This is a genomic window from Marinitoga piezophila KA3, assembly GCF_000255135.1.
GTDB classification, from domain to species: domain Bacteria; phylum Thermotogota; class Thermotogae; order Petrotogales; family Petrotogaceae; genus Marinitoga; species Marinitoga piezophila.
This window is the reverse complement of record NC_016751.1, coordinates 1,211,101-1,326,443: the sequence shown is the minus strand read 5'-3', so window position 1 is coordinate 1,326,443 and position 115,343 is coordinate 1,211,101. Positions and strand designations below refer to the sequence as shown.

Below are 115,343 nucleotides of genomic sequence, written 5' to 3'. Positions count from 1 at the left end.
AATGACCGCAACAGAAAAAGATTTCAAACAATGGGCAGAAATGAACTTCAAACACGGAGTTACCACATTCTTTCCAACAACAGTTTCAGCATCTAAAGAGCAAATAAAAAACGTTATTAAAAACACACCAATAGAAAAATCAATAAAAGGAATACACCTTGAAGGACCATATATAAACATAAACAAAAAAGGAGCACAAAATCCTGAATACATTAGAAATCCAGAAGAAAAAGAAATAAAAGAAATACTAAATGAAAAAATAAAATTAATAACAATGGCACCTGAAATAAAAGGATTTTATGACGTAATAAATATAATTCATAAAAATAACACAGTAATATCCCTTGGCCATACAGAAGCAGATTATCAGGAATTCAAAAAAGCATATGAAAAAGGAATAAACAGAATAACTCACTTTCCAAATGCAATAAAAGGACTGCATCACCGTGAATTAGGTGGAGTTGGTGCAGTAATGCTTGAAAACTTTAAAATAGAAATGATAGTTGATGGAATCCACACATCACCGGATTTTGTTAAACTAATATATAAAATAAAAAATATCGATGATATTATACTAATAACAGACTCAATGAGCGCTGCGGGATTAAATGATGGAAAATATGATCTTGGTGGTCTTGAAGTTACGGTAAGAGATGGAAAAGCAACATTAAAAGACGGAACAATAGCAGGGAGTACATTAGTATTCGACAAAGCAATTAAAAACTTCAAAAAGTTTACCAATTGTACATTAACGGAACTTGCGAAAGTATCCTCATACAACGCAGCACAAAACCTGAAACTTCAAAACTTAGGAAGAATAAAAGAGGGCTATATTGCAAATCTTGTATTATTAGATAAAAATTTAAACCTTAAAAAAACAATATTCGAAGGGGAATACACCTAAAAAATTCGACAGGAAATCCTGTCGAATTTTTTATTTTTCTCGATTAACAAAACTTCATCAAATCATCATTGATTTTTAACCTACTATCATAGTATAATAGTACAGAGGTGATATAAATGTGGTTTTCCATAGACTTTCATTCGCACACTCCTGTTTACGAACAAATAAAAAACAAGATAAAAGAAAAAATCCTTACCAATGAACTCAAAAAAGATGAATTTATTCCTTCAATAAGAGTTCTTGCAAAAGAACTAGGTGTAAATTTAAATACTGTATCAAGAGCATATAAAGAACTCGAATTTGAAGGAGTAATAAAATCAGTAAGAGGTTCAGGATATATAGTATTAGGAATTGATGAAAATCAGTTTATAGAAAAAAAATTAGAAAATTTTCAAAAAAGTGTTTTAGAATGTAAAAACGCAAAAATTCAAAAAGAAAAATTGATATCAATAATCAATAAGTTATATGATGATTGATAAAATCTGGAGGTGAATCCATGATATTAAAAGTTGATAACCTTGTAAAAAAATATGGAACTCTTACAGCAGTCAATAACGTTTCATTTGAAATTGAAAAAGGTGAAATCTTTGGACTTATTGGACCAAATGGTGCAGGAAAAACATCAATAATAAAATGTATTCTTGATTTAAGATGGCCAAATAGCGGAAAAATATATTTAAATGGAAAAGTTGCATATTTACCTGAAAAAAAGAATCTCTACAAATCATTAACAGTTAAAAAAATGATAGAAATCAACAACGAGCTTACAGAAAATTTTTCTATTGAAAAAGCATATGAATTGCTGGATAAATTTCAAATAAATAAAAACACAAAAATTTCAAATCTATCCCATGGTATGCTTACTCAGGTGTATGTAATATTAACCTTTTCACAGGATGCTGATTTATATATTCTTGATGAACCAACCTGGGGATTGGATCCATTAATGAGAAACACAGTACTTGAAATAATACGTGAAAGCTCATATCAGGAAAAAAGCATATTATATACCAGTCACATACTTTCTGAAGTTGAAAAAATTGCAGATAGAGTTGCGATAATGTCAAAAGGAAAGATTTTAGAATTAGATTATCTTGATAACATAAAAACAAAATATACAGCAATATCATTACCAAAAAACGAAAAAACAAAAGGGTATTTATGGAAAAAATTGGAAAATGAAAATATCTGGATAGTAAAAAATCAAGATGGAGAACCTGTTACTATAGATGAAATCTTTGAAGCAGTGGTAAAGGGGGAATGGTAATGAAAAAAGAACTTTATGAAATGAAAACACGAACAATAATTTCAATAGTAATATTAATTTTATTATTTTTCAGCATAGCCCCTTTTCAAAAATTTTATGTTGATATGATAAAAGAAAATATGGCGGCAATAAAGCCATATGCAGAAAAATTTGGATTTTCAAATATATTGGATAACTTAAATGATTGGAATTATTATATGTATACGCAATGGTTCGGTAAAAACTTTGGTCAATTAATTCCAATTTTTGCAATTATTTTTGCCTTTCCGTTATTTTCCAGAGAATATGAAAATGGAACAATGGAATATTTATTGGTAAGAAAATCAAGAGATTATGTATTTATCACAAAAGTATATATCGGTTTGACAATGTTTATTATATGGATAACAATAGGAATAGTTCTACCAGCTGCATATTCATTAATTTCAGGGAAAGATTTGGCATATAGTCTATTATTCAAATATTTTATTCATATGTTTTTTGGTGGATTGTTCTGGTATGAAATAACAGTATTATTTTCTGTAATATTCAATGATCAGGTAAAACCAATATTAGTTTCAGTTGGGACATTGATTATCACCACAGCTGCAGGATTCATTAAACCTTTATCTTTCTTAAATACATATCCATATATATTAGGCTCAAAAATTATTTCAGAAGGAAAAATAGATTTATTATACACGCTTTCATTATTCTTAATAGGAGAAACGATAGTTAGTATAGCCTATTATCAATTTAGAAAAAAAGAAATTTAATAAGGAGGGGATTTCCATGATAGTAACTACATCTGAATTTGTTCCTGGAAGAGAAATAGAAGAAGTTTTAGGAATAGTTATAGGTAATGTTGTTCATTCAAAACATTTAGGAAGGGACATAGCAGCAGCATTTAAAACACTTGCAGGAGGAGAAATAAAAGGTTATACAGAAATGCTTACAGAAGCAAGAAATATAGCCTATAATCGTATGATAGACGAGGCAGAAAAATTAGGAGCAGATGCAGTAATTGGTTTGAGGTTTTCAAGTTCTGCAGTTATGGCTGGAGCAGCAGAAATGGTAGCTTATGGAACAGCAGTAAAATTAAAATAATAAAGAGGGCTTAAGCCCTCTTATTATTTTGTATGCAATTCAATATAATCCTTAATATCAGACATTGATAAATTGTATTTTTGAACAATATCCTTTAATTCCATTAAAGAACTTTCTTTTTCAGAAATTCCAAATTCTTTCAAAAATGCATTATAATCATCGATATTTTCTTTAATTTCCTTCAAAGTAGTTTTTCCTCTTATAATAAATTCTGAAGTATCATGTTCTTCTTTTTCAACAGTAGAATTACTAATATTTGCTTCTTGATTTTCTGAAACTTCACCAGGCAAATATCCACTAATTACATATGCAATAAATCCAGGTTTAGTCTTTTTTATAATATCCCTTACACTCATATTTTCAATACCTTCAATACTTTTTAATTCATCAAAATCATTTATAGTTTTTCCATATTCAGCAAGAAAATCAGAAACATTCATATCAATATACTCTACAAAACTTCTAATACCTTCCGGTGAAACTATTTCAAGTTCTTCATCAAATCCCATTAATTCAGATAAATCCTTTAACTTAGCAGTTGTTACAATATTTCGAGGAATATTAAATGCTCTATACAACTCTTCTTTTGAAACAGGATAATTATCTATTATTTCCTGTAAAGTAGAAGAACCTCTTATATCATTTATTGAATTGTATGTTCGTATTTTTTCTGTATTAAAATTACCTGAAACATTAGCTATTAAAATTACACCAAGAAATAAAGCAAGGGCTATAAATGCATAATTCCATAGACTTACAGTTTTTTTGCTTTCTTCTGGTTTAGTTAAAATAGGTCTAACCTGAAGAGTTAATTTACTTGAATCATTTACTGGACATGCTTCAACACATTTCATACATCTAATACATTGAGGACTGTTTATAGCATTCTTTTCTGAAACAACAATTCCTACAGGACATGCTCTATCACACAATTTACAATTTATACATGTATCCTTTTTCCTTTTAATAGTTAAAAAACTAAAAGAATTAAACAAACCATTTATAGCACCTAAAGGACATGCATATCTACAAAATGGTCTTTCTACAAATAACGACAATCCTAAAACGAGCAATACAGAAATATATCCAGTAATTGCAATTTCATCTGTCCATATATTAAACAGATTATAATACGGATCATATGGTTCAAAAACTAACTTACTTGTTCGTGCTGTTTGAATAATAATAATTGCAAGAACAATATACTTTAAATATCTTAGAACTCTATCAACCTTTACAGGAACTCTATTATATTTATCTTTAAAAATCTTTTTTCCAAGTTTTCCAACCCATTCCTGAACAGAACCTAAAGGACATATCCAACCACAAAAACTTGCACCGGTAAATAGCAAAAGTGCAAACAATGCAAATAGCATAATAAACACCGATTGATGTAGTTTACTTACATAATTTCCAGTGGTAAAAAATGTATAAAGATTTACAACTCCACCATATGGACATAATGTATGCAAACTTGCAACACCAAATAACTCAACACCAGGATTATTTTCTACAATATAATGTCCAATACTCACATACAACACAAACGCAACAAAAACAATCTGTACCGCCAGTCGAAACTTTTGTAAAGAACTACTTTTCTTCATATCACTCACCCCCACAATGATCTTTTTCATTTTTTTGCAAATATATATTAACATATTAACCTTAGAAAAAACTTAGAAATAAAAAAAGAGATGGAAAATTCCATCTCTTTCAATTGTGACTGTGTGACAACTGTAGAATCTCTGTAGACAACTGTGACAAATTATAAATTTTCTACATAATATTTTACTTTTGCTGGTAAAGATAATATTCCATCATCATTTTCTAAAATTAATCCTTCATTTTTCCAGCGGGTAATATAAGTATATATTGTTTGCCGTTTTATATTTTTTTTCTGTAATTTTTTAACTAATGATGTTCTATCTATGTTTTCTTTAATAATTTCCTTTAGGATAATTTTTTGTATTTCGGTAAAGGATTTTATTTTAGAAAAAGTTCGTAAAAAAATACTTTTTATAGTTTCTTTGGCAGTTGTTTCATCAATTTTCTTTTTATCTGTATTATATAAAGCAATTTGTTGAGCAAGCCATAAAGCATCTCTTGGATTCCCATCACTAAAAGAAGCAATTTCTTCAAGAGCATTAATATGAAAATAATCAGGATAATCTTTAATACGTTTTAATATTAATTTTTTTATATCTTCTTTTGTAAGTGGATCCAGAAAAATCATATCTTTAAAAATATTTTCTAAATTTCCACTCTCATTCCATCGCATTCTATCATTAGAGTATTCCCTATAAATTGAAAAAGGTAAAGAAACAATTGTAATAACATTTTCTTTTAAAAGTATATTTTTCAAAGAATCAAGAATATTCAGAACTTCATCTTTTTTTTCTTTATCTAATTCATCTATTACAATTAAAATTTTTCCATATTCTCTTATCAATAATTCAAGCAATTTTTCAATATACTCCTTAATAGTATATATATTAAATCTTTTTTTATTTGACAATCCTTTTTCATACATTGCACTTGCAAAAGCATTTATTCCCCCGCTATAATTTGAGTTAAAACTTTTTTCTGTTAAAATAAAATCTTTTGCTTCCAGGGCTATTTTTTCTATATTTTTATTTTTTAAAGATAATGATAATTTTGATAATTTATAAAGAAAATCAGCTATAATAACCTCTTTAGAATCTTTTTCAGTAATTAATATATTGAATTTTGTGGAATCTGCTGTTTCTATAAAATTCAAAACAGTAGTTTTTCCTACACCAGTTTCACCACATACTCCAAAAATTCCCATGGGTTGAAAATATGCAAGATTATTTAAATGTTTTAATTCTTTTTCCCTATCTACAAGCAAATCTTTATTGCTAATGGGGACATCAAATAGTGAAGAAATTATATATTTCAATTTATCATTATCCATAATCATCACCCCCTATTAATTATTATAACATACAATTGTGACTGTGTGACAACTGTAGAATCCTTGTAGACGATTGTGACAATTCTTGTTAAGTGATTTAGAAAAATAAAAACGAATGAAGACTTGCAGAGTGCCTGATTATATAAAAAAAAGTAGAAAAATAATATGAACGAAGACTAAGAATTTCCCGAAGCGGAATGCAGAAAATTCGGGTTGGAAAAACAGGAGGTTTTGGAAAGCGAAGCACTTCATGGACGAAGTGTCTGAGCGCGCCCGAATTTTCAAATGGAGCGAGGATTAGAAATTCTTGCCGTCTGAGTGAATATTATTTTTCTACTTTCAAAGAGATTTTTCGAAGATTAGCACTCAATTCGCCTAAAGGAGTTTTTATTTTTTCAATCAACACCAAAAGTACTAACATGAACGTGAATCTCCACTAAAAAAAAGACTTTCAGGAAAAATCCTGAAAGTCTTTTTTTTTAGATATTTACATATTTATTGATTATCGCAATAAGCTCATTATATTCAACATCAAGCGTATTTTCACCGCTAATATACTCAATATTCCTCTCAGGGAACCACTCTTTTAACTTCAAAAACCCTTCCCTTGCCTTTTCAAAAAATTCTCTTCCTTCACTTTCAATTCTATCCTTATTTTTATTCTTCATCCTTTCAAAAGACGTTTCAACATTCACATCAACAACAATCGTCAAATCTGGCATTATTCCATCTAACGCATGTTTATTAATCTCAAAAACCTCTTTCCAACCAAGCTCTCTTGCATATCCCTGATAAACAATTGAAGAGTCAACAAATCTATCAAGAATAATAATCTTATCTTTATTAGGTTTTATAATTTCCTCTATCAATTGAGCACGACTGGCAGCAAATAATAAAGCTTCACTTACGTGACATATTTTATAATTACCCAGCAATAATTCCCTTATCTTCTCACCAAGCTCTGTTCCACCTGGTTCTCTATTCCAGATAACATCTTTATTCTTAATTTTAAAATATTCAACTAATTTTTTTGAAAGAGTAGATTTACCAGAACTTTCAATTCCTTCAAAAGTTATAAGCATATAATATATTTCCTCCTTTAGCACATTATAATCCAGAATTCTTAAAAAATACAGGTGGATGAATCTTTAGATTTTCGCCACCATTTTTTCGTAAAATTCCACCTATTAATTGACATTCACCGTTCTTTTTCCCATATCCTAAAAACATTTCCTGCAGTGAAAATTTATATTTCCAGGCAAGTTTCAAAAAACTTTCAAAATGAACAGGATGATAAACAAAAATCATTCTTTTCTTATTCTTTAATAAATAATTGGCTGCATAAAAAAACTTTTCAAGGTCGTTTATATCAAATGTTCTTGCAGTTTTTCTATCCTCATATGGGCTTATCAAAGATTTATCAGAATAATGTGGTGGATTTGTTATAACGCAATCTATTGATTCCCTTTTAAAGTATTTCTCTATATTTTTTATATCATCGTTAATAAAATCAACTCTATTTAAAAGATTATTTGATTTAATGTTTTCTAATGAACATTCAAAAGGTTCTTTTTGAATTTCAATTCCGGTAATTTTTATATCTTCATATATCTTTGCAAGAGCAATTGAAACATTACCAATTCCAGAACCAAGCTCAACTATATTTTTTTCATTTTTTAACAAATCTGAAATTTGAGCAAGAAAAGTGGAACCATGTGTTGGTAAATGATATTTTCCTGGTGAGCATAATTTCAAATTTCTAAAAATGTCTTCTATTATATCAAAATTTATCATTTTATCACCGTACTACCTTTATTTATAATATTTAAAATCTTTGAATTATCAATTACACTTCTTGAATAATTTTCAACATTCAAATCATTAATATTTGAATTTACAATTTTTGACCAGGAAAAATTCTTTTGAATCATTGTATTAATGCTCGAATTATCAATATATGCTTTACTAAGATTTTCTATTTCCACATTAGCAAAAACAGATTTAATACTTTCGAGCATATTTACATTATTCATAACTATATTTTTAAACGTACTTTCTTTTATAAAAATCTCCTCTGAATTGAATAAATTAATTTGGGTTTTATATCCTATAGTATTATATAAACAAATTCTAAAATCATTTGAAGATATTAAATCTGAGTTTTCCAGAAATTCAGAATCTTCAAGATATATGAGCTTTGCATTTTTACCTATAATTTTAACCTTATCAAAAATAGTTTTAGAAGCAATAAAAATTCCACCATCAACTATTATTTCTCCATTACCGTTTATTAAGGATTTTCCAGGTCCCGGCATAATAAAGAAAACACCTTTTATAACTAATTTAGAATTAGAGACAAATTTTAAAATACTTCCAGACTCAACCATAACAACACTATCTTTACCTAAAACAGTTTCTCCACCAATTAAAAATTCTGAATTAATCTGTGGCAAATAAAGGTTTTCATTTGAAGATTCAAGAATATTTCTCACCAGATGAACAAAAGTTCCAGAAAAACGAATTGTAGGTTGTGAAGGAAAACTTAAAGTTCCAAATTTACTTTTTTTCCTGATCATTGCAACATTTGCTTTTTCAAGTCTGGCATATGCCGCCTTTGTTTCCACTTCTTTTTTCCAACCATATTCATAAGGTGTTTCCACAATATATGATTCAATATCAGTTTCATAATCCCAGCCAAATGTATCAACAGAATAATCAATTAACTTTGGGTTTCCTGAAGGCATAGATGGAATAGAATATTCCACTTCTATTTTTATTTTCTTTGTGGTGATATTATTTCCATTATCAATAACAAGCAATGTTCCATCGTCGGTAGTATCATCCAGTATTTCGCTCATTGTATATGTTGAATAAATACCATCTTTTGTTTTTAAAAATACCTTTAAATCCTCATCTTTTGTCCAATCATCAAAAAGTTTAATATTTGTATCTCCAAATACAGAAATTTTAAGTGTATCGTTTAGAATTTTAGGTGGTTTATCTTCATCGGTATTAATGGTTATTATCTTTTCTTTAGAAATATTTCCATATTTATCAACTGCGTAAAGTTCAAAATTTTTAGTTCCAATATCCTTTTTTAGAGGAATTTTTATATTTATATTAAAATTGTAAGTATTGCTTGCATCTTTTAAAATAAATCTTGAAAGATCAGTAGCTGGAGAAGCAGCGGTAACATTTAATTCTCCAGATTTCAAATAAACATTTAAAAATCCAATTTCTGGCGCTGTTGTATCATAATAAAATGTAAAAGTTCTTTCTGAAACCTTATTTTTATTTTTGTAAATTTCCATTCTTAATGTATGTTTTCCTTCTTTTAAATCTTTAAAATAATATTCGCTTCCATTTTTTTCATATTTAATTTCATTTTCTCCTTCGAAGAATTTTACTTCATAATCTAAACTTTGAGGAATTTGAATTTTAATAGGGAAAGAAGGTGACGCAATGTCACCTTCGATTGTAATATTTATTTTGCTTTGTTGATCACATGAAATGAATATAAACAATATTAAAAACAAAAAAGGTATTAACAATTTTTTCATCAATATTACTTCTCCTCGTATAAGAACTTTAAAATAGGTGAATCTGGTGATAATAATAATATATTATTGTCCATAGAAGAATTATATATATCAGCTAATCTTCTTAATTCAAAGAATTCTGGACTTTGATTATATGCATCAGCATATATTGTAATTACACTTGCATCTGCAGTACCTTTTATAACCTCGGCATTTTTCTTAGCTTCGGAAATAATAATCTTAACTTTCTTATCAGCTTCAGCTTTTATAATTTCTGATTCTCTTTGACCTTCAGCCCTTATTTGGGCAGCAATACTATATCTTTCTGCCATCATTCTATTATATACAGCTTTTGAAATATCTGGTGGCAAATCAGTTCTTTTAACCCTAACATCTACAATTTCAATACCAAAATCCTTAAGGTTATGACTGCTTCTTTCAGTAATTTCTTTTAACATTTCTTCTCTTTTTTTAGATAAAACCTCTTCAAAAGTATATTTGGCAACTAAATCCCTGACATTTGAATATACAACATCATCAATTCTTGTCAAAGCAAGCTGTACAGAACGCATACTTTCCATAAATGTTTTTGGATCATTAATTCTCCAGATTGCGTATGTATCAACAACTATAGTCTTTTTATCTGCAGTTATTATTCTTTCTGGTTCAATATCATATAACATTAACCTTTTTTCAAATTTTACCACATTATCAACAAATGGTGTTTTAAAATTAATTCCCGGTTTCGTTACAACTTTTCGTATTTGACCAAATCTTAAAACTACTGCCTGTTGTTCCTGGTTAACAATGAACATAGAAGATAAAATCAACCAGCCAACTAAAATTAATAATACAATTATAATTATTTTATTTTTGGTGAGCTTCATTTTGTACCACCACCTATTTCTGGCAAATTAAGCAATTTTAAAGTTTCAGAACTATCAACAATAATCTTTTCCTTTGAATTTTTAAGCAAACCTTCAATAGCTTCAAAAATAATACGTTTCTTTGTAATATCCTTTGTCATCTCATATTCTTTTAGCATAGCCTTAAACCTTTTAGCTTCACCTGTAGCAAGCGCAACCTTTTCATATGCATAAGCTTCAGCTTCTCTCATAATCTTTTGAGCTTCACCCTGAGCTTTTGGAATAACGTCATTTGCATATCTATTTGCTTCATTTATGAATTTTTCCTTATCCTGTTTGGCGCTATTAACATCATCAAAAGCCTTTACAACTTCAGCTGGTGGACTGACTTCCTGAAGATAAACATTTTCAATTTTTATACCTGCACCATAGCTATCAAGAATTTTCTGTACCTTTGCTGCAGTTTCCATAGCAATTCTATCCCTTTCAGTGGTCAAAACATTATCAATTGGATTAATAGCAACCATTTCTCTTAAAACACTTTCTGTAGCAAATTTTACCATTTCAAATCCATTGAGTATCCTGAATTCAAATTTTACAGGATCAGCAATTCTGTATTGTACAACAGCTTCGAGATTTACAATATTTTCATCACCTGTAATCATTAATGATTCTTCATCTACAGGTTGATACTCAATCTTTCCACGATAATTTACAGTCCTAAAACCAATTTCAATCTTTTTCAAAGTTCTTACATCCACAATTCTATGTGTTTGAAATGGATATGGCAAATGCCAGTGAATCCCTGGCCCTGTACTTGAAGTATACTTACCAAAAGTAAGTACCAATCCCATTTCAGATGGTCCAACCTGATATACGCTTGTTCCTGCGTAGGCTAAAACCAATAAAATTACAACAGCCCAGATAATCTTTCTAAAAATATGCTTATTTTTTCTGGGCTTTTCTTCTTCAACATCAAAAATTTCAAAGTTTTCTGACATCCTTCCACTCCCCTCGTTATAGGTTTTCCAGAATTTTTCTAACAGTGATTATATCCTCAGCATGTTCCTGATCATCGCCAGGTGTTTCTAAATGCATAGGAATTTTTAAAATTTCCTCAAAAGAGAAAAACGTTTTAAATCCTTCTATACCAATTTCGCCTTTTCCAATAAATTCATGCCTATCCTTTCCAGCTCCTAAAGGAAATTTTGAATCATTTAAATGAATCATTTTTAGTTTATCTAAACCTAAATATTTTTCAATTTCATCTAACAAAGCTCTTACTCCGTCTTTATTTCGAATATCATAATTAGAATCAAAACCGTGGCATGTATCATAAGTCATACCAATTCTGTCTTTAAAAGATGTTCTATTAATAATTTCTCCCAATTGTTCTATCTTCCAACCAATATTTCCGCCTTTTTTTGCAACATTTTCTAAAAGTATATAAATATCAAGATCCTTTACTTCATTGAAAATTATATCTAAAGCCTTTGCAATTCTATCATAACCATATTCATCACCTTTACCAAGATGAGAACCAGGATGAACATTAAAATATTTAATTCCTAATTTTGCTGTAACCTTTATTTCTTCAATCATAAGATTAATAGATTTTTGCCAATTTTCATCCTTATGAGAAGCAAGATTGATTAAATATCCAGAATGAACCAAAACATCTTCAAATGCTATGTTATTTTTAATCATTTCATATTTAAATTTTTCAACATCTTTTTCATCAGGTTGTTTAACCTTCCATGTTCTTGGACTGTGTGAAAAAATTTGAAATGTATTTCCGCCAATATTTATTGTATCTTCTGGTACTTTTCTAAACCCTTTTGAAGTACTCATATGAGCTCCAATTTTAACCATTAATTATACCTTCTTTCAATAACCATTTTGCAAATTTAATATCAAATTCAGTTGTTATTTTTATGTTATATTCCTCACCAGGAATTATTCTTACAGTATTTCCAGCTTTGTGGAATATACTTGCATCATCAGTAAAAGCCTTTAATTCATTCTCAAAATTTGTATATGCCTTATATAATTTCTTAAAATCAAAAGTTTGAGGTGTTTGATGAATATATATTTCATTTCTATCGAGAATTTTTTCCACATTATTGTCTAACACATATGAAACAGAGTTTTTTTCAGGTAATCCCAAAACAGCAGAACCACATTTTTCAGCGATTCTAATACTTTCATTTATTTTTTCTGTACTTACAAATGGTCTTGCTGCATCATGTATAGAGACGATTTTAGCATCATATTCAAATTCATTGTATATAAACTTTAAAGCATTAAAAACAGATTCCTGCCTTGACTCGCCACCATTAATTATACTATAAATTTTGTTAATTTCATAACATTCTTTTTTTGTTTCTTCAAGAAAATCTTTATTTGCGACAACAATAATTTTGTCTATTAATTCCGAATATTCATATTTTTCTAATGCAATTCTTAACAAACTTTTACCTAAAATCTGGTAAAATTGTTTAGGAAAGGTTAAATTTGTTCGAGAACCTTTTCCTGCAGCGACAATAATGCCGATATTCATAAAATCACCTCTTATCGAATCAATTTTATCCACTTTATTATATAATTATACTATAATATTATTAATATACAATATCAGTAGAATTTTGAATCAAAAAATTTTGAAAGGGGAGAGAAAATATGTATATAGTTGGAGTGGATTTAGGGGGAACAGAAATAAAAACAGGACTTGTTTCAAAAGATAAAGGAATAATAAAAAAAGTTGCATTACCAACAGAAGCACATCTTGGACAGGAAAAGGTTGTTGAAAATATAGTTGAAACAATAAAAATGGTAAGTGAAGGTGTAGAAAATAAAATAGAGGCAATAGGAATTGGTTCACCAGGTTCAATTGATAGGGATCACGGAATAGTTAGATATTCACCAAATCTTCCGTTCAACAATTTTGAACTTGCACATCATATTTCTGAGAAAGTGAAAGTTCCAACATTCGTGGAAAATGATGCAAATGCATTTACTCTTGGTGAATGGTATTTTGGTTCTGCTCAGGGGATGAAACATTTTGTAGCATTAACTCTTGGTACAGGTATTGGTGGCGGTGTAGTTTCTCATGGAATATTAATAACAGGAAGAGATGGTATAGGAGCAGAATTGGGACATGTAATAGTTGATCCAGATGGACCATTATGTGGTTGTGGTTCAAGAGGATGTATAGAAGCAATAGCTTCAGCGAGAAATACTGCAAGATGGGCAAAAGAATTCTCTGTAAAAATACCTGAAAACAAAGTAGTTGAACTTGCCGGTGGAATAGATAAAATAGAATCAAAACATGTTTTTGAAGCATTAAAAAGTGGAGATTACGTAGCAAAATTGGTAGTTGAAAAAGTAACAGATGCTTTGGCAAGAGCAATTGCAAATTATGTTCACATATTCAATCCAGAATTAATAGTAATAGGTGGTGGAATGAGCAAAGCAGGAAATGCATTAATAAAACCAATAGAAGAAAAAATAAGTCTATATATAATGCCATCATTTAGAGGAACATTTAAAATATTACCTTCAGCATTAGTTGAAGATGCGGGGATTCTTGGTGCATCTGCAGCTGCAATGTATCATACAAGATAGAAAGGAGTAAAAAATGGATTATATAAAAAGGATTTTCAGATTTGAAGATGTAACACAAAAGATTTTTACGTTCAATATTGTAGTATTTGTCTTAATGTTTGTATTTGGAGGAGGATTTGGCGCGTTTTCAAATTCATACACTTTAATAGTTGCTGGAGCACAATATGGAAAATTAATAACCATATATCATCAATACTTTAGATTTATAACAGCTTTATTTGTTCATGGTGGAATATTACATATATCCTTCAACCTATACGCATTATATTATCTTGGAAATATAGTAGAAAGAGTATATGGTCCATATAAGTTTCTAACAATATATCTTGCATCAGGAATAGGTGGAGGAATACTTACACAAATATTTATTCCAAATGCATTTTCTGTAGGTGCAAGTGGAGCGATTTTTGGTTTAATTGGGTTATTATTTGGCGCAGGATTTAGAGATGATACACCACCAATGCTTAAACCAATGACAGGAACAGCATTATTACCGGTAATTTTAATAAACCTTTTTCTTGGATTTACATCATCTGGAATAAACAATTTTGCGCATATTGGAGGATTGCTTGTAGGATTTACATTTGGTTGGTTAACATCGGTAAGAGATACATATACATCATATAAAATATGGAAAATAGCAGGGTATATAAGTCTTGCATTAATATTAATATCATTTGCATGGCTTATATTCTTTGATATACAATTAATATTGGGGTGATAAAAAATGGAAAAATTATATTTTAAAGTTTCAAGAGATCCAATATATTCAGAAATATTCTTATATCCACTTGAAATTGTAATAGCTGATACACCTTTAGTACAGAGATTAAGATATTTAAGTCAATTAGCAGGAGCTGAATATGTATATCCAAGCGCAACACATACAAGATTTTCTCACTCGTTAGGAGTAATGCATATAGCAGGATTATATGCAAATAAATTATTTGAAGATAATCACCAGAAAATAAGAATAATAAGACTTGCAGGTCTTGTACATGACCTTGGTCACGGACCATACAGTCATCAATTTGATGACGTAATTTACAAAAGAATGGGATTAGATGATGGTCATGATGAATACAGAAAAAAGATATTAAACACAAAATTAATAGAGCAGGCATATAATGTATATAAAAAGCTCAACGATTCAAGAACCAAAAAAGATTTTCTAAAAGACTTATCTTTAACTGTAAAAAGAGAAATTTCAGATAATGAAAAAGAAATAAAAGAAGCATTAAAAGAAGTAATGAATATGATAAACGAATTATTTGAAGCAGAAAATAGAGGTGGAAGTCCAGAATTTAACATTGTTCAGGGACCTTTAGGAGCAGATAGACTGGATTTTGTTTTAAGAGATTCATATTATGCAGGAACAAGAGATTTTGGAACTGGAGACCTTGACAGAATAATAAGAAATGCATCAATAAAAACTTCAAATGGAAAAGAAAAATTGTGTTATAACATAAAAATAATAGACAACATCTACACAGTTCTTTTTGCAAGGTTTATGATGTACAAAAATGTATATTTCCATAAAACCTCAAGAGCAGCAGATCAAATGATACAGGAAATATTACGATTAGCTGATGATATACTTGATATAAAATCAAGAGTAGAAGACCTTGATAAATTTGTATCGCTCACAGACCAGAGGATAATAAATGAAATAGAAATGGTATATGAAGAATTATACGAAAAGAAAAACAATGAATTGTTCAGCATAAGCCCTGAATTAATGCAAAAATCAGATAAAGTTGCCAAAGCATATGAACTGGTAAAAAGATTAAAATCAAGGGATTTATGGAAGTTATTAATAGAAATTCCATTTTCAACAACAGGATTAGATCCTTCAGTAATAAGCGTAAGCGTTGCAGAAAATGTGCTAAAACAATTAAAAACCAATATAGAAAAAACAATAAAAACAGATATTCCAAAAGAAGACAAACAGGAATTATCGTATATACTCGATAACTTTGAAAATCTATTTATAATCGATACGCCATATAAATTATCATTAATGCATCCAAAAGAATTCCTTTCAAGCGATGTATCAATTCTTGATTATAACGGTGATATACTTAGATTTGATGAAGTATTCGAAAGATATCCTGCATACAAGTTTATGGAAAGCAATTTAATACAGATATCGAGAATATATTTAACAGAAGATAAAAGGGAAATATTAAGAAAATATGATTTAGTACCAAAAATTGGAGGTATAAACCTAACCACAAGGTGGTGAGATTAAGTTATAAAGTAAGGGGGATGCAAATGGGATATTATGATCAACTATTTAAGGAGATATTTTCCGATAAAGAGATGTTAGTTGAATTTATAAACCTATTTGTAAAAAAGCTAAAAAATTACGACATACAACCTGAAAACATAACAATAGAAAAAACAAAATTCACAGATTTAAAGTATGGAGATAGAGAAAGCGATTTATTATTTAAAATAAAATATGAAGAAAATGAATTATTTCTATATTTAATAATAGAACATCAATCAAGTGTAGATTATTTAATGCAATTTAGAATACTTGAATATATGGTAAGAATATGGAAAAAATATATAAACGAAAATAAAGAACAATCTAAAAGGAAAAGTTTCAAGTTACCGCCAATAATACCAGTAGTATTCTATAACGGAAAAAGGCGATGGACAGCAGAAAATTGGTTTATGAGAAAAATAATTAACTGGGAAGAATTTAGCGTATATGTACCACAATTTAAATATGAAATAATAGATTTAAGTCAAATAGAAGAAAAAGACTTATTAAAAGCCAAAAATGCATTAAGCTTATTATTAGCTGTAGAAAAATTGGATAAAGAGGAAATATCAAAATCCTTAAAAGAAATAAAAGAAGTACTTGAAAAACTACCAGAAAATGAAAAAGAGAAATTCGGTGAATACATAAACGGAATAATAAAAGTATTGGTAAAACGAGAAAAGATAATAGACACGGATATAGAATTTGAGGAAATTAAGGAGGTGAATTATATGTTTGAAAATTTTGTAAGAACTGTTGAGGAAGCAATAAAAGAAAGTAAAGAAAAAGCTAAAATAGAAGGTTTAGAAGAAGGTAGAAGAGAAGGTTTAGAAGAAGGTAGAAAAGAGGGATTACAGCAAGGATTACAACAAGGATTACAACAAGGATTGCAGCGTGGAAAAGAAGAAGAAAGAAGAGAAATAGCTAAAAAATTATTATTGAAAAAATTCGGTAATAAAACGGAACCAATATTACCAAAAATCGAAAAATCAGATTCTAAAACAATAGAAAATATAATAGAAAATATATTCGAGCTTGATCTAAAGGATATAGAAAAAATTATCCAGAAAAAGCTTAATTAAAAGAGATGTAAAAGGAGGATTTCGATGAAAGAATTTAAATATGATGCAGAAAAAGCAAAAAAAATAAATGAAAAAATAAATGCAGTGTTAGAGTTTACAGAAATAGAAGGCAACAAAGAAGGAAAATATCACAACACACCGTTTATGGTAAAAGACAACATTCAAGTATTAGAAACAAAAATGACCTCAGCATCAAAAATACTTGAAAACTATAATTCAACATATACCGCAACAGCAATACAAAAACTCTTAAATGAAGGTTTCAAAATCGTTGGAAAAACAAATCTCGATGAATTTGCAATGGGGGGTTCAAATGAAAATTCAGCGTTTGGACCTGTAAAAAATCCATGGGATCTTGAAAGAATTCCTGGAGGTTCAAGTGGAGGTTCTGCAGCAGTTGTTGCTGCGGGAATAGTACCATTTGCAATAGGATCAGACACAGGAGGTTCAGTAAGACAACCAGCATCATTCTGTGGAATTGTTGGATATAAACCAACCTATGGTGCAATATCAAGATATGGCCTTTCAGCATTTGCTTCATCTCTTGATCAAATTGGAGTACTTGCAACAAACGTAAAAGATGCAGCAACAGTAGTAGAAGTAATGTCAGGAAAAGATGAAAAAGATTCAACAACACTGGATATAAATTGGGATTTAACCTCAGAAATAGAAAAAGAACCTGAAAAAATAAAAATAGCAATACCAAAAGAAGTATTTGAAGTTGAAGGAATAGACCCAAAAGTACTTGAAAAATTCAAAGAAAACATAGAAAGATTAAAAGAAAATGGTATCGAAATAGAAGAAGTGGAAATTCCACATTTAAAATACACCGTTTCAATATATTACATAATAGCACCATCAGAAGCAAGTTCAAACCTTTCAAGATATGATGGAATGAGATTTGCATTAAGAGAAGAAAAAGAATCATTAAAAGACACATACATGGAAACAAGAGATAAAGGTTTTGGAATAGAAGTAAAAAGACGTATATTCATGGGTGCATTTACATTAAGCTCAGCATATTATGATGCATACTTCTCAAAAGCAGCAAAAATAAGAAAACTATTAAACGATGACTTTGAAAAAGTATTTGAAAAATACGATGCAGTATTAACCCCAACAACAACGATGCTACCACCAAAAATTGGAGAATTAAAATCCCCACTTGAATACTATTTAATGGATTTATTTACAATATCAGCAAACATGATAGGAGCACCTGCAATTAGCATTCCTTCAGGATTAATAGACAATTTACCATTTGGAATACATCTAATATCAAAACCATTAGAAGATGCCAAAATGCTAAGAATAGCAAATAAATTTGAAAAAATATTCGGCAGGCTTGAATTACCGGAGGTGCAATTATGAGCAAATACAAAACCACAATAGGACTTGAAATACACGTACAATTACTAACAAAAACAAAAGCATTCTGTTCATGTTCCGCCAATGCATTTGAAAGCGAACCAAACACAAACATATGTCCAGTATGTACAGGACAACCAGGTGCTCTTCCTGTATTTAACGAAGAAGCATTAAAATTAGGAATAAAAGCAGCAATAGCATTAAATGCAAAAATAAATGAATACTCAAGATTTGACAGAAAAAATTATTTCTATCCAGACCTTCCTAAAGGTTATCAGATTACACAATATTTCTATCCATTGGCAAACGATGGATACATAGAAATAGAAGGCAAAAAAATCAGAATAGAAAGAATGCATCTTGAAGAAGATTCAGGAAAAATGTTCCATGAAGGTGAAAAACTTGAATCAGCATCATACAGTCTCGTTGATTACAACAGAAGCGGAATTCCTCTTATAGAAATAGTAACAAAACCAGATATAGAATCTCCAAAAGAAGCAAGACTATTCATGGAAAAACTCAGAAATATATTGAGATATGCAGAAATCTCAACAGGAGACATGGAAAAAGGTGCTTTAAGATGTGACGCAAACATATCAATAACAAATACAGAAACAGGATTCCAGAGTAATCGTGTTGAAGTAAAAAATATCAACTCATTTAAATTTGTTGAAAAAGCGCTTGAATATGAAAGAGAAAGAATAATTCAGCATTTAGAAGAAGGAAAAAACGTACCAATGGAAACCAGAGGTTGGAACTTTGCAACACGTTCCACATTCTCAATGAGATCAAAAGAAGAAGAAGCAGATTACAGATACTTTCCTGAACCGGATATTCCACCTGTAATAGTTACAGAAAAAGATATCGAAGAAGTTAAAAAAACAATGCCAGAAATGATAGACGAAAAGAAAGAAAGATTTATAAAAGAATATACAATAAAAGAATACGATGCAGAAATTCTCGCATCAGACAAAGAACTTGCAGATTACTTTGAAAAATGTGCTAAACTCGTTAAAAATCCACAATTTGTAAGTAATTTCATAATCACAGACCTTCTAAGAGAAATGAACAAAAACAACATAGAATTAAAAGACATAAAAGTATCGCCAGAACACTTCAAAGAATTAGAAGAATTAATAGATAGCGGAAAAATATCAACCAAAATAGCAAAAGAAATATTCATAGACGTATTTGAAACAGGAAAATCACCAGCAGATATAGTAAAAGAAAAGGGACTTGAACAAATAGATGATGACGAAACATTAAAAGAAATAATCAAAAAAATCATCGAAAACAACCCAAAACAGGTTCAACAATACAAAAATGGAAAAACAAAATTATTAGGTTTCTTCGTTGGACAATTAATGAAAGAAACAAAAGGAAAAGCAAACCCACAAAAAGCAAATAAACTTGTAAAAGAAATGTTGGAAGAATAACTTTTAATCATCACCACAGCAAATGCTGTGGTGATTTTATTTTAAATATTATATAACAAAAAAGTCCAGCTTTCGCTGGACTTTTGGTTATGGCTCCGGCGGAGGGATTCGAACCCCCAGCCTAGTGGTTAACAGCCACCCGCTCTACCGTTGAGCTACGCCGGAACAACTTCCGAGAATTATTATAACACAAAATATGCTACTTTGCAAGAAAAAATTTCGAGAATAAAATGTTAATTTTTATCGAACTCATCCCTGGTAATAGGCGTTCCACCAACTAATTCAAAATTAATAAGGCGATATACACCATCAAATTCTGCATGCAAATAAATTCTTTCACTGCATTTAGAGCCAATATACTCCTTATTAATTTCATATCTTGCTCTACCTTCAAAAGCATTTGAAAAATCATATCCTTTTCTCAAATAGCTTCTAAAGGTCTCTCCACAATTATTGCATTTAAAATAAATAACAAGGGATTCTCCTTCATCATAAAAAGGATTTTTGGAAATATCCTTCTCTTTATTCCTTTTCCTGAACCAGAACATTTAAATCACCTTCTAATTTCAATCCATTTTCAAGATAATGGGACAATTTAATAAGAAAATTATTAATATCTAAAATAGATTGATGGAATAAATATTCAATACCAATAAAATGAGAAATACCCATAAGCGTTAAAGCTATTGTTTCCTTATCCTCAAGTTTAACACTTGATAGATTTTTTAAATAACCCTTTCTAAAAGCATCATAATATTTAATAACCTCTTCCTTTGCCACAAATTCCGATTCTCTAACAATTTCATAATAATTTTTATTTCTTTCAAAAAATTTCAAAAATAAATAAGTTCCCTGTAATTCCTGTTCCAATCTATTCAAAGAAACAGAAAGATTTCTACTAATAAACTTTCTTGTCTCATGACTGATGTTTCTAACAATCTCTCGTAAAAAAGTTTCCTTGCTATCAAAGTAAATATAAAAAGTACCAACTGCAAAACCAGCGAGTTTAGTAATATCATAAACATTTACATTGTGAAAACCATAAGTTCCAAATAATTCTATTCCAGCTTCAACAATTCTTTCCTTTGAGTCCAGTTTTTTCGAACGTTCATTTATAAACTTAACATTAAAAATTCTTTCCTTTCTATTAATTCGTTCATCAAAAATCCCATTAAAAACAATATCTTTAAATGATTCCTTATTAATATTAAACCAGTTATAAGCAGCCATAACGCTTAAAAATCTTAATCCACCAACAATAAAAATATATTCAACATCAGAAATATCCCTTTCCAAAATATTAGAAAGAGTATTAATATAAATATTCTTTAATTTTTTTTCATACTCAGGAAATTTATACTGTCCCTCACGGAAAATAGTAACCAATTCTGTATCCTTTGCAGAAAGTTTGAAAACGATGTCTATAAAAGAAGAAATCTTATCTTTTTTGGAATTACCACTAATCTGAGAAAGTTCAACCTCCATTTTTTCAATAAGCTCATTTAAAAAAAACTCAAAAAGTGTTTTCTTATCTCTAAAATAATTATAATATACCCCATTTGAAACCCGGGCATTTCTACAAATTTCAGCAACAGAGACAGTATCATACCATTTTTCAGAAAAAAGCTTCCTTGCAGATTTTATAATCTTTTCCTTTGTACTGGTTTTTCGTCGTCTTCTCAAAATTATTCAACTCCATTTCATTATTAAAAAGCCATTCTTAATACAGGAATTCTGGAATTATTATCCGGTTCTTCATTTAAAGAAGAAAAATCCTCTGTATTCGAATTCCAATTTAAAGTTGTATCCAGTTTTTCGAGATTATCTGGATTTGAAATTTGTTCAGTATAATAAACAAAAACAACATTATTTAAAGTTTTAAAAGAAACATTTTCAGGCGAAGATTCAATATAGTCATTATCAACCAGCGTATCTATATTATCAGGAAAAGAATCATTATCATAATAATATTGAATAATTGAGTTCTGAATCACCTTCATATCATTAATAATTTTAGTAAATTTTGCTTTGTTAATAATATTATTAACCATTGGAACAGAAAAAGCGCCAATAATAGCAATAACAGCAAGTACAATTAAAACCTCATAAAGACTAAAACCATCATGCTTCTTAAACGCCAAATCCATCTCCCCCTTTGTTACAAATTCAATTATAATTATACCATAATTTACCCGGGAAAAATAAAATTATGATATAATATATTGAAAAATTAAAAAGGAGAGTGAAAAAATGTCAATACTCATAACAGGCGGAACTGGATATATAGGAAGTCATGCATGTATTGAATTCTTAAATGCCGGATATGAAATAATTGTACTGGATAATTTTTCAAATAGCAAACCTGCAGTTTTAAAAAGAATAAAAGAAATAACAGGAAAAGATTTCAAATTCTATGAAGCAGATTTGTTGGACAAAAATAAAATAAAAGAAATTTTCGACGAAAATGAAATAGAAGCGGTTATACATTTTGCAGGTTTAAAAGCAGTTGGTGAATCAGTGGAAAAACCATTATTATATTATCACAATAACATCACAGGCACTCTTAATCTTTTAGAAGTAATGAAAGAAAAAAATGTAAAAAAAATAGTATTCAGCTCATCAGCAACAGTATATGGAAACCCACATAAGGTTCCAATAACAGAAGACTTTCCAACTGGAGCAACAAATCCATATGGAAGAACAAAATTATTCATAGAAGAAATATTAAAAGATTTATATATCTCAGACAAAAATTGGAGCATATCATTATTAAGATACTTCAACCCAATAGGAGCACATGAAAGCGGAATGATCGGTGAAGATCCAAACGGAATACCAAATAATCTAATGCCATATATCACTCAAGTTGCCGTTGGAAAAAGAGAAAAATTATATGTATTTGGAAATGATTACGATACACATGATGGTACAGGCGTAAGAGATTATATCCATGTTGTAGATTTAGTAAAAGGACATATAAAAGCACTTGAAAAAATAATGGAAACCACAGGAGTAAAAATATATAACCTCGGAACAGGAACAGGATATAGCGTTTTAGATGTAGTAAAAGCATTTGAAAAAGCAAGTGGGGTTAAAATTCCATATGAGATAGTTGATAGAAGACCTGGAGATGTAGATAAAATATATGCAGACCCTACAAAGGCATTAAAAGAATTAGGCTGGAAAGCAGAAAAAGATTTATACGACATGTGTAAAGACTCATGGAATTGGCAAAAGAAAAATCCAAATGGATATGAAGATTAAAACAAAAGCTCCCAAAAAGGGAGCTTTTTTCATAATATAATAAATAATCCATATAATGAACCTAAACCATATGAAACATGTAAAGTCCAGAAAGAAAATAACGTTGGGAAAAACAACTTAAAATCCTTATTTTTTCTCGAAATATCAAAAGAAAAATACAAACTCAAAATCAAATAAAGCCCTAAAATTGAAAAATAAGGAATTCTCACAATAGGATAAAAAATAGAAAAAACACCACCTAAAACCAAAAATAACACAAAAAACAAAGGCACAAGATGTCTTAAAGAAAAAGCCTTTCTTGCATAATGAGTACTTAAAATTACCCATAACCCATTATTAAAATTATTCTTCCACAAATCCTTAAAATTATCTCTAGCATAATAATAAGCTTCTGCTTCAGGAACCAGCATTATCCTGAATCCTGCATTTTTAATTCTTAAATTCATCTCAATATCCTGATTTCTTCTGAGCTTTTCAACAAAACCTCCCAATTTTTCAAAAACTTCTCGCTTATAAACACCGTATGCAACAGTATCAACATACTCTTCTTTATCGCTTTCCAATCTATACTTTGCCCCTCCAATTCCAAACGGATGAGATAAAACTATAGAAATAGCTTTCGCTACAGGTGTATCTTTTCCCTGAATAGTTACCATCTTTCCTCCAGCAACATCACATTTATCTTCATCAAGTCGTCTAACACAAGCTGAAATATAATTTTTAGAATAAGTAGTATGTGCTCCGGCAATCATTATATAATCACCAGTTGCATTTTTCAAACCAATATTTAAAGCAATAGGAGTTGTCTTATCAGGATTATCAATAATCCTGATATTCTCATATTTTCTTAAAATATCACGAGTTCTATCCTCACTCATTCCATCCACAACAATAATTTCCTTATTTTCATAATCATTATTAATCAATGAATCAATACATTTTTCTATATGTTTTTCTTCATTTAAAACAGGAATTATAATTGAAACTTTTTTTTCTTCCATAATTTCCCCCCCAATTAAGAAACCACAAAATCAATAAATGTTTTTTCCTTTTCCATATTCCATACAAATCCACTTTTATGTTTTTTGATATTTTCTATTAATTGATCGTATTTTTCATATGCAGATATTATTTTTTCAGTAGATTCTCTTAAATTATCTGGATTAATTACAATACCAACACCGAATTTATCCACAAAATTTTTCATTTCTAAAAATTCTTCCCGTATTATAACTGGAGTATTGGCTGCTATAGAATCGAAAAATTTATTTGGCATGGAATATACATAATTTTTTAATAGATTTCCTTTTTGATCATAAGGACTATAAGATACAATTGAAAATGCACTTTCAGAAAGTTTTTTTAACATATCTTCATATTGTAAAAATGGAATATAATTTATAAACTTCTCATTTAAATTAACTCCAATACTCTCAATTTCAAAACCTTGATTATTTAATTCTTTCAAAATTTCTAATTCTTTTTTCATTCTCTTAGCGTTACCACCAACAAAAACAATCTTTTTTTGTTTTTGAGAAAATGTATTTACACTATTTGTTGCATAATTTGGAATAATCTGTATTTTTAAATTTGATTTTATATTCTTTGCATGTTCAGCAATTCCGTTGCTTACGAAAATACCTTTATCTGAATATTCAATTATCTTTTTATCAATAAATTTACCGATAAGGGGTATAATCGGCAATTTATTCCTCAAGCTAAACATATATTCTTCAGCGACATATTCATGAAAATCTGTAATTACTTTTATATTCTTTGCTTTTGCGATTTTATATAGACAAAAAGGTTTAAAATATCCAAAATGATGTATATACAAATATTTTATATTATTCTTAGTGAAAATTCTCTTAACCGTTTTACAAATATTTTTTTCATATTCAATTCTATTAAAAATATCCTTTATTTGATTATTTTTATCATAATTATATTTTAGTGGATATAATTTAACATTTTTTATCTCTTCATATTTAAAAGGTTTATCCTCCCAAAAAACATAATGAACAAAAAATTCTTTAGACAATATTTCTACAGTTTTCCATACTCTTTTATCTTTAAACTTATGCATATATCCAACAACAATTATCTGATTCATTTCTTTTTCACCCATTTCCATAACATTGTACCAATTTTTGAATTAATAAATCTTCCTATTAATTTTAGCATATTTTCCTTAAAAAAATCCGTTATAGGATTCTCATAATTAGGATAATGTTTTTTTCTTCGATTATTATTAAAAAAAGTAATATAATCTTTTTTATCAATATTATCCAGATATGTCAGATCCTTTTTTTCAGATAATTTTATTAGATTTTCATTATATTGAGTATTTACATAATCAATTTTATTATCTTCGAATAATACAAGAATACTATCTCTTGTAAAATCAGGATAATAATACGTAATATTATTAAAAGGCATATAAAAATTACCAATAGAAAAAAAAGAATATTTGTTTCTATATTTCAAAACAGGATGTAGTACATGTGAATGATGACCAATAATAATTCCATTATATTTTTTGTGGAAACTCAAAGCAAATTCATATTGCCATGGTAAAGGAAGATTTTCAAGATCAATGCCCCAATGTGGAAAGAAAATAACAAATTTGTCCTCAGGAAAGGTTAAATTTAAAAATTCATTTTTTTTCAAGACATTTAAATGTTTATTATTTACACCTGTTTTCTCCCAAACAGCAGAATAAATTAAAGTATCATTTAATTCAATAAAAGGAGTTTCCTTTGTACCAAAAACCTTTACTTCACAATCATTTAAAACCTTAATTGTATATTTAAATCCTTCTTCTCCATTATCCATAGAGTGATTATTAGCTAAAGAAACATATTTTATATTCAATTTTTCTATTAACTCTTTTATTACTTCTTCCGGGATACAAAGAGTATTTTTTGTATCACAATTCTTTGAAATATAACCTTCAAGATTAATAACCATTCCATCGGAATTATTAGTCATTTCTATTATATTTCTATCAATATTAATTATATTTTGTGGGCAAAAATCTCCGCCAAAAACTAAATTCATATTTATTCTTCCCTTCTTAAAGAATTAATCAATAATTCTGTTATATGCCCAACTATTTCAATATATCTATTTTCACTATTTTCAATTTTTCCAAAATCAAAAATTCCGTATAAATTATGTTTATTCCCTTTATTCTTTAAAATGGCTTCAATTCTTTTTGCAAAAATAATCATTTCCGGGGAAACAAATTTTTTCAGTGTCTCTCTACTTTTTGACGTTCCTGTATCACTTGTTTTAATATCAATATCATATTTTGTGAAAAGCAAATTTAAAGATTCGCGATATAACTTTTCATGAAAGCGTTGTGAATTATCAAGAGAAGAAAAAAAATCAAATAAAGATTTTTCCCATAAAGGCAAAAACCAGTTTAAATCAAAAAATTCATAATTTCTAACAGAATTAGCAATATACTTTGATTGACGTTCTTGCCAGTCAAAAATCTCAAAAATATCTGAATAACCCATATCGAAATTTTTATGAATTTCATCAATTCGATTTTCCAGATGAATCTTTACATCTTTCTTTATTCTAAAAATCTGTACATGATAACCTAAAATCGCCTTTTTCAAAGAAGATAAACTATTAATATTCTTTGTATATACCAATCTACTACCAGCTAAAAAATCTCCAGAATGTCCTGGAATAACTACATCACCGCTATTTAATAATCCATTATCTTTTAACCAGACAAGAGAGAAAAGATCCTGAATATGCGGAGTTACTCCAAAAGCTTTATAAAAGTCTATATATTTATTGAAAAGATCACTAAATATAATATCATTTATAAACTGTTCATTATATTCAATAAAATACCAGTCTAATCCCAATCTTTTTGCTACATTTTTACTTACATTAACCTCTTCAGCATTTTTTTGACCATAACAAAAAGCAAAAGCTCTATTTTCAAATCCAAATTCTTTTATCATAAAAGCAATTATTCTTGAATCAAAACCGCCACTGAGAGGAATCAGTATTTTCTTATCAGATTCAATTCTGTTAAAAAAACTTTCAAAGATTTTATATAATATCTCTATTAATTCTTTCGGAGTTTTTTTGACCTTATTTTCATTTCTAAAAACATAATCAGTAAATAATTCGTATTCACCTGATTTCCAGACTTTTAATACCTGACCTGGCAATAATTGAAAAACATTATTCCAGATAGTATCATTTCCGAGAGTATATTTAAAATGCCTTAATTCATCTAAAAAATCATTATTTAAAGAAACTTTATAATTTTTATTTATCCTATCAGTAAGTATAATCTTATCTGGCAAAACAATAAAAAATAACGGAACGCTTCTCACAGCATTCCCTTTAAAAATAATATAATCATCATATATCTCAACAATTGGTTCATCAAAAAAACCGTAATTATAAAATATTTTATTTTGAAGTCTGGAAAAAGATTTAGAAAACCTAAAACTAATATCTTTCATTTTCCACCATCCAGTTTTGTTAATTAAATTTTATTGCTATTTATATTTAATTATCAATAACACTTTTAATTTTAGCCGGAACACCAAAAGCCTTAGTATTATCAGGGATATTATTAACAACCACAGAACCAGCACCAATAAGAACATTTTTACCGATTTCAATATTTTGAATAATAGAAGTTCCAGTTCCTATATGGCTATTTTCTCCTATTTTAACTCCACCACTTAACGTAACACCAGGTGCAATATGAACATTATCTTCTATTATACAGTCGTGTTCAATTATTGCTCCTGTATTAATAATACAATTTCTTTCAATTTTAACTCCAGGATTTACAATAACTCCAGGCATAATTACAGTTCCCTCTCCTATACTTACATCTTTACTAATTATTGTATGTTTTGAAATAATAACAGGAAGATTAAAACCTATATCTTTCAATTTTTTGAATAATTTTATTCGCAAATCAGGATTTCCAACACTACCAACAGTAACAAATGCATTTTTAATTCCAGTTTTATACAGTTCTTCTAATTGTTCATCAATATAATTAATTTTTATTCCCATTATTTCTTTTCCAATTTCAGTTTTTAAATCTGAAATTCCTATTATTTCATATTCATTTTTTTCAAATATTATAGAAGCAACTACTTTACAATGACCTCCACCGCCAACAAGAATAATTTTTTCTTTAGATGACATTTTTCAATTCCTCCGCTACAAATTTTATCGAATCATAACCATTAACAGTAGAACTTGGTAAATTTAAACCTCTTTCATATATTTCATATGCATTTTTATAATTAGAAGTCTTAAATTTTTGATATGGCGGAAATTCAACAATAGGAACAAATATTCTTCTTGTTGGAATACCTTTTTCTTTTAATTCGCTTTGAATTTCAGATATAGATTTATCTGAATTTATTTTAATTGAAGTTAACCACCATGAACTTTCTGCATTTTCATATTCTTTTTGAAATTTTATTTCTTTTACATCTTGAAGATTTTCCATATAAATTTTAGCGAACCTTCTTTTTTTATTTAAGAATTCTTCCAATCTCTCTAATTGAGCTAAACCTAACGAAGCTTCTAAATTAGTCATTCTATAGTTAAATCCTATCTCTGGATGGTAATATCCTCTGCTCGCATCTCTTGCCTGATTTATTAAAAATTTTATATGTTCTGCTTTTTCTTCATCGTTTGTAGTTATCATTCCTCCACCACCGGTGGTCATTATTTTATTTCCATTAAAACTAAATGCATTTAATATTCCAAAGGTTCCTGTCATTTTTCCATTATATGTTGCACCTAAACTTTCTGTTGCATCTTCAATTATAGGAATTCCATATTTTTTTGATATATACATTAACCCATCCATATCACAAGGATTTCCATATAAATGAACAGGTATTATAGCTTTTGTATTTTTTGTTATAGCTTTTTCAACTTCTTTTGGATCTATATTCCAGGTTTCTGGATCAACGTCGACAAAAACAGGTGTTGCCCCTAAATACATTATTGGATTTACAGAGGCTATGAATGTAATTACAGGTACTATTACTTCATCTCCTGGACCAATACCAAGTTCATATAATGCCATATATAATGCGGCTGTTCCTGATTGAACAGAAACAGCTCTTTTTGTACCAACATATTTAGCAAACTTTTCTTCAAATTCTGGAATAAAAGGTCCTGCAGTTGAAACAAAGGTGCTATCTATACATTTTATCAAATATTCCTTTTCCAATTCTCCCAAATTAGGTGCATCTAATAATATTTCATTTTTCATTTTTTCGCCTCACACATTATATATATCAACTTTAAAATATTGAAGATTTTCTTTTATCCATTCTATGGTTTCTTTTAATCCTTCATCTAATGAATATTGTGGTTTCCAACCAGTTAATTTCATAGCTTTTTCCGGATTGGATAATAATCTTTCAACTTCTGATTTTTTTGGTCTTAATCTTTGTTTATCTGTTACTATTTCAACATCTTTTCCAGTTAATTCTATTATTTTTTTTGCTAAATCACCTATAGATATTTCCTTTCCTGTTCCGAGATTATATACATCACCAATTGTCTTTTCGTGCAATCCTACGGTTATAAAACCATTGGCTGTGTCTTTTACATAATTTAAATCTCTGGTAGGTGTAAGATTTCCTAATTTTATTTGTTTTTTACCTGCTAATATTTGAGATATTATTGTGGGTATTATAGCTCTTGCTGATTGCCTTGGACCATACGTATTAAATGGTCTTATTATAGTTATCGGTAATTCAAATGATCTATAATAACTTAAAGCTAAATGATCAGCTCCAGCTTTAGAAGCTGCATAAGGCGATTGTGGATTATATGGATGTTTTTCATCAATTGGTACATATTGCGCAGTTCCATATATTTCACTTGTTGATGTATGAATAACTCTTTGAATATCCAGTTTTCTTGCAGCTTCCAATACATTATATGTACCTTCTGTATTGGTTTTAATATATGCAAGAGGTGAAATATATGAATATGGAATTCCAATTAATGCCGCAAGATGAAATACAACATCAACATCCTTCATTGAATCATATACACTATCATAATCCCTTATGTCTCCTGTATATATTTCAATATCTTTTAAATATTTAGATTTTTCAAGCCAGCCCCAATCATTTTGAAAGTTATATCTTACAAAAGCCTTTACATTATATCCTTTTTCAACTAACATTTCTGTTAAATGCGATCCTATAAACCCTTCTGCTCCTGTTACCAATACTTTCATTTTTTCACCTCATAAATAACATTAATTATTTTTCATATTTTCATACAATTCTTTTGCTTTAGAATAATCTTCTACAACACCAATATCAATCCAATAATCATTGATTATATATTTGGTAACCTGAATATTTTTAGACAACAATTTTTTTATTAAAAGATCAATTCCAAAATATTCATTGTATGGAATATATTCAAAAATTTTTGGTTTCATTATATAAATACCTGCTAAAATTTCAAATTTTAATTCCGGTTTTTCTTCAATATCCTTTACAATATCTCCTTCAGAATAAATTTTTCCAAATCTAAAAGGTGTTGTTATGATTTTTGTTCCAAGAGTAAGTGGTGATTCTGGATAATTTAAGGAAAATTCATAAATTTTTCTTAAATCAAAATTTGTTAATATATCACCATTTATAACCAAAAATGGATCTAATAATTTTTTTTCTAATAATTTTAAAGGCCCTGCTGTTCCTAGTGGTTTTTCTTCTTCACTATAATATATATTAACTCCATATTTTGATCCATCTCCAAAAAAAGCTTTTATATAGTCAGATTTATAATTTACAGCAATATATATATTATTAAATCCGCATTTTTTTAAATGTTCAATTTGAATTTCCATTAATGATTTTTCCCCAAGAGGTAATAAAGGTTTTGGTATAATATCTGTAAAAGGTTTAAGTCTTGTTCCAAGTCCTCCTGCTAAAATAACCGCATCCATATTTTCACCACCCCATATTATTGAACAATAAAATTATTTATTAAATAATTTATTATACATATATATCCAGTCTTTTATAGTATATTCCCATGAAGAAATTTTATAAATTTTTTCATTATCTTTTTCATACAAACTTTTTAAGCTATCAAAATTTTCAACGGCATAAATAAGTGCATCATTTATTTCATCTATATTTTTAATGTTTATAGTTTTAATACCATTTTCCCATAAAATATTATATGGTAACCATTCTCCTGTAATTACAATATTTCCAGCATATATATATTCCTGCATACTTCCGCTTAATTGATCTGTAATAGGAAGATTTATCATTATATCTGAAACCAACCGTAATTTAGCAATTTCATCGTAGTCCATAAAATCTTTAAAAATTCTAAAATTTAAATTTGAATTTAAAAGTATCTTTTCGATTTCGGATCTATATTGTGTATCTCCATATGTCATTGGAAAGATAAAGAAAAACTTATCTAAAAAATTGGGATCTAGCTTTTTCAAATTATTTAAAATCTTCAAATGTTGATGATTATTAGAAGAAGAATATCCAATAGTTAAAACAATTTTTTCTTTTGGAATATTAAAAAATTCTTTAAAAAAATCCTTTTTTAAAGAATTATGTTTATAACCTTTTATAATATCCAATACATATAATCCAAATTTATTTATATAAATTTTATCCAGAAAATTTTTTCCATAATAATTAATAAAATCATTCGCTACAATTGGGTTTGCAAAAGTTAAAGCATCACATTCATATATTATCTTTTTTAAAGAATTTCTTTCCTTATTATTTATTTTATAAAAATCGCTTCCCCAGATTGAAATAACAATTTTTTTTCCTGTATTTTTGATATCATTCCAGTAAAATTTTATAATCTTATCCAGATAATGAACATTTACAATATCATACTTATGAATATTCCTGAATAACCTTTTAAAATATATAAATTTTTGAAATCTATAAAAATAACCATTCACGTCATTAAAAAAATATATATTATCAAAAGGAGTATCCTGGATTTTATTAATTTTATTAAAAGATAATACATCAACTTTTTCAAAAGCCTGTTTAGATTTTAATTTTTCAGCTAATTGATTTGTAAAAACAGAAGTTGTACTTCCGATAATTAATAAATCTTTCATAAAATATATCCCCTTGTAAATTTAAAGATTATTTATAATTTCCACAATCTTCTCTCCGCAATATCCATCGCCATAAACATTTTCAGGATATGCTGTGTTTATTACTTCAAAAGTCTTTTCGTAAAGATTATTTTCATCGGCTAAAATATTCCATTTTAATTTTATTAGCTCTCTCCATCCTGTATCAGGCATTACCACAATAGCCTGTTTCTTTGCAAAATATGCTTCTTTTTGTAGTCCGCCGCTATCTGTTATCACTTTCCATGATTTTTTTACCAATCCCATTAAATTTAAATAATCTATTGGTTCAAGCAATATAACATTCTTTAGATACTTTTCAAAATTAAATTCTTTTACTCTTTTTCTTGTTCTTGGATGTATTGGAAAAACAATAGTTTTTTCATTTGATATTTTCTCTATCTGCATTAATATCTTTTCCAATTTTTCTTTCTTATCAACATTAAAATCTCTGTGCATTGTCATAAGAATATAATCATTCTCTTTCAATTTTAACTCTTCAAATATTTCATATTTAAAATCCTTTTCCATTATCTTATATAAATCATACATTATATCTCCTACAAAATAAACACCTGAAGTTATATTTTCCTTCTTTAAATTCTCAACAGCCAATTCACTTGGACAGAATAGATAATTTGAAATTCTATCTGTTAATACCCTGTTTATCTCTTCTGGCATATCCTTTGGTTCCTGCCTTATTCCAGCCTCTACATGAGCTACAGGTATCTTTAATTTACTTGCAACTAATGCACCAGCAAGAGTTGTGTTTGTATCTCCATATACTAAAATTATATCAGGCTTTTCTTTCAAAACAATCTTTTCAAATTCTATCATTATTTTTCCAGTCATCTCACCATGATTACCAGAACCAACATTTAAATAATAATCAGGATCTTTAATATTCAATGTTTGAAAAAATATATCAGACATATTCTTATCATAATGCTGTCCAGAATGAACAAGTATTTCATCAATTCCCCTTTTTTTCAATTCCTTATGCAAAACAGCTTCTTTTATAAACTGTGGTCTTGCTCCTATTAAGCTTATTATTTTCATTTTTTAAAATACCTCCATAGATATAATTCAGAAAGAAGTGAAGAAATAACAAATACTCCAACTGTAGCAACAGCGGCACCTGTGGAACCATAATAATAAATTAATATAATATCCAATATAATATTAGCACTTCCGGAAATTATGGAAACAATTAGATTAACTTTAAGCTTTTTTATTGCAGCAATAAAATTACCATTTGGAATTCTAAAACTTCCAGCTATGAAATATCCAAAAGATAATATCTGAAACGGTAAAACAGAATCTGTATAATCACTTCTAAACATTATTTTTATAATAAATGGTGCAAATAATATCAAAAATAAACTTATTAGTGAATTAAGTAAAAGCAGATATTTTTTTAATTTAAAATAATATTTCTTTAAATATGCTTTATCTTTATTATTTTGAACAATATAAGGATATGCAAATGTCATTACAGAAAGTGGAATAAAATTTAAAGCAAAAGGAATCAATGTTGCCGCCTTATATGAGGCAGTAATTTCAGCATTTTTAATAATTAATCCAACAAGAAAAGTATCTATTAAATATAATATAGAGGATATAGAATTCGTTAAAGAAGAAACAAAAGAGTATTTAAAAAAATCAACTCTTAAATTTTTTTGTGGATATTTAATATAAAAAATATCTCTTATATCATCTTTTAAATACCATATAGAAAATAATATTGCAATAATATAAGCAAAATATCTCCCAAGAATAATACCATTAATCTTTAGATAATATGCTCCAATTATAGAAAGAATAAAATATAAAAACGTATTTAAAGAATATGTATAAGAATATATTTTATTTCTTAAGTTCACCCTATAATATGTTTGTATCAATTCATATATTATAGTTATTATTGGTATGAGAGACATGTATTTTAAAACAACAATACTGCCTTTAATTGGTAATGAAAAAAATTGTGAATATATAAAAATAGCAAAAGAGATAAGAAAATTAAAAAGTATTCCTACAGTTAAAGCATATTTAAAATATGATTTCTGCAAATTTTTATCTTTATACGATTCACTTCCAAATTGCAAAAAACCTGAAGTTACCCCTAAACCATTTAAAATTAAAAACAAGCTTAAAATATTCATCGCATATGAAAAAATACCATATTCTTCTTTGGTTAAAAACTTTACTATTACAATTGAAGTGAGAAACTGAATAATCTTATTAAAAACATTTGAGAAAAAAATATGAAAAAAACCTTTTTTAGAAAGTTTATTTATAAATGCTTTATTCATTTTGATATTCTCCCCAAAAATAATCATAAGCTTCTAATAAAGTTAATACCTGAGTTTTCTCAATAACTTTTCCACTTTCAAACATATTTTGAACATCTGTTTTTAATTCTTTTGAAATATCGAAGTTTTTAATTTTTTCATTAAATGTTTTTTCAAAAAAACTTTTTAACATATGATTATTTTTATACCAGTATTCCAAAGGATTCATATGATGTCTTGTCATTATAGTTTTTTTATTTAAGATTTTCCTTATAATTTTATGAGGAATTTGTGTAATAGCGATTTGTCTACCTAAAACCTTTATTTGAGGTATATTTATTTTTGCTCCAATAGCTTCCCACTTATATTTTGCAGCTTGTGGATGCTTTTTTAGTATCCATTTAAAATAAATTTTATGATTAACTCTTAAATCAAGAGGGATTTTTAAACAATAATCAATGAATTCTTTATATAAAAATGGAGAAATTACTTCAGTATATTCTTGAAAAGGAAGATTTCCCAGAAGGATACCATTAAAACCTCTATTATATAATTTAAAAATTTCTTCATTTGGATAATCAAATTTCAATTTTATATTTTTAATCTTTTCGCTTAATTTTTCAGAATAGGCACCGGTTACTATATTAAATTCTTTATTATAAACAGCTTTTTTCATATAACTTCCAATTATTACATCACCTAATTGCCCGGTATGAACAACACCAAAATTAGAAAAATTAAAAATATCAGCAAATGATTTAGCATGAGCATTTCCAGCATACAACACATTTCCAGAATTAATTTCGATTTGTTTTCTTATTATATTATCTTTTATAAGATATAATCCGTTATCGAGAGATTTAAACAAAAACTCATTTTTTAAATCTCTTGCTATTTCCTTTGAAATAGTTTCATCTAGATAATCAGATTCCGAGAAAGTATAATTAAGCATATTATATCCCATTTTTGTTCCAATCCAGACTGTCATTCGTGAATCCAGACCACCGCTTAAACTTGCAATGTGATTATAATTATATTCTTTATCCTTTTCAAATTCATATCTTATTGCAGTTTTGAATAAAGAGTCTATATTTTCTATTATCTCATTTTCTGATAAAGTTTTATCAGGAGTATTATCCAATTTATAATACTGTTTTATTTCAAAATTTCCATTCTCAATTTTAATATAATGTCCGGCAATTAATTTTTTTATTTCATTAATAAGAGTATGATCCTCTATCATAAAGCCATAAGTTAAAAGCATATATGCAGACTCAATGTCGGGATTATAGGAATAGTTTTTTTGTCTTAAATAATCAACAATATAATTAATCTCAGAACCTATAATAAATTCATTTTCATGTGTATAATAAAATATCTGTTTATCTCCAAAATGATTTGTAAAAATTAGATATCTATTATTCTTTTTATCATAAAAAAATCCGGAGAAACTACCGCGAAAATCATTAAAAAAAGTTTCTCCTAACCTTTTATACATTTCTATAATAGTTTTTTCAAAATTCTCTAAGTTATATTTATTAATTAACTCAACCTTATTTAAAATTACTCCTTCAATCAAAAAAACATAATCTTCACCTTTATAAAAAGGTTTATCTCTTAAAAACTTATTTATAGTTTGTCTCTCAATATATAAATTTTCATTTTTATATATTTCTTTGAGAAAATCATTTCTTCTTTGCGTTATATTAATTTTATCTATAATTCTATTATTTGATATTAAACCAAAAAAACCAGGCATTTTAAAAAACCTCTTTTCAATTTAATGATATTTTTTATTATTAAGTAATTTTAAAATTCTTTTTGAAAAATCCTCATAATTTTTAAGAGCATTGACTTTTTCGTTCCATCTTTTTAATGCATTTTTTCGTTTGAAAAGTTTATCTTTTTCTGAAAGGTTTATAAATTGTTCGATATGGTCAGCTAATATATTAGCAGTTAAATCAGAAGGAAGTAATTTTCCAATATTTTCATCGACCAATTCTCTTGTTCCTCCAACATTTGTTGCCATAACCGGAATACCAAAACTCAAAGCTTCCATAATTGATACAGGTAATCCTTCAGATTCGCTAACATTGATAAATAAATCTATAGGATTATTAGCATAAAAGTTTAATACATCTTTATTTTTTAGATAACCTAAAAATTTATATTCGATATTGGTTTTAGATAATAATTTATTTGCAAGTTCTTCTATTTCTTCTTTTAAGGGACCTTTACCAATATGAGACCATAAAATCCTCTTATTAACTTTTTTACCAAGAATGCTTAATGCTTCAACAACAAGATGAACTCTTTTAAAAGGGACCAGATCAGAACAGGTAACTATTCTGAACATATCGTCTTTACTGCCTTTATTTAAATTAGTTTGAGGTAATACTCCTAAACGTGAAACTTCAAATTTATCTGAATATTCTGGATATTTTTTTGTTAAATAATTTTTTCCATCATCAGAAATACAAAAAACTTTATCAATATCTTTTAAAATTTCCTTTCTTAATGGCAAATAATGGTATATATTTGCGTCTTCATATAAGTCCCATCGATGAGTTCTGGAAATTACAATATGTTTATAATTTGAATTTTTATTTAATTGAGTTAAACCATATGCTTGAGAAGCCAGCCAATATGAGTAAAAAATAACAGTTGAATCGATAGAGTATTTTTTATACCATTTTTTTAATAAAAATTCCATTCCAAAATATTCTAAGCTTTTATATGAAATAATTTTTTTAGAATTGATGAATTCCTTTATAAACTTATGAAATCTGGTCAATCCTAATATGGAAATTTTTCGATTACTCAAATAGTCTATAAAAAAATTATCAATTTCAACATTTTCAGGAATAGGACGAATATTTCCAAGTGGATATCTTGGAACAATAATTATATCAAAATAATTGGCCAGAATAGGGATTTCTGTTTCTAAAAATTCCTCATCTTTATCATATGGAAATTTATTGGTAAATAAAAAAAGTTTTCTGCGATTCATTAAAATCCTCCTGTTTTATAATTTTGTAAAAATTTTAAGCAATTTATTATTGGTAGCAAATATTAAAAAATACCTCTTTTGAACAGCCCCAAAACTTCTAAAATATTTTTCTATAGGTTCTACCATACTTCCCTCAAAATCAAAATTCAAATTATTTTCAATAGCAAATTTTATTCCTTCATATATTACCAAATTCATTGCTCCAGAATCCTTTTTTTCGGGATTTATACCTCCTAATAAATAATAAACACTATCTTTATCATATACAAAAAAGCCAGCAGCATATATTTCATCATATTGATCAACAGCAAAGTAAAGTTTTAAAGAATTATGTTTTTTAGCCGCAAAAAAGATTTTTTCAACTAAATCTAATGAATGCTGAATTCTTTGATTTTTTCGCTCAAAAGTTCTTTTATTTATATCATAAAATGACTTATAATCATCACTTTCTATAACTTTCAAATTTAACTTTTCAGCTTTTTTCAATCTACGTTTTACTGAAGAATGAAAATTATTATAAATATCATCTATAGACTTTCCTTTTTTTATTACATAAGTATATAGTGTTGTTTGTTTAAATCCTTTCCAATAAAAAGGTAACCAATTTTGATATTTATAATCCCACTTTTGATAAAACTTATCAAATTTTGGTAATTTTGAAATTAATTCATTCATAATCTCTTTTTCCCATGAAAGTTTTTTATAATATCCCTGGTTTTTTGGGTATCTTATATAAGGACCTAATTTTTGTGTTAAAGGTGGCATAGAAAGAAGCGAAAAAAACAATTTTTTCTTTTTAAAAAAAGGCATACTTGCCCATATTTCTCCACCTTTTTCTACCAGAATAACATCCCAATTATTTTCTCCACAAACAGCATCTAACCACCAATATTGGCTAAATACAGGAATAGGTTCTTTTTCACAAAAGTTTTTATATAAATCTTTATTACTCATCATTTTCACTCCATATATTTAAAATATCCTGAGCGTTAACGCTTAAAAAGCCTTTATTTAGTGCGTATTTAACGCTTTCTACATATATCCATTCCCAGTCTTTCCAATCAATGGTATAAAAAGACGAATTATGCCATAAAAAAGTAAAAATTCCGTTGTATTTTTCAATTTTATCAATCATCTTTTTTATTTTATTAAATCCATCATCGGGAGTTAAATTCATATAATTTTTATTTTGCAAAGTTCCTTCCATAACAATTAAAGGAACTTCGATTAAATTATATTCTCGTTTTTCATTAAAATTATAAGGTTTAAAAGGTTTCGATGTCCCAAATCTAAAACCAATATTTTCTGCATAACCACCTGTTGTATCTAATATAATTCCAGATTTTTCTAAAATATCAAAAGTTTTTGTTATATCAAAAATCAAATAATGTGCTCTTCCAGAAAAAATATTTACATTAAAAATACTTTTTATATCAGATATATCTTTTTTCATGTCTTTATTCATTAGATATTTAGCATCATAGTGTATACCGATATTTCCATTACTCTTAATTATTTCATTAAATATTCTTTTTAAGTATTCCTGATTTTTCAATAAATTATAGCCACCATCAATATTTTTTTCTTGCTTTTTAGGAAGAAAAAAAAAGGTACCTTTAATATTTAATTTTTTATGTGTAAATAATAGATATTTTAAATCGTAAGGATCATTATTTTTAATTTTTCTTAAAATTTTATCCAGAGCATCTTTGAAATTTCTTCGTTTTATAATATCTCCAAATAACTTTCTATAAAAAATCTTTTGTTTTAAAAAAGATAAATGATCTACATCATGTGTCAAAAAAAGTAAAGATTTATTTGCTTTATATTCCAGGTTTAATTCTTCTTTTATATTATCAACAAGAATATCAACAATAGGTACTTCGATAATATTCTTTTTATATTGAAAGCTTTCATTATAAATAAATCTTCCATATTGATCCTTTTTATCATTATGAATATATTCCCAATATCCAGATAAAAAGAAAAATATTGTTCCAATATAATCATTCTTAAAGGAACAATCTTCAAAGTCATTTAATAGTTCTTCATCGGATTTTTCCCAGAATTTATAAATTCTAAAATCTAATATATTATTTAATACATAATAATCGTTTACAACATTTATTTTTATTTCTCCTTTGAAAATGCTGTTTAAAAATCTTTCTACATAAATTTTAATATCCTGAATATTTAAATTCATAAAAAATCACCTATAGATAATTTTTCTATGATAGGTTTTAACTTCACTGCCCAGCTCAAATTCTTTTCTGCATATTTTCGTATCTCATTTATGTAATCTCTATCTTTAAATTTTTCGTAAAAATCAATAATCTCATTGATATGTATAATAGAACTATTATTTGGAACTTTAAATGCATATTTAAAACTATCAAAATCTGAATCATCATATCCATAAATAAAAGGCAAACCTCTTGAACAATATTCTCTTAATTTTAAAATAGCCCCTTTTTTTAATCCTATTCTATACATTCCTAGACTCCCAATTCCAACATCAGCTAAATTAAATAATTCATCTAAATCTTTTCCGGTTTTAAAACCGTGGAAAATAACAAATTTATCTAATTTTAAATTTTGAGTTAATAATTTTAGATTTTCCAATTCAGGCCCTTCACCAACGATATGAAAATAAACCTCTTTTTCATATTTGTTTTTATAATATTCTTCTAATCCTTTAATTAATCTATCGTAGCCATGCCATTTGCTAACATTTGCCACACCGATTAAATCAATTCTATTTTTATTTTTAGGTAGCGGGCTTCTAACGGGAATTTTATCAACATCTATTCCATTAACAATTTTTATAGTTTTTATTCCCAAAATTTCATCGTGTTCTGAATAAGTAACAATATAATCAACAAATTTCTTGAGGAAATTTCTATAAATTTTATCATTATATAATTTTAATTTTTGTTTAAAATTATGGATTTCATCATCATATGGAAAAGTTGGGATTTCAACAAAAACCTTTAAATTATAGCTTTTTATTTTTTTTAAAAAAGAGATGAAATCTTTAGTAGAAAAAGGATATCGTATATATAAAAAATCATAATTTGTTATATCTGTAAACTTTAATATATCAGAGAACATAGATAAATTCCTTTTGAATTTAGAAGAATAAGATTTTTTTGAATCATTGTTTATAACCATTTTACTACCTTTAAAATAAACAAAATCAATATTAATTTCTGATTTTTTAAATGCAGAAATTTGACCATAGATTTTTCTAAATACACCATTCATTTCAGGATTTAAAATATCCTCTTTAGTAATATAAAGTCCTTTCATTTTAATATACCTTTCTTAAAAAAGATAATAGAGTTTTCTGCAATATCAGTATTTTTAATAACAGAATATTTCTCTGAAACAATAGTAATAACAAAATCAATTTTGTTACTTAAAATAGCAAGATCATTCTTATCAAATTCTTTTAAGAAAACAATATTATTTTCGGAATTTATCTTTTTTTCTAATTCTTTAATTTTTGAAATATCAAGATTAGAAATAGAAATAAAATTATAGTCTAAAATTTTAAGTTCTTCATTCAACATATTTTCAATTTTTTCAAGTATATCTTTTTTAGTTATCGTATTTAAAATTAAAATATTATTTTTATTTAATCCATAAATATACTTAGAAATATCATGTATATCTTTTTGGCTATTTATTACAACTTCAGGACTTTTAAAATTATATTCAAAATCCTTTAGTGAATGAATTTTATTATCCTTCAATTCAAATCTTAAAGCAACAATGGACCCAATAAAAAATGCAAATAAAAATCCACCAACAAAAAACATTTTAAAAGATGGAAAAATGGCTCTTGTTGGAGTAAATGATGCATTTATGATTTTAATTTTTTCTGTATTTAAAAGGTTGTTAATAGTAATTTGTTCAATAGTATTTTTTATAATTTCATATTTTTCCTCTAAAATCTTTTGTTCTTTTTTTAATTTTAAATATTCATACATAACAGGAGATTGATCTATAATTTTTTTGCTCAAGTCTTTTTCAAGGTTTTTAAGCATCTGATATCTTGTATCCAATACCTCATATGAATACTTTAATTCCTTATACTGACTTAATAAATCGGGCGATATAGAACTAAGATAAATATCTTTATTATTAATAATCACATTTAATTTCTTTTCTAATTGTGCTTTTAACACATCTATCTTTGTTTTTAATTCAATAGCTTTTGGCGAATTTGGAGATAAAATTTTAACAGTTTCATATTCGTATTGTGTATTTTCTAATTCTAATTTTATGTTTTTAATTTGCTGATTTTTTTCTGTAAGATAAATTTCTTTCATTTGAGGATCGATATTCAAATACACATTTTCAAAGTTTTTAACTTTAATATCTAAAGTATTTTTTTCTTCTTCATACTGATATAATTCTTTCACTATTTCATAATACTTATCCATTAAAGGATTATTTTCTGTAATTTTATTTTTTAATTCAAAATCTAAAACCTTTTTGGAAATTTCATCTAAATCATTTTCAACTTTTTTCAGAATAGGATTTAAATATTCAAGTTTTTCAGCATTAACCTTTTTTTGATAATTTTCTCTATATAATTTATAATATTTAAACCATGAATCAATAAACCTTTTTGCATAGTCAGGAGAAGATTTTTGGATAGAGATTTTCAAAATATTTGTTCCTTCAACAGGCTCTATTTTCAATTGATCTTTAAGAATTTCTATTAAATCTCTTTCATAGTATATCTTGCCTCTTAACCTATCTATAATATGACGCGATTTGTTTTTTGATTCAACTAAATTAAAATCTCTAACAATATTTCTTAAAATTTCATCTGTTTTCATTTTTTCAATTTCAGCTTTTAATTCAGTATTAGAACCTCCTAAATTAAAAAGAGATTCAATCTGACTTGAAGAATTATTTTGATTTAAATTTAATTCAATTTCCATATATGATTCATATGATTTTGGGAGAATATTATAAATATACATAACTCCCCAAAAAACTAAAATAAAAACTATAATTAAAATATAAAATCGTCTTTTTAATGTATTAATAATATCTCGTAAAGTAATTTCAGTTCTCATCTATTTCATCCTCCGCATAAATTTGATTATAATATATATAAATGATTATCTCTAAAATAATGGTAAAAGGCATAACCTGAGCAGGAGTATATATTCTATGTTCAGTAAGTCCGGCTATCATTATAGCAAATATTGAATAATAAACATATTGAGAAAAGAATTTATCAGGTATTTTTTTTGCAATAAAAAACAGCTCTTTTAATAATAAGATTAAAAAAATAAAACCTATTATTCCTGTTTCAGCTAGTATATGTAAAAAAGAATTATGTGCATGTGCATCAGAGAAAAAGACTTTTGATGTATTAATCATAAAAATATGTTCAATACCGATAAAACGATAAGGCAAATCATTATAACGTGTAAATCCAATACCAAATAAAGGACTTCTTAAAAAATCATCTATAGCTCTTGGCCAGAGTACAAAAAGTCTGTCTGAAATATTAGCAGTTCGGTTAGGATTATTTAAATCAAAAACTTCAGCATTAGTAGGTTGTAAATTATAAACTCCATGTTCTTTTGACAAATAATAAGCTCCACCTATAATCAAAATAGAACCAATTATTGTTAAAATATAATAAGCTTTTTTAAGCTTTTTATTTTTAAATAAAAAGTCAATTATTAATAGTCCCATTACCCACAAAAAGGCCAATAATGAACCACGAGATTTGGTAAAATATAAAGCTACAGCATTAGAAACAAAAAGAAAACCATAAAAAAACGATTTTTTTTCAAAAAACAAAAACAAACCAAATAAAGAAATCATTAAATAATATCCACCAGCTGCATTATGTGCTTTAAATAGATAATGATATATTCCATCTGCGGAAATCCCTATAGGATGATTTAATAAAAAAGATAGAGTCAATAATAAAGTAATAAAACTAATAAAAACGTATATTTTTATTAGTAATTGTTTATAATTTATTTTTGATCTAAAATAACCATGTAAAAAAGGTAAAAAAAGCGGCATATAAGTAATATAAAAATTTCCATCATGTCTAAAATTATTATAAGAAAAAAATTCTGAAAGTTTAACACCTGAAATCAAAGCGCTAGAAAAGTAAAAAAATCCTATAATATAAAATAGTTTATTTGTTCTTGAAAAAACTAACTTTTCTGGGATGTATACATATAATATTAAAAAAACTATTCCTAGTACAATAAAAATAGGATATGCAGGAACAATATTAAAAAATGAAAAAAGAAATCCAAAATGAAAACTTAAAAGTACAATATCTTTTAGATTAAATATCATTTTTCCAAAAGCTCCTCTATTCCTTTTATATAATTATCATAAGAGAATTTTTTTTCAAAATCTTCCATATCTACGTTTAATTTATATTTTTCAGGATATTTATATATATTAAAAATAATATCTTTTGCTTCTTCAATTGAATCAACAAGATATCCATTTTTATTATTTAAAATTTCAGGAATTCCGCTAATGTTTCTTGCAACCACAGTTTTTCCGGATATAATACCTTCAATTAATACTGTTGGAAGAGAATCGGTTTCAGGAAAATGAATTAAAGTATCCATAATAGAATAATGACCGGAAATATCTTTAGTATGTCCCGTTAAAATAACATTGTTTTCCAGGTTATTTGAATTAATATAATTTTTAATACTCATATAATAATTTTTATTTGGTGGGGTATATCCCCCTACAATCATTAATTTTATATTATCTTTTAAAATTTCATGTAACCCTTGTAAAATCAGTAATTGATTCTTATTTGGATGGATCCATCCAACAGTTCCAATAATAAAATCATCTTCAGATATTTTATATAAATTTTTGTAAAAATCCATGCTTTTAAGAGATGGATTAAGTGTAATTCCGTTATATAAAACAGATAATTTATTTTTATTTATTCCAATTTCAATAAGGGAATTTTTCACAGCATTTGAAACACATGAAATATGATAAAAATCATTATTAAAAGTATTTTTTAAAAGTAGTTTTAAAGGTTTTATGAACTCATCATTTATATGATCATGTACTCTTGCAACAGCTTTAATACCTAGTTTTCTTGAAAGTTGCCCTCCATAAATATGAGCTTTCATAGAATTCGTAAAAATTAAATCTATTTTTTCTTTTTTTATGAATTTTTCTATAGATTTTATCATTTTTTTGTATTCAATATATTTTGGAAGTAATTTAGCAGATAATTTTGATCTGCTCATTTCAAGTACATCTCTACTTAGTGGAAAAACTTCATATTTAACGTTTGTTTCGTTTAATTTTTCTGTAAATTCACTTTCACATGTCACACCAACAGTTATATCATATTTATTTCTATTGTATCCTTTTAGAAATTCAACAAGAACTTTTTCTGCTCCACCATACCAATAAGCATGATCTAAGATCAGAATTTTTTTCATTATTACACCTCTAATATTTTTTTAATTTTTCTTTGAAACACTTTAATATCAAAATCTTTAGCTCTATTAATTATTATATCATTTTTTTTATTTTTCCAGTCCTGTGAAACAATTGTATTTACAGCGTTTGCAATTTCTTTTGAGTTTTTTGGAGGAACATGAATACCTGTTTCTCCGTTTATATTATGATATGTAGTTCCTGTACCTAATTCTGTAGTTATTACAGGTATTCCACATGCCATTGCTTCAAGTGCGACTAATCCAAAAGCTTCACCTCTATCAATAGAAGGTAAAACAAAAACATCAGCCGCAGAATAATAAAACGGTAAATCCTGATACTTAACATGATTTAGAAAAATAACTCTATTATTAAAATTATACTTTTTTACTAAATCCTTTAATTCTTTTTCTTTCTTACCTTTACCAACTAAAAGTAATTTATAATTTTCAGGTAAAAATCTTAAAGATTCAATTAAATATTCAAGCCCTTTATATCTACCAAACCTTCCAACATACAAAATCAATTTTTCATCATTATTAATAAATTTATTTCTAACATTATCTTTTCTAGGATAAAAATGATTTGTATCAACAAATAAAGGAACAACTTCTATCTTGTCTTTAAAATCCCTTAAAACTGGAGAAGTCTTAATTATATTTGGAGAAGTTACTATTATTTTATCCATATTTTTAAGAAAAGTTTTGACTATTATATGATTATATAGATTTCCAAAAGTTCCTCTTCCTGCAATATCCATATGATAAAAACATATATTTGGTTTATTTTGGATTTTACCATTTATAAAAATATCTAATTCAGGCTGTCCTGAGGCAAAATGATATAGAATCATATCAACATCTTTTGATAATTTATCAAGAGCCTTTCTATAATTTAGAGAAATTCTTACAGAACCTTTCTCAAAAAAAATGGGAACTCTATGCACGATCGTTCCCTCAATGTTGTCTACTTTATATATTTTTTCATTAGTATAGTTATATGTTAAAGCGATAGAATCAAAACATTTGTTTATTTCTTTTGCGACAATTTGAATTCCGCCAATTTCTGGAAAATAATTTCTGGATATAGATAATAATTTCAATTAATATGCTCCTTTCTTATCAATCACTATTTTTATAGTCTTCAAGAGAATTATAAAATCTAATTCCAGAGACCAATTTCTTAAATAATATAAATCAAGAGCAATTCTTTCACTGTAATCTTCGACATCACTTCTTCCGTTTGCCTGCCACATTCCAGTAATTCCAGGTTTTATAGAAAAAACTTCTTTGGCAACCTCTTCTCCATAATACAGTTCAACTTCTTTTCTTACTACAGGTCTTGGTCCAACTAAACTCATATCACCTTTCAAAACATTAAACAATTGAGGTAACTCATCAAGAGAAGTTTTTCTTAAAAATTTTCCTATTTTTGTAATTCTTGGATCATTCTTTAATTTAAAATGTTTAAACCATTCTTCTCTAATTTTTTCATCACTGGCTAATAATTCTTGAAGTCTTTTTTCAGCATCAGGATACATAGAACGGAATTTATACATTTCAAATTCCTTTAAATCCTTACCAATTCTTTTATGTTTAAAAAATATTGGCCCACCATCTTCTTTTTTAATCAAAAAAGCGATAATTAAAAAAATCGGAGAAGTTAATATAATGCCAATTATTGATAAAACAATATCAAAAATTCTTTTAATCATTAAATTTAAAGGATTTAATAATTCCTGAACTGCAGTAATTGCAAGAATTCCATCCAAATCTTGAATATGTGTTGAAAAACTCATTAAACCATATAAGTCAGGAATATATTTTATTTTTCTAACATTTCTCTCTAATTTGGCAACAATATTAGAAAGTTCTTTCTTTGATAAATTTGGAATAGCTATAAGTATTTCTTCAACTTCATTATTAAAAATTAAAGTATTTATTTCATCGATATAACCTAAAACTTTATTTTCATTTACAATGTTATTTTTATCAAAATCTGTTTTTAAGAATCCTAAAAAATTATACATGGTAAAAGGATGTTCTTTTATTTTGTCGTATACAATTTGAGCTAATTCTCCAGTACCTAAAATAATCACATTAGTTTTTAAAAGATTAAATTTTTTGAGAATTTTTCTATATATATATCTAATAACTGAATCTACAAGTACAAAAAATATTGAAATAGTAAATAAACTAAACAAGTCCATATAACTATTTTTTGCTATTGCTAATAGCAACATAATAAAAAAATATATAGTTACAGAATGGATAATATTAACAAGTTCATCCCAGAATAAATAACTCTCAAAATAATACATCTTTTTAAATATATATATTACAATCAATATTCCTGAAGAAATAAAAATAAGATAAGGATCTGTTCTGTCAAATATTGAAATTTTAGGAATAAAATGTAAAGAAGTTAGGATTAAAAAATCAATAACCATCAATATTAAACCATATATTGATTTTTTGAAGCCTCTTCTTACAGTTCTTTTTTGAATTATATTTATATTATCCATAAAGCCTCCTTTATATTAAGCGCTATTAACCAATTATTATCAAGTATAAACATTGCATTATAATTATAGCATAAAACCATTCTCCCAAAATTAAAATTAGCAATCAATATTTTGAAATTAAATGAAAAATTTCTTTTTTTACGCCGGATAATGTTACGCGTTAGTAACGAAATTTGCCAATAAATTGCTGAATATTCCCCTGCAAAAACAATGGGATATACTACAATCGTCAGCGCTGACAGAGAAAAAATAAAAACAAAAAAATGAAAGGAGATGAAAGTATGGCAACAAAATTAAGTGCAGGGGAAAAAGTTAGAATAGGGTTTGACTATGGATTAGACGCAAACGGAAAAAAGATTATTAAAAGAAAATCATTTACCATAATGCCAGGAGCAACAGATGATCAGGTTTACACAGCATCAAACAACTTTGCATCATTATGTGAAAAACCATTACTTAAAATTGAAAAAATAGAAAATTACGAATTACAGGCTTAATGGAGGTGATGTGGCATGGCAAAAAAATTAAGAATGTCATTTGTAAATAGTACAGACGGAAAAAGAAAAACAATTTATCTCAATGATCCAAAAGCAGACTTAACAGATACAGAAGTACAAAATGCAATGGACTCATTTGTTGGAGTATTTATTCCTTCAGGATACGAAAAAGACAGCGCAACAATAGTTGATACAACAACCAATGAACTCTTTGATTTAATTCAATAACATACAACCGGGCATTAAAAGCCCGGTTGTTTTAAAAAATACCATGAAAGGGGATATGTTATGTGGGATTTTTTAAAAATATTACTCCTGAACATAATGGATCAATTTTTTAAAATGCTAACAGAAATATCAAAAGAAAAGGATAAAGAAAAAATTCAGGAATTAAAAGAATTACAGAAAAATTTCAACAAAGAGCTCGATAAACAGCTAAAATTACTATCTGCAGAACTTGACGAAAAATTAGAAGAAATAAAAGATGAAATAGAAGAAATTGAAAATTAAAATCATAAAAATTAAAAATAACATTCAAAAAATTGACTCAAAAAATTAAAAAACACCTCTTTACATCAGCTCTATTTTGTAGTAAAATATATCTGTAAAAAAACAAAAAAGTAGAAAAAGGAGGATGGGGATAGTGATAACCATACCCTATTTTTGTCAAAAATATAATTTTGATCCTGATCTACTTAGAAAGCTTGTAAAATACCTTAATGTTCAACCTATAACAGGAGACCTTCAAACGCGCGGCATGCGCTTTTACAATGAAAAAGACCTATTCCATATTTACAACACATTTATAAACACATTCCCCAAAAACTTACAACAATAATCAAACAAATACAGGATGGGGATTAAAAAACCGTGGATTAGTTTCTAATTCTTATTAGAACAATCCACGGTGATTTTTATATAGTTTCTACTTTTACAATTGATGTTTGAGGTTTTTGTACAGATTAATTGAGACGATGATTCTTGAAGAACCAAAAATTACAATTCTAGAAGTTCTTTCAACCACTGAAAACATTCTAAATTTTTTGGCGATGAAATATTGTGTGTAATTTTATTTTTGTATTATAATTTGTATTATAATAAGTTATTGAAACTTTTCTGTATTTATTTTTGTTGGGCAAATTCATAACTTATTTTTAAACCTAGTATTATAAAATTGAATAAAATAATTCCTAATTTCTTTATCAACTAAAATAACAAAAACTATGTATATTAAACTTCCCACAAAAACTTGAATTATATTAGTGATTATAGAAACTCCCATTTTGTTTCCTATAAATCTTACAACTATTATTGTGAAAATAGAAAATACTAAATAATACCAGTTATTTTTTATTAAATTCAAGACGTTTAAGTATTTAGAAACAAATAAATATAAAATTATGGTTATAGAACATTCTGCTATTACTGAAGCTAAGGAAACACCAATTGCTTGATATTTTGGAATCAAAAATAAATTTAGAGTAAAATTAATTCCTGCCCCTATAAATAAGGCTAAAGTTAATTTGTTTTCTTCTCCTATTGATAACAAAAATTGATGTCCTGCAGTTGTTCCAAGCGCAATTGCTATTATAATAGGAGATATAATTTGAATTAATTTTATAGTTGCAAAAAAATTATTTCCAAAAAACCAAGGTATAAATTCTGGAACAACTGAATACATCATAGAGAAAAGATAAAAAGAAAGAAAAGTAGCAAATTTAAAAGATTTGTAAAAATATATTTTAACAGAATTAATATCATTATTTTTAAATTCTGCAGCCATTCTCACCATTATTATAGGTGTAATACTTGTAATAATAGCTAATGGAATTCTCACTAATTTTTGTGAATAATCATAATATCCAACTTGTGTTTTAGTACTAAAAATACCTAACATCAATTTATCAAGCATAGAATAAATAGATATTGCAATTGTTGGAAGAAATACTTTTATCACTCGTGGAAAATAACTATAAGCTTTTTTAATATGTGGTTTTACAAAAATAATATATTTTTTTATAAATCCCCATAAAGAAATATTAGCAATCACAGGCGTCAAAGAATTTATCAAAAAATACTTCCATAAATCACTTTGCTCCTTTATCAAAGTAAAAAGTAAAATTATGGATATAATTCTGACAACAAAATTTCTCAAAGCAATCTTTCCAAATTCTTCTTGAGAAGAAAACAACCATGTTATATCAAACATATATGAAAAAAACAATAAAGATTGTATGAAATAATAACTTATATATTCAGGTTTTTTTATAAATAAATATAAATAAAATAAAGATAATGAAGCAGAAATATTTATAAAATTTAGTAATACAAGATTCCAAAAAATTTGACTTCGTTTTTTGATATCATTTTTATAATAAGCTAATTCTCTAGAGGCAAAAAGATTTATACTAAAACTTCCAAATAATATAAAATAATTAACAACCGTATTTATAAAAGCATATATTCCTACTTTTTCTGGTCCAAATATTCTTGCAATATAAGGTGCCGTAATTAAAGGAGCTATTATAGAAAAAATTTGATATGATAAATTATAAAAATAATTTTTTTTAATAGACTTTCCCATTAAAATTCTCCTTTATAAAATCTTCAATAAACAAAAATAAAATTTAATATTTTTTTATATAAAAATTAATTCTAAGTAATAAAGTATATAATTTTATTGATTTACTATATAAAAAAGATCTAAATTTTATTCTTTTTTTATCACCAATATAATATGGGATTATTTTTAATGTAATATCAAATAAGTTATTATATTCTTTTTTTATTATCGAAAAAAAAGATTTGCTTTCTTTATTTTTTAAAAAGCTATAATATAATAAATCATAATTTTGAAAAAAATGTTCAATAAGAAGATCATATTTTAAATATTTAATAATTTTTTTGAATTTGTTGTTGTTTACTTTTTCCATATATTCTGCTGTTCTTAGAAATGCATATATATTATCAAATCTCCTAATATTATAGGATTTTGTTATTGAATTTTTTCTTTGAAGATAATAAGAAAGAACTGAATTAATAAAAAAACCCCTTTTTGCATGAGTTAAAGATTTAAAAATAAATTCTAAATCTTCACCATAAATGCAATTTTCAAAAAACTTTAAATTATTTTGTAATAAAAAGTCCTTTTTATATATTATACTTCCTGTCCAAATCCATAAATTTTTATTTATCAAAATTTCATTAAGAATATTTAATCCATCGAGCATAGAAGAATTTTTTGGAAAAGTATAAACATCATCATATTTTAACACAATATTATTTTTCTCATCGACAATATCATATTTCCAGAATATAATATCGTAATCGTCATAATTGAAAGTTTTAAAAATTTTTTCCAAAAAATCAGTAGCAATATAATCATCACCATCTAAAAACATAACATATTTACCAGAAGCTTTTTTCAAACCAAAATTTCTGGCAGAACTAACTCCACCATTTTGTTTTTTAAAAATTTTATAATTAATATTGTTTTTTTTAGATAATAAATTTAAAGCACGATCATAAGTTTTATCTTTAGAACCATCATCTACAACAATAATTTCAAATAAATCTAAATAATTATCATTTTGATTAATTATAGAATTTAACGTATTTTCGATATAATTTTCTAAGTTATAAGCAGGAATTATTATTGATAAATCCATTAGACTCCTCCCTAAGGAAATTTTTTATTAACAATTTTTATTTGAAATATCTTTCAATATATTTAAAAAATTTTTACAGACTAATTCTTCAGAAAATTTCTTTGCAGTTTCTTTTATTTTATCTCTTGATGCTATTTTTATTTTATCAGTTATTACTTTAGAAAGTAAGTTTACAAAATCATCTAAATTTCCTTCTTCAAATAAATAACCGTTTACACCATTAATAATTATATCCTCTGGCCCTGTTTTACAATTTGATGAAATAACAGGTATTCCATTTGATATAGCTTCAATAAGAACCATAGGTAATCCTTCAGATTTTGAAGTTAATAACAATGCAGAAACACCTTCATTCTCTAAAATAGAGTAAGGATCTTTTTGAAATCCATACCACTCAATTTTAGAATCTATTTTAAGTTTTTTAGCAATTTTTTTTAATTTTCTTTCATCAGGTCCTGTTCCAATAATTTTTAATTTCCATTTCTTTTTTATTAAAGATAATCCTTTAAACATAAAACTTAAATTTTTAACTTTATCATCAAGTCTTCCAATATAAGTAAATATAGGTGTTTTAGATTTTTTTATGATTCTGTTATTATTAACAGAACTGGGATTAAAGATTGTATAAACTTTTGAATAAGGATCATATGATTGTATATAATTTTTAATTCCTGTAGAAATAGCAAAATGTGCATCAGCTTTTTTAATATTATTAATAAGAATTCTTTCCAATAATATTCTTCTGAATATATCTTTTTCAAATCTTTTTACATAAAAATTTAAATCTCCATGGTCCCAATAAATAATTTTAGTATTGATGAAAAATTCATTTCTTATTTTATAAATAGTATTAATGTAAAAAGGATTGGTTACTAATATAATATCTGGTTCTTCTTTATGATATTTTTTAAAATAAAGTTTTGTACTGTTAAAATTTAACAAAAATTCTGTATTCAGAATAAAATTTTTCATTAATTTAGAATAATAGAAAAACTTGTAAATATATTTACTGTTATAATCAGAAAATTTTTCAATATTAAATTTAGAAAAATCTTTAATTATTTCAAACTTTTGATTGTGAGATAACGAAATTAAAAAATAAAAAGTAAAATCATCTAAATTATTTTTTAGATAATTAAAAATAGTTAAAATTACTTTTTCATATCCACCATAAACATTAAATTTTTTATTTCCAACTAAAACTATTTTCAACCTATAAAACCTCCTAAATAATTGCACTTACCCAAAATCAGCAGACAGCCTAAGTTTAACTAAAAAAATAGTATTTTAAGATATGTTGCTTTTTTAACAATTTTAGAATTTCCTCTTCTTTTTTTGTTGTAGAATGATTCTATATATTTAAAAATTTTCATTTTTGCTCTTCAGAGCTTTTATAGTTTTTTACATATATTTCTTCTTTTTTATTATTGAATGGAATGATTCTATTTTTGGATTTTAATCGTGATTTGCCATAAAAAAATACTATCAACTTTCTCATTATCCCCAATCATCATAGAATTTCTTAAATCAATCCTATAATCTTCACAAGCTTTTAATATCATTCCTGGATTTGGTTTTCTTGCTAATGAATATTTTTTGTATTTTTCTATAGTTCCTTCTGGATGATATGGACAATAGTAATAATCGTCTATTGTTATTCCTTTTTTTCTATAATATTCTATTATATATTCTGTTGTTTTTATTGATTCTTCTTCTGTAAATTTTCCTTTAGCTATACCAGCTTGATTTGTTATTATTATTACGTATTTTCCTTCTTCTTTTGCTTTTTTTATTATATCAAATGTTTTGTCTATAAATTTTAAATTCGTTCCGTGAATATATCCTGGATCCTCTATTATTGTTCCATCTCTATCTATAAATAATGCTGGTTTTCTTTCTTTTTTTATCCATTCTGGAATTATTTTTTGTGCTTTTTGATAATCTTCTGGTATTCCTATATCTATAAATTTTCCACCTGTTGGTAATCCATATAAATTACCTTCTTTTATTAATTCAGGAAATATATTGGTTTCTATTGAGATTTTCTGATTTTTGTATTGTTCATAATATTTTTTTAAAGTATCTTTTTTGAAATAATATATTCCACCGTTTATATATCCATCTATTCTATTTTCTGGTAATTTACCTTTTTCAATAAAATTTGTTATTTTATAATTTTCATCTATTTCAACAAATCCATATCTTGAGATATCTTCACTAAATCTCAAAACTATTAATGCATCTGCTTTTTTTTTATTTATGAAATCGAACAATATCTCATATTGAATATCAAAAAATGTATCACCATTTAATAATATAAATTCTTCGTCTAATTTATTCCATGCATTAAATACTGCTCCACCTGTTCCTAAGGGTTCTTGTTCCTTTGAATATTCTATTTTTATTCCAAATTCTTTTCCATCTTTGAAATAATCTTCTATTATTTCACCTTTATATCCTGTTAGTAATAATACTTTTTCAAATCCATTTTCTTTTAATATGTTTATTTGATATTCTAAAAAAGGTTTATCTCCAATTAATGCCATTGGTTTAGGAATATCTTTTACAACACTTTTTAATCTTGTTCCTAATCCTCCAGCTAATATTACAGCTTGTTTTATCATTATTTTTCCTCTCCGAATATTTCTTTTTCTACTATTTCACAGATTATATGACCTATTGTTATATGTGATTCTTGTATTCTTGGTGTATCATTTGATGGAATATTTATCAGTATATCTGCATATTCTTTCATTTTTCCACCAGTTTCTCCTGTAAAGGCTATTATTTTTATATTATTTTCTTTTGCATATTTAAATGCTTCTATTATATTTTTTGAATTTCCACTTGTGCTTATTCCAACTATTATATCACCATTTTTTGCAATCCCCTCTAACTGTCTAACAAATACTTCATCATATCCAAAATCGTTTCCTATTGCGGTTAATACTGAAGTATTAACTGTTAAAGATATCGCTGGCATTGGTTTTCTATTTAGATAAAATTTCCCCATTAATTCTGCTGCTAAATGCTGAGCATCTGCTGCACTTCCGCCATTTCCACAAAAGATTACTTTGTTTCCTTTTTTTATTGTATCTGTTATTATTTTACTTGCTGATTCTATTTTTTTTAATAATTTTTCATTTTCCAATATTTTATTTTTTATTTCTACTGATTGTTTGATTCTTTCTTTTATTAGATTTTCCATTTTTATTTCCTACCTTTCTACTTTCCAGGTATGTAATCCTTTATCTTCAAAGGTATAGTTTATTATTTCCGCTCCTTCATTTTTTAATGTTTTTATTACTTCATATCTTTTATCTATATCTGCAAAGAAGAACATGAATCCTCCTCCACCTGCTCCGGATATTTTTCCACCTAATGCACCAGCTTTTTTTGCTTCTTCATATATTCTGTCAATTTTTTCATTTGTTATTCCATCTGCCATTTGTTTTTTATAATTCCATGCTTTATCCATTAATAATCCAAATTTACCTAATTTTCCTATTACCAAAGCATTTTTCATTTCAACAGCTATTTCTTTTATTTCATGCATTGCTTCAACTGATTTTTTATTTTTGCTTTTTACATTTTTTATTTGCTTTTCAAGTATTTCTGATGAATTATGACTTCCACCTACATATGCAATTACTAAACTATGATTTAATTCATTTATTATTTCTTCCCTTAATTTTAATGGATTTACTATTGTTTTGGAATCATAAAATTCCATGAAGTTAAATCCACCAAATGCTGCTGCATATTGATCTTGTCTTCCACCTCTTATTCTTAAGTCTATTCTTTCTATTTTAAATGCAAGTTCTGCAATATCATATGGAGTTAATGGTAAATTCAGCCATTCTTGAAATGCGCCTATTAATGCAACACATATTGCTGATGATGAACCTAATCCAGAACCAGGAGGTGCATCGTTTTGAATATATAATTCAAATCCTTGATTTATGTTATAATTTTCTTTCATATAATTGATTACACCTTTTATTAAATCTAATTGACCATCATATGCTAAAAATTGGTCTATATCAAATTTTATTGTTTTATCATAATCAATACTTTTTATAATAATATCTTTATTTTCTGTTGGTTTTAAGGTTACTGTGGCATATCTATTTATTGTTGTATTAATTACATATCCTCCATATTTATCACAATATGGTGAAACATCTGTTCCACCACCTCCAAAGCTTATTCTTAATGGAACTCGGGATCGGATTTGCATTTTACTCATTCATCTCCTTATTATAGATAAGGGTATCTAAAATACGCTTTAAATTTTCTGAAAAATATTCTATAGAATATTTTTCAGAAAATGTATTATATGCTTCATATGATAACTCGGCATAATTATTTTCTATTAAATTTAACAAGAAAGAAAAATTATCCAAAAAATCTTCTATATCATTATCATTAAAAAGTTTAATAAAGTTTATGTTTTTTAAATTTTCTATAATATAATCATATCCTATTATAGAATGATAACTAGATAATATTGGAAGTCCATAAGACATGGCTTCTGCTATTTTAGTTTTCATTCCACTTCCTTTAAAAACAGGTGATATATAAATATCGCTAGACAAAAAGATTTTTGACATTTCCTCATCATTTAAATTATTATAAATTTCTATATTTTTTGATTTTTTAATATTTAATTTATTTGCATTTCTACCTGCAAAAATTAAAATAAATTTATACTTTTTATTTATATTGGGTATTTTATTAAAAACCTTTAGAAGAAAATTTGCAGCTTCAATATTCGGTTTATAATCAAAACTTCCAGTAAATAAAATTCGTAATTCTTTATTATATATGATATTTTTAATTTTTTTATGTAAATTAACTTCTATTTTTTTTAACGAAACCTTTTGTTTTTGGGCATGAGGCACTATAAAAGATTTTTCTTTAAACAATAATTCTTTATCTAAAGAATAAAACTGTATAATTTCATCCCTATCTAACTTTGTCAAAAATAAAATAATATCACTATAATAAAGGGATAAATATTCATTTTTTTTCACATTTAACATTTCAATTGGTTGTATAATTTTTAAGAAAAATTTATTATTATAATATATTTTAGAATATTTATATTCAAAATTTTCAACTTGAACAATTATTTTTTTATTTCTAAATATGCTTTTTACATTTTTTACAATTGACCCAAATCTAGTTCCTTGAAAAAAAAGAATATCGTACTCATCTATAATTTTTTTAATTTTTTCCCAATATAAATTTAAAAATGTTGCTTCACCATAAATTTTACTTTTTAAATTTATAAACTTATTATTTTTAAAAAAATAAATTTTTTTAAGCTTATGGAAAAATATAGGACATTTACTTGTATTAATTTCTTCCCTATTAATCAATCCAATCTCATCAATAAAATCTATATTATTTAGCCCTTCTATTATTTTTCGTAACCCTAACCCTCCACCAGAAAACTCACATAAATAGTTAGAACTAATAATTAAAATTTTCATTATTAACCCCTTTCAATTAACTAAAATACTATATTTTTATATGGATAATAAAAAATTTTATTTGCAACTAAAATAGTAACATAAAATCTAATAAGTAAATATAACAATATTAAAGTAGATATAAATTTTGATAAATTCTGATGTTTAATAGAATTTTTGTTAAAAAAAGTTTTTGCTATAGGTTCAGATAATGTAGAAAAGAAAAAAATATCTGCATATCTAAAATATAAAATGCCTCTTCCGGCAATATTTCGAGCTATAAACATAAAAAATATATAAAATATAGAACCAAAAATATACATAATAAAGAAAAATTTAGATATTTTATTACAGGTATAATTTTTTCTAACAAGAAAAATTATTATTAAAATAATGACTCTTTCAAAGATTAAAATAAAATTTCTTAATGAATAATTTAATATTGAGTTTATAGAAGAATTACCTCGATAAGAAATTATATATTTTTTTATCAGATTAGAATTTCCAAATGAAAGAGTAAATATTGGTGTTTCGAATATGCCATAAATTAATATAAAAAAAATGATTAAAATTAAAACTCCTTTTTTAAAAGAAATTGTTAGAAAAGTATTCTTTTTATCTGATGTATAATGATAAATGATATAATTAACCAAAAATAAAATTGCTGAATAATGAAATAAAAATCCTATAATAAAGAAAATTAAAGATAGTATTTTTTTATTTTTTAATAAATAAAACAAGGATACAGTTGAAAAGAAAAAAGATATTTGTTGTCGAATTCCGCCCATATAATATGAAAATGTATATAAATAAACCGATAAAAACAAAATAGATTTATTATAATACATGTTTGTCATACTTAAGATTTTATCTATGATTAAGATCAAAAAAACGAAATTTATAGAAATACAAAACAAATAAAAATTAAAGTTTGAATTTATATTTTTTATTAAAATGGAAAACACTTTAAAAAGTGGCTCAAAATAAAAGCTATAATAATTATCATTGGTAATTTTATTAAAAAAATCATAATATGCAGTCCAATCAGTTCCTGTTTTATATCTCAAACTAGAAATAAACACAAATATACTACTTCCAAAAAATAAAACTGCTTTTTTGTAATAATTTTTAGCATAATATTTTTTATAAATAAAAGAATTTAATAAAATTACGATAATACTAGGGATTAAATAAATCATTCTAACCCTCACTTACTTCATTTATTTGTTGAATAAATCTTTTTTTAACACTATTCCAATCTAAATACTCCTTTGCAAATGTATACGCATTTAAAGATATATTTTTAATATTTTGTTTATTTATATATATATTAAGTATTTCCTCGATATAGTCTTCATCGCTTTCAGCAGTTATTACGTGTATCTTAGGTTTTAGCTTGTTAGTAAACAATGCGCGTTTGGTAATTATAGTTGGTGTTGCTGAAGCCAGTCCAGTTAAAAATTTATTTTGAATTCCACTTGCTATTGTCATAGGTAGAATTAATACATCGATATTTAATAATACTTCTGATAAATCTTCGACATAACCCAACAATGATATATTATGATTTTCTTTGCACATATTTATAATATCTTGTGGAGGATTTTTACCTAAAATTATTAATTCGATATTTTTAATTTTATCAGTTATTTTAGGAAAAATATTTTTAATTAATCTTCTTACTGCTATTTGATTAGGATAATAGTCCATTGACCCTAAAAAAGCTATTTTTTTCTTGTAATGATTTTCTTTTGTTTTAATATTTTTAATCTTTGCTTCTCCTATATCAAAAATTTCTTTATCTACTCCATTCCAAAGAATTTTTATTTTACCACTTTTGATATTGTTATTTTTTTCTAATAAGTATTTTTTTTCTGTTTCAGTGGTTATAAAAGCCAAATCTGAAATTTTTACAGCTTCTAATTCGCTTTTCAATACTGAATCTCTCTGCAATTTATAAAATAGTTTTCTAAAAAAAGAGACATCTTTTGCTTCCTTCATATGCAAAGATATAGCATCAATAAGATCAACTATCTTTTTAATATGAATCAATCTTTTGTCTGTAAAAAAAGATGTCAAATAAAAATAGTTAACGTATACAATATCTATATCATTTTCTAGTATATAATTAATTACATAATCATTAAATTTTCCACCATATAAATTCTTATAATAATTTGCTCCAAATGTTAAAGTTTTGAGAAAAGAAAAAATTTTCTTTTGTTTTTTTAAATTAAACACAGAGATTTTTTTTATGTCAAAACTTTCTTTCATTATATATTCGTTTTCTTTGTTTCCAATATACAATAAATGAACTTCATACTCTTTAGTTAATGCATCTAAAGTATTTGAAAATCTTATAGATAATCCGTCTTTTTTAGTTGGATTAAATTCACGAGTTATATACAAAAGTTTTTTTTTCATTTATTACTCCTCTCAATCTTTTCCAAAACTCTCCCAATCCCTTCACTTAATTCCACACTATGCTTCCAACCTAATTCATGAAGTTTTGAAACATCAAGCAACTTTCTTGGTGTTCCATCTGGTTTTGTTGTGTCGTGGATTATTTTTCCAGTGTATCCTACTGTTTCTTTTATTAACTCTGCCAATTCTTTTATTGTTATATCTTTTCCTGTTCCTATGTTTACGAAATAATCTGGTGATATTTTTTTCATTTCTTCTGCTTCTATCTTTTCCATTAAATATACACATGCGTCTGCCATGTCTTCTACATATAAAAACTCTCTATATACTTCTCCTGTTCCCCATAAGGTTATACTTTCTTTTGTTATTCCCAATTGTTTTAATGTTTTTATTATTGATTCTTTATTATCTAAATCTATTGTTTTATCTAATCCAAATCCTAATGGATATTTTTTTATGTTTTCTTTTATTTTTTCATAGTTTTCTTCTTCTAATTGTTTCCCTAAATAGAATTTTCTTATTAATGCTGGTAATACATGTGATGTTTCTAGGTTGAAGTTGTCATTTGGTCCATATAGATTTGTTGGCATTACGCTCATGAAGTTTGTTCCATATTGTTCGTTGAAATATCTTACCATTTTTATTGCTGATATTTTTGCTATTGCATATGGTTCGTTTGTTGGTTCTAGTTCTCCTGTTAATAGATATTCTTCTTTCATTGGTTGTTTTGCATATTTTGGATATATACATGATGAGCCAAGATTTAGTAGTTTTTTTACTCCATATTTATATGATGCTTCTATTACGTTTGCTGCTATCATTATGTTTTGATATATAAAATCTGCTTTGTATGTGTCATTTGCAAGTATCCCTCCTACTTTTGCTGCTGCTAGGAATACGTATTCTGGTTTTTCTTTTTCAAAGAATTCTTTTGTAGCTTTTTGGTCTGTTAAATCTAATTCTTTATGTGTTCTTGTTATTATGTTTGTATATCCTTTTTCTTTTAGTTTTTTCATTATTGCCGATCCTACTAATCCCCTATGACCAGCTACGTATATTTTTGCATGTTTTTCCAACTCATTCATCCCCTTAGTTTATTTTAGTTGTTATTGATTATTATTTGTTATTTTTTCTATTTTTTATTTTGTTATTATTCTTTTATCCATTCGTTTCTGTGCTTTTCTTTTATTGCCAATCCTAAATCATATTCTGTCATTATTTTTACCAATTCTTCAAAGCTTGTTTCTGGTTTCCAGTCTAATTGTTTTTTTGCTTTTGTTGGATCTCCAAGTAATATATCTACTTCTGTTGGCCTGAAGTATTTTGGATCTACTGCTATTATTTCCTGTCCTTCTTTTAGATGTTCTGTATTTATTTCAAATTCTTTTAAATCTGGATGTTTTTCTTTTAGTTTCTCTATTATTTCTTTTGTTTTGTTTCTATCTATTTTTTTGATTATTCCCTTTTCGTTTATTCCTTCGCCTTGCCATTTTATTTCTATTCCAAGGTTTTCAAATGTTTTTTCACAGAATTCCCTTACTTCATGTGTTTCTCCTGTGGCTAATACATAATCATCTGGTCTTTCTTGTTGTAGTATCATCCACATTCCTTTTACATAATCTTTTGCATATCCCCAGTCTCTTTTGGCACTTAAATTACCAAGGTATAGTTTTTTCTGATTTCCTACTAATATCCTTGTTGCTGCTCTTGTTATTTTTCTTGTTACAAATGTTTCTCCTCTTCTTTCTGACTCATGATTAAATAGTATTCCATTACATGCAAACATGTTATATGCTTCTCTGTAATTTACTGTTATCCAATATGCATATAATTTCGCTGCTGCATATGGACTTCTTGGATAAAAAGGTGTTTTTTCGTTTTGAGGGATTTCCTGTACTTTTCCATATAATTCAGATGTACTTGCTTGATAGAACTTTACTTTTTTTTCTAATCCAAGTAAATGTATTGCTTCTAATATTCTTAATGTTCCAAGAGCATCTGAATTTGCTGTATATTCTGGTAATTCAAAACTTACTTTTACATGACTTTGTGCTGCTAAATTATATATTTCATCTGGTTGAATTTGTTGTATTAATCTTATTATATTTGTTGAGTCCGTTAAGTCATTATAATGAAGAAATAATTTTGTATTTTTTTCATGTGGGTCTTTATATAAATGGTCTATTCTTTTTGTATTGAAACTACTTGATCTTCTGATAAAGCCATGCACTTCATATCCTTTTTCTAATAAATACTCTGCTAGATAGCTTCCATCCTGTCCTGTTATTCCGGTTATTATTGCGGTTTTCATATGATCTCTCCTTTATTGTTTATCTTAAGCCATGAATCATAAATTAAATCTATATTTTTTATATTTTTGTTAATCCATTTCGAAGGTGAAATTACTATTTCTTTTTTTTCATTTAATTTTACTCCCCACCAACTAAAAGAACTATTTGCAATTATAGAATTTTTACATATAGACATTAAAGCTAAATCTTCAAGAGGATCTTTCCCATATATAATTTTAAATTTTCCTTGAACTTTGCTAAAATTTTGCATTATAAAATTTTTACTCCATTCTTTATCATTACTAAAAATAAAAAATTGAAGATTGCTGAAATAATAATTTTTTAAGAAAAATTTTATTGCTTGTAAATAATAATCTTCTGTACAAATATTACCAAATCTTCTATAATTTTTTTTATTTAAGTAATCTCCTCGTCTAATATGAATAAAAATTGAATTGGATTCTATGATTTCTTCGTATATATTTTTATTATACGCATATCTAAGCAAGTTTTTACCTATTTCTTTAATTATATTTTTTTGTGAATCAACATATTCTTTTTTTTGCCAATATCCATAGAAATATACTTTTTTATTAATATTTATGGACTTTATATTTTTAATTTCAAAATCATTTTCAAAAATATATTTATAATTAAAATCGAAAAAATTAAAAAATTTTTTTATTGGATATGACATTCTATTTAAATATCTTAAATTAAATAATGGATATATTTGTGTATCTTCAAAATTTTCATTTACTAATTTTTTTAATAATAAATTTTGTTTGATATTCCCAAATTCTTTTCTTAGAAACCATTTAAAGTCATAATCTATATCAAACTGGTATTTATTTTTTAAATATTTACTAAAAAAATATTGAAATAATTGATTGCCTAAACCACCAAAAATTTTTATAGTTGCTCTTTTTTTCATTTTAACTCCCTCACGTAATAAGTTATGTATAAATAAGAATTTTTATTGTCAGTTTTAAAATCATCCTATTCAGATTTTTACAATTAAAATTAATAAAATATATGTAGCTAATTTTTAATATTACTTACACTTACCCCAAAATAGTGGACAGTCTAAGTTTAACTAAAAAATAGCATTTTAATGTTACTTTTTTTAACGATTTTAGAGCTTCATCTTCTTTTTCCTGTGAAGTCAGATAATTTATTGAACTGTGTATTCTTTTTCTGTTGTAGAATGATTCTATATATTCAAAGATTCTTATTTTTGCTTCTTCAAAGGTTTTATAGTTTTTTACATATATTTCTTCTTTCTTTATTATTGAATGAAAGGAAAAATGATTTCATGTAATTTTTACTATTTGCTCTTTAAATTCAGCATTATACCTTTTCCCATTTTTACTCATGTGGTCACCTTCTTTCTGGTTTTATTATACTATTCCTTTGTTAACTTTTTGGTGCCCACTTTTAGCGGTCAAATCCAATTAAATCTAATTCTTATATCTAAATATACTTATAAAAAATTTTTTCACCGAATAAAGATATTAATAATGAAAAAAACAATTTAAACAATTTAGGATGCTTTTTTAATAGTTGATATAAAAAGTATACAATTCGTTTTTTATGTGTTTTATCCAGAATAGAAATATTTTTTAATATCAATTCTTCTCTATACAAAAAGCTTAAAGCTTTATAATATTCTTCATTTTTAGGAGAAAGCTTTATCATTGCTCTTACTGTTAAATATGGAATTTTATAATTTTCAATTATATTTAATATTTCTATTATTTTATTATCTTCTTGTTTAATATTATCCAAATATTTTTTTAGTTCCCAAAATATTTTTACAGAATCTATGATCTCTATTCCAACATTTCTTGTGATAGAATTTTGATTTATATAATAATTAGCTAAGGTCATACTTACACTTACTACTTTTTCGCTATTTAATAAAGCTAAAATTTCAAAAAATTGATCTTCTCCATGTTTGTACTCTTCAGGATAAGAAATTTGGTTTTTTATTAATAGATCTTTTTTATATATTGTTGTAATAGTATGTAGCCAAATTTTAGACAACAAAAAATCTTTCACAACATCTTTTCCATTTTTAATACCTTCAAAATATGAATAACTTTCTTCATAATTCCATAATATTTTTCCTTTCTCTGATATTCGTTTGAAACCACAAAATACTATATCACTTTTGGTTTCTTTTATCTTTTTTAACATTATTTTTTGCATATTATTTTCTAACCAATCATCAGAATCAAGAAAATGTACATATTTAGCAGATGCAAGATTCATTCCTATATTTCTTGAAGAAGCAACTCCTTTCTTGGCATTTATTTTTTCTTTTTTAACCATCTTCCATTTAATATTTTTAAAAAAGGATTTTATTATTTCATATGTATTATCAGAGGAATTATCATCTATAATAATAATATTTTTTATAACGGTATAATCTAAGCTTTTTAGTGTCCTTATTATAGTCTTTTGGGAATTATATGTTGGAATAATAACATCTAATTCTTTATTTTTACTTCTTATATCAGTAAATATTAAAACCTTTTTTTTATGTTTTTCTTTCATCTTGCCCCTCTCATTCCTAACATAGTTTCAAGTGTTAATAACATAATCCTAAAGTCTAATAATGAGCTTCTGTTTTTTATATAATAAAGGTCATATTCTGTTTTTTTAATATAATCTTCCAAAGTGGTTGTATGTTTATAATTTATTTGTGCCCAACCTGTTATTCCAGGATTTGTTTTTAGTCTATATAAATAATACGGTATTTGTTTCTTCATTTTTTCGTGAAATTCTATCATTTCTGGTCTAGGACCAACTAGACTCATTGTTCCCTGGATTACATTTATAAACTGCATCGATTCATCTATTCTAAATTTTCTTATTATTTTCCCAACTTTTAATACGCTTTGATCAATTTTTTTATTTGGATTATCTGGATCTATCTTTGTGTTTTTTAATGATCTAAGTTTTTTTAGAATAAATATTTTTTCATTTTTTCCAACGCGTTCTTGTTTGAAGATTATAGGTCTTCCATCCTCTAAAAATATTAAAATTGAAAAAATTAAATTTATTGGGAAAAATAATATAGATAACATTATTCCAAAGGTTACATCAACAATTCTCTTTGCTGGGGACTCTTTTTCTTCATCGAAAATAACAGAGTAATAATATTCAAAGCGCTCTATCACTTCTAAAGGAATTCTTTTTAAATATTTTTCTGCTATGTTTGGCAAATATTCTATAGGAATTCCGGCTTTTTTATATTCTTCCAATTTGTCTTTTACTATTTTTTCTAATTTAGGGTCAGTAACAATTATTGCATCATATTTTGTTTGGTTATTTCTATACGTGAAATTTATTATCTTTTCTATTCGACTTTTTTCCTTTTTTGAGAACCCGTCATTTACTAACTCTTCTAACTTTATCGGAGATGGATTTATGTAATCTATAAATTGTAATTTGTTTAATGTTTTTTGCTGGATTTCGTCTAATATATGCCCTATTTCATTCTTTTTTCCGATAACGAGGTATTTTTTCGGCGAAACATGTTTTTCATATAGTATATATTCAATTTTATGTATTAAAGGAAAAATAACGATTGAAAAAAGAAGGTTATAAATAAATGTATATCTGCACATTTGATTTTCAAAAAAAGGGTAGAATACAAGAAGCATCATAGAACCCATCATGAATCCGGAAAATATTCTTATTATAGATTCATTTAAAGAATTCATTGTATCCAATTCATAGGTTCTAAATGCATAGAAGCCTAAAAATAGGAAAAGGGATATAAATGCGGAGAAGAAATATGAGTATTTCAATAGAAAAACATTAATTAAAAAGAGAATTAAAATATCAATGATCTTAGGTAATTTTTTCATCGGGTACCACCTTTTTAGTATATATTTTGTATATATATATTATACCATAATAACAATACTTTATGAATTTTATATTGACGTTATTTCATAGAAATTTGCGGAGTTTTTAACTCCGCAAATTTATTTTACCATGTTTATTTCTGAATTTCAATAAATACACAATCTTTTTTTTGTTTTTTAACAACTGATTAATATATCAACAACTTTTTAATTACAAAAGAAATATTAAACATTTTCTACGTAGATAATATGATTTTCTTTTAATACCTCTTTATATTTTTCAATATTTTCCAAAGAAGAATATCCTTTTACTATGAAAATAAAAAGATGTTCAATTTCATTTTCATGTAAAATAAAGTCAGGATTGTCTATTTCTGGAAGAATTGATATATCAATCTCTTTTTCCCCAGATAATTTTTTCAACCTATTTTTAATTTGTTCTACAATTTCAGTGAAATCATCATAATCTACAGATGTAAATCCTATTTTTGCTTTGTAATATTCATTTATATATATGTAGTTTGCTATTTTCTTGATTTCGTTTTTATAATTTGATTTAGTGATTATAAATTCTGGATTTTTTATATATCTTATAAATTCATATATATCTTTAATTGTATGGTCTTTAGCGTCTTTTATAAAACTTGAAAATATTGCTAAGAAAAATCCTAAGAATATTCCTCCTAAGAAGATTATTTTCTTATTCGGTTTAATTGATTTGTAAGGAATATAAACATCATTAATAATACTTAATGATGGTTTATAAAATTGTTGTTTTAATTCTTCTGTTTCTATTAATGTTTTTAATCTGGTAAATTTTTCTTCCAATATTTTAGAATTCTTTTTTAATTGAAAATATTCATATAATAATGGAGATTTGGATTTTATATCTGAATCTATTTTGTTGAGTATAGCTAATGTTGATTGTTTCATTACGTCAAATAACTCGAGTTGGATCTTTTTGGATATGTATTCTTTATATGTTTCTGGATCTGTGGTTGCTAAGAATTTTAAATTATTGCTTAAAATATCATTTATTTGTTTTTTTAAATTATTTTCAATAACATTAATTTTTGATTCTAATTCCAACAATTTTGGATTTTGTGAAGAGGTAAGTTTTAATGTTTCATATTCTATCTTTAAGTTAATTAATTGTTGTTTTAAAGTTGAAATAGTTCCTGTATTTTCGATAAAGAATTTCTTCATTTCAGGATTTAATGATGTTATTGACTCTTCAATGGATTTAATTCCTGCTTCAAGCTGCTTTTTCTGTGAATCTATATCTATTAATGAAAAATAAAGTTTGGAATATTGGTCTATATACGGAGTTATAGATTCTTCATTTAAAATTTTGTTATTTACCTGAAAATCCAAGATTTTTTTTTGAATTTGCATATATTGTTTCTCAATAGGATTATAAAGCTTTTTTAAATTTGAAAGATATGAATTTGAATCTTTAAAATACTCTTCTTTATCATAATCTAAGTATTCTGTATATAGAGATTTGACAATAGATGCTGCAAGGGTTGGATTTGTGGATTGATATGAAATTTTTAAAAATGATGTGCCGTTTTGTTGATTTATTGAAATATCATTTTTTAAACTTTCAATAATATCTCTTAATTTTATTTCTTTATCTCTACCTAATATTTTATCAATTAAAGAAGGATTTTTGTTTGAATTATAATATTCAACTAAATTATTTTTTTCTATAACCCGAGTTAAAATTTTATCTGATTTCATTTTTTCTATTGTGTTATTAATGGAACTTCCGCCGCTTCCTCCAAGATTAATTCCAACCATGGAAGCTAGGCTACCATATTGGGATAATAAGGAAGATGCAGTTGAAACATTTTTCATCTCAAAAGTTAAAGATGCTTCATAAACTTTTGGTGTAATTTTTATATATGCAATTGAAAGCAATACGGTTATTAAAAAAACAACTATAAATGTAATTTTTCGTCTTTTTAAGATTCTAAATACATCGCCTAAAGTAAGCACATTTGGATTGTTGTTTGGCTCCATTTTAATCCTCCATTCAATTTAGGTTATCAAAGTTTCAAAATTTTTTTGCTTTTTTCTACTATATAATCAAACTTTTTAAATAGTGATAAATCTAAAGGTTTTCTTTTTTTTCCATGATAATCGGTTGCGATAAAATCGATTAAATCATTTTTTATGTAATAATTTTTTTCGTGGAGTGATTCTAAATTCATTTGAAAGTATACATTCATTGTCTTTAATTTATCAATTAACTTTTCATTATCCAGTAACCACGGGTATCTTTCCACGTGAGCTAAAATTACTTCATAACCTTCCAGTTGTAAATCGAAGATTCTATCGAGTAAATACATTGGATAAAGAGTTGTTGGTAATTCAATTAAAATAAACCAATCTTTTAAAGGAATAAATTGTTGTTTTTTATTAGTCTGCAAATATAATTCGCTTCCAAGGAAAAGGTTTATATTTAAATCTTTTGTTGCATCCTTTAAAATCTCGAAATTTTCTTTAATCTTATTAATATCGGTTTTTACAGTTGGATGCTCAACATGCGGCGTTAGGAATATAGTATCTATTCCGTTTTCTTTATATTTTTTTAGAGTTTCAATAGATTCTTCTATTGTTTTAATACCATCGTCTACACCAAATAATATATGATTATGAACATCTAAATATTCACTCATAGCTCCCCATCCTTTTCTTTGTATAATCTTACTTTTTATGCTTTCGTCTTTTCTTTTTTTCACCGTCTTGATAATAATAGTAATAATAATAGTAATAATTTGAAGATTTTTCGTTAATATCATTAATAATTAAACCTAAAATATTATTTCCTGATGTTGTGATATTTTCAAGTGTAACTTTTAAAGAATGTTTCTGAGTTTTTCCAGCTCTAACAACCAGAATTAGACCATCAGTATGTTTTGAAACAATAAGCGCATCAGCTGCCGCGAGTATAGGTGGCAAATCGATAATAATTTTGTCATATTTTTGCCTTAATACATTAAAAAATTCTCTAAACTTTTTCGAGGTTAATAATGCTGTTGGATTAGGTGGAATAGGACCAACCGGTATAATATCAAGATTTTCCATATAATTCTGTGTAATTCTTTCAATAGGAACATCTTTTAAAATATGGTTTACAAGCCCAATATTAAATCTTTCTAAACCTAAAGCCTTTTCAATTCTTGGCTTTCTCATGTCAATATCGATTAACAATGTTTTTAAACCATTTTGAGCATATGAAATAGCCAGATTAGCAGAACTTACAGTTTTACCTTCACCTGGTCCAGAACTTGTAATAGCAATTACTTTTGGTTCTGGTGAAGTTGAATAATTAATATTAGCTGCCGTTAATTTAATAGATTCAGAAATAGGTGAAGTTGGCGAATTTAAAACAATAAGTTCCGGATTATCAAATTCTTTATTTTGTTCAAAAGTAGGAATTCTACCAAGAATAATCTTATTTTTAGCCATTCTCTTAATTTCTTCTTCGTCCTTAATACTCTTATCGGCATATTCAATAATAAATATAACCAAAATTCCAAGGAAAAATCCCAAAACTAACCCAATAGCAGCGGTTAATTTTTTATTTGGTTTTATAGGTTTATCTGGAACAATAGCGGAATCTATTAATTTTGCAGTTCCAATTACACCTGCTTCTGCTATTCTTGTTTCTTCCAATTTCTCAAGAAGAAGGGTATATAGATTTTCTTTTACTTTAATATCCCTTTCCAATTCCAATAATTGTTGTTCTAAGAGAGGTAATCTTGAAAACTTTCTATTATATGAATCTTTTAATTTTTGAAGAGCAGTTATAGTTGCTTTTAAAACTTCTGCTTGATATTGTGCTTCGATTAATTGCAAATAAATATCCTGATACGCTGGATTAACAGTTTGAACCTGAGAAGAAACAACCTTTGAAACTTCATCTTTTAAAAGTTTTTCTGTTTCAGCTATTTTATCCTTTAATTCCTTAACCTTTGGATCTGTTTCGGAATAAACATTAACCAATCCAGCCAATTCAACTCTGTAATTTATAAGCTTGGATTTTAACTGACTAACTAGCGGATTAGTAGATATTGTTTCTGAAGAAATAATCTTTTCATCTAGTTTTTTTAACAAGTCATTAAAAGCTTTAATTTTTGATTTTGTTTCTTCGAGTTGAAGGCTATATTGATTAATTTGTCTATCGTATTCAAGTGTAAAGGATAAAATATTTTTTGCTTCTTCATCTAATAAAAAGACCTGATTTTCCTCTTTGAATTTTCTAATTCTTTCCTCAGCAGCCTTTAAATCCTTTTCAACTTTTGGAATTTGTTCTTCAATAAACTCTCTTTTTACAGTATACTCATTTTTTGATAATGTTTTTAAAAATTCATTATATACTTCGGCGAGCTTATTGGCAATATCCTTTGCTAATTCCGGATCATCACTTTGAACAGAAATTTTTACAATATTTGTATCTTTTATAGGTGAAACAGAAATCATATTATTTAAAGTTCTTACAACAGAAGTCTTTGTAATTTCTACTTTTTTATCTTCTGATTTATTACTGAAATATTCAATAAGATTGAGATCATCTATAACCTTTTCAATATTGGTTCTACTTTTTATTAATTCGATTTCCGTGGATATTTCCGGTCTGGAAGAAGAAAGTTGTGTAGAAAAAAGATCGGAAATGGAATTGCTTTTTCCGGATTCTATTTTTAAGGTTACATTGGCTTCGTATATAGGAGTGGTCACAAATAAATAAGCAATTGTCAGTGCAACAACTACAACGACAGTAGCAAAAAACCACCAAAACCGTTTTTTGAAAATATGGATAATATCTTCTAGCGTTAACTCATCCTCATATATTTCTGGTTCCATTTTCTTCCTCCATTCATATGTTTATTTTTTGTTATTATATAACAAAAAATGCCATACCAAAATGGCATACGCATTTTATATTTTACTATAATTTCATAAAATGTCAATACATTAAAAATGAAATATAACAACACTTAGTTTAATTTTTAGTAACAGAGTTATATATATTTCACAAGATTTTCCAGCTTTCTGGGATCAATTTTAGTAATTCCATTTTTCAATTTTTCAAGAATCTGCATATCAAACTTTAAAACAAAATGATCTCTTAATTTATAATCATAACTTCTATTATTTTCAGGTTTATACAATTTCAAAACAGATTGATCAACAGACAAAAGATATGAAGATATAACAGTAGATAAAGAATTTAGCTCAATATCTGGTATTTTAGCATTAAAATTATCAACAATAATAAATTCTGGATTTTCAATTCGAGAATCTAAAATCTGGAATAAAAATTCACTTGATTGATTAAAAAAATAAAACTTAAAGTTCTTAATTCTAAAAGTGCTTCCATTATCAAGCGGAGTAATAGTATTTTCTTTAAAATAATAACAATTTCCTTCATAACGCATAATCAATGGTATTCCAAAAATCTCTGCAATTTCAGAAATATATCGAATTCCGGTTTTTGAAATATTATTAACAGAAACAATCCCAATCTTATTATTAAACTTTTGAACATCTTTAAACTGTTCCATTAAATGAATATATCCACCCAGTTTAAAAAAACCAAAATGAACAAACCCAAAGTTTATAACATAAAACTTCTTATTATCTGCATATCCTTTTTTTGAAGGAATAGAATAAAAAATACGTTTTAAATTTTCAAACAAAATCTTCTTTGAAATAAAGTCAAGAATCTTTTTCATTTAAAATCACCAACTTTTTTCAAAAAAGAAACCAGCTTATTCTTTACTTTATCTCTGTATTTTCCATGAAGCATAATAACATGCTCGTTTTTCTCAACCACATTAAAATACGCATAAGGTGAATCCTTGAAAATAACGTAATCCTTTTTATCAGGATAAAAATACGAAATCTCATGTGAATCATTATAAACCTTAAAAAATAACACGGGAATTTTCACCAGAAACATATTAGATAAAATGATATTTAATAAATAATCATAGGAAGATTTATTCAACAAATCAACTCGCAAAACAATTAAATCACTCTTTTGAATTTTGGCATAAAAATAATTTTCAAATTTAAAACCTTCCTGTTGAAGCATAAACATAATTCTGCTCTTATCTTCAATATTTATCATTCTTCTTTCAAAAGAAACAACAGTATCTTCCACCAGCCCATTATACATCGTTAAACTATCCTTATTCAAAATAACAGAAAAACCACTCTGGCCCAAAAAGGACCATGAGTGGGTTGTAATATTAATATTTATATTATCATTTTCAAATTCCATTAAATGTATAGGGCTACCGGCAAAAACCTTCAAATTTTCACTCCCTACATTTTATTCAAATACACCTTGTAAGCATAATATGTTTCATATAAATCGCCTTTTGAAGCAATTTCATATGGTGAATGCATTCCATATAATGCAACTCCGGCATCAATAACATTTAAACCTTTTTCGGCGAAGAACTTAGCAATAGTTCCTCCACCACCCTGGTCAACCTTACCCAATTCACCAGATTGCCAGATAACACCATTTTCATTAAATACCTTTCTTAATTTTCCAAAGAATTCAGCATTTGCATCATTTGTTGCAGCCTTACCTCTTGCACCAGTATATTTAGAAATAGCCACGCCATAACCTAATCTTGGAGCATTTGCTGGATCATGAACATCCTTAAAGTTTGGATCATATGCAGCTGAAACATCTGCTGACAATAATGTGGAATTTAATAATAAATCGTCTATATCAAGTTCAATATTAGTGCTTCCCTGTAATTTTAATAACTTCTTCATTACAGTAATCCAGAAATGATGTTTTGCGCCGGTATTTCCGTCACTACCGATCTCTTCCTTATCTGTTAATAACAAAGCAGCACTCTTATTTTCTGGTTCAGCTTCAATTAATGCAGTTAAACCTGTATATGAACAAATTCTATCATCATGGCCATATGCTGCTATCAATGATCTATCAAGACCAACATCTCTTGCTGGTAATGAAGGAACAACCTCAAGTTCAGCAGAAATAAAATCTTCTTCCACAATACCATATTTTTCATATAATATATTAAGTACATTTAATTTTACAGAATCCTTTATTTCTTCATCATATGAAATAGAAATTGTTCCTAATAATAAGTTTAAAGCTTCTCCTTTAAATACTTCTGCAACATCACCTTTTCTCCTATCTAAATGAGGTAAAAGGTCTGAAATAACAAAAACAGGGTCATCTTCTGAATCTCCAATAGAAACATTAACTTTAGTTCCATCATTTTTAATAACAACACCATGTAATTCAAGAGGAATATTCAACCATTGGTATTTTTTAACTCCGCCATAGTAATGAGTTTTAGCCATAGCAACGCCGCTGTCTTCAACAATTGGCTCAGGTTTTAAATCCAATCTTGGAGCATCAACATGCGCTCCTACAATATTTATACCATTAGTCAAATCTCCTTTAATCTTTATGGCAAACAATGATTTAAAATTATTAACATAATAAACCTTATCGCCATCTTCTATTTTACCTTTTTCAAGATAATAAGAAAGAGGTTTAAATCCTTCTTTTTCAAGTTCCTTAACAGCATATTCAACAGCTCTTCTTTCTGTCTTTGCATAGTCTATAAACTTCTTATAACCCTTTGAATACTCATCTATAACCTTTCTATCCCTTTTTTCCCACACAGAAACCTTTTTTCTGGTTAATTTTTCCTTTAAATCCTTTAATTCCATCGCCGTCCACACCTCCGATATTATATTTTCTATTTAAATTTTATCATACCTATTGCAAAAAAGCAAAACCCAAACCAAATAGTTAGCAATGCTCATCAATTTTCCCGGGGGAATAACCCCAAAAATTATGAATAATTGTTTAGAATGGAAAAAATAAAAGAAAATAGAAATAATAATGTGAGCGAAGGCTTGAAAATTTCCAAGGAGAAACAATGATGATTGAAAAAATAAAAACTCATAAATTATCTGTTGTATAGAAGAAAGTAGAAAAATAATATGAACGAAGACTAAGAATTTCCCGCAGCGGAATGCAGAAAATTCGGGTTGGAGAAACAGGATGTTTCGAAAAGCGAAGCTTCCCCAGGGAAGGGGAATCTGAGTGTGCCCGAATTTTCAAATGGAGCAAGGATCAGAAATTCTTGCTGTCTGAGAGAATATTATTTTTCTACTTTCAAAGAAAATTTTTGAGGATTAGAATTTTCTACCTGTTGAGCGAATATTATTATTTCTATTTTCTAAGATAAAATTTAAATATCTTCGTATTGTATTACCTCACTGAATATACTCTCTTTTAATCAGTTTCACAATCGCTAAAAACAATTATTCAACAAATACAACAAATATTCAAAGTTTTAAAATTTTGCAAAATTTAGTATAATTAAAATAACAAAGAGAAAAGGGGGAATTGCGTTGCCAGAAAACAATTTCGACAGAGAAATAACACTAGACCTCGTAAGAGTAACAGAAGCAGCAGCATTAACCAGCAGTTTATACCTCGGTAGAGGAGACAAAAACGCAGTAGATCAGGCTGCAGTTGACGCAATGAGAGGAATGCTCGATTACATAGAAATAAAAGGAACCGTTATAATCGGAGAAGGTGAAAAAGACGAAGCTCCTATGCTTTACATTGGTGAAAAAGTTGGAACATGGAATGAAGACGATGAAGAATTTGATATAGCAGTAGACCCAATAGACGGAACACGACTTGTAGCATACGGTCTTCCAAACGCAATAAGTGTAATGCTTCTTGCTGAAAAGGGAAAATTAGCGTATCTCCCAACATTCTATTCATACAAATTAGCAGTAGGACCAGAATTAAAAGGAATTCTTGACATTAGAAGTTCAATTAGAGAAAATTTAAGAGTAGCAGCAGCAGCATTAAAAGTGCCTGTAAGCGAAATAACAGTAGTAGTCTTAAACAGAGACAGGCACAAAAAAATAATTGAAGAAATAAGGGAAGTTGGGGCAAGAATAAAATTAATAGGCGATGGCGATATTGCAGCAGCAATAGCAACAGCAATGCCAGAAAGCGGCGTTGATATCTATATCGGTATAGGTGGTTCCCCAGAAGCAGTACTTGCAGCAGGTGCATTAAGAACATTAGGCGGTGAATTGCAGGTACAACTCTGGCCACAAACAGAAGAAGAAAAAGAAAAATTAATAGAAGAAGGCTGGGATCTTGAAAAAGTCTACTTTACCGAAGACCTTGCAGGTGGAGAAAATGTAATATTCTCAGCAACAGGCGTTACAAATGGCGAATTCCTAAAAGGAGTAAAATTCCACAAAGGAAAAGCCATAACAGAAAGTATAGTAATGAGAACCAAAACAAGAACAATAAGAAGAATAACAACATTCCACGATTTACAACACAAAACAATAAGACTTAAATCAACAGAGGGAGATTCAAAATTATTAAGCATTGGAAATAGAAGGGAGTTTGGCTTAGGGGGAGGAATCTAATAATGATAGCCTTTTTTACAGATTGGGGAAATGACAGTTATTACGTGGGAGTGTGCAAAGGCGTAATAAAAACAATAAACAGAAAAGCGGAAATAATAGATGTTTTGCATGACACAAAAAAATTCGATCCAAAAGTAAATGCTCATATCTTACATAGATTTGCCGGAGATTTTCCTGAAGGAACAATATTTCTCTGTGTAATAGATGCTGGCGTTGGCGGCAGCAGAAAACCGGTAATCATGAAAACAAAAGAAAGAAACTATTACTTTGTAGCACCGGACAACGGATTACTCACATTAGTAGCTCAGGAATATGGAATAGACAAACTTGTGGAAATTAGCAACGAAAAATATTTCTTTAGAAAAAACTATTCTACAACATTCCACGGAAGAGACATATTCTCACCGGCAGCTGCATATCTATCAAAAGGTGTGCCAATAGAAGAATTCGGTCCAGAACTTGAAGACATCAATCTATTTAGATACAAAAAGCCAGAAATAAAAAATGATTATCTTGAAGGCGAAATAGTATTCTGGGACACATTTGGAAACGTTCAAACAAATATTCCAGCAGAAATGGGCGATACATTATTCAAAAAAGACGATAAAATAATAATACAGATAGAAGATCAGAAATTCGAAGCATATTATGAAAGAGTATTCTCAGATGTATTGCCAGGGGAATTATTAATACACCCGGAAAGCTCAGGTCATCTCGAAATAGCAATAAATCAGGGAAATGCTAAAGAATACATGAAACTTGATACAGAAGGGGTAGAAATAACATTAAAAAGAAAAGAAGAATAAAATACCGTAAACTGCTTGGCTGGGATATAGCCGAAAAAATCTCTGTTATTCATACAGTAATATTAATAATATTCATGTATATATTTAAATTAATGGCTTATTGGTATTTAATACCAATAAGCTTTTTTGCGTTATATGTGCTTATCGCAATATTCGTTGAAAAACGCCTGTTAAGAATACTTCACAAAGGAAATGCATATAATTACAAAAATTATAATCTCCAGTATTCAGGAATATTCAGAGAGCTTGATGAAATGGTTAGAACATATTCAATACTATTAACCAAAGAAAGAGAAGGGTTAAAAGAGTATTATGACAAATTCAATGCCATATTCGACACAATGGGGGCAGGAATTCTCGTATTTGATAACGAAGCAATTCTTCAAAAAACAAATCTAAAAGCCAGGGAAATATTTCATAGTGTAACCCTAAAATACGGAATGCCATTATCAAAAATATTAATAAAATCAGGAATAAAAATTCCAGCAATAACAGGAATATATGACGTATATTCAAAAAAGCTAAAGAAAAACCTTCAAATTATCGTCAGCAAAAAAAACAATTTTATAATCCTTGTAATTAATGACATAACAGATTACAAAAAAATGAAAAAAACCCTTGAAGACTCCAGACACTTTGCGAGACTTGGTGAAATATTAGCAGATGCTTCGCACGGCTTAAAAACACCTATAGCCAGACTAAAAATGGTCTTTCAAATGTATGAAATTACAAAAGACGAAAAATATCTAAAAAAACTCGAAAACGAAATAAACAACATACAAAACATCATAAAAGAAACGCTGGAATTATTTAAAATGGAAGAAGTTATAGAAGAAATAAACATAAACAAAATAATAAAAGATACCTTAAAAATCTTTCAGAATACCTATCCAGAAATAACTTTTACCATTAAAGAAAAAGCTGATATATATATACAGAGCGATATAGCCTTATTTAAATCAGCAGTAGCGAATATAATTCAAAACTCTGTTGATGCCGTTCTCATGAAAAAAAGCAAAAAAAATATAACCGTCGGCATTTACGAAAAAAAAGACGGTTATAAATTGTTGTTCTGTGATAATGGAATTGGCATGACAGAAGAAGAAAAAGCCAGATTCTTAAAACCATTCTTTACCACAAAAGAAAACGGCACAGGACTTGGAAGCATCTTCCTCGAAAGATTCATCATCTTCCAAAACGCCCAGCTCTCAGTCAACTCCCTCAAAGGTCGCGGCACCATCATAAAGCTTTTTTTTCTAAAAAAATAAATTTTTATTAATATATCTCATCATGAGAACCTATATTTATTAAAATTATTTTTTCATTATCAATAATTAATTCAATGATTATTCTATAATTCATATTTATAGAAACTGAGTAAAAATGGGATAATTTACCTTCTAATTTGTGGAGTCTTAATGAAGGATGAAAAGGATTATACTCCATTAATCTTAGCACTTTTTCATATCGAGATATTAAATCCGAATGTTTTTTGAAAAATTTTTTTGCTCGTTTCACGTATGAATCTGTAAATACTATTTCATACATTTTCATCGTCCTCATGAAGAGCATTTTTAATTTCTTCAATGTGCTTATCTATTGATGTATGATATTTCTTGTTTTTTATATCATTATTTACTTCTAACAAAGCAGCTTCTAACTCACATTCTCTTAAATAATTATATGTTTCTATTGGCAGAACAACATACTTTCCTTTTCCTCTGACACTTATTACAGCTTCACCTGTTTTTTTTATTATCTTAGCTAAAATAGAAACTCCACTCTTTTTTATTTCTGTTGCACTAACCAGGTTATTATACATTAAAATCACCTCTTTTTAGTACTAATAATAGTACTTTTTGTTGTACCATTATTAGTATATCATGATAATAATTTAATGTCAATTAAACCGGGCTCACAACATTAATGCAACAACAGAGAAAAAAAAGCCCACCAGTATAAACCTGAAAGTAATATTCTCCTCCGGCCACTTCTTCAACTCAAAATGATGATGAATCGGCGACATCAAAAACACCCTTTTTCCTCTCAATTTAAATGAGGAAACCTGAATAATAACACTCAACGTCTCAACAATAAACACAATTCCAGTAAAAATCAAAAACAACTCAATATGATAATAAGTTGCAATAGCACTTAAAATCCCTCCAAGCGCTAAAGAACCAGTATCTCCCATAAACACCTGCGCCGGTTTTGCATTAAAAAACAAAAAAACAACAACAGGCAAAACAACAGCAAAAATCAAATAAACAGGCGCATTAAACTTCAAAACAGCAATTAAAATAGTAAAAGCTGCAGAAACAATAAAATTCCCACCAGCAAGCCCATCAAGCCCATCGGTTAAATTAGTTGCATTTGAAAATCCAGTAAAAAGAAAAACATATACAAAAAAATAAAAATATCTATTAAATCTTAAAATAAAATCGCTTCCCGGAACATACCAGAAAAAATTGCCATTAACAGCATTCTCAAAAAACAAAAGCAAAACCACAGAAAGCAACAACTGTAGCATAAACTTCCTCTTTGCAGTTAATCCCATAGCCTCCTTCTTCAAAATAGAGCTAAAATCATCAAAAAAACCTATTAAACCAAAAAGCAAAGCAGCTATGGCAACATAAACAAAAACAAAATCCCTTAAAAACAGAAATCCCACTAAATTCAAAACAGCAACAGTGGGAACAAAAATAATACCCCCTGCAGTAGGGGTTCCTTGCTTATAACCATGCAAATCAGGACCTTCTGGTCTGATATACTGACCAAATTGTTTCCTTCTTGCCCAGCCTATAAAAATTGGAAATAAGAAAAACTCAATTCCAAGTATTAAAATTCCATAAAAAATCTCCATAACAACCTCCATTACTGCTTATTATTCTTTTCATTTAAAATCTTTTCCACAATAGCTCCTAAACCTGTGCCATTAGATGCTTTTACATAAATCAAACCGCTTTCTGCATTTAAAACATTTAACACATCATCGCTATTTCTCAAATATTCAATACCCTCAAAATCAAAAAACTCTTCAGGATCATAAAAATAAATCTTATCAAAAACCTTTTTAGCCTCATTAATAATTTCCATGTGATACTCAACTTCATCAGTAATTTCTAAAACCCTCCCCATAATCAAAACCTTCCTATCAACATCCATCTTTTCAATACTCTCAAAAGCACTGAAAAAAGATTCCTTTGAAGCATTATAAGCATCATTAATAACAATTTTACCATTATATTCCTTCAACTCAAATCGTTTTTCAGGCAATTTAAAAGAAAAAATATAAAATGGATCTAAAGGAATCTCAAAATAAAGGGAAACCAGTAAAGCTGCAAGTGCATCAATTAACTGTCCTTTACTCCAGATTCCCTGTAATGTGCGCATCACATCTTCATTATAAATATTATAAAAAACACGCGTATTGCCGTTTAAATAATCAAAATCAATTAAAACGCCATCATTATTTTCATTTTCTCCAAATCTAAAAACCTTTACATCTTCAGGATAATCAATATTGAGCAACTCCTCATCGCCATTAACAAAAACAATGCCGGGTTTCTCCATCTCAAAAACAATTTTCAACTTTTCAGAAGCAATTTTTTCTCGCTTTTCAAAAAATTGAAGATGTGCAGTGCCTATATTCAACAAAATAGAAACATTGGGCTTATACAATCTCGTCAAAAAGCCTATATCATCCTCTTTTCTCAACCCCATCTCAACAATGGAAACAGGTTCGCCTGAATAATTATTCAAAATACTTAAAGGAATTCCAATCTCTGTATTATAATTCTTCTCTGTTTTAAAAACCTTAAATCCATAGGCCAGCAAATGAGCAAGAAAATTCTTTGTGGTAGTCTTTCCATTTGAACCGGTAATACCTATACGAATCTTTGAATTATCAACGAGAATCTTAGAAGCCTCTCTATTTAAAAAATCAATTACATTATCAACAAGCAAAACCTCGCCATTATAATCCCTTTCTTCCTCAACAATAGCCTTAACGGCACCTTTTTTAAAAGCTTCATTGACAAAATCATGGCCATTATTCCTTTCGCCTTTAATAGCCACAAAAATATCCCCATCTTCAACCTGGCGAGAATCAAAAACAAATTTGCTCATCGCTTCATCACCTTTCTAAACTTTTGCACAATCTCATAAGCCACCTCATAATCGTTAAAAGGTATCTTTTTTCCATTTTCATACAACTGGAACTTCTCATGCCCTCTTCCGGCAATAATCACAATATCATCCCTTGAAGCAAAACTAACAGCAGCCTTAATAGCAGTGCGTCTATTCCTTATCACAATATACGGCTTACTCTTATCAATTCCTTCAAGAATATGCTCAATAATCTCATCAGGATCATCATTCTTGGGATCATCATCTGTAATAACAATTAAATCACTATATTTAGAGGCAATTTCACCCATAATCTTTCGTTTTCCAATATCCGCAGCGCCACCTGCGCCGAAAACCAGAATAATTCTTCCCTTTGTAATCTTCCTGGCACTTGTCAAAACCTTTTCAAGAGCATCTGGAGTGTGAGCAAAATCAATATAAACCTTATACTCCACATCGCGGGTATTCTCAACAAGCTGAAACCTTCCTGGAACACCGGGAAATTCAAGAAAACCATGACGAATTATTTCTCTATCTATTCCCATATTTCTCAAAGCAACAAAAGCTGCTGTAAGATTCTGAGCATTATATTCTCCTATTAAATGCGTGTGTATCTTATTCTCAGTTCCATCAGGCTCCTTAATGGTAAACACCATTTGCGAATTATTATATTCCACATCAGAAATAACATAATCTGCAACATTAGTAAACCCATATGTAACAATTCTGTCTCTTTCCAATGGAACTTCATCTACATTATTGCAGTCTAAATTAATGATTCCAATACCATCATCCTTAAGATGTCTGAATAAAGACATCTTAATTTCTTTGTACTCTTCAAAATCCTTATGATAATCCAGATGGTCCCTGGTAATATTGGTTAAAATAGCAATAGAAAACGGAATCTTATAAACCCTATTCTGTGCAAGAGCATGAGAAGAAACCTCAAGACAGATATTTTCAATATTCCGTTCCTTTGATAGATTTAAGATTCTGGCAATCTCATCAACTCCTGGTGTAGTATTATACGGTTCATACAATAATTCATTATTCAATTTAATACCCACAGTGCTAATAAGAGAACTATTTTTTTCAGCTTGCGTCAGAACATAATGGATTAAAGAAATAACAGTAGTTTTTCCATTAGTTCCGGTAACGCCAATAAAGTTAAAATCATTAAAGTCTATGTTATAATATGCATAATTAAGCAGGGCATAAGCCTGTTTAGTATCGCTTACAAGAATATAAGGAAAATCAAATTGTGTTTTCTTAGCATCCTCAGAAATAATTAAAGATGCATTAAATTCAATAGCGGTCTTGATAAAATCATGCCCATCAAAAAAAGTACCTTTAATACAAACGAAAACCGATCCAGGCTTAATCTTGTTTGTATTGTTGGTAAAAAACGTATAGTTCTTATCAAGCGGAAAATTATACTCAATAATCAGGTCGTCTAAAATCTCAACAATCTCATGTCCCAGCATTTAACCACACCCCTTATATTATTTCATTTCTTAACTAATTTTACACTAATATTTAATTTTTTACAACCCTTTTTTTATGTTATCATATAATTAGCACTCAAAAAAAAGGAGTGATAAAATGCCCAGAGAACTGAGCAATAGGCAAAAAAAAGTACTTTTCTCAATCATAGAAAATTTTATAAAAGAAAAAAAACCGGTAAGTTCATCGGAAATTTTAAAAAAATCAAACCTGAATGTTAGCTCAGCAACCATTAGAAACGACATGCAAAAATTACAGCATCTAAAACTCATCTTCCAGCCACATTCCAGCGCCGGAAGAATTCCAACTGATATGGCTTTAAGATTATATTTTGAAGCCATAAAAGAAAGCTTTTCGGTAAAAAGCAAAAACATAGAATTACCTCATGAATATAAATTCTATGACATAAACATAATGTTCGACAAATTCTCAAAAATGCTCTCAGAAACAACAAACAGCCTTGTAATTCTGGAGCTCCCAGACTCAAAATACATATACATAACCAGGGCAGTTGTATCCGACCTGACAAATGATTTCTATCAAATCACATTAATGACAAATCTGGGATTATCAATAACAAGAACCGTTGAAAATTATGGATTCCCGTCACCAAAAGAACTGGAAAAAATCCTGGAAACAGGACTCGTTGGAAAATCCATGCATGAAATAATAAACATCATAAAAACAAATAAAATCGAACAGGAAAGAGACATAAGGCTCATAAACCTATATAAACTCGTATATCTCCTGGTTGAAGAATTCTTTAGAAACAAATTCATAATCAGTGGTCTGGCAAAAATAATATCAACAGGATATCACACACCAGAAGAAATACTATATCTATCAAAAATCGTAGAAGAAGACAAATTAAAAGTAGAACTACTTTCAAAAAAACCATTCACATCAGAAATAAAAGCAACAATAGGAAGTGACTTTGAAATTCCAGAACTCAAAAACTTCATAATGTTCGAAACAGCATATAGCTACAACTCAAACCCACTTGGCAAAGTGGCATTGCTAACATTCAAATATTCGGATTACAAGCAAATCTACTCAATCCTCGGTGAATACACCTCCCGATTATCAGAAATTATATCCAAGAACTTATAAAAACTTTTTTCTTGGATGTAATGCGGAAAATAATGTGAGCGAAAACTTGAAAATTCCCAAGGAGAAATAATGATGATTGGAAAAAATAAAAGCGAGTGAAGGCTCGCAGAGTGTCCAAGGTAAAATTACAAACGATTTAAAAAATAAAAGTGAATGAATACTCGCAGAGTGTCGGATTATATGAAAGAAAGTAGAAAAATAATATGAACGAAGACTAAGAATTTCCCGAAGCGGAATGCAGAAAATTCGGGTTGGAAAAACAGGAAGTTTTGGAAAGCGAAGCTTCCCCAGGGAAGGGGAATCTGAGCGTGCCCGAATTTTCAAATGGAGCAAGGATTAGAAATTCTTGCCGTCTGAGAGAATATTATTTTTCTACTTTCAAAAAACGATACTCAAACCACATGAACGAACCTTTTTATGAATGTTTTCTCAATCAACAACAATAACAACAACAATAGCCTCAAGGAGGGATCAGCATGGCAGAAAAAAACACAAAAAAAACAACAACATCCAAGAAAAAAGAACAAAAAATCACTAAAGAAATGGAACAATTAAAAAATGAAATAGAACAACTCAAAAAAGACCTCGAAACCAAAGAATCCGAAAACAAAAAACTCATGGAAGAATACGACAAAATCAAATCCTACGCAATAAACCTCAAAGTCGATTTCGAAAACTACAAAGACTTAGTCCAAAAAGAAAAAAACAGAATCAAAAAAGAAGCAAAAGAAAGCGTCATCAAACAACTAATTCCATTATACAAAAACTTCTCAATAGTCATGGCAAATCAACAAAACCTTGAAAGCTTTGCCAAAGGAGTTGAAATGATATACAAATCATTCGTCTCAACAATAGAAAACGTAGGAGTAGAATTCATAAAACCAGAAAAAAATCAAAAATTCGACCCGTTTGAACACGACGCAATAGAAAGAGTAGAAACAGACGAAGTAGAAGAATATCACGTATACGAACTCGTATCACCAGGAATAAAACTCGAAGGAAAAATAATAGAACCCGCAAAAGTAAAAGTTGCAATAAAACCGGTAAAACAGGAAAAACCAGAAACAAAACAGGAAGACAAAACAGAAAACGAAGAAACAAATGGAGGTGAATAAACATGAACCAGAAAAAAGACTATTACGGCATACTAGGTGTCAGCAAAAACGCAACACCAGAAGAAATAAAAAAAGCATATAGAAAATTAGTAAAACAATGGCATCCAGATAGACATCAGGAAAACAAACAATACGCAGAAGAAAAATTTAAAGAAATCCAGGAAGCATATGAAGTGCTTAGCGATCCACAGAAAAAAGCACTTTATGATAAATTTGGTTTCGTCCCCGAAGGAGGAATGCCACCAAACGGTGGCCAGAGAGCAGGTGGAGGTTTCGAAGATTTATTTGAAGACCTCTTTGGCAACATAGGAGACTTTGGTGGAACATTCTCCGACATCTTTGACATGTTCATGGGCGGCGGAACAACATCAAGAAAAAAAACCAGAACATCAAGACCTCCTGTAAAAGGAGAAGACAAATATTTTGCAATAACAGTTGACCTCAAAGACATATTAAAAGACGTAAAAAAGCGAATAGAATACGATAGATATGTAACCTGTTATGCTTGTAACGGAACAGGAGCAAAAAATGGAACCAGCTTCACAACATGTCCTCGTTGTAACGGAACAGGAAAAGTTCAGGAAGAAGAAAGAACATTCTTTGGTGTATTCGTAAGAACATATCCATGTCCAACATGTAATGGCGAAGGAAGGATAATAAACGAAAGATGTGATGTTTGTCATGGCTCAGGAAAACAACTAAAAAGAGAAAGCATTGAAATCACAATTCCAGCTGGCGTTGAAGATGGCTACACATTTAAAATTCCTGGAAAAGGTAACGACGGTAAAAATGGCGGTCCAGCAGGAGACTTAATCATAAAAGTAAATGTAAGACCACACCCTAATTTTAAACGAAAAGGTAATCATCTTGAAACAACAGTAAAAATCGATTATATCCAGGCATTACTCGGTACAACAATAAACCTCGAACTCTTAAACGGTAGTACAACCCTGAAAATCCCAGAAGGAACAAACCCAGGCACAATAATCGTCTTAAAAGGTCACGGACTTCCAGATTTCAGAACTGGAAAATATGGCGACCTATATGTTAAAATAGACGTAGAATTAAAAAAACCTGGACTCAGAGAAAAAAGATTGCTAAAACAAATAGCAAAACTTAAGGGATTGGAGGTATAGGGTTGAAAACAAAAATCGACATCAAAAAAGAAACAGTGAATTACATCATCATCACAGCAGGAACAACATTAACAGCATTGGGAATAGTATTATTCCTTGACCCATTTGCAATAGTTGCTGGTGGAGTTAGCGGTCTTGCCATTGTTCTCAAAAACCTATTTGGCTGGTGGCTCGGTCTTCAAATGTTCATTTACAACATATTCCTCTTTGCGCTTGGATTCTGGCTACTTGGAATTGGCTTTGGTTTCAAAAGCATATATGCAGCAACACTATTATCGTTTCAAATAGACTTCTTTGAACAGGCATTGCATTTAGACTCAATGATGAAAGAAATAATGCTCAATTCACAAATGGCAATAGATCCATACCTATTGAGTGCAATATACGGTGGGGTCCTATCAGGAATAGGATTGGGGCTTGTAATCTGGCGAAACGCATCAACAGGAGGAACAGATATACTTGCATTAATAATAAACAAATACTTCCATATATCAACAGGAAAAGGGCTATTAATAGTGGATACAATGGTTACCGCTTCAGCATTTTTAATAAACCCATTGGTTCCAATGTATGGTATAATCACCATCTTTGTAACCTCAAAAATGATAGACACAGTGGTAGAAGGTTTCGAATCAACCAGAACAGTATTTGTAATCAGCGAAAAATATGATAAAATAAAAGAAAGAGTATTAAAAGAACTCGACCGTGGAGTAACAATACTTCAGGGAAAAGGCGGATACACATATCAGGACAAAAACGTATTAATGATAGTTCTTTCACGTCGTGAAATTGGAGATTTCAGAAGAATAATCAGAGAAGAAGACAGCAATGCATTCATTTCCATACTCCAGAACTCCGAAGCATTAGGGTATGGATTCAAAAAAATAAGATAACAGAGGAGGAAAAAGCAAAGTGGACGACCCTACCAGTTATAAGAGCATCATAATAATGTTACTCGAGATTGTGGGATTATTATCTCTGTCAGCATTCTTTTCAGCATCAGAAACAGCATTAACATCTATGAGCAGGCTTAAAGTAAAAGACATGATAGAAAACGAAGAAGACGAACATGCAAGGGACAAATTACATCATTTCTTACAACATCCAAACCAATTGCTCACCACAATCCTTGTAATGAACAATCTGGTAAACATACTCGTATCATCCATTACCACTGCATTTGTAATTGAAATGATTCCAGGAAACACCGGAAAAGTTGTTGGAATAGTAACAGGAATACTCACATTGGCAATACTCATATTTGGTGAAATCACACCAAAAGTATACGCCAGAGAAAACACCGAAAAATTCTTTAATTTTGTATTTCCTGTGATTTCATTTCTCACATATATATTAAAACCAATAATATGGTTACTTGTAAGCATTTCAAACTTTTTCATAAGGCTTTTTGGTGGAGAAAAAATAAGCGAGGCCCCGTTCATCACCGAAGATGAACTCATAAATTACCTTGATATAGGGCATGAAGAAGGGGTAATAGAAAAAGACGAAAAATTCATAATGAAAAGAGGACTCGAACTAAAAGAAATATCTGTAAAAGAAATAATGACACCAAGAGTTGATATAATTGCAATATCAGAAGAAGAATCAATAAGAGACTTAATCACAATAATCAACGAAGAAGGATACTCAAGAATTCCCGTTTACAAAGACTCAATAGACAACATAATAGGCGTATGTTATGCCAAAGACGTATTTAAAATCATAGAAAAAGAAGGACTCAACGAAGAAACATTAGAACTAAACATAAAACACATAATGCATAAAGTGGAATTTATTCCATTGACAATGAAACTCAGAGACGTAATGAAACTATTCCTTGAAAAAAGAACACATCTTGCCGTGGTTGTGGACGAATACGGTGGAACAGCAGGAATAGTAACCCTCGAAGACGTACTTGAAGAATTAACAGGTGAAATACTCGATGAATACGATGTTGTTTCCGAAGAAATAAACATAGTAAAACTCGGCAAAAATAATTATCTCGTAAACGGAACAACACCAATAAACGACATAGAAAGGGAGCTCGATTTAGAACTTCCAGAAACGGATTTTGAAACAATAGGCGGGCTTTTACTCGAAGAATTCGAAAGATTCCCAAGAGCAGGTGAAAAATTAACCCTCGATGGAGTTACATTTGAAATAGTCTCAGTCTCGAAAAACAAAATAGACAAAGTAAAAATAACAGTTAAGGAGGATTTTAATGAAATTAGACCAAAAGAAGATTGACCTGTTATACCAAAAAGCAAAAGATGCAATGCAAAACTCATATTCACCATACTCAAACTTCAAAGTTGGTGCTGCATTGCTCACAAAAGACGGAAAAATATATACCGGTACAAACATTGAAAATGCGTCATATGGTCTTTCAATGTGTGCAGAAAGAACAGCAATATTCAAAGCTGTATCAGAAGGCGAAAAAAACTTTGAAGCATTAGTGGTAATAGGAGAAACCGATGAACCAATTAGCCCTTGTGGTGCATGCAGACAGGTAATTGCGGAATTTGGTGTTGAAAACATAATACTCACAAACCTCAAAAAAGACCTGAAAATAATGACAGTAGAGGAATTACTTCCATACGGTTTTTCAGGGAAAGATTTAAATGATCAAAATTCTGATAATCGATGACAATCAGGATCATGTATATTTCTTAAAACAAATATTCACAGAAAAAAGAAACATAATAAAAAAATTAAAATTCGATGAACCGTTTAAAATATACAAAGCTTCAACTGGTATCGAAGGAATAAAAATGGCTCAGTTACATGAGCCAGATGTTGTTATTTTAGAACAAAAATTAAAGGGAATGTCAGGGCTTGAAATATGTAAAGCATTTAAAGCTTTAAAAGGACTTGAAAAAATCCCAATAATATTTCACACAGCAATACAGGATCCAGAACAAAAAGAAAAAGCATTTCAAATGGGGGCATCAGATTATCTGGAAAAACCTGTTCAACCATATGAATTACTAATGAAAATAAAAAGACACATAGAACTATATCATCTGCAATTAGAATTGCAAAGAACCTTTGAAATTCACGAAAAAGACCTGAACCTGGCAAGAAATCTACAAAAACGATTATTACCAACACCTGCACAATACAAAAACATAAAATTCGATTATCTATATATCCCATCCCATAGCACCTCAGGTGACATGGCGGGAATAATCCCATTATCAGATAATGAAAACTTCGTATATATATACGACATCTCAGGCCACGGACTAACCTCATCATTACTATCAATAATAGTAAAAGAAGAACTTGAAAAAATAGTAGTAGAAAAAAAAGAAAAAAATCTAAAAAAAGTAATATTAGCCTTAGAAAAATCAGTAACAAATTACTTTGGTGACGATATGTATTTCACGGGCATATTTGCAATATTATCAAAAGAAAAAATCCAATATGCCAACTTTGCACATAGAGAAATAATATTTATAACAAACAATGAAATAACAACAGACGAATTCACCAACTTCCCATTGGGAATTGGACTGGTTACATCGTCAGAACAGATAACATTAAAAGAACAAAAAATCACTCCAGACACAAAAATAGCATTATACACAGACGGGCTGGTGGAATTCAGCGAAAAATTCGCAACAGAAAAACTATACAAAATAATAACCCAGAACCTAAAAACACCGGAACAAATAATACCGGAAATAGAAAACGCAATAAAAACCAACCTCAACCCCCCCCGCCCCCCAGACGACATCACATTTCTAATACTATCCTGGAAACAATCCAGCTGAAAAGAGGTGCGCCTAATGTTTGAAAGATTTGCAAAAGCCTTAGATGAAAACATGAGAGAAAATTACGAAAAAGGGTTGCACGAAGGATTAGAAAAAGGATTACAAGAAGGGTTATACGAAGGAGAAAAAAAAGTATTGAAAAAGCAATTACTAAAAAAATTCGGAAAAAAAATAACGCCATATATAGATAACATAGATAGTCTCAACATAGAAACAATAGAATACATAACAGAAAACATATTTGGAATTAATTACGAAGAAACAGTGGAAATATTAAACAGAAAGAAAGTAGAAAAATAATATGAGCGAAAACTAAGAATTTCCCGCAGCAGGGATTACAGGATAGTTGGAAAAAATAAAAGCGAGTGAAGGCTCGCAGAGTGCCCAAGGTAAAGTTACAAACGATTGAAAAAATAAGATTTGAAATTAAGAATAAAAAACACGAGTAAAAAGGTGAATGAAGGCTTGAAATTTCCCGAACGGAGATATTGCGTGAGCCGTAAAAATCACATGGATGTGATTTTTAGCGAAGCAGCGCAGGAGGCGATGTCTGAGCGGCGGCGGCAAGCAATATTGGAGTGAGGAATAAGAAATTTCACCCGCCTGAATGAACCTTTTTAGGAGTGTTTTTTACGAAGCAAAAACTTTTATTTTTTCAATCAACAACACAAAAGGACGAACATAGACGTGAATCTACAACCACCACTTATCACTCAGCAGAGGAATATCTTCAGAATATTCCTCTGCTGAGTGATAAAACAATAACAAACAACAATAAGGAGGTAACTACAATGAGTGTTAGAGTAAGATTCGCCCCAAGCCCCACAGGCTTCCTCCACGTAGGTGGAGCAAGAACAGCATTATACAACTACCTATACGCCAAAAAACACAATGGTGTATTCGTATTAAGAATAGAAGATACAGACGTGGAACGTTCCACAAAAGAATCAGAAAATCAGCTCATCGAAGCATTAACATGGTTAGGATTAGACTGGGATGAAGGCCCAGACGTAAAAGGTGAATACGGACCTTACAGACAAAGCGAAAGAACACATATCTACAAACAAATGGCAGAACAATTAATCAACGAAGGCAAAGCATATTACTCTTACGTATACCCAGAAGAAATGGAAGAAATCAAAGAAAAACTTGCAAAAGAAGGAAAACCACCTCACTACTCATACGAACTCTTAGAACCATACAACACAGAAGAAAGAAAAAAAGAATTCGAAGAAAAAGGATTAAAACCTGTAGTATTCTTCAAAATGCCAAGAAAACCATTCTCAATAAACGACTTAATCAAAGGGCCAGTAACCTTTGGCGAAGGCGCAATTGGCGACTTCATCATCATGAGAAGCAACGGTTTACCAACATACAACTTCGCAGTTGTAGTGGATGATATTACAATGGAAATCACACACGTGATCAGAGGAGACGACCACCTCTCAAACACATTAAGACAGGTAGCATTATACGAAGCATTCAACGCACCAATGCCACAATTTGCCCACGTATCAATGATACTTGGACCAGACGGCAAAAAACTCTCAAAAAGACATGGTGCAACATCAGTAGAAGAATTCAGAAACAAAGGTTACTTACCAGAAGCATTGGTAAACTACCTTGCATTACTTGGCTGGTCACATCCAGACGGAAAAGAAATAATCCCATTAAAAGAAATGATAGAAACATTTGACTTAAATAGAGTAAATTCAAGCCCTGCGATATTCGACAACGAAAAACTAAAATGGATGAATGGCGTTTACATCAGAGAAGCAAACCTCGACAGAATAGTAAAACTCTCAAAACCATTTATCCTCGAAGCAGGATTGCTTACAGAAGAACAATTTGAAAACAACAAGAAATGGGTAACAGAAGCAGTAGATATAGTAAGAGAATCAGTTGACGACTTATCACAGGTTCCAGAAAAACTCGAAATCTTCCTCAAAGAATTTGAGCTCGACGAAGCAGATGAAGAACTCAAAGAATTCTTAGAAGCAAAAGGCGTAAAAGAAACAATAAAAATAATACACGAAAAAATACTCAACGATCCAGACTGGAAAGTTGAAACAATACTCAAAAACATAAAAGAAGCAATGAAAGAAGCAAAACCAGCAAAAAAACCATTCTACATGTCATTAAGAAAAATACTCACAAACTCCTTTGAAGGACCAGACCTTGTAAAAACAATACACTTAATTGGAAGAACAAGAGTCCTTCAAAGATTGGAAAGAGTGGTGGCACAATGGTAAAAAAAATAAAAATCTTTGACACATTAAAAGGCGAATTAGTTGATTTTGAACCTATAGAAAAAAATCATGTAAGAATGTATGTCTGTGGTCCAACAATATACAATCTTATCCATATTGGTAACGCAAGACCAATGATTGTGTTCGATGCATTCAGAAGATTTCTTGAATATATAGGATACAAAGTAACAATGGTACAAAACTTCACAGACATAGACGACAAAATAATAAATAAAGCAAATGAAGAAGGAGTTCCTTTTAAAGAAATAGCAGAAAGATATATAGTAGAATACTGGAAAGATTCATACAATCTCAGAATCAGAGCAGCAAACTTCCATCCAAAAACATCAAATTACGTTGATGAAATAATAGAATTCATTCAAGATTTAATAGACAAAGGCTTTGCATATGAATCAGACGGAGACGTATATTTCAATGTATCAAAATTTGAAAAATACGGCGAACTCTCACACAGAAACCCGGAAGACATGATCGCAGGATCAAGAATAGAAATTTCAGATAAAAAACAAAACCCTCTGGACTTCACTCTCTGGAAAAAAGCAAAAGAAGGAGAACCATATTGGGAAAGCCCATGGGGAAAAGGAAGACCAGGATGGCACATTGAATGTTCAGTAATGTCAAACTGTCTTCTTGGAGAATCATTTGACATTCATGCGGGTGGAAACGATTTAATCTTCCCACATCACGAAAATGAAAAAGCACAATCAGAAGCAAGACACGGAAAAACATTCGCCAAATACTGGATGCACAATGGAATGATAAAATTCTCAGGCGAAAAAATGTCAAAGTCCATTGGAAACATCTGGTTAGTAAGAGAACTTGTAAAAGCATATGATCCAGATACCATAAAAACATTTATACTCTCAAAACATTACAGAACACCATTAGACTTCACAGAAGAAGGATTAAACGCCCAGAAAAAATCAACAAAGAGAGTAAATGAAGCATTAAAAGCAGTAGAAGAAAAATACGAAGGCAATGTTCCATATATTCCAAAATCAGAATACATGAAAGAAAAAATAAATGAATTCATTGATTATCTTTCAACAGATTTCAACACACCAAAAGCAATAGCATTAATCTTTGAATTAACCAATGAACTCAACAAAGCATTAACTGAAAATAACGAACAAAAAATCCTTGAAAACTATCATCTAATCAGAAACGAATTTGGTCCAGTGCTTGGAATCTTTGAACTTCCAACAAAAGAAGAAAAATCAGCAAAAGCAGAAGAATTAATAAACGTCTTAATAGACGTAAGAAACATGCTCAGAAAAGAAAAAAACTTCCAGCTCAGCGATTATATCAGAGATTCACTTAAAAACATTGGTATTACACTAAAAGACACACCAGAAGGAACCAAATTCACAATAGAAGCTAATTAATAAAAAGCAGAAGATGAACAATCATCTTCTGCTTTTTATTTTAAAAAATAATACAAATCAAAATAAAAAATCAACAAATTTATTAGATGTATCTAAAAAAAAACTAATCAATTGATATATTAATTGAATATTTCAAAATAGAAAAAGAATGGAATTTTGCTTGAAATATGATAAGTACAATGGTAAAATAAAACTGGAAAAGAAAATTGATTGCAATTAATTTTTTTCTGCTAAATTAAAATAACCATTATTCAATTATTGCCAAAAAATTAATCTTGTGATCTAATTGGGTTAGAAAGAAAAAGAAGGAAGGTAATGAACATGGAATCGATAACACAAGAAACAGATATTTTAACAAAAAATTTAGAAAAAAAGATAGTTTTACGGGGAATAAAAAAAGCTATTTTAGGAACAATATTAGCTTTTTCTGATTTGCTTATATTATACTTTTCTTTTGCAATAGTTTCTTATTTAAAATACGATGGTGAATTTATAAGAAATTTATTCTATTTAAAAGACATTCCTTCACTTTATTTAATATCTTTCATTTTTATTCTTTCATTTTTATTTAACAAATTATATTCGTTTAAAACTTATCTCTTTTGGGATGAAATGAAAAATATTATAAAAGCTTCTTTTTTCTCTCTAATAATACTTTTATTATTTTCCTTTTTGAATAAAGTTTATTATTCAAGATTTGTTGTAATATATGGTATAACATTGTTTGTTCTGTTAGATATGCCTTTTAGATATATTTATAGAAAAATACTATATAAATTGAATATATTCAAAACAAATGTTTTAATAATTGGTGCTGGAGAAATGGGAAAAATAATTTCAGATAAAATAAAAGCTCATACATTTACAACATATAACATTGTAGGTTTTTTAGATGATGATGAAGCAAAAATCGGAAAAAAAATAAATGATAATTATAAAGTATTAGGAAAAACAAAAGATATAGATAAAATATTATCTCAAAAGAATATTGATGAAATAATAATTGCAATTCCAACAGCTAAAAGAGAAACAATTTCGAAAATAATTTCTCATTTGGAAGGAAAAGTCAGAAGAATAAAATTCATTCCAGATATGTACGGATTAATTACATTTTCAACAGATATTCAAGATTTTGATGGTGTTATGACAATATCGGCTTCGCAAGGACTTTTGAATCCAATAAATAGAATTTTAAAAAGAGTTTTTGATATAATTGGCGGATTAATAGGAGGGATTTTTTTAATTCCTTTAACTATTTATGTATGGATTAAAATAAAATTAGAAGATAAAGGTCCTGTGTTTTTTACTCAAAAAAGAATAGGCCAAAATGGAAAAGATATACATATATTAAAATTTAGAAGTATGATTGTAGATGCTGAAAAAGTACTATTTGAAATGATGGAAAAAGATCCAAAAATAAAAGAAGAATATTTAACACATAAAAAATTAAAAAATGACCCAAGAATTACTAAAATAGGAAAATTCTTAAGAAAAACAAGTCTTGATGAATTTCCACAATTTATTAATGTTTTAAAAGGGAATATGAGTATTGTTGGACCCCGACCATATCTTCATAGAGAAATTCCAGATATGAAAGAAAGTTACTATAGTATTATAAAAGTAAAACCCGGAATAACAGGAATGTGGCAAGTAAGTGGAAGGAATGATTTAGACTTTGAAGAAAGACTTAAATTAGATGAGTATTATGTAAGAAATTGGTCATTGTGGCTTGATATAATAATAATTTTAAAAACAATAAAAGCTGTGTTAGATAAGAAAGGAGCATATTAGTTGAAAAATATTCTTATTATGGGAATAAACTATTATCCTGAAATAACAGGTGTTGGATTATATTCGACGGAGTTAGCAGAATATCTGTTACATAATAACTTGGAAGTTGATGTTGTAACAGGCTTTCCATATTATCCTCAATGGAAAATTTATGATTCATATGAGAATAAACCTAAGTTTTTTAAAGAAACAATAAATGGAGTAAATGTTTATAGATATAAACAATTTGTTCCTGAAAATATTACTGCAAAATCGAGACTAAAACATTTATATGATTTTTATAAAGGATCTACTAAAGTAGCTTTAAATTTAGAAAAAAAATATGATTTAATAATTTCAATTGCACCAACATTATTATCTGCAAAAACTGCAATAAAGATGAAAAGGAGAGATCTTGCTTCTAAATTGTGGCTTCATATTCAAGATTTTGAAGTTGATGCGATGTTTGAATCTGGGATGATCAATAATAAATTAATAAAATATATGGGTTATGCTTGGGAAAAATCAATATATAATAATTTCGATATCATTAGTACAATAAGTGATGGAATGATAAAAAAACTGAAAAATAAAAAAATTCCAAATAACAAAATTTATTTTTTACCAAATTGGGTTGACACAAAACTATTAAAACCTATAGATAATCCTAAATTTAGAAAAGAATTTAATTTAGAGAATAAATTTGTAATTATGTATTCGGGGAGTATTGCTAATAAACAAGATTGGGATATAGTTTTAAATACAATTTACGAATTGAAAGATGAAAAAGATATAATGTTTGTTATTATTGGTAATGGTTCTAAAAAGAAAAATATAGAAGCTTTTATAAAAGAAAAACAATTAAAAAATATTATGCTATTGGATGTACAAGCTAAAGAAAAATTAAATGATATTTTAGCTTCAGCAGATATTCATATAATTCCTCAAAAAAGAGATGTTGTGGATAGTGTAATGCCATCTAAATTTTTAGGAATTGCTGCTGTTGGGAAACCATCATTAGTTTTAGCAAATTCTAAAAGTGATATATATAATGTTGTAAAAAATAATGAATTGGGTATAACATTAAATGAATTAGAATATTATAAGCTTAAAGAAACAATATTAGAAATAATAAATAATAAAGAAATTTTAAAAACTTATGGTCAAAATGCAAGAAGTTTTATAATACAAAATTATGATAAAAAGAAAGTTCTTGATAAATTTGTAGAAAAAATTAAAAATATGAGGTAATAATATGAGAAGAATTATAATGTTTCTAATATTTCTTAAATATAAATTTAAATTAAGAAAAAAAGTAAAATTTTATGGAACTTCAATAATTTTTGAATTTCCAGAATCTAAAATAGAATTTGGTAATAATATAGAAATTAAGAATCGCTTTGATGATAATTATGTAGGATTAAATCATAAAACAATAATCATTGCACGAGATGGTGGGAAAATAACAATAGGAAATAATGTTGGAATATCGGGAAGCGTTATTTATTCATTAAAAGAAATAAAAATTGGGAATAATGTATTAATAGGAGCTAATTGTAAAATTATAGATCATGATTTTCATCCATTAGAACCTAAAGCTAGAATTGAAGATAATAGAGAAAAAATACGTAGAAAATCGATAATAATAAAAGATAATGTTTATATAGGAACTAATTCTATAATTTTAAGAGGAAGCGAAATTGGTAAAAATTGTATTGTTGGAGCAGGTTCGGTGGTATCTGGAAAATTTCCAGACAATTGTGTTATTGCAGGAAATCCAGCGAAAATTATAAGATACTTGACTGAGGGGGAACTAGAACAATGAAAGTAGCAATAATAACTGGAATAACAGGACAGGATGGAAGTTATTTAGCAGAATATTTATTGGAAAAAGGATATGAAGTGCATGGATTCATCAGAAGATCAAGTAGTTTCAACACAAAAAGAATAGACCATATATATAAAGATCCACATGAAAAAAATACAAAATTATTTCTTCATTATAATGACTTAACAGACTCAACAAATATAATAAGATTAATACAGCAAATACAACCAGATGAAATATATAATTTAGCAGCACAAAGTCATGTAAAAGTAAGTTTTGAATTACCAGAATACACAGCAAATTCAGATGCATTAGGAACATTAAGAATATTAGAAGCAATACATTTGCTTGGATTAGAAAAAAGTAAAGTTCTATCAAGCAAGTACATCTGAATTATACGGAAAAGTACAGGAAATACCGCAAAACGAAAAACACCATTTTATCCAAGAAGTCCATATGCAGTTGCAAAATTATATGCATATTGGATAACAGTAAATTACAGAGAAGCATATAACATGTTTGCATGTAATGGAATACTATTTAATCATGAATCAGAAAGAAGAGGAGAAACATTTGTAACAAGAAAAATAACAAGGGCAGCAACAAGGATATTAGTAGGAAATCAGAAAAACTATACCTTGGTAATTTAAGCGCCAAAAGAGACTGGGGATATGCAAAAGATTATGTAAAAGGAATGTGGATGATACTACAACAAGAAAGACCAGATGACTATGTATTAGCCACAGGAGAAACACATGAAGTAAGAGAATTCTGTGAAAAAACATTTGAAACTCTTGGAATAGAAATAAAATGGCAAGGTGAAGGAATAAACGAAAAGGGAATAATCAAAAAAATAGATAGAAACAAAACAAAAGAAATAATAGAAAAACTAAAAGAAAAACATCCAGACCTAAAAGAATTTAAAATAAATACAGAACATCTAAAAGAAGGACAGGAAATAATAGCAGTAGATCCAAAATACTTCAGGCCAACAGAAGTAGATATATTGCTTGGAGATCCGACAAAAGCAAAAAAACAATTAGGCTGGGAACCAGAAACAAGCTTTGAAGAACTAGTAAAAATAATGACAGAATATGATTTGGGATTAGCGATAAAAGAAAAACATAGAAACGAATGGATAAAAGAATAATAACAAAATAAAAAATAGAAAAAATAACAAATAATAATCAATAACAACTAAAATAAACAAGGGGATGAATGAGTTGGAAAAAAATGCAAAAATATACGTAGCTGGTCATAGGGGATTAGTAGGATCAGCAATAATGAAAAAATTACAAAAAAAAGGATATACAAACATAATAACAAGAACACATAAAGAATTAGATTTAACAGACCAAAAAGCAACAAGAGAATTCTTTGAAAAAGAAAAACCAGAATACGTATTCCTAGCAGCAGCAAAAGTAGGAGGAATACTTGCAAATGACACGTACAAAGCAGACTTTATATATCAAAACATAATGATAGCAGCAAACGTAATAGAAGCATCATATAGATATGGAGTAAAAAAACTACTAAACCTTGGCTCATCATGCATATATCCAAAATATGCAAAACAACCAATGAAAGAAGAATATCTATTAACAGGAGAACTAGAACCAACAAACGAGCCATATGCAATAGCAAAAATATCAGCAATAAAAATGGTGAGATATTTCAACGAACAATATGGAACAAACTTCATGAGCGTAATGCCAACAAACCTATATGGACCAAATGACAACTTCAACCTAGAAACATCACATGTATTACCAGCATTAATAAGAAAATTCTATTTAGGAAAACAATTAGAAGAAGAAAACTATGAAAAAATAAAAGAAAACATAAAAAAATATCCATTAGGATTTGGATTAGATAAAACAATAGATTTAGATAATAAAGAATCAATAATAAAAACATTAAAACAATTGGGAATAACAAAAGAAAGTATAACCTTATGGGGAACAGGAGAAGTATATAGAGAGTTTTTATATGTAGAAGACATGGCAGACGCATGTGTATATTTAATGGAAAAGATAGAAGCAGAAGAAATGAAAAAAATATCACCAGATTATTTCGTAAACATAGGAACAGGAAAAGATATAACAATAAAAGAATTAGCAGAGTTAATAAAAGAAACAGTGGGATATACAGGAGAAATAATCCACGACACAACAAAACCAGATGGAACACCAAGGAAGTTGCTTGATGTTTCAAAACTTCATGAATTAGGTTGGAAGTATAATGTTGAGTTAAGTAAAGGTGTTCGAAAGGTTTTGGAGACTTTATAAAATAAACAATGTATTTTGGGAAGTGAAAACATGAATATATTGGTTCTTGATGTTCAAGCTTCAGATGGTGGAGCTTTATCAATATTAACAGATTTTTATGAGGAAGTTTGTCATAATAGCAACAAGGACATAAAATGGTATTTTGTTATTAGTACACCTTTTCTTGAAGAAACAAAAGATATAAAGATTTTAAGATTTCCATGGGTAAAAAAAAGTTGGATTCATAGATTATATTTTGATAATTTTATTGTACCGAAATTAATAAAAAAACATAATATAGATAAAATTTTTTCTTTACAAAGTATGATAGTTCCATATACTAATATATCTCAGATAGTATATGTACATCAGCCTCTTCCCTTTTCTGAATATAAATTTTCTTTTAAAGAAAATAAATTATTTTGGATTTATCAAAATATAATTAGTAAACAAATTTTTAAATCTATAAAAAAAGCTGATAAAGTAATTGTACAAACAGAATGGTTTAAAAAAGCTTGTATAAAAAAAACAGGAATAAATTCTGAAAAAATTGTAGTTATTCCACCTAAAATAAATATTAAAGTTAGCCAAACTTTTCTACCAACTGATAAATCGTTAAGAACTTTTTTTTATCCTGCAAGGGGAATTCAATATAAAAATCATAAAATTATAATTGAATCTGTAAAAAAACTTAAAAATATCGGATTTAATGATTTTAAAGTATTATTTACTTTAAAGGGTAATGAAAATAAATATATTTTAAATTTAGTAGATGAAATAAATAATTACAATCTTCCTATAGAATTTATTGGAAATATTGCGAGGGAAGAAGTTTTTGATTTATATACAAAGTCAGTTTTATTATTTCCTTCTTATATAGAAACTTTTGGGTTGCCATTGTTAGAAGCAAAGTTACATAAAACAATAATATTAGCTTCAGACATGCCATTTTCACATGAAATTTTAGATGGTTATCCAAATGCATATTTTTTTAATCCGTTTAATAAAAATAAATTATATAACTTAATGGAAATGATTTTAACAAAAAAAATTAGCTATAAAAAAACAAATAATTTTTATAATAGCATTAAAAATAAGAAAATTTTAGATTTTATAACGAAGAAATAAATATCTTAAAAATATATAAAATATAATAATTATAAATATTATCATTATTATCGAATTTAATATAAAAATAAAGTAATCTAATATAAATCAAAGAATATTAACATAATTACTTTTTAGCAAGCTAACCGCAATATATTGGAGAAGGAATAAGAAAGAGTCATTTATTCATAGAAATGAAAAAATCACCGAAATTAATTGAAAAATCATTATCAGAATCAATGTTATTAGGTTTGTGATTAAAAAAGCATGACAAAATCAGAAGTAAAGTATTTCAAAGAACCATAAGGTCTGAAATTATTATAAAAATAGATATATGAAATATAGCAATTATAAACATCATCAATATGGTTGAATTCAAAAAACTCTCTTTGAAGAGAAGAATGAAAAAATTTAATATAAGTTTAAAAGTTAATTACCAGCAGATTCATAAATAAAAGGAGGAACTTTAGAAATATCAGAAATAATAGACTTAGTTCTACCTTTTTTTGGAATTAAAAACATTGTCATCATAACCAGAATCTTCATACTTTTTAACCCATTTGAAAAAAGCAGAATGTGAAATAGAATATTTATTGCAAATATCTTCTTGAGTTAAAGAATCACTGGAAAGATATTCTTTAACAACAGATAGTTTAAAATCCGGATCATATTTTTTTCTAAATATTTAAAAAAGCATTTGTGCACATATATGAGGTGGAAGCATTATGAAAAAAAAAATCTATTTTTTAATTCTAATAATAATATTATTATCTCCATATTTAAAATATGGGTTTAGAATTGATCAATTATTAATTCCTATTTTTTCTATATATTTACTTATTTTGCATAGGAAAATAGATAAAAAATTCGGATGTATAGTTTTTGGGGCTCTAAATATATCTATTTTTTTTCCTTTGTTTTCAACATTGTTAAATTTAAATAATAGCGAACTATATATGATTAATTTTTCGAATTTTATAAAAGAAGCACAAAATATTTTAAAACCTTTTTTTATCTTCTTTTTGGATATTTTGGGATAAAATATTTTCATTTTAAAAAACAAACAATGCATTTATTTTTTAAAATCTCTATATTATTGGTTTTTATAATATCTTTTTTTAATGTATTGTTTAGTTTTATATATGGAATACATAATTTTTATAATATTTTTTTAGTAGAATATTATAAATTAAATTTAGAAGCTATTTCAAATATTAGATTTCCAGGTATTTTTGGAATGACATATACTGCAGGAATATGGTTTGTTTTTTATATGTATATAGCAATATATTATGATTATAATGAATTTTATAAGTTTTTGATTTTATTAATTGGAGTATTTGCTAATACTAAGGTCTTTTATTTATCGGTACCATTTATCTTAATGGAGTATTACTATAAGTATAAAATCAATACTAAATATAGTATAAAGAAAAAATTTAAATTTAAAAATATTATATATATTTGTTGTGGAATATTTTTTGTTATATTTGTTTTTGTTACTTTGAAAAATTTTAACTCGAAATATTTTTACACGTTATTATTAAGAAGTAAATCTATAATATTAAACGATCCTCTTGCTGGAAGAGGATACAATATTGTAGCTCAAAATATAAGATATATAATAAATAATAATTTTTGGCATGGCGTTGGTTTCTTAAAAACACCATATACTTTATTTAATTACGGTTTATGGGATAGTGGTTTTAATTATATGTTAAATTTTGGAGGAGTTATTAATTTAATATTCCAATCAATATTCTATATTTATTTATTTTGGGAAATATTTAAAACAAGCAGATATAAAATAATATCTTATATTTTTTTGATAAATTGGTATTTAATAAATTTAGGCACTTTAGCATTTTATGCTGAGAGAATATCAGATATAATATTTTTATATTTAGGGTTAGAATATGGATATTCTAAGTTAGCAATAATAAATAAAAAAAGATGAAGTAATAAATTTGTTAGAAAAAGTAACATTAAAGAGTTGTTTTTTAGCTAAATTCAAGTTGTAAAGAATAAAATAAATTGGTTCTTCCAAAGATATTTGATAAGAAATGTTAAGATAAAAGAAGAAGTGAAAGAAAAGAATAAACTGCGGTTTTACACCTGAAAATTAGAGAAGAAATAAGAAAAAGTCATTTTTTCATAGTGATGAAAAAATCATCGAATTTAATTGAAAAATTATTATCAGAGTCAATGTTATTAAGTTTGTGATTAAAAAGCATGAATACAAAATCAGGAGTAAAGTATTTTAAAGAGCCGTGAGGTCTGAGATTATTATAAAAATAGATACATGAAATATAGTAATTATAAATATCATCAATATTGTTGAATTCAATGAATGTATAGAATAATTCTACAACAGAAAGATAATACACAGTTCAATAAATTATCTAACTCTCCAAGAAAAAGAAGATGAAGTTCTAAAATTGTTAGAAAAAAGTAACATAACTTGAAATGCTATTTTTTTAGTTAAAGTTAGACTGTCCCAAATTTTAGGATAAGTGTATATATTTTTGGTAATGTCATATATATATATATTCAATTTGATAGTTATGCTTTTTATTCTTTTTGGATTTATTTATTTATTTTAAAATATGATAAATTTTTCAATAAACAAAAAATAGAATGTAAATTTTAAAATAGGTCTTTTACTGAAAATAAAAATATTGGAGGAATGATTTTGCTATATTATATATCTAATACAATTATATCAAATAAAATAATAAAATTGGAGAAATCTCAAATTTCTTTAGCTGGACAAAATAGGACAAAATATTTATTAAATATTTTTAATAAAAATGAAAGAACTAATTTTATTTCAGTAGCAATACCTAAAAAAAAAGGAATTTATTTTAAAAAAATTTATAAAAACGAGAATTATAAAGAAGTTTATTTGGGTAATATAGTCTTATTTTTTCCATTAAATTATATTTTTTCAATTATTAATTTGTTTTTCTTTTTGTTATTTAATATAAAAGAAGATGATATTATAATAACATATAATTTTAGACCTGAAATAGCCTTTCCTATATTATTAGCTAAAAAAATTAAAAAATTTAAATTAATAATTGAGTTTGAAGAAATTTATAGTTTTTTTAGTAAAAAATTTAAGTTTTTTCGTTTCTTAGAAATTTTAGGTATAAAAAAAGCTGAAGGGTTTATTACATGTTCTACAGAAATAAAGAGCTTTATAAGAAATATAAATAATAGTTCTCCTATAGTGTTAAGTTATGGTTATCCGTTTATTTTTAATAATATAAATGATTTGGGAAAAAATAAAAATAATAATATTCTATTATATTCAGGAAGAATTGATGAAGAGAGAGGTTTATTTAATTTTATTAGTATATTTAATGAATTAATAAAAGAAAATAAAAATTATAAATTATACATAACAGGTGATGGACCTTTAAAAGATAAATTAATTAGAATTACAAAAAAAATAAAAATATAAAATATTTAGGAATTTTAAAAGATTCTGAGTATAAAAAATTTATAATAGAAAATGTTGATATTTGCTTAAATCCTCAACCTGCGAAATCAAAATTTTCTAAAGTCTCATTTCCTTCAAAAATTACATATTATGCATCATTAGGAAAATGTATTGTTTCGACAAAAATGGAAGCCGCTTTAAATTCTCCATATAAGGATTTTATAAGTTTTTATGATGAAGAAAATAAGGAAAGTTTAAAATATGCAATAAAAAGATGTATTGAAAAAAATAAAGAAAAGAATAAAAATTTAAAAAAGATAGAAAAAATAATAGAAAATGAAAAAAAAGAAATACTAAAGTTGCTAAAATACGTTCAAGAAAGGAGTTAACTTAATGAAAACCGCAATAATAACTGGAATAACAGGACAGGATGGAAGTTATTTAGCAGAATATTTATTGGAAAAAGGATATGAAGTGCATGGATTCATCAGAAGATCAAGTAGTTTCAACACAAAAAGAATAGACCATATATATAAAGATCCACATGAAAAAAATACAAAATTATTTCTTCATTATAATGACTTAACAGACTCAACAAATATAATAAGATTAATACAGCAAATACAACCAGATGAAATATATAATTTAGCAGCACAAAGTCATGTAAAAGTAAGTTTTGAATTACCAGAATACACAGCAAATTCAGATGCATTAGGAACATTAAGAATATTAGAAGCAATACATTTGCTTGGATTAGAAAAAAAAGTAAAGTTCTATCAAGCAAGTACATCTGAATTATACGGAAAAGTACAGGAAATACCGCAAAACGAAAAAACACCATTTTATCCAAGAAGTCCATATGCAGTTGCAAAATTATATGCATATTGGATAACAGTAAATTACAGAGAAGCATATAACATGTTTGCATGTAATGGAATACTATTTAATCATGAATCAGAAAGAAGAGGAGAAACATTTGTAACAAGAAAAATAACAAGGGCAGCAACAAGGATATTAGTAGGAAATCAGAAAAAACTATACCTTGGTAATTTAAGCGCCAAAAGAGACTGGGGATATGCAAAAGATTATGTAAAAGGAATGTGGATGATACTACAACAAGAAAGACCAGATGACTATGTATTAGCCACAGGAGAAACACATGAAGTAAGAGAATTCTGTGAAAAAACATTTGAAACTCTTGGAATAGAAATAAAATGGCAAGGTGAAGGAATAAACGAAAAGGGAATAATCAAAAAAATAGATAGAAACAAAACAAAAGAAATAATAGAAAAACTAAAAGAAAAACATCCAGACCTAAAAGAATTTAAAATAAATACAGAACATCTAAAAGAAGGACAGGAAATAATAGCAGTAGATCCAAAATACTTCAGGCCAACAGAAGTAGATATATTGCTTGGAGATCCGACAAAAGCAAAAAAACAATTAGGCTGGGAACCAGAAACAAGCTTTGAAGAACTAGTAAAAATAATGACAGAATATGATTTGGGATTAGCGATAAAAGAAAAACATAGAAACGAATGGATAAAAGAATAATAACAAAATAAAAAATAGAAAAAATAACAAATAATAATCAATAACAACTAAAATAAACAAGGGGATGAATGAGTTGGAAAAAAATGCAAAAATATACGTAGCTGGTCATAGGGGATTAGTAGGATCAGCAATAATGAAAAAATTACAAAAAAAAGGATATACAAACATAATAACAAGAACACATAAAGAATTAGATTTAACAGACCAAAAAGCAACAAGAGAATTCTTTGAAAAAGAAAAACCAGAATACGTATTCCTAGCAGCAGCAAAAGTAGGAGGAATACTTGCAAATGACACGTACAAAGCAGACTTTATATATCAAAACATAATGATAGCAGCAAACGTAATAGAAGCATCATATAGATATGGAGTAAAAAAACTACTAAACCTTGGCTCATCATGCATATATCCAAAATATGCAAAACAACCAATGAAAGAAGAATATCTATTAACAGGAGAACTAGAACCAACAAATGAACCATATGCAATAGCAAAAATATCAGCAATAAAAATGGTGAGATATTTCAACGAACAATATGGAACAAATTTCATGAGCGTAATGCCAACAAACTTATATGGACCAAATGATAATTTCAATCTAGAAACATCACATGTATTACCAGCATTAATAAGAAAATTCTATTTAGGGAAACAATTAGAAGAAGAAAACTATGAAAAAATAAAAGAAAACATAGAAAAATATCCATTAGGATTTGGATTAGATAAAACAATAGATTTAGATAATAAAGAATCAATAATAAAAACATTAAAACAATTGGGAATAACAAAAGAAAGTATAACCTTATGGGGAACAGGAGAAGTATATAGGGAATTCTTATACGTAGATGACATGGCAGATGCATGTGTATATCTAATGCAAAATATAGAAGCAGAAGAAATGAAAAAAATATCATCAGATTATTTCGTAAATATAGGAACAGGAAAAGATATAACAATAAAAGAATTGGCAGAGTTAATAAAAGAAACAGTAGGATACACAGGAGAAATAATCCACGACACAACAAAACCAGATGGAACACCAAGGAAGTTGCTTGATGTTTCAAAGTTGCATGAATTAGGTTGGAAGTATAGGGTTGAGTTGAGTGAGGGGATTGGGAAAGTTTTGAAAGTGATTGTGGAGGATTAAGATGAAGATATTACTTATTCATAATAGATATAAAAATAAAAATATTGGAGGAGAAGATATAGTTTTTAATAGAGAACTAAATGCTCTAGAAAGTTTTCTTGGGAAAAAAAATGTTTTTTCATATGAAGTTTCGAATGATAATATAAAATATATGGAATTAGCAAAAAACATATTTTTCTCAAAAAAATATTATAAAATAATAAAAGAGATTATCATAAAGAATAAGATAGATATAGTACATATACATAATTTTTTTCCAATGCTTTCACCAAGTATTTTTAAAGCTGCAAAAGATGCAGGAGCAAAAGTTATACATACTTTACATAATTATAGATGGTGGTGTATTAAAGGAACTTTATATAGAGATGGCAAAGGAATTTGTGAAAAATGTGCAGTGAAAAAATTTAATTTAGATGCGATAAAACACAAATGTTATCGTAATTCGACTATACAAAGTTTTATAGCGGAAAGTGCATTCTATTTTTACAGAAAAAATGATATGATGAAATACATTGATTATTTTTTTGTATTAACAGAATTCCAAAAAAATAAGGTAATATCTTTGGGATTAGATAGAAATAAAATTATCATAAAACCTAATTTTAATGTTCCGTTGGATTCAAGCAATGAAATTCAAAATGTAAAGAAAAATGGTTATTTATTTATTGGAAGATTAGATGAGAGTAAAGGAATTAAAGAGCTTATAGAAAATTGGAAAAAATTACCTAAAAATTATGTACTTACTATAATTGGTGATGGTCCCTTAAAAACGTATGTAGAAATGAATACTTCTGAAAATATAATTTATTTAGGTAGAATTGAAAATGAAAAAATTAAAAAGTTTATAAAAAAGGCTAAGTTTTTGGTTCAATCATCAATATGGTATGAAACATTTGGTTTAACAATAATAGAAGCTTTTCAATTGGGAACACCAGTTATAGGATATAATATTGGAACAAGAAAAGATTTTATAAAAGATGGGTGGAATGGTTTTATTATATTCGATAAACAAAACTTTGTAGATGTAATAAAAAAATCTTATAATTTTGAAAAATATGATTTTTTAGTTAATAATTGTTTGAAGTTGGCAAAAGAATATGAAGAAGAAAAAGTTGTTAAAGATCAGATTAATTTATATAAGCATATTTTAAATGAAAATAGTTGGTGATAATAATATGGAAAATATAATTTTGTTTAGTTTTATATCAAAACAATTTTTTGAGTTATTTTTGGGAGACAAACTATTGAATTTGACCAGCAAAAAGTGGGCACCGAAAAGTTAACAAGGAAATAGTGTAATAAAATAAAAAAAGTGACCTACATGAGCAAAAATAGATAAAATTTTTTCTTTGCCAAATATGATGGTTCCATATACTAATATATTTCAAATAGTATATGTACATCAACCTCTTCTTTTTTTCGAATACAAATTTTCTTTTAAAGAAAATAGATTATTTTGGATTTATTAAAATATAATTAGTAAACAAATTTTTAAGTTTATAAAAAGCTAATAAGGATTGTACAAACTAAATGGTTTAGAAAATCTTATATGGAAAAAACAGAAGCAAATCCTAAAAAAATTGTAGTTATTCCACCTAAAATAAATATTAAAGTTAAGCAAATTTTTGTACCAACTGATGAAAAATTAAAAATCTTTTTTATCTTGTAAGAGGTGTTCAATACAAAAATTATAAAATAATGAAAATAAATATAGTTTAAATTTAAGAGATGAAATAAATATAATTTTTCTATAAAATTTATAGGAAAAATTCTAGGAAGAGAGTTTTTTATTTATATACAAAATCAGTTTTGTTCTTTCCTTTTTAATATAAAAATTTTTGTGTTACTTTTGCTTTTGTTAGAAGCAAAATTGCATAAAATAATAATATTAACTTCAGATATACCATTTTCATATGAAATTACAGACAAAATATAGAGAAATAGATATTTTTAATAATGATAATGTCAATATTATGGATAAAATTTGTTGGAGGGTTTTATGAAATTAAGAAATTTAATATTTAAAATAGGTATATTTTTTATAGCATTTGATAATCTTTTTTTTGCGCCATCAAATGGATGGGCAGCAATTTCACCGATAATTTTTTTTATATATATAATTTTAGATTATAAATCTCTTGTAATTTCGCTATTTAATAATTTAAAAATATTCAGTATTATATATTTTATGATTTTATACACTTTTTTAAATGATATATTTTATAATGTGGATGTAGGAAATCTGCTTGATTCAATAATATCTTTAATTTTGGGTTTTGCATTTTACTTGAGTTTATATGATAGATATATACTAAAAAAATATTCTTTAAAAAGAGATTTGAAAATATTAATAATGGGGTATAGTTTTTCTTTAATGTATGGAATATTAAAATATATAGCGTTAAGGTTCCAAATTATATATATTATAAAATTTCAAGAAATATTTGAAAAAAGATATTATCCACGTGTTTCATTTGGTTTTACTGAACCATCTTTTATTTCCCCTCATGTTTTTGGAATTTTATTGATATTATTTTTTAGTTTAGACGGAAAATATTACAAAAATGAAAAAAAAAGAATATTATATTTAATTTCCTTTTATGTTATTATAACCTTTGTATCAAAATCGTCTACTAGATTTTTTGTAGATTTATTTTTTATAAGTATAATATTATTAATAACCAAAATAAATATTAAAAAATCCTATAATATAATTTTAATGTTTATTTTCTTAGCATTAATTATGTTTTTTTATTCGGATTTAGAAAATGTATTAACTTATAATTTGAGAATTAAGAAGATCATTGATTATGGTATATATGCCGATGCCTCCTTAGCTTCGAGGTATTTTAGAATTAATTCGTCAATAAAAGGTTATCTACAAGATCCTTTAATAGCATTAATAGGAAAAGGAACAGGAAATTCTTCATATTTTTTAAAAAAGGGTTATTTAGGTGCATACCAAGAATATAAAAATGAGTATTTAAATGAAATTTTAGCATTAAAATATCGCAACCCAAATCAACTATTTTCTATGCCTATTAGATTAATAAGTGAATTTGGAATAATCTTTTTTTTAATATTATTTTTTAATCTTTTTGTTAAAAGTTTAAAATCAAGAAAAATAACCATATTTTTAATAATGTCATATATATATATTCAATTTGATAGTTATGCTTTTTATTCTTTTTGGATTTATTTATTTATTTTAAAATATGATAAATTTTTCAATAAACAAAAAATAGAATGTAAATTTTAAAATAGGTCTTTTACTGAAAATAAAAATATTGGAGGAATGATTTTGCTATATTATATATCTAATACAATTATATCAAATAAAATAATAAAATTGGAGAAATCTCAAATTTCTTTAGCTGGACAAAATAGGACAAAATATTTATTAAATATTTTTAATAAAAATGAAAGAACTAATTTTATTTCAGTAGCAATACCTAAAAAAAAAGGAATTTATTTTAAAAAAATTTATAAAAACGAGAATTATAAAGAAGTTTATTTGGGTAATATAGTCTTATTTTTTCCATTAAATTATATTTTTTCAATTATTAATTTGTTTTTCTTTTTGTTATTTAATATAAAAGAAGATGATATTATAATAACATATAATTTTAGACCTGAAATAGCCTTTCCTATATTATTAGCTAAAAAAATTAAAAAATTTAAATTAATAATTGAGTTTGAAGAAATTTATAGTTTTTTTAGTAAAAAATTTAAGTTTTTTCGTTTCTTAGAAATTTTAGGTATAAAAAAAGCTGAAGGGTTTATTACATGTTCTACAGAAATAAAGAGCTTTATAAGAAATATAAATAATAGTTCTCCTATAGTGTTAAGTTATGGTTATCCGTTTATTTTTAATAATATAAATGATTTGGGAAAAAATAAAAATAATAATATTCTATTATATTCAGGAAGAATTGATGAAGAGAGAGGTTTATTTAATTTTTATTAGTATATTTAATGAATTAATAAAAGAAAATAAAAATTATAAATTATACATAACAGGTGATGGACCTTTAAAAGATAAATTAATTAGAATTACAAAAAAAATAAAAATATAAAATATTTAGGAATTTTAAAAGATTCTGAGTATAAAAAATTTATAATAGAAAATGTTGATATTTGCTTAAATCCTCAACCTGCGAAATCAAAATTTTCTAAAGTCTCATTTCCTTCAAAAATTACATATTATGCATCATTAGGAAAATGTATTGTTTCGACAAAAATGGAAGCCGCTTTAAATTCTCCATATAAGGATTTTATAAGTTTTTATGATGAAGAAAATAAGGAAAGTTTAAAATATGCAATAAAAAGATGTATTGAAAAAAATAAAGAAAAGAATAAAAATTTAAAAAAGATAGAAAAAATAATAGAAAATGAAAAAAAAGAAATACTAAAGTTGCTAAAATATGTTCAAGAAAGGAGTTAATTTAATGAACGGTCTGACCCCCAGATTATTTCGTAAACATAGGAATAGGAAAAGATATAACAATAAAAGAATTGGCAGAGTTAATAAAAGAAACAGTAGGATACACTGGAAAAATAATCCATGACACAACAAAACCAGATGGAACACCAAGGAAATTGCTTGATGTTTCAAAACTTCATGAATTAGGTTGGAAGTATAATGTTGAGTTGAATGAGGGGATTAGAAAAGTAATCAATAAAATATAAGCTATATTATAAAGGTGGCGAATTTAATGGATTTTAATATGAAAAAAACTGTAAAAAGTTTTCTATATAAAAACGAAAAATTAAAAAAAATAATTGAGATACTTTTACTATTAAAAAATTCGCATATTTTACCTGAAACAGGAAAAAATAAAAAATATCCTAAAGTTATACAACTACCTATTACATATATGTGTAATTCAAAATGTATAATGTGTAATATACCTAATATGGATTCTACTAATGAAATAACTCCTCAAGAATTAGAAGAAATTTTAAAAGACCCTATTTTTAAAAAAGTAACTTCTGTAGGTATAAATGGAGGAGAACCCTTTTTAAAAAAAGATATCGAGAAATTTGTTGAGAAAGTTTTATTATTACCTAATATAAAAAGCTTGAATATTATAACTAATGGTTTTTTAACTTCCATTATTTTAGAAAAAACTAGAATTATATATGAAATGTGTAAGAAAAAAAATATATCGTTTCATATATCTTTTTCGTTAGATGGTGTTGGAAAAGTTCACGATGAAATTAGGGGAGTTCCAGGAGCTTTTGAAAAAACTGTTAAAACAATAGATGAAATATATGAAAATAAACATATGTACTGTGATTCTATAGATGTAGGATGTACAATAACCAAACAAAATGTTGATTATTTAATTCAGTTAGATGAATATGCTAAAATAAAAGGATATGATATAAAATATAGATTAGCTATTCCAAATAAAAGAATTGATAGCATATCAAAATTAGGAGATTTTAGTGTTTTTTTTGATACGAGAAAAAAACAAACAGCTAAAGAATTTTTTCAAATGCAAATATATAAAAGTAAAGAAATATCTGATAAATATAAATATTGGGCTATATATAAGTTTTTATCTGAAAAGAAACCGAAAAGATATCTAGGATGTTCATGGAAAGAAAACGGAATTACTTTGGATTCAAAAGGAGATATTTATTATTGTGCGGTAGAAAGTAAAAAATTAGGTAATATAAGAAATGAAAGAACAGGAGAAAAGATATTTTTTTCAAAAGAAAATTTAGAATATAGAAAATTTATTATTGATAATAAATGTAATCAATGTATACATGATTATTCAGGTAAACCAGAATTGAAGAATGTTATAAAATTTATTTTATTTTTGATTCGAGAAAAATTTTGGATAAACCAATATAAAGGGGTATGATTTTATGAAAAAAATATGTATAATTGGTTGGTATGGAACTGAAACACTTGGAGATAGAGCAATTCTTGCAGGATTGTTTTCTTTTTTTAAAGAAGTCTTTGGAGATTTTGAAATAAATTTAGGTTCTTTGTATCCAGATTATTCTGAAAGAATGTTATTTGAAGATAAAAGTTTGTATAAATATATTTTAGGTAAAAATTTAAAAATAAAAATGTTTAATTCTAAAAATAAAAAAGAATTAAAAAAGGCTATAAATAATTCTGATTATGTTTTCATGGGTGGAGGACCTATTATGCATATAGGTCCATTATATATGATAAATTATGCTTTTAAATATGCAAAAAAAATTAAAAAAAAAACTGGGATATTAGGTTGTGGAATAGGTCCGTTGTTTTCTACTGAATATAAAAAATTAGCTATAAAAATAATAAAAAATTCAGATATTATTATTTTAAGGGATGAAAAATCTAAACAAAATATTTTAAATATTTCAAATGAATTGGGAATAACTATTAAAAAAGATAAAATAAAAACTTCACTTGATCCTGCTACAAAGCTTGTTTTGGAATATAAAAGAAAAAATAAGGTATTTAATAATCCAAAAAATTATATAATTGTGAATTTGAGGGATTTTCCTTCAGAATACTCACAGAATGAAATTAAAAATAAAGTAAATAAAACATTGATTACATTTATTAAGGATTTATCTGAAAAATTTAATGATTTTCGTATCCTTTTGGTTCCAATGCATTATTATTTTATAGGAAATGATGATAGAAAATTTCTCAATAAAATAAAATTAAAGAATTTTGGATTGGATAATGTTGAAATTCAAAATGAAATCCTAACTTTAGAAGAAACTATGGAGCTTTTTAGGAATGCTTTTTTTAATATAGGTATGAGATTTCATTCTGTGGTATTACAAACTATATTAAGTGGAAAAAATTATATTTTAGATTATACTGAACCCCAAAAAGGAAAAATTTCAGGATTTATAAATGAAATTGATGAGAATGATTTTTATAATAATAGATATATAAACTTACAGCAAATCAACAATGAAAGTATTAATATAGATAAATTTATTATAAATGAAAATGAACAAAACAAATTAAATTTAGAAAAGTTGCTTAAAAAATTAGATATTTATATAGAAGAACTTAATAAATTATTGAGAGAGGGATAATATGAAAATTGTTCATGTGAGTACTTCAGATGTTGAAGGAGGAGCAGCGAAAGCTGCATATAGATTGCATAAGGCTTTATTAGAACGTGGAATAGAGTCAAAGATGTTAGTTATGTCTAAAAAAACAGATGAATTATATATAGATGTAGCTAAAAATAATTATATGGAAAAATACTTTTTTTCTAATATTAGAAAATTGAATGAAAAAGTTATTTGGAATAAGTTTAAAAATAGAGAGAATCCTATATTATTTTCTAGTGGAAAATTTGGTATAGATATAACAAAACATCCATATATTTTAGATGCAAATGTTATTCATTTACATTGGATTAATGCGAATTATATTTCTGTAAAAACATTAAAAAAATTAAAAATGTTAAATAAAAAGATAGTATGGACATTTCATGATATGTGGCCTTTTACAGGAGGGTGTCATTATAGTTCATCTTGTAGAAAATACGAAGAAAAGTGTGGTAATTGTCCAATTCTTAAAACAAATAATGAAAATGATATAACAAGAAAAATTTGGAATGAAAAAAATAAAATATTAAAAGATTTAGACATTACGGTAATAACTTGTAGTAATTGGTTAGGTGAGTGTGCTAAAAAAAGCTCTTTGTTCAAAGAAAAAAATATTTATGTAGTTCCAAATGTTTTAGATAATAAAATTTTTAAACCTATTGATAAAAGTTTTGCAAGAGAGGTATTAAATTTAGATAAAAATAGAAAATATATTAGTTTTGGAGCAATGAATTCTACAAGTGATCCAAGAAAAGGTTGGAAATATTTAAAAGAAGCTATTACTTTATTGAATGAAAAAAATCCTAAAATTAAAGAAAAACTAGAATTATTAGTTTTTGGTACAAGTCATTCTAAAGATATAGAAGAATTACCGTTTAAAATAAAGTTTATGGGGAAAGTATACGATGAATATACACTTTCATTATTATACAATGCATCAGATGTTTTTGTAGCTCCATCATTAGAAGATAATTTACCTAATACTGTACTTGAAAGTTTACATTGTGGAACGCCAGTTGTTGCTTTTAATATTGGAGGAATGTCAGATATGATAATTCATAAACAAAATGGATATTTAGCAAAATATAAAGATTCTGTTGATTTAGCAAAAGGAATCGATTGGTGTTTAAAAAATTTAAATAGCGTATATATAAGAAATAATTTTAATAAAGAGCAAGTTTTAAACAAATTATTGCATATTTATAAAATGGGATAAATTATATGCAAATATAAATTTTTGAAATAGAGGTATGAATGTATGGAAACAAGTAGAGAATTTTTAAAAAGATTAGGTGCATTTTCAATTGGACCAATTGGAGCTGCATTATTAGGTTTTATCAATGTTCCCCTCCAAACATGGTTAATTGATCCGACTCAATTAGGGAAAGCTTCTATGTATTCTATGGCGTTAGGGATATCTTCACTATTTATATATTTAGGTTTTGATCAGGCATTTGTAAGAGAATTTAATGTAGAAAAAGATAAGAAGAATTTGTTATGGAATAGTTTTATTATTCCATTTTCTTTTTCTATCATAGTTATGATAACATATTTATACTTTTATGAACCTATTTCAAAATTATTATTTGGTTCTGTAGAAGAATATATAATAAAAATATTAGCATTTTCATTACCTTTCTCTATATTTAATAGATTCAATAATTTAATTATAAGAATGAAAGAAAAAGCCAAATTATTTTCGTTTATTCAGTTACTTAATAAAATTATTGGATTAATTTTAACGATTGTAATTCTGTTATTTTTTAATAGGAATTTTAAAGGGATTATCCAAGCACAATTTTTGACATTAATTCTTACAGCTACTATAACTACTTTTATTAATTATAATTATTGGTTTTATCAATTTAAATTTGACAAAGAATTAATTAAACAACTTATGAAATTTGGATTGCCAATTATTCCATCTTCAATAATATTATGGTTATTAAATTCAATGGATAAAATAGCTCTTAGAATATGGGCTGATTTTTATTCAATTGGATTGTATTCAGCAGCTTTTAAAATAGTAGGGATGATTATTATTATTCAAACAGCTTTTCTTTCGTTTTGGCCTCCAAC

General features: G+C 27.0%; 108 protein-coding genes, 1 tRNA gene and 3 pseudogenes (2 of these 112 only partly in view). 51 read left to right on the top strand and 61 right to left on the bottom strand.

Going from position 1 to position 115,343, the window contains the following annotated elements:
- The 5 genes from nagA to MARPI_RS06295 all read left to right on the top strand — a co-directional run.
- Positions 1–904 carry the 3' portion of an N-acetylglucosamine-6-phosphate deacetylase gene (gene nagA, locus MARPI_RS06315; protein ID WP_014296761.1) on the top strand. 176 nt of this gene lie to the left of the window's left edge, so the window shows 904 of its 1,080 coding nt (coding positions 177–1,080); the start codon falls outside the window, past its left edge; its stop codon occupies positions 902–904.
- 116 nt (positions 905–1,020) lie between these two features.
- Positions 1,021–1,380: a GntR family transcriptional regulator gene (locus tag MARPI_RS06310; RefSeq protein WP_014296760.1), complete on the top strand. Its 360-nt coding sequence runs from the start codon at positions 1,021–1,023 to the stop codon at positions 1,378–1,380.
- A 20-nt stretch (positions 1,381–1,400) separates the two neighbouring features.
- A complete protein-coding gene (locus tag MARPI_RS06305) occupies positions 1,401–2,171 on the top strand; it encodes an ABC transporter ATP-binding protein (RefSeq protein ID WP_014296759.1) in 771 nt (256 codons plus the stop codon).
- Complete coding sequence (locus tag MARPI_RS06300; protein ID WP_014296758.1) at positions 2,171–2,926, top strand: ABC transporter permease; 756 nt, start codon at positions 2,171–2,173, stop codon at positions 2,924–2,926. Before MARPI_RS06305 ends, MARPI_RS06300 begins: the two co-directional genes overlap by 1 nt.
- Before the next feature lie 16 nt (positions 2,927–2,942).
- The gene (locus MARPI_RS06295) at positions 2,943–3,257 is read left to right on the top strand and encodes a heavy metal-binding domain-containing protein (protein WP_014296757.1); all 315 of its coding nucleotides are present in this window, start codon (positions 2,943–2,945) and stop codon (positions 3,255–3,257) included.
- 23 nt (positions 3,258–3,280) lie between these two features.
- On the opposite strand, the gene MARPI_RS06290 is transcribed toward MARPI_RS06295, so the two are convergent.
- The 9 genes from MARPI_RS06290 to ispD all read right to left on the bottom strand — a co-directional run bounded on the left by MARPI_RS06290 (position 3,281) and on the right by ispD (position 13,160).
- Positions 3,281–4,864: a 4Fe-4S binding protein gene (locus MARPI_RS06290; protein WP_014296756.1), complete on the bottom strand. Its 1,584-nt coding sequence runs from the start codon at positions 4,862–4,864 to the stop codon at positions 3,281–3,283.
- A 161-nt stretch (positions 4,865–5,025) separates the two neighbouring features.
- Positions 5,026–6,195: a KAP family P-loop NTPase fold protein gene (locus MARPI_RS06285; protein ID WP_014296755.1), complete on the bottom strand. Its 1,170-nt coding sequence runs from the start codon at positions 6,193–6,195 to the stop codon at positions 5,026–5,028.
- 479 nt (positions 6,196–6,674) lie between these two features.
- Positions 6,675–7,277, bottom strand: coding sequence for a dTMP kinase (gene tmk, locus MARPI_RS06280; protein WP_014296754.1), 603 nt, complete (start codon positions 7,275–7,277; stop codon positions 6,675–6,677).
- Positions 7,278–7,302: 25 nt separating this feature from the next.
- Positions 7,303–7,989 (bottom strand): tRNA1(Val) (adenine(37)-N6)-methyltransferase, encoded by a 687-nt coding sequence (locus MARPI_RS06275; RefSeq protein WP_014296753.1) that lies wholly within the window; start codon positions 7,987–7,989, stop codon positions 7,303–7,305.
- Positions 7,986–9,755, bottom strand: a complete 1,770-nt coding sequence (locus tag MARPI_RS06270; RefSeq protein WP_014296752.1) for a hypothetical protein — start codon at positions 9,753–9,755, stop codon at positions 7,986–7,988. The genes MARPI_RS06275 and MARPI_RS06270 overlap by 4 nt, the downstream gene beginning before the upstream one ends.
- A 5-nt stretch (positions 9,756–9,760) precedes the next feature.
- A complete protein-coding gene (gene hflC / locus MARPI_RS06265; protein ID WP_014296751.1) occupies positions 9,761–10,621 on the bottom strand; it encodes a protease modulator HflC in 861 nt (286 codons plus the stop codon).
- Positions 10,618–11,601 carry an FtsH protease activity modulator HflK gene (gene hflK / locus MARPI_RS06260; RefSeq protein WP_014296750.1) on the bottom strand — a complete coding sequence of 328 codons (984 nt, stop codon included), beginning with the start codon at positions 11,599–11,601 and terminating at the stop codon, positions 10,618–10,620. The genes hflC and hflK overlap by 4 nt, the downstream gene beginning before the upstream one ends.
- Positions 11,602–11,617: 16 nt before the next feature.
- Positions 11,618–12,472, bottom strand: a complete 855-nt coding sequence (locus tag MARPI_RS06255; protein ID WP_014296749.1) for a deoxyribonuclease IV — start codon at positions 12,470–12,472, stop codon at positions 11,618–11,620.
- Entirely contained in the window at positions 12,465–13,160 is a 696-nt protein-coding gene (gene ispD, locus MARPI_RS06250; RefSeq protein ID WP_014296748.1) for a 2-C-methyl-D-erythritol 4-phosphate cytidylyltransferase, read from the bottom strand. The genes MARPI_RS06255 and ispD overlap by 8 nt, the downstream gene beginning before the upstream one ends.
- 119 nt (positions 13,161–13,279) lie before the next feature.
- Here ispD and MARPI_RS06245 point away from each other — a divergent pair, with 119 nt between their 5' ends.
- From MARPI_RS06245 to gatB, 6 genes are read left to right on the top strand one after another with little or no spacing between them, the layout of a single operon-like run.
- Positions 13,280–14,224 (top strand): ROK family protein, encoded by a 945-nt coding sequence (locus MARPI_RS06245; RefSeq protein ID WP_014296747.1) that lies wholly within the window; start codon positions 13,280–13,282, stop codon positions 14,222–14,224.
- Positions 14,225–14,237: 13 nt separating this feature from the next.
- Entirely contained in the window at positions 14,238–14,945 is a 708-nt protein-coding gene (locus MARPI_RS06240) for a rhomboid family intramembrane serine protease (RefSeq protein ID WP_014296746.1), read from the top strand.
- Between the two features lie 6 nt (positions 14,946–14,951).
- The gene (locus MARPI_RS06235) at positions 14,952–16,469 is read left to right on the top strand and encodes an HD domain-containing protein (RefSeq protein WP_014296745.1); all 1,518 of its coding nucleotides are present in this window, start codon (positions 14,952–14,954) and stop codon (positions 16,467–16,469) included.
- A 29-nt stretch (positions 16,470–16,498) separates the two neighbouring features.
- Positions 16,499–17,578, top strand: a complete 1,080-nt coding sequence (locus MARPI_RS06230; protein WP_014296744.1) for an Rpn family recombination-promoting nuclease/putative transposase — start codon at positions 16,499–16,501, stop codon at positions 17,576–17,578.
- A gap of 24 nt (positions 17,579–17,602) precedes the next feature.
- Positions 17,603–18,949: an Asp-tRNA(Asn)/Glu-tRNA(Gln) amidotransferase subunit GatA gene (gatA, locus tag MARPI_RS06225; RefSeq protein WP_014296743.1), complete on the top strand. Its 1,347-nt coding sequence runs from the start codon at positions 17,603–17,605 to the stop codon at positions 18,947–18,949.
- On the top strand, positions 18,946–20,382 hold the full coding sequence (gene gatB, locus MARPI_RS06220; RefSeq protein WP_014296742.1) for an Asp-tRNA(Asn)/Glu-tRNA(Gln) amidotransferase subunit GatB: 1,437 nt from the start codon (positions 18,946–18,948) through the stop codon (positions 20,380–20,382). Before gatA ends, gatB begins: the two co-directional genes overlap by 4 nt.
- A gap of 90 nt (positions 20,383–20,472) precedes the next feature.
- On the opposite strand, the gene MARPI_RS06215 is transcribed toward gatB, so the two are convergent.
- From MARPI_RS06215 to MARPI_RS10765, 4 genes are all read right to left on the bottom strand, one after another.
- Positions 20,473–20,547 (bottom strand) — tRNA-Asn (locus MARPI_RS06215).
- Between the two features lie 68 nt (positions 20,548–20,615).
- Entirely contained in the window at positions 20,616–20,930 is a 315-nt protein-coding gene (locus MARPI_RS06210; RefSeq protein WP_014296741.1) for a hypothetical protein, read from the bottom strand.
- A complete protein-coding gene (locus tag MARPI_RS06205; RefSeq protein ID WP_014296740.1) occupies positions 20,905–22,065 on the bottom strand; it encodes a TetR/AcrR family transcriptional regulator in 1,161 nt (386 codons plus the stop codon). The genes MARPI_RS06210 and MARPI_RS06205 overlap by 26 nt, the downstream gene beginning before the upstream one ends.
- 23 nt (positions 22,066–22,088) lie before the next feature.
- Entirely contained in the window at positions 22,089–22,523 is a 435-nt protein-coding gene (locus tag MARPI_RS10765; protein ID WP_014296739.1) for a type II secretion system protein, read from the bottom strand.
- A gap of 109 nt (positions 22,524–22,632) precedes the next feature.
- Between MARPI_RS10765 and galE the strand changes: the two genes are divergently transcribed.
- Complete coding sequence (galE, locus tag MARPI_RS06195) at positions 22,633–23,646, top strand: UDP-glucose 4-epimerase GalE (protein WP_014296738.1); 1,014 nt, start codon at positions 22,633–22,635, stop codon at positions 23,644–23,646.
- Between the two features lie 29 nt (positions 23,647–23,675).
- Here the strand turns inward: galE and MARPI_RS06190 are convergent, their stop codons facing one another.
- From MARPI_RS06190 to MARPI_RS06090, 21 genes are read right to left on the bottom strand one after another with little or no spacing between them, the layout of a single operon-like run.
- Positions 23,676–24,647 carry a glycosyltransferase family 2 protein gene (locus MARPI_RS06190; RefSeq protein WP_014296737.1) on the bottom strand — a complete coding sequence of 324 codons (972 nt, stop codon included), beginning with the start codon at positions 24,645–24,647 and terminating at the stop codon, positions 23,676–23,678.
- A 14-nt stretch (positions 24,648–24,661) separates the two neighbouring features.
- Positions 24,662–25,759 carry a glycosyltransferase gene (locus MARPI_RS06185; protein ID WP_041638950.1) on the bottom strand — a complete coding sequence of 366 codons (1,098 nt, stop codon included), beginning with the start codon at positions 25,757–25,759 and terminating at the stop codon, positions 24,662–24,664.
- The gene (locus tag MARPI_RS06180; protein WP_014296735.1) at positions 25,756–26,706 is read right to left on the bottom strand and encodes a CapA family protein; all 951 of its coding nucleotides are present in this window, start codon (positions 26,704–26,706) and stop codon (positions 25,756–25,758) included. Before MARPI_RS06180 ends, MARPI_RS06185 begins: the two co-directional genes overlap by 4 nt.
- A 2-nt stretch (positions 26,707–26,708) precedes the next feature.
- The gene (locus MARPI_RS06175; protein WP_014296734.1) at positions 26,709–28,145 is read right to left on the bottom strand and encodes an asparagine synthase C-terminal domain-containing protein; all 1,437 of its coding nucleotides are present in this window, start codon (positions 28,143–28,145) and stop codon (positions 26,709–26,711) included.
- Between the two features lie 46 nt (positions 28,146–28,191).
- Positions 28,192–28,848, bottom strand: coding sequence for an acetyltransferase (locus MARPI_RS06170; protein WP_014296733.1), 657 nt, complete (start codon positions 28,846–28,848; stop codon positions 28,192–28,194).
- A complete protein-coding gene (locus tag MARPI_RS06165) occupies positions 28,838–29,935 on the bottom strand; it encodes a LegC family aminotransferase (RefSeq protein WP_014296732.1) in 1,098 nt (365 codons plus the stop codon). The genes MARPI_RS06170 and MARPI_RS06165 overlap by 11 nt, the downstream gene beginning before the upstream one ends.
- Positions 29,936–29,944: 9 nt before the next feature.
- The gene (locus MARPI_RS06160; RefSeq protein ID WP_014296731.1) at positions 29,945–30,916 is read right to left on the bottom strand and encodes an NAD-dependent 4,6-dehydratase LegB; all 972 of its coding nucleotides are present in this window, start codon (positions 30,914–30,916) and stop codon (positions 29,945–29,947) included.
- A gap of 21 nt (positions 30,917–30,937) precedes the next feature.
- Entirely contained in the window at positions 30,938–31,636 is a 699-nt protein-coding gene (locus tag MARPI_RS06155; RefSeq protein WP_014296730.1) for a sugar phosphate nucleotidyltransferase, read from the bottom strand.
- Positions 31,637–31,669: 33 nt separating this feature from the next.
- Positions 31,670–32,797, bottom strand: coding sequence for a glycosyltransferase (locus tag MARPI_RS06150; protein WP_014296729.1), 1,128 nt, complete (start codon positions 32,795–32,797; stop codon positions 31,670–31,672).
- Between the two features lie 21 nt (positions 32,798–32,818).
- Positions 32,819–33,874, bottom strand: a complete 1,056-nt coding sequence (gene wecB, locus MARPI_RS06145) for a non-hydrolyzing UDP-N-acetylglucosamine 2-epimerase (RefSeq protein WP_014296728.1) — start codon at positions 33,872–33,874, stop codon at positions 32,819–32,821.
- A complete protein-coding gene (locus MARPI_RS06140; protein ID WP_014296727.1) occupies positions 33,871–35,130 on the bottom strand; it encodes an oligosaccharide flippase family protein in 1,260 nt (419 codons plus the stop codon). The genes wecB and MARPI_RS06140 overlap by 4 nt, the downstream gene beginning before the upstream one ends.
- Positions 35,123–36,868, bottom strand: a complete 1,746-nt coding sequence (locus MARPI_RS06135; RefSeq protein WP_014296726.1) for an asparagine synthetase B family protein — start codon at positions 36,866–36,868, stop codon at positions 35,123–35,125. The genes MARPI_RS06140 and MARPI_RS06135 overlap by 8 nt, the downstream gene beginning before the upstream one ends.
- A gap of 21 nt (positions 36,869–36,889) precedes the next feature.
- A complete protein-coding gene (locus tag MARPI_RS06130) occupies positions 36,890–38,119 on the bottom strand; it encodes a glycosyltransferase (protein WP_014296725.1) in 1,230 nt (409 codons plus the stop codon).
- 15 nt (positions 38,120–38,134) lie between these two features.
- Positions 38,135–39,073: a GNAT family N-acetyltransferase gene (locus tag MARPI_RS06125; protein WP_041638533.1), complete on the bottom strand. Its 939-nt coding sequence runs from the start codon at positions 39,071–39,073 to the stop codon at positions 38,135–38,137.
- Positions 39,066–40,322, bottom strand: a complete 1,257-nt coding sequence (locus MARPI_RS06120) for a DUF7033 domain-containing protein (RefSeq protein ID WP_014296723.1) — start codon at positions 40,320–40,322, stop codon at positions 39,066–39,068. The genes MARPI_RS06125 and MARPI_RS06120 overlap by 8 nt, the downstream gene beginning before the upstream one ends.
- Complete coding sequence (locus MARPI_RS06115) at positions 40,319–41,428, bottom strand: glycosyltransferase (protein WP_014296722.1); 1,110 nt, start codon at positions 41,426–41,428, stop codon at positions 40,319–40,321. The genes MARPI_RS06120 and MARPI_RS06115 overlap by 4 nt, the downstream gene beginning before the upstream one ends.
- A complete protein-coding gene (locus MARPI_RS06110) occupies positions 41,425–43,212 on the bottom strand; it encodes a GumC family protein (protein WP_014296721.1) in 1,788 nt (595 codons plus the stop codon). Before MARPI_RS06110 ends, MARPI_RS06115 begins: the two co-directional genes overlap by 4 nt.
- Positions 43,202–44,467, bottom strand: coding sequence for an O-antigen ligase family protein (locus tag MARPI_RS06105; RefSeq protein ID WP_014296720.1), 1,266 nt, complete (start codon positions 44,465–44,467; stop codon positions 43,202–43,204). The genes MARPI_RS06110 and MARPI_RS06105 overlap by 11 nt, the downstream gene beginning before the upstream one ends.
- On the bottom strand, positions 44,464–45,597 hold the full coding sequence (locus tag MARPI_RS06100; RefSeq protein WP_014296719.1) for a glycosyltransferase: 1,134 nt from the start codon (positions 45,595–45,597) through the stop codon (positions 44,464–44,466). Before MARPI_RS06100 ends, MARPI_RS06105 begins: the two co-directional genes overlap by 4 nt.
- Before the next feature lie 2 nt (positions 45,598–45,599).
- Positions 45,600–46,697, bottom strand: coding sequence for a glycosyltransferase (locus MARPI_RS06095; protein ID WP_014296718.1), 1,098 nt, complete (start codon positions 46,695–46,697; stop codon positions 45,600–45,602).
- Positions 46,698–48,119: a sugar transferase gene (locus MARPI_RS06090; RefSeq protein WP_014296717.1), complete on the bottom strand. Its 1,422-nt coding sequence runs from the start codon at positions 48,117–48,119 to the stop codon at positions 46,698–46,700. It lies immediately after the preceding gene.
- 281 nt (positions 48,120–48,400) lie between these two features.
- Here MARPI_RS06090 and MARPI_RS06085 point away from each other — a divergent pair, with 281 nt between their 5' ends.
- Genes MARPI_RS06085 through MARPI_RS06075 form a run of 3 tightly spaced genes read left to right on the top strand, consistent with a single transcriptional unit; the run spans position 48,401 to position 49,126 of the window.
- Positions 48,401–48,616 (top strand): DUF1659 domain-containing protein, encoded by a 216-nt coding sequence (locus MARPI_RS06085; protein WP_014296716.1) that lies wholly within the window; start codon positions 48,401–48,403, stop codon positions 48,614–48,616.
- Positions 48,617–48,631: 15 nt separating this feature from the next.
- The gene (locus tag MARPI_RS06080) at positions 48,632–48,844 is read left to right on the top strand and encodes a DUF2922 domain-containing protein (protein ID WP_014296715.1); all 213 of its coding nucleotides are present in this window, start codon (positions 48,632–48,634) and stop codon (positions 48,842–48,844) included.
- A gap of 60 nt (positions 48,845–48,904) precedes the next feature.
- A complete protein-coding gene (locus tag MARPI_RS06075; protein ID WP_014296714.1) occupies positions 48,905–49,126 on the top strand; it encodes a hypothetical protein in 222 nt (73 codons plus the stop codon).
- Between the two features lie 631 nt (positions 49,127–49,757).
- On the opposite strand, the gene MARPI_RS06065 is transcribed toward MARPI_RS06075, so the two are convergent.
- The 21 genes and pseudogenes from MARPI_RS06065 to MARPI_RS05970 form a co-directional block, all read right to left on the bottom strand.
- Complete coding sequence (locus tag MARPI_RS06065) at positions 49,758–51,200, bottom strand: oligosaccharide flippase family protein (protein WP_014296712.1); 1,443 nt, start codon at positions 51,198–51,200, stop codon at positions 49,758–49,760.
- A gap of 43 nt (positions 51,201–51,243) precedes the next feature.
- Entirely contained in the window at positions 51,244–52,284 is a 1,041-nt protein-coding gene (locus tag MARPI_RS06060; protein ID WP_014296711.1) for a glycosyltransferase family 2 protein, read from the bottom strand.
- A gap of 27 nt (positions 52,285–52,311) precedes the next feature.
- Entirely contained in the window at positions 52,312–53,496 is a 1,185-nt protein-coding gene (locus tag MARPI_RS10760) for a glycosyltransferase (protein WP_014296710.1), read from the bottom strand.
- Between the two features lie 230 nt (positions 53,497–53,726).
- On the bottom strand, positions 53,727–54,908 hold the full coding sequence (locus tag MARPI_RS10950; RefSeq protein ID WP_014296709.1) for an HAD-IIIA family hydrolase: 1,182 nt from the start codon (positions 54,906–54,908) through the stop codon (positions 53,727–53,729).
- Complete coding sequence (gmhA, locus tag MARPI_RS06045) at positions 54,908–55,492, bottom strand: D-sedoheptulose 7-phosphate isomerase (protein WP_014296708.1); 585 nt, start codon at positions 55,490–55,492, stop codon at positions 54,908–54,910. Before gmhA ends, MARPI_RS10950 begins: the two co-directional genes overlap by 1 nt.
- Positions 55,493–55,501: 9 nt before the next feature.
- Positions 55,502–56,524: a GHMP family kinase ATP-binding protein gene (locus tag MARPI_RS06040; RefSeq protein ID WP_041638941.1), complete on the bottom strand. Its 1,023-nt coding sequence runs from the start codon at positions 56,522–56,524 to the stop codon at positions 55,502–55,504.
- A gap of 1 nt (position 56,525) precedes the next feature.
- Positions 56,526–57,782, bottom strand: coding sequence for a glycosyltransferase family 4 protein (locus MARPI_RS06035; protein WP_014296706.1), 1,257 nt, complete (start codon positions 57,780–57,782; stop codon positions 56,526–56,528).
- Positions 57,783–57,802: 20 nt separating this feature from the next.
- Positions 57,803–58,960: an EpsG family protein gene (locus MARPI_RS11400; protein WP_014296705.1), complete on the bottom strand. Its 1,158-nt coding sequence runs from the start codon at positions 58,958–58,960 to the stop codon at positions 57,803–57,805.
- A 1-nt stretch (position 58,961) separates the two neighbouring features.
- Positions 58,962–60,185 carry a glycosyltransferase family 4 protein gene (locus MARPI_RS06025; protein WP_014296704.1) on the bottom strand — a complete coding sequence of 408 codons (1,224 nt, stop codon included), beginning with the start codon at positions 60,183–60,185 and terminating at the stop codon, positions 58,962–58,964.
- The gene (locus MARPI_RS06020; RefSeq protein ID WP_014296703.1) at positions 60,182–61,261 is read right to left on the bottom strand and encodes a GDP-L-fucose synthase family protein; all 1,080 of its coding nucleotides are present in this window, start codon (positions 61,259–61,261) and stop codon (positions 60,182–60,184) included. The genes MARPI_RS06025 and MARPI_RS06020 overlap by 4 nt, the downstream gene beginning before the upstream one ends.
- A gap of 74 nt (positions 61,262–61,335) precedes the next feature.
- Entirely contained in the window at positions 61,336–62,496 is a 1,161-nt protein-coding gene (gene gmd / locus MARPI_RS06015; RefSeq protein WP_014296702.1) for a GDP-mannose 4,6-dehydratase, read from the bottom strand.
- On the bottom strand, positions 62,493–63,410 hold the full coding sequence (locus MARPI_RS06010) for an alpha-1,2-fucosyltransferase (protein WP_014296701.1): 918 nt from the start codon (positions 63,408–63,410) through the stop codon (positions 62,493–62,495). Before MARPI_RS06010 ends, gmd (MARPI_RS06015) begins: the two co-directional genes overlap by 4 nt.
- Positions 63,411–63,540: 130 nt before the next feature.
- Positions 63,541–63,780: pseudogene (locus tag MARPI_RS11260) on the bottom strand (IS3 family transposase); the annotation flags it as partial.
- A gap of 169 nt (positions 63,781–63,949) precedes the next feature.
- Complete coding sequence (locus MARPI_RS06005; RefSeq protein ID WP_014296700.1) at positions 63,950–65,035, bottom strand: glycosyltransferase family 2 protein; 1,086 nt, start codon at positions 65,033–65,035, stop codon at positions 63,950–63,952.
- Positions 65,032–66,354 carry a sugar transferase gene (locus MARPI_RS06000; RefSeq protein WP_014296699.1) on the bottom strand — a complete coding sequence of 441 codons (1,323 nt, stop codon included), beginning with the start codon at positions 66,352–66,354 and terminating at the stop codon, positions 65,032–65,034. The genes MARPI_RS06005 and MARPI_RS06000 overlap by 4 nt, the downstream gene beginning before the upstream one ends.
- A gap of 225 nt (positions 66,355–66,579) precedes the next feature.
- On the bottom strand, positions 66,580–68,379 hold the full coding sequence (locus tag MARPI_RS05995; protein WP_014296698.1) for a GumC family protein: 1,800 nt from the start codon (positions 68,377–68,379) through the stop codon (positions 66,580–66,582).
- 26 nt (positions 68,380–68,405) lie between these two features.
- Positions 68,406–69,038: a CpsB/CapC family capsule biosynthesis tyrosine phosphatase gene (locus tag MARPI_RS05990; protein WP_014296697.1), complete on the bottom strand. Its 633-nt coding sequence runs from the start codon at positions 69,036–69,038 to the stop codon at positions 68,406–68,408.
- A gap of 28 nt (positions 69,039–69,066) precedes the next feature.
- Positions 69,067–71,226 carry a GumC family protein gene (locus tag MARPI_RS05985; RefSeq protein ID WP_014296696.1) on the bottom strand — a complete coding sequence of 720 codons (2,160 nt, stop codon included), beginning with the start codon at positions 71,224–71,226 and terminating at the stop codon, positions 69,067–69,069.
- A gap of 158 nt (positions 71,227–71,384) precedes the next feature.
- Positions 71,385–72,098, bottom strand: a complete 714-nt coding sequence (locus MARPI_RS05980) for a hypothetical protein (protein ID WP_014296695.1) — start codon at positions 72,096–72,098, stop codon at positions 71,385–71,387.
- Positions 72,095–72,682, bottom strand: a complete 588-nt coding sequence (locus tag MARPI_RS05975; protein WP_014296694.1) for a hypothetical protein — start codon at positions 72,680–72,682, stop codon at positions 72,095–72,097. The genes MARPI_RS05980 and MARPI_RS05975 overlap by 4 nt, the downstream gene beginning before the upstream one ends.
- Positions 72,683–72,693: 11 nt before the next feature.
- The gene (locus MARPI_RS05970) at positions 72,694–74,094 is read right to left on the bottom strand and encodes an aminopeptidase (RefSeq protein ID WP_014296693.1); all 1,401 of its coding nucleotides are present in this window, start codon (positions 74,092–74,094) and stop codon (positions 72,694–72,696) included.
- A 690-nt stretch (positions 74,095–74,784) separates the two neighbouring features.
- Here MARPI_RS05970 and glpX point away from each other — a divergent pair.
- The 3 genes from glpX to MARPI_RS05955 all read left to right on the top strand — a co-directional run bounded on the left by glpX (position 74,785) and on the right by MARPI_RS05955 (position 77,908).
- Positions 74,785–75,834, top strand: a complete 1,050-nt coding sequence (gene glpX, locus MARPI_RS05965) for a class II fructose-bisphosphatase (RefSeq protein WP_014296692.1) — start codon at positions 74,785–74,787, stop codon at positions 75,832–75,834.
- 2 nt (positions 75,835–75,836) lie between these two features.
- The gene (locus tag MARPI_RS05960; protein WP_014296691.1) at positions 75,837–76,640 is read left to right on the top strand and encodes an SAM hydrolase/SAM-dependent halogenase family protein; all 804 of its coding nucleotides are present in this window, start codon (positions 75,837–75,839) and stop codon (positions 76,638–76,640) included.
- Between the two features lie 92 nt (positions 76,641–76,732).
- Positions 76,733–77,908 carry a sensor histidine kinase gene (locus MARPI_RS05955; protein ID WP_014296690.1) on the top strand — a complete coding sequence of 392 codons (1,176 nt, stop codon included), beginning with the start codon at positions 76,733–76,735 and terminating at the stop codon, positions 77,906–77,908.
- 7 nt (positions 77,909–77,915) lie between these two features.
- Here MARPI_RS05955 and MARPI_RS05950 read toward each other — a convergent pair whose 3' ends face one another.
- The 5 genes from MARPI_RS05950 to MARPI_RS05930 all read right to left on the bottom strand — a co-directional run bounded on the left by MARPI_RS05950 (position 77,916) and on the right by MARPI_RS05930 (position 82,252).
- Positions 77,916–78,188 (bottom strand): type II toxin-antitoxin system RelE/ParE family toxin, encoded by a 273-nt coding sequence (locus MARPI_RS05950; protein WP_014296689.1) that lies wholly within the window; start codon positions 78,186–78,188, stop codon positions 77,916–77,918.
- Positions 78,181–78,462 carry a hypothetical protein gene (locus MARPI_RS05945; protein ID WP_014296688.1) on the bottom strand — a complete coding sequence of 94 codons (282 nt, stop codon included), beginning with the start codon at positions 78,460–78,462 and terminating at the stop codon, positions 78,181–78,183. Before MARPI_RS05945 ends, MARPI_RS05950 begins: the two co-directional genes overlap by 8 nt.
- A gap of 93 nt (positions 78,463–78,555) precedes the next feature.
- Positions 78,556–79,503 (bottom strand): phospho-N-acetylmuramoyl-pentapeptide-transferase, encoded by a 948-nt coding sequence (mraY, locus tag MARPI_RS05940; RefSeq protein ID WP_014296687.1) that lies wholly within the window; start codon positions 79,501–79,503, stop codon positions 78,556–78,558.
- An 11-nt stretch (positions 79,504–79,514) separates the two neighbouring features.
- Entirely contained in the window at positions 79,515–80,768 is a 1,254-nt protein-coding gene (locus MARPI_RS05935; RefSeq protein ID WP_014296686.1) for a UDP-N-acetylmuramoyl-tripeptide--D-alanyl-D-alanine ligase, read from the bottom strand.
- Positions 80,765–82,252, bottom strand: coding sequence for a UDP-N-acetylmuramoyl-L-alanyl-D-glutamate--2,6-diaminopimelate ligase (locus tag MARPI_RS05930; RefSeq protein ID WP_014296685.1), 1,488 nt, complete (start codon positions 82,250–82,252; stop codon positions 80,765–80,767). Before MARPI_RS05930 ends, MARPI_RS05935 begins: the two co-directional genes overlap by 4 nt.
- A 118-nt stretch (positions 82,253–82,370) precedes the next feature.
- On the opposite strand from MARPI_RS05930, the gene MARPI_RS05925 reads away from it, so the two are divergent.
- The 17 genes and pseudogenes from MARPI_RS05925 to MARPI_RS05850 all read left to right on the top strand — a co-directional run bounded on the left by MARPI_RS05925 (position 82,371) and on the right by MARPI_RS05850 (position 100,056).
- The gene (locus MARPI_RS05925) at positions 82,371–83,381 is read left to right on the top strand and encodes an HrcA family transcriptional regulator (protein ID WP_014296684.1); all 1,011 of its coding nucleotides are present in this window, start codon (positions 82,371–82,373) and stop codon (positions 83,379–83,381) included.
- Between the two features lie 476 nt (positions 83,382–83,857).
- Positions 83,858–84,496 carry a nucleotide exchange factor GrpE gene (locus MARPI_RS05920; protein ID WP_014296683.1) on the top strand — a complete coding sequence of 213 codons (639 nt, stop codon included), beginning with the start codon at positions 83,858–83,860 and terminating at the stop codon, positions 84,494–84,496.
- Positions 84,497–84,498: 2 nt separating this feature from the next.
- A complete protein-coding gene (gene dnaJ, locus MARPI_RS05915; RefSeq protein WP_014296682.1) occupies positions 84,499–85,632 on the top strand; it encodes a molecular chaperone DnaJ in 1,134 nt (377 codons plus the stop codon).
- 2 nt (positions 85,633–85,634) lie between these two features.
- Positions 85,635–86,525: a YitT family protein gene (locus tag MARPI_RS05910; RefSeq protein ID WP_014296681.1), complete on the top strand. Its 891-nt coding sequence runs from the start codon at positions 85,635–85,637 to the stop codon at positions 86,523–86,525.
- Positions 86,526–86,544: 19 nt separating this feature from the next.
- Positions 86,545–87,879, top strand: a complete 1,335-nt coding sequence (locus tag MARPI_RS05905; RefSeq protein WP_014296680.1) for a hemolysin family protein — start codon at positions 86,545–86,547, stop codon at positions 87,877–87,879.
- On the top strand, positions 87,854–88,279 hold the full coding sequence (locus MARPI_RS05900; RefSeq protein WP_014296679.1) for a cytidine deaminase: 426 nt from the start codon (positions 87,854–87,856) through the stop codon (positions 88,277–88,279). The genes MARPI_RS05905 and MARPI_RS05900 overlap by 26 nt, the downstream gene beginning before the upstream one ends.
- Entirely contained in the window at positions 88,254–89,408 is a 1,155-nt protein-coding gene (locus MARPI_RS05895; protein ID WP_014296678.1) for a SpoIIE family protein phosphatase, read from the top strand. Before MARPI_RS05900 ends, MARPI_RS05895 begins: the two co-directional genes overlap by 26 nt.
- A 15-nt stretch (positions 89,409–89,423) precedes the next feature.
- Positions 89,424–89,708, top strand: coding sequence for a DUF4351 domain-containing protein (locus tag MARPI_RS05890; RefSeq protein ID WP_014296677.1), 285 nt, complete (start codon positions 89,424–89,426; stop codon positions 89,706–89,708).
- 491 nt (positions 89,709–90,199) lie between these two features.
- Positions 90,200–91,660 carry a glutamate--tRNA ligase gene (gene gltX / locus MARPI_RS05885; RefSeq protein WP_014296676.1) on the top strand — a complete coding sequence of 487 codons (1,461 nt, stop codon included), beginning with the start codon at positions 90,200–90,202 and terminating at the stop codon, positions 91,658–91,660.
- A gap of 5 nt (positions 91,661–91,665) precedes the next feature.
- On the top strand, positions 91,666–93,063 hold the full coding sequence (gene cysS / locus MARPI_RS05880) for a cysteine--tRNA ligase (RefSeq protein WP_041638933.1): 1,398 nt from the start codon (positions 91,666–91,668) through the stop codon (positions 93,061–93,063).
- Positions 93,064–93,384: 321 nt separating this feature from the next.
- Complete coding sequence (locus MARPI_RS05875; protein ID WP_050899162.1) at positions 93,385–94,854, top strand: sugar transferase; 1,470 nt, start codon at positions 93,385–93,387, stop codon at positions 94,852–94,854.
- Positions 94,855–96,084, top strand: coding sequence for a WcaI family glycosyltransferase (locus MARPI_RS05870; protein WP_014296673.1), 1,230 nt, complete (start codon positions 94,855–94,857; stop codon positions 96,082–96,084).
- Positions 96,085–96,088: 4 nt separating this feature from the next.
- A complete protein-coding gene (locus tag MARPI_RS11325; RefSeq protein ID WP_014296672.1) occupies positions 96,089–96,658 on the top strand; it encodes an acyltransferase in 570 nt (189 codons plus the stop codon).
- Positions 96,655–97,053 (top strand): GDP-mannose 4,6-dehydratase, encoded by a 399-nt coding sequence (locus tag MARPI_RS11365; protein WP_337998604.1) that lies wholly within the window; start codon positions 96,655–96,657, stop codon positions 97,051–97,053. Before MARPI_RS11325 ends, MARPI_RS11365 begins: the two co-directional genes overlap by 4 nt.
- A 22-nt stretch (positions 97,054–97,075) precedes the next feature.
- Positions 97,076–97,811, top strand: a pseudogene (locus tag MARPI_RS11245) (GDP-mannose 4,6-dehydratase).
- 73 nt (positions 97,812–97,884) lie between these two features.
- Entirely contained in the window at positions 97,885–98,949 is a 1,065-nt protein-coding gene (locus MARPI_RS05855; RefSeq protein ID WP_014296671.1) for a GDP-L-fucose synthase family protein, read from the top strand.
- Between the two features lie 30 nt (positions 98,950–98,979).
- On the top strand, positions 98,980–100,056 hold the full coding sequence (locus MARPI_RS05850; protein ID WP_014296670.1) for a glycosyltransferase: 1,077 nt from the start codon (positions 98,980–98,982) through the stop codon (positions 100,054–100,056).
- Between the two features lie 475 nt (positions 100,057–100,531).
- On the opposite strand, the gene MARPI_RS11395 is transcribed toward MARPI_RS05850, so the two are convergent.
- A complete protein-coding gene (locus MARPI_RS11395) occupies positions 100,532–100,720 on the bottom strand; it encodes a transposase (RefSeq protein ID WP_083825951.1) in 189 nt (62 codons plus the stop codon).
- A 40-nt stretch (positions 100,721–100,760) separates the two neighbouring features.
- Between MARPI_RS11395 and MARPI_RS05840 the strand changes: the two genes are divergently transcribed.
- The 16 genes and pseudogenes from MARPI_RS05840 to MARPI_RS05775 form a co-directional block, all read left to right on the top strand.
- The gene (locus MARPI_RS05840; protein ID WP_014296669.1) at positions 100,761–101,075 is read left to right on the top strand and encodes a hypothetical protein; all 315 of its coding nucleotides are present in this window, start codon (positions 100,761–100,763) and stop codon (positions 101,073–101,075) included.
- A gap of 26 nt (positions 101,076–101,101) precedes the next feature.
- Positions 101,102–101,992: a hypothetical protein gene (locus tag MARPI_RS05835; RefSeq protein WP_014296668.1), complete on the top strand. Its 891-nt coding sequence runs from the start codon at positions 101,102–101,104 to the stop codon at positions 101,990–101,992.
- A gap of 735 nt (positions 101,993–102,727) precedes the next feature.
- Positions 102,728–103,501 carry a glycosyltransferase gene (locus tag MARPI_RS05830; RefSeq protein WP_014296667.1) on the top strand — a complete coding sequence of 258 codons (774 nt, stop codon included), beginning with the start codon at positions 102,728–102,730 and terminating at the stop codon, positions 103,499–103,501.
- A gap of 164 nt (positions 103,502–103,665) precedes the next feature.
- The gene (locus tag MARPI_RS05825; protein ID WP_014296660.1) at positions 103,666–103,869 is read left to right on the top strand and encodes a DnaD domain protein; all 204 of its coding nucleotides are present in this window, start codon (positions 103,666–103,668) and stop codon (positions 103,867–103,869) included.
- A 4-nt stretch (positions 103,870–103,873) separates the two neighbouring features.
- The gene (gene gmd / locus MARPI_RS05820) at positions 103,874–105,034 is read left to right on the top strand and encodes a GDP-mannose 4,6-dehydratase (protein WP_014296666.1); all 1,161 of its coding nucleotides are present in this window, start codon (positions 103,874–103,876) and stop codon (positions 105,032–105,034) included.
- A 73-nt stretch (positions 105,035–105,107) separates the two neighbouring features.
- Positions 105,108–106,181, top strand: a complete 1,074-nt coding sequence (locus MARPI_RS05815; protein ID WP_014296665.1) for a GDP-L-fucose synthase family protein — start codon at positions 105,108–105,110, stop codon at positions 106,179–106,181.
- A gap of 1 nt (position 106,182) precedes the next feature.
- The gene (locus tag MARPI_RS05810; RefSeq protein ID WP_014296664.1) at positions 106,183–107,349 is read left to right on the top strand and encodes a glycosyltransferase; all 1,167 of its coding nucleotides are present in this window, start codon (positions 106,183–106,185) and stop codon (positions 107,347–107,349) included.
- An 831-nt stretch (positions 107,350–108,180) separates the two neighbouring features.
- A complete protein-coding gene (locus MARPI_RS05805; protein ID WP_014296663.1) occupies positions 108,181–109,440 on the top strand; it encodes a hypothetical protein in 1,260 nt (419 codons plus the stop codon).
- Between the two features lie 42 nt (positions 109,441–109,482).
- On the top strand, positions 109,483–110,148 hold the full coding sequence (locus MARPI_RS05800; RefSeq protein ID WP_014296662.1) for a glycosyl transferase: 666 nt from the start codon (positions 109,483–109,485) through the stop codon (positions 110,146–110,148).
- Positions 110,117–110,257, top strand: coding sequence for a hypothetical protein (locus tag MARPI_RS11025; RefSeq protein ID WP_014296661.1), 141 nt, complete (start codon positions 110,117–110,119; stop codon positions 110,255–110,257). The genes MARPI_RS05800 and MARPI_RS11025 overlap by 32 nt, the downstream gene beginning before the upstream one ends.
- Positions 110,258–110,421: 164 nt before the next feature.
- Entirely contained in the window at positions 110,422–110,625 is a 204-nt protein-coding gene (locus MARPI_RS05795; RefSeq protein WP_014296660.1) for a DnaD domain protein, read from the top strand.
- 20 nt (positions 110,626–110,645) lie between these two features.
- A pseudogene (locus tag MARPI_RS10940) lies at positions 110,646–110,870 on the top strand (GDP-L-fucose synthase); the annotation flags it as partial.
- A gap of 26 nt (positions 110,871–110,896) precedes the next feature.
- Positions 110,897–112,057, top strand: coding sequence for a radical SAM protein (locus MARPI_RS05790; RefSeq protein WP_014296659.1), 1,161 nt, complete (start codon positions 110,897–110,899; stop codon positions 112,055–112,057).
- A gap of 4 nt (positions 112,058–112,061) precedes the next feature.
- Positions 112,062–113,243, top strand: a complete 1,182-nt coding sequence (locus MARPI_RS05785) for a polysaccharide pyruvyl transferase family protein (RefSeq protein ID WP_014296658.1) — start codon at positions 112,062–112,064, stop codon at positions 113,241–113,243.
- A 1-nt stretch (position 113,244) separates the two neighbouring features.
- On the top strand, positions 113,245–114,480 hold the full coding sequence (locus MARPI_RS05780) for a glycosyltransferase family 4 protein (protein WP_014296657.1): 1,236 nt from the start codon (positions 113,245–113,247) through the stop codon (positions 114,478–114,480).
- Between the two features lie 42 nt (positions 114,481–114,522).
- Positions 114,523–115,343: the 5' portion of a lipopolysaccharide biosynthesis protein gene (locus MARPI_RS05775; protein WP_014296656.1), read on the top strand. The gene runs 586 nt beyond the window's last position; 821 of the gene's 1,407 nt are visible here — the first part of the coding sequence; it begins with the start codon at positions 114,523–114,525; its stop codon lies off the right edge, out of view.

What these genes read in the sequence shown, in the direction of transcription:
- MARPI_RS06310 (WP_014296760.1), top strand. Translation starts at nt 1,021, where the DNA reads ATGTGGTTTTCCATAGACTTTCATTCGCACACTCCTGTTTACGAACAA.
- MARPI_RS06305 (WP_014296759.1), top strand. Translation starts at nt 1,401, where the DNA reads ATGATATTAAAAGTTGATAACCTTGTAAAAAAATATGGAACTCTTACA.
- MARPI_RS06300 (WP_014296758.1), top strand. Translation starts at nt 2,171, where the DNA reads ATGAAAAAAGAACTTTATGAAATGAAAACACGAACAATAATTTCAATA.
- MARPI_RS06295 (WP_014296757.1), top strand. Translation starts at nt 2,943, where the DNA reads ATGATAGTAACTACATCTGAATTTGTTCCTGGAAGAGAAATAGAAGAA.
- MARPI_RS06290 (WP_014296756.1), bottom strand. Translation starts at nt 4,864, where the DNA reads ATGAAGAAAAGTAGTTCTTTACAAAAGTTTCGACTGGCGGTACAGATT.
- MARPI_RS06285 (WP_014296755.1), bottom strand. Translation starts at nt 6,195, where the DNA reads ATGGATAATGATAAATTGAAATATATAATTTCTTCACTATTTGATGTC.
- tmk (WP_014296754.1), bottom strand. Translation starts at nt 7,277, where the DNA reads ATGCTTATAACTTTTGAAGGAATTGAAAGTTCTGGTAAATCTACTCTT.
- MARPI_RS06275 (WP_014296753.1), bottom strand. Translation starts at nt 7,989, where the DNA reads ATGATAAATTTTGATATAATAGAAGACATTTTTAGAAATTTGAAATTA.
- MARPI_RS06270 (WP_014296752.1), bottom strand. Translation starts at nt 9,755, where the DNA reads ATGAAAAAATTGTTAATACCTTTTTTGTTTTTAATATTGTTTATATTC.
- hflC (WP_014296751.1), bottom strand. Translation starts at nt 10,621, where the DNA reads ATGAAGCTCACCAAAAATAAAATAATTATAATTGTATTATTAATTTTA.
- hflK (WP_014296750.1), bottom strand. Translation starts at nt 11,601, where the DNA reads ATGTCAGAAAACTTTGAAATTTTTGATGTTGAAGAAGAAAAGCCCAGA.
- MARPI_RS06255 (WP_014296749.1), bottom strand. Translation starts at nt 12,472, where the DNA reads ATGGTTAAAATTGGAGCTCATATGAGTACTTCAAAAGGGTTTAGAAAA.
- ispD (WP_014296748.1), bottom strand. Translation starts at nt 13,160, where the DNA reads ATGAATATCGGCATTATTGTCGCTGCAGGAAAAGGTTCTCGAACAAAT.
- MARPI_RS06245 (WP_014296747.1), top strand. Translation starts at nt 13,280, where the DNA reads ATGTATATAGTTGGAGTGGATTTAGGGGGAACAGAAATAAAAACAGGA.
- MARPI_RS06240 (WP_014296746.1), top strand. Translation starts at nt 14,238, where the DNA reads ATGGATTATATAAAAAGGATTTTCAGATTTGAAGATGTAACACAAAAG.
- MARPI_RS06235 (WP_014296745.1), top strand. Translation starts at nt 14,952, where the DNA reads ATGGAAAAATTATATTTTAAAGTTTCAAGAGATCCAATATATTCAGAA.
- MARPI_RS06230 (WP_014296744.1), top strand. Translation starts at nt 16,499, where the DNA reads ATGGGATATTATGATCAACTATTTAAGGAGATATTTTCCGATAAAGAG.
- gatA (WP_014296743.1), top strand. Translation starts at nt 17,603, where the DNA reads ATGAAAGAATTTAAATATGATGCAGAAAAAGCAAAAAAAATAAATGAA.
- gatB (WP_014296742.1), top strand. Translation starts at nt 18,946, where the DNA reads ATGAGCAAATACAAAACCACAATAGGACTTGAAATACACGTACAATTA.
- MARPI_RS06210 (WP_014296741.1), bottom strand. Translation starts at nt 20,930, where the DNA reads ATGTTCTGGTTCAGGAAAAGGAATAAAGAGAAGGATATTTCCAAAAAT.
- galE (WP_014296738.1), top strand. Translation starts at nt 22,633, where the DNA reads ATGTCAATACTCATAACAGGCGGAACTGGATATATAGGAAGTCATGCA.
- MARPI_RS06190 (WP_014296737.1), bottom strand. Translation starts at nt 24,647, where the DNA reads ATGGAAGAAAAAAAAGTTTCAATTATAATTCCTGTTTTAAATGAAGAA.
- MARPI_RS06185 (WP_041638950.1), bottom strand. Translation starts at nt 25,759, where the DNA reads ATGAATCAGATAATTGTTGTTGGATATATGCATAAGTTTAAAGATAAA.
- MARPI_RS06180 (WP_014296735.1), bottom strand. Translation starts at nt 26,706, where the DNA reads ATGAATTTAGTTTTTGGCGGAGATTTTTGCCCACAAAATATAATTAAT.
- MARPI_RS06175 (WP_014296734.1), bottom strand. Translation starts at nt 28,145, where the DNA reads ATGAAAGATATTAGTTTTAGGTTTTCTAAATCTTTTTCCAGACTTCAA.
- MARPI_RS06170 (WP_014296733.1), bottom strand. Translation starts at nt 28,848, where the DNA reads ATGTCATCTAAAGAAAAAATTATTCTTGTTGGCGGTGGAGGTCATTGT.
- MARPI_RS06165 (WP_014296732.1), bottom strand. Translation starts at nt 29,935, where the DNA reads ATGAAAAATGAAATATTATTAGATGCACCTAATTTGGGAGAATTGGAA.
- MARPI_RS06160 (WP_014296731.1), bottom strand. Translation starts at nt 30,916, where the DNA reads ATGAAAGTATTGGTAACAGGAGCAGAAGGGTTTATAGGATCGCATTTA.
- MARPI_RS06155 (WP_014296730.1), bottom strand. Translation starts at nt 31,636, where the DNA reads ATGGATGCGGTTATTTTAGCAGGAGGACTTGGAACAAGACTTAAACCT.
- MARPI_RS06150 (WP_014296729.1), bottom strand. Translation starts at nt 32,797, where the DNA reads ATGAAAGATTTATTAATTATCGGAAGTACAACTTCTGTTTTTACAAAT.
- wecB (WP_014296728.1), bottom strand. Translation starts at nt 33,874, where the DNA reads ATGAAAATAATAAGCTTAATAGGAGCAAGACCACAGTTTATAAAAGAA.
- MARPI_RS06140 (WP_014296727.1), bottom strand. Translation starts at nt 35,130, where the DNA reads ATGAATAAAGCATTTATAAATAAACTTTCTAAAAAAGGTTTTTTTCAT.
- MARPI_RS06135 (WP_014296726.1), bottom strand. Translation starts at nt 36,868, where the DNA reads ATGCCTGGTTTTTTTGGTTTAATATCAAATAATAGAATTATAGATAAA.
- MARPI_RS06130 (WP_014296725.1), bottom strand. Translation starts at nt 38,119, where the DNA reads ATGAATCGCAGAAAACTTTTTTTATTTACCAATAAATTTCCATATGAT.
- MARPI_RS06125 (WP_041638533.1), bottom strand. Translation starts at nt 39,073, where the DNA reads ATGAGTAATAAAGATTTATATAAAAACTTTTGTGAAAAAGAACCTATT.
- MARPI_RS06120 (WP_014296723.1), bottom strand. Translation starts at nt 40,322, where the DNA reads ATGAATTTAAATATTCAGGATATTAAAATTTATGTAGAAAGATTTTTA.
- MARPI_RS06115 (WP_014296722.1), bottom strand. Translation starts at nt 41,428, where the DNA reads ATGAAAGGACTTTATATTACTAAAGAGGATATTTTAAATCCTGAAATG.
- MARPI_RS06110 (WP_014296721.1), bottom strand. Translation starts at nt 43,212, where the DNA reads ATGAGAACTGAAATTACTTTACGAGATATTATTAATACATTAAAAAGA.
- MARPI_RS06105 (WP_014296720.1), bottom strand. Translation starts at nt 44,467, where the DNA reads ATGATATTTAATCTAAAAGATATTGTACTTTTAAGTTTTCATTTTGGA.
- MARPI_RS06100 (WP_014296719.1), bottom strand. Translation starts at nt 45,597, where the DNA reads ATGAAAAAAATTCTGATCTTAGATCATGCTTATTGGTATGGTGGAGCA.
- MARPI_RS06090 (WP_014296717.1), bottom strand. Translation starts at nt 48,119, where the DNA reads ATGGATAATATAAATATAATTCAAAAAAGAACTGTAAGAAGAGGCTTC.
- MARPI_RS06085 (WP_014296716.1), top strand. Translation starts at nt 48,401, where the DNA reads ATGGCAACAAAATTAAGTGCAGGGGAAAAAGTTAGAATAGGGTTTGAC.
- MARPI_RS06080 (WP_014296715.1), top strand. Translation starts at nt 48,632, where the DNA reads ATGGCAAAAAAATTAAGAATGTCATTTGTAAATAGTACAGACGGAAAA.
- MARPI_RS06075 (WP_014296714.1), top strand. Translation starts at nt 48,905, where the DNA reads ATGTGGGATTTTTTAAAAATATTACTCCTGAACATAATGGATCAATTT.
- MARPI_RS06065 (WP_014296712.1), bottom strand. Translation starts at nt 51,200, where the DNA reads ATGGGAAAGTCTATTAAAAAAAATTATTTTTATAATTTATCATATCAA.
- MARPI_RS06060 (WP_014296711.1), bottom strand. Translation starts at nt 52,284, where the DNA reads ATGGATTTATCAATAATAATTCCTGCTTATAACTTAGAAAATTATATC.
- MARPI_RS10950 (WP_014296709.1), bottom strand. Translation starts at nt 54,908, where the DNA reads ATGATAAAACAAGCTGTAATATTAGCTGGAGGATTAGGAACAAGATTA.
- gmhA (WP_014296708.1), bottom strand. Translation starts at nt 55,492, where the DNA reads ATGGAAAATCTAATAAAAGAAAGAATCAAACAATCAGTAGAAATAAAA.
- MARPI_RS06040 (WP_041638941.1), bottom strand. Translation starts at nt 56,524, where the DNA reads ATGCAAATCCGATCCCGAGTTCCATTAAGAATAAGCTTTGGAGGTGGT.
- MARPI_RS06035 (WP_014296706.1), bottom strand. Translation starts at nt 57,782, where the DNA reads ATGAAAATTTTAATTATTAGTTCTAACTATTTATGTGAGTTTTCTGGT.
- MARPI_RS11400 (WP_014296705.1), bottom strand. Translation starts at nt 58,960, where the DNA reads ATGATTTATTTAATCCCTAGTATTATCGTAATTTTATTAAATTCTTTT.
- MARPI_RS06025 (WP_014296704.1), bottom strand. Translation starts at nt 60,185, where the DNA reads ATGAAAAAAAAACTTTTGTATATAACTCGTGAATTTAATCCAACTAAA.
- gmd (WP_014296702.1), bottom strand. Translation starts at nt 62,496, where the DNA reads ATGAAAACCGCAATAATAACCGGAATAACAGGACAGGATGGAAGCTAT.
- MARPI_RS06010 (WP_014296701.1), bottom strand. Translation starts at nt 63,410, where the DNA reads ATGAAAAAAAGAGCAACTATAAAAATTTTTGGTGGTTTAGGCAATCAA.
- MARPI_RS06005 (WP_014296700.1), bottom strand. Translation starts at nt 65,035, where the DNA reads ATGAAAGAAAAACATAAAAAAAAGGTTTTAATATTTACTGATATAAGA.
- MARPI_RS06000 (WP_014296699.1), bottom strand. Translation starts at nt 66,354, where the DNA reads ATGAAAAAATTACCTAAGATCATTGATATTTTAATTCTCTTTTTAATT.
- MARPI_RS05995 (WP_014296698.1), bottom strand. Translation starts at nt 68,379, where the DNA reads ATGGAGCCAAACAACAATCCAAATGTGCTTACTTTAGGCGATGTATTT.
- MARPI_RS05990 (WP_014296697.1), bottom strand. Translation starts at nt 69,038, where the DNA reads ATGAGTGAATATTTAGATGTTCATAATCATATATTATTTGGTGTAGAC.
- MARPI_RS05985 (WP_014296696.1), bottom strand. Translation starts at nt 71,226, where the DNA reads ATGGAACCAGAAATATATGAGGATGAGTTAACGCTAGAAGATATTATC.
- MARPI_RS05980 (WP_014296695.1), bottom strand. Translation starts at nt 72,098, where the DNA reads ATGAAAAAGATTCTTGACTTTATTTCAAAGAAGATTTTGTTTGAAAAT.
- MARPI_RS05970 (WP_014296693.1), bottom strand. Translation starts at nt 74,094, where the DNA reads ATGGAATTAAAGGATTTAAAGGAAAAATTAACCAGAAAAAAGGTTTCT.
- MARPI_RS05960 (WP_014296691.1), top strand. Translation starts at nt 75,837, where the DNA reads ATGATAGCCTTTTTTACAGATTGGGGAAATGACAGTTATTACGTGGGA.
- MARPI_RS05955 (WP_014296690.1), top strand. Translation starts at nt 76,733, where the DNA reads ATGGCTTATTGGTATTTAATACCAATAAGCTTTTTTGCGTTATATGTG.
- MARPI_RS05950 (WP_014296689.1), bottom strand. Translation starts at nt 78,188, where the DNA reads ATGTATGAAATAGTATTTACAGATTCATACGTGAAACGAGCAAAAAAA.
- MARPI_RS05945 (WP_014296688.1), bottom strand. Translation starts at nt 78,462, where the DNA reads ATGTATAATAACCTGGTTAGTGCAACAGAAATAAAAAAGAGTGGAGTT.
- mraY (WP_014296687.1), bottom strand. Translation starts at nt 79,503, where the DNA reads ATGGAGATTTTTTATGGAATTTTAATACTTGGAATTGAGTTTTTCTTA.
- MARPI_RS05935 (WP_014296686.1), bottom strand. Translation starts at nt 80,768, where the DNA reads ATGAGCAAATTTGTTTTTGATTCTCGCCAGGTTGAAGATGGGGATATT.
- MARPI_RS05930 (WP_014296685.1), bottom strand. Translation starts at nt 82,252, where the DNA reads ATGCTGGGACATGAGATTGTTGAGATTTTAGACGACCTGATTATTGAG.
- MARPI_RS05925 (WP_014296684.1), top strand. Translation starts at nt 82,371, where the DNA reads ATGCCCAGAGAACTGAGCAATAGGCAAAAAAAAGTACTTTTCTCAATC.
- MARPI_RS05920 (WP_014296683.1), top strand. Translation starts at nt 83,858, where the DNA reads ATGGCAGAAAAAAACACAAAAAAAACAACAACATCCAAGAAAAAAGAA.
- dnaJ (WP_014296682.1), top strand. Translation starts at nt 84,499, where the DNA reads ATGAACCAGAAAAAAGACTATTACGGCATACTAGGTGTCAGCAAAAAC.
- MARPI_RS05900 (WP_014296679.1), top strand. Translation starts at nt 87,854, where the DNA reads ATGAAATTAGACCAAAAGAAGATTGACCTGTTATACCAAAAAGCAAAA.
- MARPI_RS05895 (WP_014296678.1), top strand. Translation starts at nt 88,254, where the DNA reads ATGATCAAAATTCTGATAATCGATGACAATCAGGATCATGTATATTTC.
- MARPI_RS05890 (WP_014296677.1), top strand. Translation starts at nt 89,424, where the DNA reads ATGTTTGAAAGATTTGCAAAAGCCTTAGATGAAAACATGAGAGAAAAT.
- gltX (WP_014296676.1), top strand. Translation starts at nt 90,200, where the DNA reads ATGAGTGTTAGAGTAAGATTCGCCCCAAGCCCCACAGGCTTCCTCCAC.
- MARPI_RS05875 (WP_050899162.1), top strand. Translation starts at nt 93,385, where the DNA reads ATGGAATCGATAACACAAGAAACAGATATTTTAACAAAAAATTTAGAA.
- MARPI_RS11325 (WP_014296672.1), top strand. Translation starts at nt 96,089, where the DNA reads ATGAGAAGAATTATAATGTTTCTAATATTTCTTAAATATAAATTTAAA.
- MARPI_RS11365 (WP_337998604.1), top strand. Translation starts at nt 96,655, where the DNA reads ATGAAAGTAGCAATAATAACTGGAATAACAGGACAGGATGGAAGTTAT.
- MARPI_RS05850 (WP_014296670.1), top strand. Translation starts at nt 98,980, where the DNA reads ATGAATATATTGGTTCTTGATGTTCAAGCTTCAGATGGTGGAGCTTTA.
- MARPI_RS05840 (WP_014296669.1), top strand. Translation starts at nt 100,761, where the DNA reads ATGAAAAAAAAAATCTATTTTTTAATTCTAATAATAATATTATTATCT.
- MARPI_RS05835 (WP_014296668.1), top strand. Translation starts at nt 101,102, where the DNA reads ATGCATTTATTTTTTAAAATCTCTATATTATTGGTTTTTATAATATCT.
- MARPI_RS05825 (WP_014296660.1), top strand. Translation starts at nt 103,666, where the DNA reads ATGGAAGCCGCTTTAAATTCTCCATATAAGGATTTTATAAGTTTTTAT.
- gmd (WP_014296666.1), top strand. Translation starts at nt 103,874, where the DNA reads ATGAAAACCGCAATAATAACTGGAATAACAGGACAGGATGGAAGTTAT.
- MARPI_RS05810 (WP_014296664.1), top strand. Translation starts at nt 106,183, where the DNA reads ATGAAGATATTACTTATTCATAATAGATATAAAAATAAAAATATTGGA.
- MARPI_RS05805 (WP_014296663.1), top strand. Translation starts at nt 108,181, where the DNA reads ATGAAATTAAGAAATTTAATATTTAAAATAGGTATATTTTTTATAGCA.
- MARPI_RS11025 (WP_014296661.1), top strand. Translation starts at nt 110,117, where the DNA reads ATGAAGAGAGAGGTTTATTTAATTTTTATTAGTATATTTAATGAATTA.
- MARPI_RS05795 (WP_014296660.1), top strand. Translation starts at nt 110,422, where the DNA reads ATGGAAGCCGCTTTAAATTCTCCATATAAGGATTTTATAAGTTTTTAT.
- MARPI_RS05790 (WP_014296659.1), top strand. Translation starts at nt 110,897, where the DNA reads ATGGATTTTAATATGAAAAAAACTGTAAAAAGTTTTCTATATAAAAAC.
- MARPI_RS05785 (WP_014296658.1), top strand. Translation starts at nt 112,062, where the DNA reads ATGAAAAAAATATGTATAATTGGTTGGTATGGAACTGAAACACTTGGA.
- MARPI_RS05780 (WP_014296657.1), top strand. Translation starts at nt 113,245, where the DNA reads ATGAAAATTGTTCATGTGAGTACTTCAGATGTTGAAGGAGGAGCAGCG.